General features: G+C 42.8%; 102 protein-coding genes, 1 tRNA gene, 1 pseudogene and 1 riboswitch (2 of these 105 cut by a window edge). Of the genes and pseudogenes, 44 read left to right on the forward strand and 60 right to left on the reverse strand.

The features are described 5' to 3' along the window. The 4 genes in view from ccoP to DZ860_RS05315 are tightly spaced (at most 14 nt apart) and all read right to left on the reverse strand, a layout consistent with a single transcriptional unit that may run on beyond the window. On the reverse strand, positions 1-1,987 hold the 5' portion of the coding sequence (ccoP, locus tag DZ860_RS05300; RefSeq protein WP_120029889.1) for a cytochrome-c oxidase, cbb3-type subunit III. Its footprint begins 170 nt before the window's first position; only the first 1,987 of its 2,157 coding nucleotides appear in the window; it begins with the start codon at positions 1,985-1,987; the stop codon falls past the left edge of the window. Continuing rightward, the gene (locus tag DZ860_RS05305; RefSeq protein WP_120029890.1) at positions 1,984-2,595 is read right to left on the reverse strand and encodes a cbb3-type cytochrome c oxidase subunit II; all 612 of its coding nucleotides are present in this window, start codon (positions 2,593-2,595) and stop codon (positions 1,984-1,986) included. The genes ccoP and DZ860_RS05305 overlap by 4 nt, the downstream gene beginning before the upstream one ends. Next, complete coding sequence (gene ccoN / locus DZ860_RS05310; RefSeq protein WP_120029891.1) at positions 2,585-4,006, reverse strand: cytochrome-c oxidase, cbb3-type subunit I; 1,422 nt, start codon at positions 4,004-4,006, stop codon at positions 2,585-2,587. The genes DZ860_RS05305 and ccoN overlap by 11 nt, the downstream gene beginning before the upstream one ends. Positions 4,007-4,020: 14 nt before the next feature. Then, positions 4,021-4,362, reverse strand: coding sequence for a c-type cytochrome (locus DZ860_RS05315; protein ID WP_120030086.1), 342 nt, complete (start codon positions 4,360-4,362; stop codon positions 4,021-4,023). 429 nt (positions 4,363-4,791) lie between these two features. Here DZ860_RS05315 and DZ860_RS05320 point away from each other — a divergent pair, with 429 nt between their 5' ends. Further along, complete coding sequence (locus DZ860_RS05320; protein WP_120029892.1) at positions 4,792-6,750, forward strand: CHASE3 domain-containing protein; 1,959 nt, start codon at positions 4,792-4,794, stop codon at positions 6,748-6,750. Between the two features lie 114 nt (positions 6,751-6,864). Here DZ860_RS05320 and melB read toward each other — a convergent pair whose 3' ends face one another. Together melB and DZ860_RS05330 are read right to left on the reverse strand one after the other, a co-directional pair. Next, the gene (melB, locus tag DZ860_RS05325; RefSeq protein WP_120029893.1) at positions 6,865-8,289 is read right to left on the reverse strand and encodes a melibiose:sodium transporter MelB; all 1,425 of its coding nucleotides are present in this window, start codon (positions 8,287-8,289) and stop codon (positions 6,865-6,867) included. A 104-nt stretch (positions 8,290-8,393) separates the two neighbouring features. Then, positions 8,394-9,746 (reverse strand): alpha-glucosidase/alpha-galactosidase, encoded by a 1,353-nt coding sequence (locus tag DZ860_RS05330; protein WP_120029894.1) that lies wholly within the window; start codon positions 9,744-9,746, stop codon positions 8,394-8,396. 336 nt (positions 9,747-10,082) lie between these two features. Between DZ860_RS05330 and melR the strand changes: the two genes are divergently transcribed. Further along, positions 10,083-11,090, forward strand: coding sequence for a transcriptional regulator MelR (melR, locus tag DZ860_RS05335; RefSeq protein WP_120029895.1), 1,008 nt, complete (start codon positions 10,083-10,085; stop codon positions 11,088-11,090). A gap of 114 nt (positions 11,091-11,204) precedes the next feature. On the opposite strand, the gene DZ860_RS05340 is transcribed toward melR, so the two are convergent. Then, entirely contained in the window at positions 11,205-11,894 is a 690-nt protein-coding gene (locus tag DZ860_RS05340) for a pseudouridine synthase (protein WP_120029896.1), read from the reverse strand. 203 nt (positions 11,895-12,097) lie between these two features. On the opposite strand from DZ860_RS05340, the gene DZ860_RS05345 reads away from it, so the two are divergent. The 3 genes from DZ860_RS05345 (at position 12,098) to DZ860_RS05355 (ending at position 15,065) form a co-directional block, all read left to right on the forward strand. Next, entirely contained in the window at positions 12,098-13,363 is a 1,266-nt protein-coding gene (locus DZ860_RS05345; RefSeq protein ID WP_243641812.1) for an Nramp family divalent metal transporter, read from the forward strand. A 184-nt stretch (positions 13,364-13,547) separates the two neighbouring features. After that, the gene (locus tag DZ860_RS05350) at positions 13,548-14,489 is read left to right on the forward strand and encodes a Dyp-type peroxidase (protein WP_120029897.1); all 942 of its coding nucleotides are present in this window, start codon (positions 13,548-13,550) and stop codon (positions 14,487-14,489) included. Between the two features lie 231 nt (positions 14,490-14,720). After that, a complete protein-coding gene (locus DZ860_RS05355) occupies positions 14,721-15,065 on the forward strand; it encodes a YajD family HNH nuclease (RefSeq protein ID WP_120029898.1) in 345 nt (114 codons plus the stop codon). Between the two features lie 77 nt (positions 15,066-15,142). Here the strand turns inward: DZ860_RS05355 and DZ860_RS05360 are convergent, their stop codons facing one another. Beyond that, a complete protein-coding gene (locus tag DZ860_RS05360; RefSeq protein WP_120029899.1) occupies positions 15,143-15,940 on the reverse strand; it encodes a ribonuclease H family protein in 798 nt (265 codons plus the stop codon). A 301-nt stretch (positions 15,941-16,241) separates the two neighbouring features. On the opposite strand from DZ860_RS05360, the gene DZ860_RS05365 reads away from it, so the two are divergent. The 3 genes from DZ860_RS05365 to DZ860_RS05375 all read left to right on the forward strand — a co-directional run bounded on the left by DZ860_RS05365 (position 16,242) and on the right by DZ860_RS05375 (position 18,206). After that, positions 16,242-17,180 (forward strand): DMT family transporter, encoded by a 939-nt coding sequence (locus DZ860_RS05365; RefSeq protein ID WP_243641813.1) that lies wholly within the window; start codon positions 16,242-16,244, stop codon positions 17,178-17,180. Positions 17,181-17,366: 186 nt separating this feature from the next. After that, positions 17,367-17,837, forward strand: coding sequence for a NanQ anomerase/TabA/YiaL family protein (locus DZ860_RS05370; RefSeq protein WP_120029901.1), 471 nt, complete (start codon positions 17,367-17,369; stop codon positions 17,835-17,837). A 3-nt stretch (positions 17,838-17,840) separates the two neighbouring features. Further along, on the forward strand, positions 17,841-18,206 hold the full coding sequence (locus DZ860_RS05375) for a hypothetical protein (RefSeq protein WP_120029902.1): 366 nt from the start codon (positions 17,841-17,843) through the stop codon (positions 18,204-18,206). A gap of 86 nt (positions 18,207-18,292) precedes the next feature. Here DZ860_RS05375 and DZ860_RS05380 read toward each other — a convergent pair whose 3' ends face one another. The 6 genes and pseudogenes from DZ860_RS05380 to DZ860_RS05400 all read right to left on the reverse strand — a co-directional run bounded on the left by DZ860_RS05380 (position 18,293) and on the right by DZ860_RS05400 (position 23,533). Further along, entirely contained in the window at positions 18,293-18,877 is a 585-nt protein-coding gene (locus DZ860_RS05380; RefSeq protein ID WP_120029903.1) for a molecular chaperone TorD family protein, read from the reverse strand. A gap of 27 nt (positions 18,878-18,904) precedes the next feature. Then, on the reverse strand, positions 18,905-19,096 hold the full coding sequence (locus DZ860_RS24735; RefSeq protein ID WP_243641814.1) for a 4Fe-4S binding protein: 192 nt from the start codon (positions 19,094-19,096) through the stop codon (positions 18,905-18,907). Between the two features lie 36 nt (positions 19,097-19,132). After that, positions 19,133-19,345 (reverse strand): annotated as a pseudogene (locus DZ860_RS24905) (4Fe-4S dicluster domain-containing protein); the annotation flags it as partial. A 253-nt stretch (positions 19,346-19,598) separates the two neighbouring features. After that, entirely contained in the window at positions 19,599-20,435 is an 837-nt protein-coding gene (locus tag DZ860_RS05390) for a dimethyl sulfoxide reductase anchor subunit family protein (RefSeq protein ID WP_165862852.1), read from the reverse strand. Between the two features lie 4 nt (positions 20,436-20,439). Continuing rightward, positions 20,440-21,057: a DMSO/selenate family reductase complex B subunit gene (locus tag DZ860_RS05395; RefSeq protein WP_120029906.1), complete on the reverse strand. Its 618-nt coding sequence runs from the start codon at positions 21,055-21,057 to the stop codon at positions 20,440-20,442. 61 nt (positions 21,058-21,118) lie between these two features. Beyond that, entirely contained in the window at positions 21,119-23,533 is a 2,415-nt protein-coding gene (locus DZ860_RS05400; RefSeq protein WP_120029907.1) for a DMSO/selenate family reductase complex A subunit, read from the reverse strand. A 292-nt stretch (positions 23,534-23,825) separates the two neighbouring features. Between DZ860_RS05400 and DZ860_RS05405 the strand changes: the two genes are divergently transcribed. From DZ860_RS05405 to DZ860_RS05490, 18 genes are all read left to right on the forward strand, one after another. After that, positions 23,826-24,188 carry a helix-turn-helix domain-containing protein gene (locus DZ860_RS05405; protein ID WP_120029908.1) on the forward strand — a complete coding sequence of 121 codons (363 nt, stop codon included), beginning with the start codon at positions 23,826-23,828 and terminating at the stop codon, positions 24,186-24,188. A 321-nt stretch (positions 24,189-24,509) separates the two neighbouring features. Next, positions 24,510-24,824, forward strand: a complete 315-nt coding sequence (locus tag DZ860_RS05410) for a hypothetical protein (protein ID WP_120029909.1) — start codon at positions 24,510-24,512, stop codon at positions 24,822-24,824. Between the two features lie 131 nt (positions 24,825-24,955). Continuing rightward, complete coding sequence (locus DZ860_RS05415; protein WP_120029910.1) at positions 24,956-25,951, forward strand: dihydroxyacetone kinase subunit DhaK; 996 nt, start codon at positions 24,956-24,958, stop codon at positions 25,949-25,951. A gap of 180 nt (positions 25,952-26,131) precedes the next feature. Further along, on the forward strand, positions 26,132-26,767 hold the full coding sequence (locus tag DZ860_RS05420; RefSeq protein WP_120029911.1) for a DAK2 domain-containing protein: 636 nt from the start codon (positions 26,132-26,134) through the stop codon (positions 26,765-26,767). Between the two features lie 10 nt (positions 26,768-26,777). Next, positions 26,778-27,662, forward strand: a complete 885-nt coding sequence (gene lsrF, locus DZ860_RS05425) for a 3-hydroxy-5-phosphonooxypentane-2,4-dione thiolase (RefSeq protein ID WP_120029912.1) — start codon at positions 26,778-26,780, stop codon at positions 27,660-27,662. 10 nt (positions 27,663-27,672) lie between these two features. Beyond that, complete coding sequence (locus tag DZ860_RS05430) at positions 27,673-28,218, forward strand: DUF1097 domain-containing protein (RefSeq protein ID WP_120029913.1); 546 nt, start codon at positions 27,673-27,675, stop codon at positions 28,216-28,218. Between the two features lie 331 nt (positions 28,219-28,549). Continuing rightward, on the forward strand, positions 28,550-29,179 hold the full coding sequence (locus tag DZ860_RS05435; protein WP_243641815.1) for a sigma-70 family RNA polymerase sigma factor: 630 nt from the start codon (positions 28,550-28,552) through the stop codon (positions 29,177-29,179). Then, positions 29,172-29,861, forward strand: a complete 690-nt coding sequence (locus DZ860_RS05440; protein ID WP_120029915.1) for a ChrR family anti-sigma-E factor — start codon at positions 29,172-29,174, stop codon at positions 29,859-29,861. Before DZ860_RS05435 ends, DZ860_RS05440 begins: the two co-directional genes overlap by 8 nt. Before the next feature lie 54 nt (positions 29,862-29,915). Continuing rightward, on the forward strand, positions 29,916-30,863 hold the full coding sequence (locus DZ860_RS05445) for a YbgA family protein (RefSeq protein ID WP_120029916.1): 948 nt from the start codon (positions 29,916-29,918) through the stop codon (positions 30,861-30,863). Next, the gene (gene phrB / locus DZ860_RS05450; protein WP_120029917.1) at positions 30,860-32,272 is read left to right on the forward strand and encodes a deoxyribodipyrimidine photo-lyase; all 1,413 of its coding nucleotides are present in this window, start codon (positions 30,860-30,862) and stop codon (positions 32,270-32,272) included. The genes DZ860_RS05445 and phrB overlap by 4 nt, the downstream gene beginning before the upstream one ends. Positions 32,273-32,283: 11 nt before the next feature. Continuing rightward, positions 32,284-32,718, forward strand: a complete 435-nt coding sequence (locus DZ860_RS05455) for a nuclear transport factor 2 family protein (RefSeq protein ID WP_120029918.1) — start codon at positions 32,284-32,286, stop codon at positions 32,716-32,718. Further along, positions 32,715-33,422 carry an SDR family NAD(P)-dependent oxidoreductase gene (locus DZ860_RS05460; protein ID WP_120029919.1) on the forward strand — a complete coding sequence of 236 codons (708 nt, stop codon included), beginning with the start codon at positions 32,715-32,717 and terminating at the stop codon, positions 33,420-33,422. The genes DZ860_RS05455 and DZ860_RS05460 overlap by 4 nt, the downstream gene beginning before the upstream one ends. A 2-nt stretch (positions 33,423-33,424) precedes the next feature. Beyond that, positions 33,425-34,678: an NAD(P)/FAD-dependent oxidoreductase gene (locus DZ860_RS05465; RefSeq protein WP_120029920.1), complete on the forward strand. Its 1,254-nt coding sequence runs from the start codon at positions 33,425-33,427 to the stop codon at positions 34,676-34,678. Next, positions 34,675-35,460, forward strand: a complete 786-nt coding sequence (locus DZ860_RS05470) for a DUF1365 domain-containing protein (protein ID WP_120029921.1) — start codon at positions 34,675-34,677, stop codon at positions 35,458-35,460. The genes DZ860_RS05465 and DZ860_RS05470 overlap by 4 nt, the downstream gene beginning before the upstream one ends. 28 nt (positions 35,461-35,488) lie before the next feature. Next, entirely contained in the window at positions 35,489-36,775 is a 1,287-nt protein-coding gene (locus tag DZ860_RS05475) for an SAM-dependent methyltransferase (RefSeq protein ID WP_120029922.1), read from the forward strand. Next, positions 36,753-37,262, forward strand: a complete 510-nt coding sequence (locus DZ860_RS05480) for a DUF2878 domain-containing protein (protein ID WP_120029923.1) — start codon at positions 36,753-36,755, stop codon at positions 37,260-37,262. Before DZ860_RS05475 ends, DZ860_RS05480 begins: the two co-directional genes overlap by 23 nt. Positions 37,263-37,333: 71 nt before the next feature. After that, positions 37,334-37,873, forward strand: coding sequence for a chalcone isomerase family protein (locus DZ860_RS05485; RefSeq protein WP_120029924.1), 540 nt, complete (start codon positions 37,334-37,336; stop codon positions 37,871-37,873). 60 nt (positions 37,874-37,933) lie between these two features. Then, positions 37,934-38,491 carry a DUF3833 domain-containing protein gene (locus DZ860_RS05490; RefSeq protein WP_120029925.1) on the forward strand — a complete coding sequence of 186 codons (558 nt, stop codon included), beginning with the start codon at positions 37,934-37,936 and terminating at the stop codon, positions 38,489-38,491. 61 nt (positions 38,492-38,552) lie between these two features. Here DZ860_RS05490 and DZ860_RS05495 read toward each other — a convergent pair whose 3' ends face one another. After that, positions 38,553-38,822: a DksA/TraR family C4-type zinc finger protein gene (locus DZ860_RS05495; protein WP_120029926.1), complete on the reverse strand. Its 270-nt coding sequence runs from the start codon at positions 38,820-38,822 to the stop codon at positions 38,553-38,555. Positions 38,823-39,248: 426 nt separating this feature from the next. Here DZ860_RS05495 and pflB point away from each other — a divergent pair, with 426 nt between their 5' ends. Beyond that, on the forward strand, positions 39,249-41,546 hold the full coding sequence (gene pflB / locus DZ860_RS05500; RefSeq protein WP_120029927.1) for a formate C-acetyltransferase: 2,298 nt from the start codon (positions 39,249-39,251) through the stop codon (positions 41,544-41,546). 191 nt (positions 41,547-41,737) lie between these two features. On the opposite strand, the gene DZ860_RS05505 is transcribed toward pflB, so the two are convergent. Both DZ860_RS05505 and ggt read right to left on the reverse strand, forming a co-directional pair. Further along, a complete protein-coding gene (locus DZ860_RS05505; RefSeq protein WP_120029928.1) occupies positions 41,738-42,139 on the reverse strand; it encodes a hypothetical protein in 402 nt (133 codons plus the stop codon). 189 nt (positions 42,140-42,328) lie between these two features. Next, entirely contained in the window at positions 42,329-44,125 is a 1,797-nt protein-coding gene (gene ggt, locus DZ860_RS05510; RefSeq protein ID WP_120029929.1) for a gamma-glutamyltransferase, read from the reverse strand. A gap of 291 nt (positions 44,126-44,416) precedes the next feature. Here ggt and DZ860_RS05515 point away from each other — a divergent pair, with 291 nt between their 5' ends. After that, positions 44,417-45,361 carry a hypothetical protein gene (locus DZ860_RS05515; RefSeq protein ID WP_120029930.1) on the forward strand — a complete coding sequence of 315 codons (945 nt, stop codon included), beginning with the start codon at positions 44,417-44,419 and terminating at the stop codon, positions 45,359-45,361. Between the two features lie 180 nt (positions 45,362-45,541). Further along, a riboswitch (FMN riboswitch) is annotated at positions 45,542-45,683 on the forward strand. A 106-nt stretch (positions 45,684-45,789) separates the two neighbouring features. After that, positions 45,790-46,446, forward strand: a complete 657-nt coding sequence (ribB, locus tag DZ860_RS05520) for a 3,4-dihydroxy-2-butanone-4-phosphate synthase (protein WP_120029931.1) — start codon at positions 45,790-45,792, stop codon at positions 46,444-46,446. 341 nt (positions 46,447-46,787) lie between these two features. Here ribB and DZ860_RS05525 read toward each other — a convergent pair whose 3' ends face one another. The 4 genes from DZ860_RS05525 to DZ860_RS05540 form a co-directional block, all read right to left on the reverse strand. Next, positions 46,788-48,275 carry a sodium:solute symporter family protein gene (locus DZ860_RS05525; RefSeq protein WP_120029932.1) on the reverse strand — a complete coding sequence of 496 codons (1,488 nt, stop codon included), beginning with the start codon at positions 48,273-48,275 and terminating at the stop codon, positions 46,788-46,790. Between the two features lie 171 nt (positions 48,276-48,446). Next, positions 48,447-48,833 (reverse strand): RidA family protein, encoded by a 387-nt coding sequence (locus DZ860_RS05530; protein WP_120029933.1) that lies wholly within the window; start codon positions 48,831-48,833, stop codon positions 48,447-48,449. A 24-nt stretch (positions 48,834-48,857) separates the two neighbouring features. Next, on the reverse strand, positions 48,858-50,291 hold the full coding sequence (locus DZ860_RS05535) for an N-acyl-D-amino-acid deacylase family protein (protein WP_120029934.1): 1,434 nt from the start codon (positions 50,289-50,291) through the stop codon (positions 48,858-48,860). A gap of 18 nt (positions 50,292-50,309) precedes the next feature. After that, a complete protein-coding gene (locus DZ860_RS05540; protein WP_120029935.1) occupies positions 50,310-51,173 on the reverse strand; it encodes a MurR/RpiR family transcriptional regulator in 864 nt (287 codons plus the stop codon). Between the two features lie 148 nt (positions 51,174-51,321). On the opposite strand from DZ860_RS05540, the gene DZ860_RS05545 reads away from it, so the two are divergent. Continuing rightward, entirely contained in the window at positions 51,322-52,611 is a 1,290-nt protein-coding gene (locus tag DZ860_RS05545) for an alanine racemase (RefSeq protein WP_243641816.1), read from the forward strand. Positions 52,612-53,137: 526 nt separating this feature from the next. On the opposite strand, the gene araH is transcribed toward DZ860_RS05545, so the two are convergent. Genes araH through DZ860_RS05560 form a run of 3 tightly spaced genes read right to left on the reverse strand, consistent with a single transcriptional unit; the run spans position 53,138 to position 56,719 of the window. After that, entirely contained in the window at positions 53,138-54,127 is a 990-nt protein-coding gene (gene araH, locus DZ860_RS05550) for an L-arabinose ABC transporter permease AraH (protein ID WP_120029936.1), read from the reverse strand. A 17-nt stretch (positions 54,128-54,144) separates the two neighbouring features. Beyond that, positions 54,145-55,662 carry an L-arabinose ABC transporter ATP-binding protein AraG gene (araG, locus tag DZ860_RS05555; RefSeq protein ID WP_120029937.1) on the reverse strand — a complete coding sequence of 506 codons (1,518 nt, stop codon included), beginning with the start codon at positions 55,660-55,662 and terminating at the stop codon, positions 54,145-54,147. Between the two features lie 58 nt (positions 55,663-55,720). Next, complete coding sequence (locus tag DZ860_RS05560) at positions 55,721-56,719, reverse strand: arabinose ABC transporter substrate-binding protein (RefSeq protein ID WP_120029938.1); 999 nt, start codon at positions 56,717-56,719, stop codon at positions 55,721-55,723. Positions 56,720-57,083: 364 nt separating this feature from the next. Between DZ860_RS05560 and DZ860_RS05565 the strand changes: the two genes are divergently transcribed. From DZ860_RS05565 to DZ860_RS05590, 6 genes are all read left to right on the forward strand, one after another. Continuing rightward, on the forward strand, positions 57,084-58,784 hold the full coding sequence (locus DZ860_RS05565) for a ribulokinase (protein WP_120029939.1): 1,701 nt from the start codon (positions 57,084-57,086) through the stop codon (positions 58,782-58,784). Beyond that, positions 58,777-59,517, forward strand: coding sequence for an L-ribulose-5-phosphate 4-epimerase AraD (gene araD, locus DZ860_RS05570; RefSeq protein WP_120029940.1), 741 nt, complete (start codon positions 58,777-58,779; stop codon positions 59,515-59,517). Before DZ860_RS05565 ends, araD begins: the two co-directional genes overlap by 8 nt. 9 nt (positions 59,518-59,526) lie before the next feature. Continuing rightward, complete coding sequence (gene araA / locus DZ860_RS05575) at positions 59,527-61,017, forward strand: L-arabinose isomerase (RefSeq protein ID WP_165862853.1); 1,491 nt, start codon at positions 59,527-59,529, stop codon at positions 61,015-61,017. A gap of 46 nt (positions 61,018-61,063) precedes the next feature. Continuing rightward, a complete protein-coding gene (locus DZ860_RS05580; protein ID WP_120029942.1) occupies positions 61,064-61,576 on the forward strand; it encodes a hypothetical protein in 513 nt (170 codons plus the stop codon). A gap of 66 nt (positions 61,577-61,642) precedes the next feature. Then, positions 61,643-62,482: an arabinose operon transcriptional regulator AraC gene (gene araC / locus DZ860_RS05585; RefSeq protein WP_120029943.1), complete on the forward strand. Its 840-nt coding sequence runs from the start codon at positions 61,643-61,645 to the stop codon at positions 62,480-62,482. Positions 62,483-62,649: 167 nt separating this feature from the next. Further along, positions 62,650-64,539, forward strand: a complete 1,890-nt coding sequence (locus DZ860_RS05590) for a PhoX family protein (protein ID WP_120030089.1) — start codon at positions 62,650-62,652, stop codon at positions 64,537-64,539. A 111-nt stretch (positions 64,540-64,650) separates the two neighbouring features. Here the strand turns inward: DZ860_RS05590 and DZ860_RS05595 are convergent, their stop codons facing one another. From DZ860_RS05595 to mads1, 8 genes are all read right to left on the reverse strand, one after another. After that, positions 64,651-66,360 carry a class I SAM-dependent methyltransferase gene (locus tag DZ860_RS05595; RefSeq protein WP_120029944.1) on the reverse strand — a complete coding sequence of 570 codons (1,710 nt, stop codon included), beginning with the start codon at positions 66,358-66,360 and terminating at the stop codon, positions 64,651-64,653. A 575-nt stretch (positions 66,361-66,935) separates the two neighbouring features. Next, positions 66,936-67,796 (reverse strand): HNH endonuclease, encoded by an 861-nt coding sequence (locus tag DZ860_RS05600; protein ID WP_120029945.1) that lies wholly within the window; start codon positions 67,794-67,796, stop codon positions 66,936-66,938. Beyond that, positions 67,796-69,310 carry an AAA family ATPase gene (locus tag DZ860_RS05605; protein ID WP_120029946.1) on the reverse strand — a complete coding sequence of 505 codons (1,515 nt, stop codon included), beginning with the start codon at positions 69,308-69,310 and terminating at the stop codon, positions 67,796-67,798. Before DZ860_RS05605 ends, DZ860_RS05600 begins: the two co-directional genes overlap by 1 nt. Before the next feature lie 118 nt (positions 69,311-69,428). Continuing rightward, entirely contained in the window at positions 69,429-70,109 is a 681-nt protein-coding gene (locus DZ860_RS05610) for a M48 family metallopeptidase (RefSeq protein ID WP_120029947.1), read from the reverse strand. Between the two features lies 1 nt (position 70,110). Continuing rightward, positions 70,111-74,085 carry a type I restriction endonuclease subunit R gene (locus DZ860_RS05615; RefSeq protein WP_243641817.1) on the reverse strand — a complete coding sequence of 1,325 codons (3,975 nt, stop codon included), beginning with the start codon at positions 74,083-74,085 and terminating at the stop codon, positions 70,111-70,113. Between the two features lie 63 nt (positions 74,086-74,148). Further along, a complete protein-coding gene (locus DZ860_RS05620) occupies positions 74,149-75,411 on the reverse strand; it encodes a restriction endonuclease subunit S (RefSeq protein WP_120029948.1) in 1,263 nt (420 codons plus the stop codon). After that, positions 75,404-78,073, reverse strand: a complete 2,670-nt coding sequence (locus DZ860_RS05625) for a type I restriction-modification system subunit M (RefSeq protein ID WP_120029949.1) — start codon at positions 78,071-78,073, stop codon at positions 75,404-75,406. Before DZ860_RS05625 ends, DZ860_RS05620 begins: the two co-directional genes overlap by 8 nt. Before the next feature lie 86 nt (positions 78,074-78,159). After that, the gene (mads1, locus tag DZ860_RS05630) at positions 78,160-78,339 is read right to left on the reverse strand and encodes a methylation-associated defense system helix-turn-helix domain-containing protein MAD1 (RefSeq protein WP_102566318.1); all 180 of its coding nucleotides are present in this window, start codon (positions 78,337-78,339) and stop codon (positions 78,160-78,162) included. A 233-nt stretch (positions 78,340-78,572) separates the two neighbouring features. On the opposite strand from mads1, the gene DZ860_RS05635 reads away from it, so the two are divergent. Next, positions 78,573-79,748: a phospholipase D family protein gene (locus DZ860_RS05635; RefSeq protein WP_165862854.1), complete on the forward strand. Its 1,176-nt coding sequence runs from the start codon at positions 78,573-78,575 to the stop codon at positions 79,746-79,748. 137 nt (positions 79,749-79,885) lie between these two features. Here the strand turns inward: DZ860_RS05635 and DZ860_RS24740 are convergent, their stop codons facing one another. The 5 genes from DZ860_RS24740 to DZ860_RS05655 form a co-directional block, all read right to left on the reverse strand. After that, positions 79,886-81,613 carry a UvrD-helicase domain-containing protein gene (locus tag DZ860_RS24740; protein WP_243641818.1) on the reverse strand — a complete coding sequence of 576 codons (1,728 nt, stop codon included), beginning with the start codon at positions 81,611-81,613 and terminating at the stop codon, positions 79,886-79,888. 51 nt (positions 81,614-81,664) lie between these two features. Beyond that, positions 81,665-82,768, reverse strand: a complete 1,104-nt coding sequence (locus DZ860_RS24745) for a UvrD-helicase domain-containing protein (protein WP_243641819.1) — start codon at positions 82,766-82,768, stop codon at positions 81,665-81,667. Positions 82,769-82,970: 202 nt separating this feature from the next. Further along, positions 82,971-83,058, reverse strand: a tRNA-Ser gene (locus DZ860_RS05645). Positions 83,059-83,194: 136 nt separating this feature from the next. Next, positions 83,195-83,632, reverse strand: coding sequence for an L-alanine exporter AlaE (locus DZ860_RS05650; protein ID WP_120029951.1), 438 nt, complete (start codon positions 83,630-83,632; stop codon positions 83,195-83,197). 385 nt (positions 83,633-84,017) lie between these two features. After that, positions 84,018-86,216 (reverse strand): hybrid sensor histidine kinase/response regulator, encoded by a 2,199-nt coding sequence (locus DZ860_RS05655; RefSeq protein ID WP_120029952.1) that lies wholly within the window; start codon positions 86,214-86,216, stop codon positions 84,018-84,020. Positions 86,217-86,344: 128 nt separating this feature from the next. Between DZ860_RS05655 and DZ860_RS05660 the strand changes: the two genes are divergently transcribed. After that, entirely contained in the window at positions 86,345-86,914 is a 570-nt protein-coding gene (locus DZ860_RS05660) for a UPF0149 family protein (RefSeq protein WP_120030090.1), read from the forward strand. 99 nt (positions 86,915-87,013) lie between these two features. Here DZ860_RS05660 and DZ860_RS05665 read toward each other — a convergent pair whose 3' ends face one another. Next, complete coding sequence (locus DZ860_RS05665; protein WP_120029953.1) at positions 87,014-88,060, reverse strand: potassium channel family protein; 1,047 nt, start codon at positions 88,058-88,060, stop codon at positions 87,014-87,016. 123 nt (positions 88,061-88,183) lie between these two features. On the opposite strand from DZ860_RS05665, the gene DZ860_RS24870 reads away from it, so the two are divergent. After that, on the forward strand, positions 88,184-88,318 hold the full coding sequence (locus DZ860_RS24870) for a hypothetical protein (RefSeq protein ID WP_279386829.1): 135 nt from the start codon (positions 88,184-88,186) through the stop codon (positions 88,316-88,318). 20 nt (positions 88,319-88,338) lie between these two features. Here DZ860_RS24870 and nadA read toward each other — a convergent pair whose 3' ends face one another. From nadA to torE, 20 genes are all read right to left on the reverse strand, one after another. After that, positions 88,339-89,400: a quinolinate synthase NadA gene (gene nadA / locus DZ860_RS05670; RefSeq protein WP_120029954.1), complete on the reverse strand. Its 1,062-nt coding sequence runs from the start codon at positions 89,398-89,400 to the stop codon at positions 88,339-88,341. Between the two features lie 205 nt (positions 89,401-89,605). Beyond that, positions 89,606-90,367: a tol-pal system protein YbgF gene (ybgF, locus tag DZ860_RS05675; RefSeq protein WP_120029955.1), complete on the reverse strand. Its 762-nt coding sequence runs from the start codon at positions 90,365-90,367 to the stop codon at positions 89,606-89,608. Positions 90,368-90,382: 15 nt separating this feature from the next. Beyond that, positions 90,383-90,922: a peptidoglycan-associated lipoprotein Pal gene (pal, locus tag DZ860_RS05680; RefSeq protein WP_120029956.1), complete on the reverse strand. Its 540-nt coding sequence runs from the start codon at positions 90,920-90,922 to the stop codon at positions 90,383-90,385. A 33-nt stretch (positions 90,923-90,955) separates the two neighbouring features. After that, a complete protein-coding gene (gene tolB, locus DZ860_RS05685; RefSeq protein WP_439333100.1) occupies positions 90,956-92,281 on the reverse strand; it encodes a Tol-Pal system beta propeller repeat protein TolB in 1,326 nt (441 codons plus the stop codon). Positions 92,282-92,321: 40 nt separating this feature from the next. Beyond that, positions 92,322-93,431: a cell envelope integrity protein TolA gene (gene tolA, locus DZ860_RS05690; protein WP_120029957.1), complete on the reverse strand. Its 1,110-nt coding sequence runs from the start codon at positions 93,429-93,431 to the stop codon at positions 92,322-92,324. Between the two features lie 7 nt (positions 93,432-93,438). Continuing rightward, positions 93,439-93,888, reverse strand: coding sequence for a protein TolR (gene tolR / locus DZ860_RS05695; RefSeq protein ID WP_120029958.1), 450 nt, complete (start codon positions 93,886-93,888; stop codon positions 93,439-93,441). A gap of 3 nt (positions 93,889-93,891) precedes the next feature. Then, complete coding sequence (gene tolQ, locus DZ860_RS05700; RefSeq protein ID WP_120029959.1) at positions 93,892-94,575, reverse strand: protein TolQ; 684 nt, start codon at positions 94,573-94,575, stop codon at positions 93,892-93,894. Beyond that, positions 94,565-94,984: a tol-pal system-associated acyl-CoA thioesterase gene (ybgC, locus tag DZ860_RS05705; protein WP_120029960.1), complete on the reverse strand. Its 420-nt coding sequence runs from the start codon at positions 94,982-94,984 to the stop codon at positions 94,565-94,567. Before ybgC ends, tolQ begins: the two co-directional genes overlap by 11 nt. Before the next feature lie 191 nt (positions 94,985-95,175). Beyond that, positions 95,176-95,478, reverse strand: a complete 303-nt coding sequence (ybgE, locus tag DZ860_RS05710; RefSeq protein WP_120029961.1) for a cyd operon protein YbgE — start codon at positions 95,476-95,478, stop codon at positions 95,176-95,178. Then, a complete protein-coding gene (cydX, locus tag DZ860_RS05715; RefSeq protein ID WP_000270284.1) occupies positions 95,471-95,578 on the reverse strand; it encodes a cytochrome bd-I oxidase subunit CydX in 108 nt (35 codons plus the stop codon). The genes ybgE and cydX overlap by 8 nt, the downstream gene beginning before the upstream one ends. A gap of 12 nt (positions 95,579-95,590) precedes the next feature. Continuing rightward, positions 95,591-96,727, reverse strand: a complete 1,137-nt coding sequence (gene cydB, locus DZ860_RS05720; protein WP_120029962.1) for a cytochrome d ubiquinol oxidase subunit II — start codon at positions 96,725-96,727, stop codon at positions 95,591-95,593. 16 nt (positions 96,728-96,743) lie between these two features. After that, positions 96,744-98,330 (reverse strand): cytochrome ubiquinol oxidase subunit I, encoded by a 1,587-nt coding sequence (gene cydA / locus DZ860_RS05725; RefSeq protein ID WP_120029963.1) that lies wholly within the window; start codon positions 98,328-98,330, stop codon positions 96,744-96,746. Positions 98,331-98,790: 460 nt separating this feature from the next. Beyond that, positions 98,791-99,795: a Holliday junction branch migration DNA helicase RuvB gene (ruvB, locus tag DZ860_RS05730; protein ID WP_120029964.1), complete on the reverse strand. Its 1,005-nt coding sequence runs from the start codon at positions 99,793-99,795 to the stop codon at positions 98,791-98,793. A gap of 29 nt (positions 99,796-99,824) precedes the next feature. Then, positions 99,825-100,442 carry a Holliday junction branch migration protein RuvA gene (gene ruvA / locus DZ860_RS05735; protein WP_120029965.1) on the reverse strand — a complete coding sequence of 206 codons (618 nt, stop codon included), beginning with the start codon at positions 100,440-100,442 and terminating at the stop codon, positions 99,825-99,827. Positions 100,443-100,559: 117 nt separating this feature from the next. After that, positions 100,560-101,081 (reverse strand): crossover junction endodeoxyribonuclease RuvC, encoded by a 522-nt coding sequence (ruvC, locus tag DZ860_RS05740; RefSeq protein WP_120029966.1) that lies wholly within the window; start codon positions 101,079-101,081, stop codon positions 100,560-100,562. A 135-nt stretch (positions 101,082-101,216) separates the two neighbouring features. Continuing rightward, the gene (locus tag DZ860_RS24620; RefSeq protein WP_207890601.1) at positions 101,217-103,052 is read right to left on the reverse strand and encodes a glycoside hydrolase family 36 protein; all 1,836 of its coding nucleotides are present in this window, start codon (positions 103,050-103,052) and stop codon (positions 101,217-101,219) included. A gap of 330 nt (positions 103,053-103,382) precedes the next feature. Beyond that, positions 103,383-104,360: a porin gene (locus tag DZ860_RS05750; protein WP_120029967.1), complete on the reverse strand. Its 978-nt coding sequence runs from the start codon at positions 104,358-104,360 to the stop codon at positions 103,383-103,385. A gap of 1,293 nt (positions 104,361-105,653) precedes the next feature. Then, positions 105,654-108,116: a trimethylamine-N-oxide reductase TorA gene (gene torA, locus DZ860_RS05755; protein ID WP_120029968.1), complete on the reverse strand. Its 2,463-nt coding sequence runs from the start codon at positions 108,114-108,116 to the stop codon at positions 105,654-105,656. A 25-nt stretch (positions 108,117-108,141) separates the two neighbouring features. After that, complete coding sequence (gene torC, locus DZ860_RS05760) at positions 108,142-109,326, reverse strand: pentaheme c-type cytochrome TorC (RefSeq protein WP_120029969.1); 1,185 nt, start codon at positions 109,324-109,326, stop codon at positions 108,142-108,144. 50 nt (positions 109,327-109,376) lie between these two features. Next, positions 109,377-109,559 carry a trimethylamine N-oxide reductase system protein TorE gene (gene torE / locus DZ860_RS05765; RefSeq protein WP_120029970.1) on the reverse strand — a complete coding sequence of 61 codons (183 nt, stop codon included), beginning with the start codon at positions 109,557-109,559 and terminating at the stop codon, positions 109,377-109,379. Between the two features lie 425 nt (positions 109,560-109,984). Between torE and DZ860_RS05770 the strand changes: the two genes are divergently transcribed. Continuing rightward, positions 109,985-110,776: an ABC transporter permease gene (locus DZ860_RS05770; RefSeq protein WP_120029971.1), complete on the forward strand. Its 792-nt coding sequence runs from the start codon at positions 109,985-109,987 to the stop codon at positions 110,774-110,776. A gap of 403 nt (positions 110,777-111,179) precedes the next feature. Here the strand turns inward: DZ860_RS05770 and focA are convergent, their stop codons facing one another. Continuing rightward, positions 111,180-112,022, reverse strand: coding sequence for a formate transporter FocA (gene focA / locus DZ860_RS05775; RefSeq protein ID WP_120030092.1), 843 nt, complete (start codon positions 112,020-112,022; stop codon positions 111,180-111,182). Between the two features lie 380 nt (positions 112,023-112,402). Between focA and DZ860_RS05780 the strand changes: the two genes are divergently transcribed. Next, positions 112,403-112,642 (forward strand): TIGR02647 family protein, encoded by a 240-nt coding sequence (locus DZ860_RS05780; protein ID WP_120029972.1) that lies wholly within the window; start codon positions 112,403-112,405, stop codon positions 112,640-112,642. Positions 112,643-112,702: 60 nt separating this feature from the next. Here DZ860_RS05780 and DZ860_RS05785 read toward each other — a convergent pair whose 3' ends face one another. After that, on the reverse strand, positions 112,703-113,134 hold the full coding sequence (locus DZ860_RS05785; protein ID WP_120029973.1) for a PACE efflux transporter: 432 nt from the start codon (positions 113,132-113,134) through the stop codon (positions 112,703-112,705). Positions 113,135-113,223: 89 nt separating this feature from the next. Here DZ860_RS05785 and DZ860_RS05790 point away from each other — a divergent pair, with 89 nt between their 5' ends. The 3 genes in view from DZ860_RS05790 to DZ860_RS05800 are tightly spaced (at most 56 nt apart) and all read left to right on the forward strand, a layout consistent with a single transcriptional unit that may run on beyond the window. Next, positions 113,224-114,102, forward strand: a complete 879-nt coding sequence (locus DZ860_RS05790) for a LysR family transcriptional regulator (protein ID WP_120029974.1) — start codon at positions 113,224-113,226, stop codon at positions 114,100-114,102. Positions 114,103-114,145: 43 nt separating this feature from the next. Then, entirely contained in the window at positions 114,146-114,967 is an 822-nt protein-coding gene (locus tag DZ860_RS05795) for an NAD-dependent epimerase/dehydratase family protein (RefSeq protein WP_120029975.1), read from the forward strand. Between the two features lie 56 nt (positions 114,968-115,023). Next, positions 115,024-115,343, forward strand: the start of a protein-coding gene (locus DZ860_RS05800) for a YdcF family protein (protein ID WP_243641820.1). It continues 340 nt past the right edge of the window; only the first 320 of its 660 coding nucleotides appear in the window; the start codon lies at positions 115,024-115,026; its stop codon lies beyond the right edge, outside the window.

Raw genomic sequence — 115,343 nt, forward strand, 5'->3', positions numbered from 1 at the left:
CGAGTGTTTGATCCGATAACACTTCACTAAAGCTCGTCATTGGCATGAAGTTACGGTCTTCATCTAAATATGTTGGCGCTAACCCTCTTATCGTGACTGCAATAGTATTATATGAGTCTTTATGCATTATAATACCGTTATTCAAAAGTGTTGGAGCTATCGGCACGCGCCCCTTACCATCTTCCCCATGGCAGGCTCCACAAGTTTGGCTATACACTACATATATTTCGTCGTCATAGGCTTGTTGAGTAAATCCGCTCGGAATTCGCGCTTTAACATCGGCTTGCGGAATATTGTATGTATCACCGGACAACAAATAGTAAGACATGGATTCAATATCTTCGCGAGTCATCCAACTGAGGCTATTTTTGATTACATCTGCCATACCCGCGAATGCAGAACCTTTATCAGAATGACCAGTATGAAGGAAGTCTGTCAACGATTTAACATCCCAGCCATCTCCAAGCAATTCATTTGCGGTGATGTCTGGTGCGTTCCAGCCATCAATGATGTTACCTTGAAAGATCCTCTTGCTTTCAATTGCTTGTGCAATATTTCTCGGCGAATGACATTCAGAGCAGTGCCCTAACCCCGCAACCCAATATTTGCCCTGCTGCCATTTTTCCACATCGGTCACTTTACCAACTAACTCTTCTGGCAATTCATAGCTCAGAGGCGCTTTATCTACAAACACGATATCCCACCCAAGGAGTCCAAGACGAACATTCGACGGGAACATCATTTTGTTCGCATCATTACGACGTGCGACTGCACCTATCGATTGCATATATTCCCACAAGTCTTTAAGGTCTTGCTCGCGTAAATATTGATAAGAAGTAAACGGCATCGCCGGATAGAGGTAACCATGGGTCCCTTTACCATCCACAAGGGCAGCTTTAAAGTCGGCATAGTCGTACGCCCCAATCCCTTCAGTGACATGAGGTGTGATGTTAGTGGAATATAACGTACCAAATGGTGTAACAAATGGCAGCCCACCAGCAAAAGGCTCGCCCCCCTCGGCGCTATGACAAGCTATACAGTCTCCTGCATACGCAAGGTATTCACCTCGCTCAACGGATTGCTGGTCTAGCGCTGCCAGTCTGGAGTCTCTGTCCATCCGAGCTTTAGTAATGTAAGCACCAATCGAAAGGATCTCATCTCGAGTCAATTGGTGTTCAAATCCCGGCATCACATTGTTGATACCAAATCGAATCGTGTGTTGAATTTCTTCGATACTACCACCGTGTAGCCATACGCCATCGGATAGGTCGGGAACACCAATTGTGATATTACCGACCGAACCATCACCATGACAAGACGAGCAATATTGCGCGAAAACGCCTTTGCCCTGCTCAACGGTTACGGCTGGTACATCGGTGTGACGTTGATTCAGTGAGGCCAAGTAATAGGAGATCTCTTTAATTTGATCTTGATTGAGCACCTCATTCCACCCTGGCATTGCTCCATCTCGACCTTTATTGATCGAATGGAGGATCTCATCATCGGTTCCGCCATAAAGCCACTCATTGTCTATTAAGTTAGGAAAACCTTTCGCACCTTGAGCATTGCTGCGATGACAAGCGGCACAATGGGTTTGAAATAAAATCCACCCAGACGCAACCACATCTTGGTTATTAGCTAAACTGGTAAGCGATGTATCACTGATGCCCTCAAACTGCTTTTCCAACGTCGTGGTCGGCGAACTAAGTTTATCGTCACTTTGCTGCCATTTTACTAACCCGTGCCAGTTGCCTAAGCCCGGATAAAAGATCAAATACCCAACCGCGAAAGCAAAAGCAATAAAGTACGCAACAAATAAAATCTTCGGTGGTGGCGCATCATTTTCTTGAATGCCATCGAATGTACCAACGACTTTGGATTTATCGGCATCTTGATTACTTCGCCAGTATTTCACCACAACACTGACCATTAGGATAAAGAATACAACCGTACAGCCAACGGCCCAAAAGTTCCAGAAAGTACTCATGGCGATACTCCCTCTGATGTATCTACACCCAAACTTTGTAAATAATCGATCAAGGCTTCGCCTTTCGTTTTTCCACGAACTTTTAAGCGAGCACCGTCAATTTCCTCATCAGTATAAGGGACCCCCAAGGTTCGCAGCGTATCCATTTTTACTGCAATATCATTCCCTGTCAGCGTTTGTTCAAACAGCCAAGGATAAGAGGGCATAATGGAGGTTGGCACGACAGTACGTGGATTAAGTAGATGAATCATATGCCAGCGATCGGAATACTTTCTGCCGATATTGGTCAAATCTGGCCCAGTACGTTTCGATCCCCACAGGTTAGGAAACTCATAGATATCATCTGACTCCTTATTTGGCGTACCATTTCTTTTTACTTCGGGAGCTAGCGGCCTCACCATTTGTGTATGGCAAACATGGCAGCCTTCACTGATATAAATATCACGTCCTGCTAGTTGCAAAGGCGTTAATGGTTTTGCATTGCTCTCAGCCAACAGTTCCGGCGTTCGCACCACGTTAGGTACCACCAACACAACCAAAGAAAATGACGCAACACAAACCGTAACCAAAATTAGAATCACCACCGACTTGGTAAAATCATGACTCATGACTTACCTCCTTCGTCGCAAAGACCGCTGGGGAACGAACCGTTTTATAAAGGTTATAAACCATAAGCAGCAACCCAGAGACAAACAGTACGCCAGCGATAAAGCGAAGCAATAACCACGGCGCTTTAAAATCCATCGCCTCAACAAAGCTATAAATCAGTTCACCATTATCATTTTGAGCTAACCACATGTACCCCTCGCCAATACCAGCAACCCAAAGGGCAATGGCATAGAGTAATACTCCGGCATGAGCTAACCAGAAGTGCCACTTAATTAAGCGCGAAGACCAAAGCTGCTCTTTCCCCCATAAGCGTGGAATAAAGTAATAAAACACAGCAATACCCGACATGCCTACCCAGCCCAATGCACCGGAGTGAACATGCCCAATAATCCATTCGGTATTATGGGCAATCATATTGAACCATCGTATTGCGAGCAGCGGTCCCTCAAAAGTTGCAAGGCAATAGTAAATAATGGCCGAAAAGAAAAACAACATAATGTAATCCGATTTCAACTTTTGCTTATTTTGCAGCAGTGTCATGGCGCTATTAAACGCGCCCCCCCACGATGGGAGCCAGAGGATTAAAGACATTACAATACCGATATTTTGCACCCAAACCGGTACCGATGAGTAAATCAGATGGTGCGTACCTGCCCACGTGTAAAAGCCGACTAGGCCCCAGAAGTGAATAATGGATAATCGATAAGAATAGATTGGTCGTTCTGATACTTTAGGAATGAAATAATAATTCATCCCTATCACCCCGGCCGTGAGTAGAAAACCAACAGCATTATGTCCCCACCACCATTGAACGATGGCATCTTGTGCGCCCGCAAAAACGGAATAGGATTTCATAAAGTAAGCTGGAAGCTCGAGGTTATTGACGACAAAAATCATCGCGATAACAATAATAAAAGCCGCAAAAAACCAATTGGCAACGAAAATATGCGAGACCTTACGCTTAGCCAGCGTGCCAAAAAAGAGCACAGCATAAAGCACCCAAACCAGCACGATAAGTAAATCAATCGGCCATTCCAATTCGGCATACTCTTTAGATGTGGTATAGCCCATAGGTAAAGAGAGAACCGCCAACAGCAAAATCAGTTGCCATCCCCAAAAAACCATCCAAGACAGACTGCGATTATATAAACCACAATGTCCGGTCTTTTGAGCGATATACAGTGACGTCCCCATCAGAACATTCACCACAAAGCCATAAATTACACCGGAAGTATGCAAAGGACGTAATCGCCCGAACTGAAAATATTCCGAATCAAAATTTAATGCAGGCCAATAGAGTTGCGCAGCCAAAATGACGCCAATCGTCATCCCTATCACTGACCAAGCCACTGAAGCTACGACAAAGTATTTCACCACCGTATAGCTGTATTGAGTATTCGTCTCTTCCATGCCGAAATTCCTTACTATTTAAACTCTGAACCCAGTTGAGAATAGTAATAAGCAATATCTGACATATCTTCATCGGATAAAGCGTCTGCTTGCTGTTGCATCAGAACAGCCAAACCCCCGGTTCGTTCACGAGATTGATAACTCTTTAACGACGTGATGAGGTAGGACATTTTCTGTCCACGGAGATTAGGGTACGACTGAATACTAGAGATGCCATTTACCCCATGACAGGTCATACAGACCTTTGCTTTCTCTTTACCCAAGTTAAATTTATTGTCTGCATATACACCAAAGGAAATAGAAAAGCCGGCACACGCCAGTGGAACTATTAACCATCGAGACCATTTTTTACCCATACCAATATCCATCCGAATAGTCCTGATTCCGACGACAAAACGCCGTTGTTCTACCCCAATACTTATGAAAAGCACGAATGGTTCATAAAAGGCGAACTCACTATTTACAATAGAGTAGATACGAAATTGTTCAAATTACGCAGAATTACAGACAAACGGCAAATTCACCAACTCACCCTAAAGTTTACTTTCATCACTTCAATCCCCTCCCCACCCTCTTATTTTTAAGACAGTGTAATAAAGCCAAAAAATGTCAATGGCACCGACTCTAGCTAGATTATCCGTGCACAATCGGCAAGCTCTACTAGTATGAAAAAAGAGCAAAATAGAAATAACAAAATTAATACTAAAGAATGACTTGCTGATTTTACCTATCGAGAGCTAGGGATAATAAAGACTAGGGATTAAAAGGGTTAAGGATAATAAACTATGAATACATCAGATCTTACGATTCGAAAGAAGTTGCTTTTCGGTAATATCATTACTGTCGGTATGCTGGCTATATTGTGCACAGTAGTATGGAATTCAATAAGAACAATGAGTCAAACCGACGATATGGTGACGCATACCTATCGAGTCATTGCGCAATCAAATGGACTGGTAAATTCCATGGTTGACCAAGAAACAGGTCTACGCGGTTATGCAGTCGCCGGACAAGAGGAATACCTAGAACCCTATCATCTCGGTAAAAAAGCATTCGACCAATACTTGTTAAAGGCGAAAGAATTAACAAGTGACAACCCCGCACAACAACAGCGTTTCGACGCTGTCGAGAAAGAAGCTAGAGGATGGCAAATTTACGCGCAAGAAGTCATCGCACTGCGTGAAAATATTTATCAGAGCGAAGTTTATGTTGATGAATTAAAAGCATTACTTTCGAGTGGTATTGGTAAACAAAAAATGGATGGCCTCAGAGAGCAAATTGCCACGGGGCAATATTATAACGGAGAAGAATTGATCGATAACATGATTAACATGGAAACTGGTCTACGTGGTTTCATGCTAAATCGTCAAGAAGAATTTTTAGAACCTTATAACGCTGGAAAAGCCAATATAGAACAATTATTAAAAGGAATGACAGAATCGCAACTTACCCGAAATATTAACGAATGGATTCATAATTATGCCGCTACTGCAATTGAACTTGTACGTAATGCCAACCGTTTTAGTTCAATGGATGAGTTATATACCAAGCTTGAGGAAAAGCAGGGTAAGCAATACATGGATAGCTTACGTGAAAAAGTAACGACCATAGTGAATGTTGAACAAAATTTAATGGCGCAGCGAAAAGAAGCGGCTGCCTCTGCGTCCAGTTTAGCTTTGATGGTCATTATTATTGGGGGAATTAGTACTGCCATTTTCAATTTCGGTTTTGGTTCAGTCATCGCTAAGAGTATTACCTCACAAATCAATTCAGTAATTGATATAGCCAAACAACTCGCGAAAGGTGACCTGACCGTTAACATAAATAAAGGGCCTAAAAACGAAATTGGTGAACTCACCAACGCGCTAAAATCAACCGCCGATAATCTCAAAACCGTCATTGGTAACATGATGACGGCGAGTGAACAGCTCAGCCTCTCTTCAAACCAACTCACAAGCATCACCGTCAGCACAAATAACGGCGCAAATGAGCAAATGCACATGACAGATCAAGTCGCTGTAGCGATGAACCAAATGGCCATCTCCGTACAAGAAGTCGCTAAGAATGCAGTTGATACCGCTCAGTTTGCCAAAGAAGCGAATATTGAAGCCCAGCAAGGCCGTTCCGTTGTAAAAGAAACCATTGATAGTATTAGCATCCTTGAAACTGAAATTGATAGCACTATGATTCGTCTCAACGACCTCGCTCAAGAAGCGACCAATATTGGGGGAATACTAGATGTTATTCTTGGTATCGCAGATCAAACTAATCTACTTGCTCTCAATGCGGCTATTGAGGCAGCTCGAGCGGGTGATCAAGGCAGAGGATTTGCGGTCGTCGCTGACGAAGTTCGTGGCTTAGCACAGCGTACTCAAGACTCGACCTCAGAAATTCAGAGCCTAATTGAACGATTACAGCATGGTACGAAAGATGTTGTTGAAAGTATGAGAAATAGTAGTGATGTCGTTAAAGCCAGTGTAGTAAAAGCAGAACTGTCTGGTAATGCATTTGACACTATCACAAACTCTATTGGTCAAATACACGATATGAGCACTCAAAGTGCAAGCGCTTCCGAGGAGCAAAGTGTCACGGTTGAACAAATCAATCAAAATGTGGTCAGTGTAAATGAAATATCTCGCGAGAGCGTTGCAGGTGCAGAGCAAACTGTGCAATCAAGTGAAGAGTTAGCCGCTTTGTCGGCCCAGCTACAAAAAATTGTGGGACAATTTAAAATCCATGCCTAGCTATTGATCAACTGCTTAAGCTTAATTACACAATGTAAAGCTGTACTCAAATAGTACAAAGCAAACACAAAAAGGCTCTTCCGTTAGGAAAAGCCTTTGTCTATCAACTTTGATTTACAATGCTGCGGCAGGTTTGTCTGTCGTGATGACTGGCTCGGCTGCTTTATCACCTTCAACGTGATCGTATTTATCCGTTAAGTAGTCTTGAATTTGCTGATGGTATGCACCGTTCAATTTGTAATAACGGAAGTACATAATCAAAGCAATGGCGAAGAATAAGCTAGGTAGGCCGACCATCACGCATTGCATACCAAAGACTGTATCCGCCGTTTGCTCAACATTAGGTACATATTGCACTGCTGTCAAAGCCACACCGATAAAGAACGCGGCAAACGCTGAGCCTGCTTTTACCACCAAAGTTTGAACCGAATAAGCGATACTTTCACAGCGAACGCCTAGCTTATATTCACCGTAATCCACTGTATCTGCCACCATAATGACGTTCAACACCCAGAACAACGCCGTACCAATTTGGAGCAGCACACCAGCGGTAGAGATAAGTAGAATACTTTGCTTATCGTACATACCGACGTAAATCAACACAGCACTGCCTAAGATTGGGAAGCTAGAAGCACATGCCCAAAGAACGCGACGAGAAAATAGCTGAGCCAGTTTAGGGAATAGTACTAAGGTAATTAGATTCGCAATACCAGCATACGCCATGTAATAAGGGAACAACTCCTCATTACCAACCACATAAGTGAAGTAATAGACAGCGAACGCAGTAATAATATTAGTCGCTAAGTTATAAGACAACGCCATACACAATACGGCTGAAAGCTGATCGTTTTTGTAAATCAGTGACAGCATGGTCTTAAAAGTAATCTTTTCTTCTACTTTGTCATTTTCTAGCATATCAGTGGAATAACGCTCTTTGACGTTACGCAGCGTGATATAAGTCGATACGACAAAACAGACAATCAAAAGCAAGGTAAATACTTGGAATCCAAATCCTTTGTCATCACCACCCACATAGTTAACAAAAGGCATCGCAATCGCCGCTGTCACCACCCATGCTAAGCTTGCAAAAAAACGAGGGAATGGGACCAATTCTTCACGTTCACGTTTATCTAGAGTTAACGTAGGGACTAATGACCAAAAAGGAATATCCATTAAGGTATAAGTCATACCCCATAAAATGTAAGTCACCGCGGCATAAGCAATTAACCATGGGCCATCAATATAATGGGCACTAAATAGCATGAACAGCACCACAGAGTTTGTGATCGTGCCAATCAAAATCCACGGCTTAAATTTCCCCCAACGAGTGCGGGTATTATTGACTACCCACCCCATGATAGGGTCATTGACTGCATCCCAAATTCGCGCAACTAAGAAAATAGTACCAACAATGCCCGCTGAAATGCCGACAACATCGGTGTAGTAATACATCAGATACATGTAAACAATTGTAATAGCAAAATCTTTACCAAAAGCGCCGAAGCCATAGCTCAGCTTTGTGTTCATCGAAATGCTCATTGTTACTCCTTACGCCTTCGTGTTCGAAGGCGTCTCCAAATTATCATCACGTTATGGTTTTAAATGCTGTTTTACTCTTATTCTAATATCAGTTTCCTGCGGGATTACTTCCCTACCCACTCAGGTAACCAGCCATCATGAGCGGCAATCAAATCGTCAACAAGCGCGTAAATTTCTTCAATTCCTAATACCGCGGCGGTATGAGGATCCAGCATTGCAGCGTGGTAAATTCGATCACGATTTTCGGTCAAGATGGCTTCAGTCAGTAGAGTTTGAACATTGATATTGGTTTGCATCAATGCGGCCAAATGGCTTGGCAACTTGCCGGCTTTGATAGGTTGAATACCGTTAGCGTCGACTAAACATGCCACTTCAACGCAACAGCCGTGAGGCAAGTTATCAATTAGTGCTTCATTCTTCACATTGCCGTAAATCACACTTGGTATTCCAGTCCATATAGCATTCATGATCGTACTGGCGTATTCATGAGATTCTTGCACTGAAATTTGGTCGGCGTTTTTGAACTCTTCGAGGTCTTTTTTCCATTGTGCAATTTGCTCAACACAACGCTTCGGATACTCATCCAATGGCACTTTATAACGCTCAATAAGATCAGGGCGGTTTGGCTTAATAAAGTAAGGCGTGTACTCGGCAAAATGCTCTGATGATTCTGTAACGAAGTAGCCCAATTTTTTGAACATCTCGTAGCGCACTAGGTTAGTGCAGCGCCCATCATGGTGAAGCCCCGCTTTCGGAGCCGATCCATTCTCAAATGCCGCCAATAGATCAGGGTAGATGTCGACATAGTCACCCTGCTCTGTTTTTTTCTCTAACGTTAGGTAATAGGCCATATGGTTGATACCCGCACAGGTATAGCGCAAATCGGCATAATCTAAATTAAGATCGCGAGCCAGTTCTTCTGCTGTACCTTGAACAGAGTGACACAGACCAACTTGTTTAATATGAGGATATTTTTCATACATAGCCCAAGTATTCATCGCCATTGGATTGACGTAATTGAGCATGGTCGCATTAGGACAAATTTCCGTCATGTCTTCACATACTTGCCACAAATGTGGAATAGTACGTAGTGAACGCATAATCCCGCCAGGCCCAAGAGTATCGGCTATTGTTTGCTCCAAACCATGGCGTTTGCACACTTCAAAATCGGTAACAGTACAAGGCTCATATCCACCAATTTGGAATGCAATCACGACAAAGTCAGCCCCTTGTAGTGCTTGTTTTTGATCCAAGTGACAGGTAATTGATCCCGTTGCACCCGCAGACTCCATTAACTTACTGACAACTAATTGAGACTCTTCTAAACGCAGAGGATCAATATCCATTAATGCTATTTGGGCGTCTTTTAATGCTGGTTTATGGAACACATCACCAAGAATATTCTTAACGAAAATGGTCGATCCTGCGCCAATAAAGGTAATTTTAGGGCTTTTCATTATTTGAATCCTTTTGTATCAATCAAACTTGTTTCGATGGATACAAATTACACCGACACCACTTCACTATTCGTCTCGCTAAATCACAGCACTATCCTGTTTTCTCACATTTAAAATCGGAAAATAACAAATCTTAGGAAACAGGAGAACTATCCACAATTTGGGGAGTATTTGCCGCCTAAATTAAATAAATATCTTAAGAATCGGTATCTTCATCAATATTTTGAAATTATTCCGCCGCTTAACAATGAGTCCTATCAACGTCATGACTGAGCTCTAAGTTTCAACATTGAAAGTCTGATAGAAAGGAAAACTACCATTTCCTAAGGAGGCGACATGAAAACGCGTCAGCCCACCCCATCACCGGTCGTCGCTCTAGAAAACTATTCTTCTGAAAGTGTTTCAATTAGCCCGCTATCTCTTTATTCCTCCTATGAGAAAATTGATATTGAGCTTCGCCCTCCCCATGAAATGCCCGGTTATCACTGGCATGGACAAGTTGAAGTCAATATTCCATTTGGCGACGATGTGGAATACATCATTAATGGTAATCCGGTCGTGGTAAAAGATGGGGCCATTGGCCTGTTTTGGGCATCAGTACCACATCGACTTACCAACCCAGGCAAAAGCCATAATATGGGGATCATTAACATTCCAATTCACCATTTTATGTCTTGGCCCCTCAGTCGAGATCTAGTCAATCAGATCACTCATGGCGCCGTTGTTCAATCAAATGATTGCTCATTAATTAGTGAATTTGAAATTGCGCGTTGGACAAAAGAAATGAGTGGTTCTTCGCAAAGCAGACAGCAACTAGCAGCGGATGAAATTGGTTTGATGCTCAAACGAGTCTGCTTGGATGGTTGGCAACAACTTTCCATGAGCCGCGCTGAGAAAGCTGTCAAAAATGGTGTATCCAAACACTCACAATTTTATGTCAGCCAAATGTTGGAATTTATCGCGACGCATCATGATACGCAGTTAACTGCTGCGCAAATCGCCGAGCATGTCGGCCTGCATGCCAACTATGCAATGGGGATTTTCCAACGCACAATGCAGTTAACGATCAAACAATACATTACCGCGATGCGCATCAATCATGCTCGCGCTTTACTCAGTGATACTGAAAGGACAATTTTAGATATTTCACTCACGGTTGGCTTTAATTCTAGTAGCCGATTCTATGAAACATTTCAAACCTATTTAGGTGTGACACCGACTCAATATCGAAAATTGAGCCGAGAGGATCATCGTTGGGGATTAAAAGGTAGCAGCCCAATTCAAAACGTTGAAAAAGGGGCTTGTGATGGCAAAAGACCGCTCGGTATGTCGCGGGAAATATAACTCCGAGCCGTCATTTTCCACACTCTACCGTCAATCAATAAATAGCAAGTTGCTGTAGCTACGCTTGTTATAAATATGGCTGTAGGTATGGCTGTTATAAATATGCCATTAGTATTAGCGGTTAAAAGACTCTACCTCGTCTGAAGTGAGATAACGCCATTGCCCAACAGCAATATCTAACTCTATTTGACCGATTTTCTCACGATGGAGTGAGACAACACGGTTGCCCACCGCCGAGAACATACGTTTAACCTGATGGAATTTACCCTCAGTAATCGTCAGCAAAACTTCTTTAGGTGTCACTATATCTAAGGTGGCTGGTCGAGTTAATTGCGACTCCCCTTGTAACTGTAGACCGTGTTTAAATTGCTCCGTCATCTCTTCAGCGATCGGGCGTGATAATCCAACACGATAAACCTTATTGCATTGTTTCGTTGGCACCGTGATATTAAAAGACCAGCGACCATCGTCAGTAATCAACACGAGCCCCGTCGTATCAGCATCCAAACGCCCCACAATATGTAATTCTGAGGTGTTCTCAACATCAACATAATTAAATACAGAGGGGTAATGCTCATCAATATTAGAACAAATAGTACCGGCTGGTTTATGCAGCAGAATATAGCGAAAAGCCCGCGGAGTCAGTATCCGATCTTCCAAGCTCACAGTATTGTTTTCATGAACCTGATGGGCTTCGTCATAACAAATTTGACCATTGACACTTACGTTCCCAGCATGAATCGATTGAATCGCTTCAACTTTGGTGAATTCGGTACTTTTGCAAACAAACTTATCGAGACGCATGACAAACAACACTATAAAAAGAAAACCAACGCATTATCACCTCTCTTTAAAATTTAGCAACTCAGCATAAATTAGAGCTTTCAACCGTAAACACCAATGAACGAATCATCGACACATGCTATCAGAGTGATAGTTATTACGAGCTAGAAACTTATTTCCACGAGGCGTAGATTAATACTATCTCAATCACCGGACACACCACCATGACTGCGTTAGCCTCGCTTTCAACCAATGGCATTGCTGCCAATCCTGCCCAACCTTCATTTTTAAAAAGTAATAGCAAACGTCTTATTGGCCCAGCTTTCATCGCAGCAATTGGTTACATTGATCCCGGCAACTTTGCGACCAATATCGAAGCAGGATCAGCGTTTGGCTATCAACTTCTTTGGGTAGTGTTGTGGGCAAACCTCATGGCGATGCTGATCCAATATCTCTCAGCCAAGCTGGGGATTGTGACTGGGAAAAACCTAGCCGAACATCTGCGCGATAACTTGCCCAAATGGGCAGTCATTCCTTATTGGATTCAAGCTGAAATCATCGCAATGGCCACCGATTTAGCCGAGTTTATTGGAGCAGCAGTCGGTTTTCAGCTGCTATTAGGCGTCAGTTTATTCGAAGGTGCTGCGATCACCGCATTGTTAAGTCTAGCGATACTAACCCTTGGACGTAATAGCCAAAAACCTCTTGAAATGTTTATTGGTGGCTTGCTGATTTTTGTAGCCGTTATCTACGTCATTGAATTAATGATGGCCAAACCAGAAGCTGGCCCTGTCGCAACTGGACTTTTAATTCCAACCTTAAATGATCCTAAACAAGTTTATCTTGCAGCGGCGATTCTTGGTGCGACCGTTATGCCTCATGTTGTTTATCTCCATTCTGCCTTGTTTAGTTCACCAACCGGTCACAGCATTATGCAACGCCTAAAAATGACCCGTGTTGATGTCCTAATTGCAATGACGATTGCCGGCTTTGTTAATATCGCGATTATCGCTATGGCGGCTGCCGTATTCCATCACACCGGCCGTAGTGATATTGCGAGCATTGAAACCGCCTATGAAACTCTGACTCCTTTGCTTGGTAAAGGCGCAGCACTGTTATTTGGTTTGTCATTAATTGCTTCTGGCTTGTCATCTACAGTTGTAGGGACACTCGCCGGACAAGTCGTCATGCAGGGGTTTGTTCATTTTAGTATTCCGCTATGGCTTCGCCGCACCATCACTATGTTGCCCGCTTTTGGTTTTATTATGATGGGAGTGAGCACCACAGACATTCTGGTCGCAAGCCAAGTAGTATTAAGTTTTGGTGTTGCACTCGCGATTATTCCATTACTTATCTTTACTAGTCGCCGTGACATTATGGGCGGGTTTCGCAATCACCGTTTTGTATCACTGATTGGGGGAGTTATTGTTTTACTCGTTTTGGCTCTGAACGGATATTTATTGTGGAGCTTAGTTGATAGCTTCATTTAATTGCAATGACTGTACTTTTTATAAAACAAGCAGATCGAGATAACTTGTTAATGAGGTTACTTGGGTATATGCACAAAATGAGCTAAACATTAATAGTTGCAACTTAAGCATGCATAAAAACTCTATCTGGATAATTGGTATATAGTTCTATGCATAATAGGAATGATATTTAAGGCTTCGTATAATGACTAATAACATTGCAGAACGCGCACAACTGGGTGTGCTATCCGATCCTTCTACATTTGCTGAGTACCTTACTTTTGTCCTCAAAAGTACCGCAGACACAGAATCTGTCCAAGATGCACTTTCTCAAATAGCAGGTATCGAAAAATCGATCTCACAAAAAGATCCAAGTGCAAATCTAACCATTACTGTTGCGTTATCAAAAAACGGTTGGCCTTTAATTCTTCCTGATGTTCCGACGCCAATACACCTCACCACGTTTACTGAGATGCAAGATGGCAACCGCCATTTCCCAAGCACAGCTGGCGATATATTCTTGATCATTAAATCAGAGCGTATTGACTTGAATTACCAAGCGGCAAAATACCTACTCTCCGCATTTAGAGAATCTGCTGATTTAGTTGAGGATATTCAAGGTTTTAAATATCTTGATAACCGCGATTTGATTGATTTCGTTGATGGTACTGAAAACCCAAAACATCAAGCTCGAATTGATGCGGTATTAGTAAAAGATGACGAAGAAGTTCACCTTGGTGGTAGTTATTTAACCGTTCAACGCTATGTTGATAAAGAACTTGAATGGCAAAAACAACCACAGGAATACCAAGAAAAAGTCATAGGGCGTACAAAATTCGATAACATCGAATTAGACGATGACGTCAAACCAGCTTGGGCGCATAACAACAAGAGTAAAGTGATCATTGATGATAAAGAAATCAAGATGTTGCGCCAAAATAGACCATTTGGTAATGCACTAGAACACGGTACGATGTTCATTGGTTTTACAGCAGACTCAAATGTAATTGAAACGTCACTACGTCAAATGATTCATGCTGATAGTAATGGTGATTACGACCGCTTGTTAGATTTTGTCGATGCTAAATCAGGGGCTAACTACTTTGTTTTATCACAAACATTGATGGAAATGTTCGACGACGAATAACACACTAGTCGTTTAACCCCTCTGAAAGCAACACAAAATAGTGGCCGTGAAGATCAACTGATATTCACGGCCATGTTGAGCCTTTTCACAAAATCATCCCACGCGTTATTTCAAATCAAGATCCAATTTCCCACTCTAAGATAATGCTCAACATTCGCCATTAGCACACGAATAATAGTTTGTGATAAAGTGCTTTCAATTTCTTTAGAACACTATTATGTAGGTTTAAATATGTCGTCTGATTACAACGGTTCTAGCGCTGCATACGCTCGTCAAGAGCATGGCTACCGTGAAAAAGCATTGAAACTCTATCCTTGGGTTTGTGGTAAATGTGCCCGTGAATTTGTCTATTCGAACTTACGTGAATTGACCGTTCACCACGTTGACCACAACCACACCAATAACCCAGAAGATGGCAGTAACTGGGAACTATTGTGCCTATATTGTCACGATCATGAACACTCAAAATACCTTGATCACGATCTTTACGGTGTTGAAGCAACGGCTCGTTTAGACGATCACGTTAGTGCTACACACAACCCGTTTGCTGATCTCGCTAAGATGATGAAAAAATAATCTTCACATCATTGTCTCGTACAAACAAAAACGAGAGCCTCGCTCTCGTTTTTTATTCAAACTAACAACACGCAGAATTACCCTCTTCGCGATGCCAATATTTCGTCTATATCGTAAGACTCGCGATACAAGTTCAGCGATTGTTGCTGTGATTCAATGGCAATAATTGACATACGATCCGCCAACTCATTTCCCTCAATACCGACGTGACCATTAACATGGTAGATAGTCACTTTGGATTGGATCTGAAGATAAAGAGCATACATCAGCTTAATCAACTCTAGATTTTTTATTTCACCGCCTTGTCGCACCCAGCCTTTTTTCTCCCAACCAGAAGCCCATTGGGTAATACATTGGATGGAATACATTGAATCACAATAAATAGCGACACTGAGGCCTTGTGCTAATTTCTCTTGCGCCATCATAAACGCTTGGTGTAAACCATTTAGCTCAGCGGTGTTGTTCGTGCCCATCGGATGATATAAGCCATACCACAATTCAGACAATTGATTATCTTTATAAATCGCTATACCTGTTCCTGCTTCACCAGGATTCGGCTCACATGCGCCATCGGTGAAAATTTTGATATTAAATGGCATCTCGGTAATTTGCTCTTGAGTCAAAGCAGCCGCTTTCGGTTTCTTTACCGTTTTTCTGCCTGTCGTATTACTGCCCATTGCTTTATAAGCTTTTGCAGCCGAACCACCACTGTTCCCGATACTTTTCCCACCAAAAGCTGCTTCAGCTTCAGCTAAACTTGGGTAAGACTTAAATCTCGCCCCTGCAAACTTATCCACTTGCGTTTGGCACTGAGCCCACGTAGTAAAAATGCCCGTTTGACGCCCTTTCCAAACGACGTAATATTTTGCTGCCACTAATTTGTATCTCTTATTGTAAAAGGCTCATATCAAGCACAAGGTGAAACAAACAACTTCGCGTTACTTGAATTTCAAAGTGTCATTGATAATCACTCGTCATCCCACAATGTTATCATTATCAACCTAAAAAGTCGGCCTACCGTGATAAAAGAGCAACAGCGTGAAAACCAGTTAAATTGAATGGATTAATTCGCTTTAGATATCAAAATAAAAGATAACTTCACATTAAATCATTTTAATGAAAAAAAACTTCATTGTATAATGCTGATGCAACAATCGGATTCGCATGGAGTGGAACGTGAATATAAGCATGGCATCAGCCACGAACAAACGCAGCTCAGATAGTTTTCTTTTTATCGCTTACGTGGTCCTTGTGGGGATCGGATTTCCTATTCTTCGCTATGCCAGCATCAATTTTGACACCCTCAATAATAATGCCGTTCGTTTTCTTTCTGGAGGTTGCCTCTTCTTGCTGATCGTGATGATTAAGCATCGTAGTGAGGTCAAAAAGATCTTTAGTCACCCAGTGCTCACTATGAAACTGCTTTTGGTCGGCATTTTGATGACAGCCAATATGTACTTTTTTATGAATGGCATGCAATTAACTTCTGCGCTAACTGGAAGTGTATTTTGTATACTGGCATTGCCCGTAACAACCACTTTGGCGTCGATATTTTATTTAGATGAACGCAAAAAAGCGTCGAGCTTTCGGTTTATATTTGGAAGCACCCTCGCGATCGTCGGCTCACTAATCTTTGTCTTCAGTGCCCAGCAAACCGGAAATAGTGCCAATTTCATACTTGGTTCATTTTTTTGGACCATCGCCATTACAATCAGTGCAATACAAAATTTATTAGTGAAGAGTATCTCTAATAAGATACACACCATGGTCATTTGTGCTTCAACGGCCATTATCGCAGGCCTTATCAACCTATTCATCGCGATATATTCAGGTAAAATTCAACAGCTATCCACCAGCTCTGACGCGCTGATTATTTTCCTTATCTTTGCTGGAATGTATGGCATGGTGACGGGCATGTTAATGGCTTTTCATATCATTAAGAAAAGCGGCGTGATTACTTTCAATATGCTGCAAATCATGGTCCCGCTCTCAACAGCTGTCGTTGCTTATCTCACTCTGGGTGAGGAAATCACTTTCGTTCAAGCCATTGGTGCAACTATAGTCGTTATTGGATGTGCCTATTCATTAAAGCCAAAACAGCAAATACGATGCTAAAGCAATTATCTGATTTATCAACGACCGCAGATTTGTTTACCTAGCTGCATAGCCCGTCGCGCACCATTCTTAAAAGTATTACTTGATAGACTTCTCATTCCTCCTTTAAATTGGTCAACCAATTTAAAGGAAATCCTTATAATTGGTTTCCCAATGGAGTAACCAAAACGGTTAAAGAGGTATCCTGTGTTTAAAGGCACTTTATCTGAGCTACACCTGTGTCAACATCTACCAAGCAAACTGCTTAAAATCATTGAGCAAGTTAAACAGCATTTGAGTTCTTCGACTGAAAACGGTCGATACCCGCTTGTGGGTGACGATGTATTCTTCTTTGTTGTCGACGACAATACTCAGTTATTGAATGAACGAAAGTCTGAAATCCACCGTAAGTACATCGACGTACAGATACTACTTTCTGGTGAAGAAACTTTTGGCTACAGCGAACACCCATTCCAAAGCATTGCTGAAGATATGTTAGAAAATCGCGATCTCGCATTTAGTGAAGACATCATCGATGAGCAATTTGTTAACCTTAACGTCAATGATTTCGTTATTTTCAAAGTTGAGCAGCCTCATCGCCCATTAGTTGCCACTAACGAGCCGATGCCAGTCCGCAAAGCGATTATCAAAATTTCTAACCAATGGCTTGAGGCCTAAACGATGCATACTCTTTCTTGGAACGACAATAATATCCCTCACCAAATCAGCCTATCTGAAGATGGAACTAACACTCGCATCGAAATGCGCATTGTTAAAGATATCGAACCGGAAGTACTTAGCTTAACGGTACATGATTCGCTCGCTAACGTAACTGAAGCATGGCAAGGCGCAGCATTACCTGTTTCGACAGCGTTTGATGATGGCGATCTTTTCTCTCATGTACGCGTATTATTCAACCTAGAAAAAGGTTGCGTAGTTTGGCTAGTCAACCACATCAAAATGCCTTGCGGTAACAAGATGTCAGCAGACAAACTCGCTTGGATACCAGCGATGCACGCTAAAGATGGCAAGCTAAGCGCTATTTAATTTCCATTTAAGCCGTAGCAAGATAAGAACCCTCAACACGCAGCATCTAACGACTTGAGTCACCTTATCTTGCTATATTTTTACTATCACCGATACAGTGGTACAGACTCAATATTGATATCTAAATCCTCTTTGATGTAAGCACAGCAAGCACACGCTAACCGTGCTAAAGCTTTATAACTATTCGTATCAGCATGTAGCTCTACAAGTTCCAGATAACGAAAACACCAAGGAAGTATATGCTCACCAAACAGCTCTTTTACCGCAATATCTGAGTCTTTTCTTTCAAAAAGTTCACTTGCAGCCAAAAGCATCAAACCAAACTGATCTCTAGGTTCATTCATATCTAAATTCAATGCTAAATGATATTTATGCATAAAATGTTGATAACGTACGGTTGAGTAGCCAAATAATATGCTCTCTTGATCAAGATATACCGATCCCCATGGTGGAGCATCCATAACTGCAGCCCCCTCAAACAACTTGAAAAAATCACAATCGAGTGCTTGTGGATCATCACTATCTATCGAGAGGACAAATTGGCTGAATTCCTCATTGATATCATGGTAGTGTTGCCGAAGCTGCCCTATAGCTATCTGATTCTGTTCTGCGTTTATAGATAAATAAAAGAAAGAACCTAGCAGGCGACAAATTGCTGACATCTCATTCATATACTGGCTTACCCAATAAAATTAGTATTATCGAATTTCTGCTAACGAGAATGTGATGGCGTTGACGGGACAAGCCATTCGACAACGACCACAACCGTTACACAACTCATTTACAACTTTCGGTTGGTTACCATTAAACACAATGGCCTGAGTTGGGCATTGTATAGAACAGTTATTACACCAACCCGATATTAACCGACTGCAATTATTTTCAAACATGGGTATCACACCTGTTGACGTCGCATTACTTGACAAAGCATCCGTAGTGCAAACGCTTTTACACTCACCACAATGAGTACAAAAATTAAAATCTAAATTCAATTCAGGTTTATTGGAGATAATGTTTATTACTTGCTGTGGGCATGCAAACTCGCACTTTCTACATCCATCACACAATACGTCTAATGCAAATTCATTAAAGGCTGTGGGAGGACGAGGTGCTATCCGCGTAAATGGCTCATCATCCATATCGCGTTTTATTTTATGCGTTCTTGTAACCAATGAGCGAATAAACCCACGACGACTAACTTGCCGCCTAGAGAGCAGAGTATGGTTAGATTGATTGTACTCTTTCACGTAGATTACTCATTCCACCTATATCAATTAGTTGAACTACTATCAATTGGTTCTGTTATCTAGTATGTAGCGATATTTCACTTTCAAGTCATTTAGATATAGAAAATAAGGCCCGCCAAAACAGAGAGCCTTACTATTCATTTAACTACATTCCGGTAATGTAATACATATCGTAAAACATCACTCTGCCTGAGAGTTCTGACGTGATTAATAACAATACGCCAACACACATAGAGACCGTTTTCACCATGGAGTTATGTTTTTCTGGCTTGATAACATAAACAACACATAGTGCAGCACCAATTAATGTAAACATCACTTTAACTACTGCAATGTAGCTGTGAAGCTGCTGCGGAATAAGCCCCTCTTTTCCAATATGCAGTAAAAATGCAGCAAATACCGCCATCGATATTAAAAGACCAACACCAAACAAGGAAAGCGTAACAATTCGGATCGCTGGAGCCCCCTTAGTTGTTTTCGGCATTAAGTTGATAATCGCAATTGTACCTGTGACTCCAAGAATGAGCGCTGTACTAAAAAACTGAATAGGTGTTAAAGCATTAGCCCATGCCATTACTCCATCAAGTGTATACACATTACTGATTGCCATTAATAACCAGCAGCCAACTATCATGGAGATAAACAGTAATACTTTTCGGAAAAGATCCGAGCCCAGTTTAAACCATTCCAACACCGTAAAAATAAACCCAAAGCTACCAAAGGCTATGCTGCTGATAATCTCAATCGAGAGTGGTGAGCCATGAGTAACGCCAGATAAAACATTAAATGCTCTTAAAGGTTGTCCTAAATGAGTCAATGAGCATAGAAGAGCAATACCAAATAATGGCCAAACAAATAAAAAACCTTTGCTCAATACACTATTTTTCGGAGTCACTGAAAGATGTAGTACACCTAATACAATAAATAACCCGATCGAGGCTTGCGCAAAAACCGTAAAAAAAACCAAAGATAAATGATCCATACTTTTATACCTCTCGTTTATTTTGAATGCTGCCGCTGCGATCTCCTGATGGACGTGCATGCACATTTGTTTTGATAATAATCGATGGGCTAGTCATCGTAGCCTTAGGTAAAGGAGCAAGCTCAGCCGTGCCTGAATACTTACTCTTAAGCTCCTCAATTGGGGCAAAGTCAATAGCCCTTAGTGGACAAGCTTCAACACACGTTGGTTTTAAACCTTGATTGATTCGGTCAATGCAACCATCACATTTACTCATGTGTTTTTTTTCACTGTCGTATTGTGGAGCGCCATAAGGACACGCCATTGTGCAATACTGACACCCTACACAACGTTCTTGATCAACTAAAACAAGCCCATCCTCCTTGCGTTTATGCATAGCGCCTGTTGGACAAGCTTTAACACAAGCGGGATTAGCACAATGGTTACATGAAAGTGAAACGTAATAGCCACTAACATTCTGCTTCCAGGTACCGTTTTCTTCTATCCATTCACCCGAACCATACTCATAGACACGACGAAAACTCACGTCCAAAGGAGAATCGTTTTTGTCCTTACAAGCAACTGTACATGTCTTACACCCTGTACAACGAGTTGTATCTACATAAAATCCATATTGTTTCATAGTCTTTTCATTCTCGGTAAATGATCGTCTAAATCCTGATAGGGAATTACTTCAAGAAATTCTAGACGGCCTTTATCTCAACAAGATTAGTGTGTGTTGTTGAGCCAAAACCAATAGGCGCCGTATGATCGCTAGTTAAGACATTAATATTGCCTCCAATACATGTCCCTGTAGCGTCAGGTCTAAACCAAGCCCCTTGAGCTGAAGCGACAACTCCCGGCATAATTCTGGGTGTAACTTTTGCAGTAAGCTTTACTTTTCCTCGAGAATTATACATCTCGACTCCATCACCATCTTGAATTCGCCTAGCTTGTGCATCAATCGGATTTAGCCAAACATCTTGCGGTGCGACTTTTAGCAATACTGATAAATTTCGATACTGTGAGTTTGCACTCCCCTTGCCATGATAGGTAATTAATTGAAGCGGATATGAGTCTGTGAGGGGATCTAAATGAGATTCGCCAGTAATAATGTATTCTGGAAGCGGTGTAATTTTATCGCCCGGTAATACTTGCTGTGTCTGCGCCAATTCTTTAAGGGATTGAGAATAAACTTCGATTTTCCCCGATTGTGTTTTTAATGGGTAAGCATTTGGGTCAAGGCGAAAATCTGCCATTACAGTATCGTGTGCTTCTTTCATTTCAATCCTATCGATACCTTGCTTTTTAAGTTGCTCCCAGCTGACCATATTTGGGTAATACTGATGACCAAGCTCGTGAGCCCACTTTAGCCACTCTTCTTCTGTACGACCTTCCGTAAATTCTTTCTCAATTCCTAACCGCTTGGCTAATTGGGAAAAAATCCAATAATCAGTACGAGCTTCAAAGGGAGCCTCAACTGCAGGTGATCCTGCAATGACATACCCCATATCAGCGGAACCCTCATTATAAGTGTAGAGGTATCGTTCCGGAGCTAACGTAGCTGGAAGAACAATATCAGCATAACGAGCAGTACTCGTCATGAACGATTCTGAAACAACAATAGTATCGACAAGCGATTCATCTTTTAACACTTCACTCGCTTTATTAATGTTTGGATTTTGATTTACTAATGCGTTACTGGCATACGCGAAAATAAACTTAATTGGTGCACTTAGTTTTTCTGCCCCTGTAATTCCATGCTCTTCCGGTGTCAAAGCATCATAACGAGTCACTGCTTCAGTCCAATTCGTTAAAGGAATCGATGTTTTGATATTATTACTGTAAATATTTGCATACGAATGCCAAAGGTAATTAATCCTCTCCCGAAGCCCAGTATTGCCTCCAGGGATCCCAATATTCCCTGTCATGGCGGCAAGCGTACAGATAGCGCGAACAGAAGCCTCCCCATTACGCTGACGAGCAATTCCCCACCCTTGTGAAATAAATGCAGGCTTTGCTGATGCTATCTCCCTAGCTAATCGAATAATTTTTTTAGCAGGTATGCCTGTAATTTGAGCAGCCCAAGACGGTGTTTTTTCAGTTTTATCCTCTCCAAGGCCAAAGATGTAGGAATGATATGAAGAGTGTTGGCTAGCCTCGACTGGTAATGTCTTCTCGTTAAAACCAATAACGCATCGGTCTAAGAAATCTTGATCTTGTAAATTTTCACTTAAAATTACATGTGCCATTCCAGCCACAAGTGCAGCATCTGTCCCTGGTCGAATAGGCACCCACTCATCTTCTCTTCCCATACAAGAATCACTATAACGAGGGTCAATAACAATCATTCTTGCATTGCTTTTTTCCCTTGCTTGGGTGAGATTATGTGTAACGCTCCCTCCACTAATACGGGATTCAGAGGGGTTATTACCAAATAGAACAACAAGCTGGCTTTTTTCGACATGAACAATATTATTACTATAAGGCCCACCGTAATAACCGCCGCCATAAGTGTAGGTTCCACCTGTTTGATAACCACTTACGCTATAAGATGCGTGTCCATTAAGAAAACCTCCATACAGTCCAAAAAGTCGTTTATGTAGATTGAACCATGCATCAAAACTACCAGTAGAAGAGGGCAAAAATACAGATTCTGGGCCATAAGATGCATACGTTTTTTTAATTGACTCTGCGATGGAATCAAGGGCTTCGTCCCATGTAATACGTTTAAATTGCCCACTTCCGCGCTGCCCCACTCTTTTTAACGGGTATTTAATCCGATCAGGACTATACATGCGCTGTCTAATCGAACGCCCACGCAAACATGCTCTAACTTGGTGGTTTCCCCAAGCGTCATCAGTTGTGTTATCTGCGTTGACCTGAATAACTACCCCATCACTGACTTTTAATCGAAGTGGGCAACGACCCCCACAACTGACTAAACAGGCAGACCAAACTTCTGCTTCTTTTTTCTGTAATGGTGAGAGTTCATTTTTAGCATTCGTACTAAAAGGCAAAGAAATTGCTGCTGCTGCACCACTGAGTGCGGCACTACCCTTTAAAAAATGCCGTCTGTTTATTTTAAACTGTTCGCTATTACCGGTAGAGCTTCCCATATGCTATCCATTCATAATGATAATACCCTCACTAATTATATTGATTAAAAAAACATCATATATTGAATCGCATCATAGATTTTGATTATTCAGAATGACAGCTCGTATAAAAATTTTATACGTAGCGATAAATAACTCAGGCCATATTGTCTCATCTATCTCACTCTATCTTTCTGCGTGTTTTTTAATCACATACTGCTCGGGTATTCACGGTTTTTATTTATCTCTTGATAGAAAATAAGAAGGTTCATAAAGAGGCTCATCGCCATATCCTTGTCTAAAGGAGTTATCTATGTATCAACAGCTTACCGAAGCAAAACGCTTACAAATCTGGGCGATGAGGAAAGGTGGAAAAAACCAATCTGAGATAGCCAATCAGCTTCACATTCACCGCTCTACCGTAAGCAGAGAACTCAACCGTAATTCAGGGCCTTACGGATATGAACCTAAACTCGCTCAACAGATGGCTAACTATCGGAAAAAATTCCACCAGCAAATCGTAGAACATCAATACGAAGAGTTACTCCTCGAACTCACCCGATTAGGTTTGAGCAAAGAAAACTGCAAAGAATTTATCCTACACCATCACCCTGAACTTTCTATCGAACAAGTAGAGCGGCTCATTACCTCCTGCTCTGGTAAAGAACAACGCTAAATTAAGGCCGAATTGCGATTGTTATCACATGTTGCACTTGCTTATTACGATAAACCACCGAAACCGTATGCTTTGTTGCACTTGATTCCATTTACTCAAATCCACTGACGTCAGAGGAAAGCCAGTGTTGCACTTGCTTTAACCCATCCTATCTACACGGTTGTTGCACTTGCCAATAAAATAATCGATCTTGGTTTTAAGTTATTGTTTTTAAACAAATAAATCCATATGCATCCATGTGATTTATATCACTAAAAGTTATCACTAATCTCCTTATATTCATTTCAACGGAACATGAACAAGCGATCAAAGGAGTATCACATGAGAAAGTTTAGTCATATTGGGATCCCAACTGCCCATGAGCATCAAGGGGAAGTGTTTAACCAAGATATTGGACTTTACGCGACTGATTTCAATCAGAGTGAACATGCTATTGAATGGCTGAGATTCTTAGCCGAAAGCCCAATGCCCGAAGCGCTAAAATCGACGGCGCACGTGGCATATGAAGTTGACGATCTAGAACAAGCGATGCAGGGAAAAACCGTTTTACTCGAACCTTTTCACGCCAACGAATCATTAAAAATTGCATTTATCATGGAAGATGAAGCCCCCGTTGAGCTGATGCAATACATCTAATCAAACATCTCAACAAAAGGGGTTAACAGGTCTCGTTATGCGTGGCACCAGTAACACGAATAGAACCAACCATAACCATTGCCTGTGATTTATTGGATTTTCAATCTCATACGAACACAGAGAGTAATATTATGAAAAAGTTTATCAATAATGCTGAAAACATCACGACAGAGCTTCTTCAAGGCTATGCCATGACTTTCCCCCACAAGGTGAAAGTTATTTCAGACAAAATCGTGGCACGCGTTACACCCAAAGATCCAAATAAAGTCGCGATTGTCACCCTTGGTGGAGCTGGGCATGAGCCAGCACTTAGTGGCTATGTTGGTGAGGGAATGTTGGATTACTCTGTTGTAGGGGACATTTTTGCCGCGCCCGGTGCACCAAAAGTATTCGAAGCATTAAAAATGGCTAATTGCCCTGCGGGTGTTTTATTGGTTGTTCTCAATCATGAAGGCGATGTCATGGCTGCAAACATGGCGATGGAAATGGCAAAGCGTGAGGGTATTAACGTAAAAATGCTGCTCACCCATGATGACATCAGCGCAGGACTGAATACTGACATCAAAGATCGCCGTGGATTAGCCGGCTGCGTCCCTGTATACAAAATTACCGGTGCAGCCGCAGAAGACGGGCTGAGCCTAGATGAAGTTTATCGAATCGGCGAACAGTTTAACCAATCCATTGCAACACTCGCCGTTGCAATGAGTAACGCGACTCACCCTCAATCTGGTATGGCCATTGGTGATTTAGCCGATGATGAAATGGAAATAGGTATGGGTCAGCATGGTGAGGGCGGTGGCGGAAGAATGAAAATCCAATCCGCTGACGATACCGCCCACATTATGGTTGAGCAGCTATGCAAAGCAATTGATGTTCAACCTGGCAATGAACTCATGCTGATGATCAACGGTTCAGGTGCGACTACGTTAATGGAGATGTTCATTGTTGCAAGAGCTTGTCACTTATCCCTACAAGAAAAACAAGCTACTGTTGTTCGCTCTAAAGTCGAAGAAATTCTGACCGTACAGGAAATGGCTGGCTTTCAAATGTGCTTGGCAAAATTTGATAGTGAAGCGCTCCACTACTGGGATCAACCCTGCAATGCGCCGTATTGGACTCAACAATAAGCGAGTTCTATAGCAATAGCTATCCCTTAACGTGATGCTAAGCCTTTACGTTAAGGGACCGGTTTTCGCTAAGGGAAACAATCTTATCTAGCAACACGATTTACATATGTGGCATCAGCAATGAATCCGCGTAGGGCTTCGCTTTGCCTGAATTGATTGCCTGAAATAAGGAGAAGCACCATGACTACATTCAATCAGCACCTGCTGTTCGACATGCTTCAAACCGCAACAAAAAACCTATTGGTCCAAGTTCCCACTCTCAATGAACTAGACAGTAAAACCGGTGACGGAGACCACGGCACAACCATACTGCGCGTCTGTCACTGTATTGATAAATCCGTCAAACATGAAGAATTAGACTGGAACAAACAAATAGACACACTTGGCTGGAACATCATGGAACAAGATGGTGGCTCAGCGAGCATGCTCATTGGCAATCTATTTTTAGGACTGAGTGAGGGCTTAATTCATGAAGAACTCACGCCATTAGAAACAGCTAAAGCATTCACGTTTGGTATTGAACGTGTAACACGACTAAGTGGCGCACATTTGGGTGACAAGACTATGTTGGACGCCTTAATACCCGCGGCTGAAGCATTACAAATGGATGCAGACAAGAACATGACGCTTGAAGAGATGTTCGAACATGCCGCCATAGCCGCTCGCTTAGGAGCAGAGTCAACCAAGACCATGGTTGCCAAACGTGGACGAGCCAAAAATATGGGTGAAAAGGCCCGTGGTTTCATTGACCCCGGCGCAACTAGCATGGCGATTTTATTTGAATCATTTAACGAAGCCGTTCACCACGTGCATTAAGGAGCCTCACATGGCCGATATCGATGGAAATCAATCAGCAAAAAACTATGGCTTAGACCAACCAGCAATGAGTAGATCTTTCCATATAAAAGGAATGGATCACGTTGATTGGGGCATGAAAGATCGCCTTAGTCGTATCTTTCGCCCAGAAAGTGGCAAAACCGTCATGCTCGCCTTTGATCATGGCTACATTATGGGTGCAACAGCCGGTCTTGAACGACTCGATCTGACTATTGAACCCCTTGTTCCTTATGCCGACGCTTTGATGGCAACGCGTGGGGCGATGAGAACCTGTATTCAGCCTATTCACAATAAACCGCTCATTTTACGTGCGAGTGCCGGAAGCACGGTACTTAATGATGACATGAGTAACGAAGTAGTCGGTGTCGATATCGATGACGCTGTGCGTATCAACGCATCATGTTTAGCGATTCAGGTGTTTGTCGGTGCCAATGGTGAATGTTCAAGTTTACATAATTTAGTCAGAACCATTGATGCAGGTGCTCGTCTTGGCATTCCTACATTAGGGGTGACCGCGGTTGGTAAGGAAATGGAACGTACTAACCGATATTTCATGCTGGCAACACGAGTACTCGCCGAATTAGGCGCACACATCGTTAAAACTTATTACTGCGATGATTTTGAAAAAATAGCCGCAGCCTGTCCGGTCCCCATTGTTGTCGCTGGAGGAAAAAAAATACCAGAGTTTGATGCTCTCACTCTAACCTACAACGCCATTCAATCTGGCGCAGCCGGTGTAGATATGGGCCGAAATGTTTTTCAATCAGAAAGCCCTATTGCAATGCTCAAAGCTATAAATGCGGTAGTGCATTCAGGGTTAACACCGAATCAAGCGTTTGACTTATACGAAACGGAAAAACACACACTAGTTTAAGGAAGATCACATGAAATTTTCACAGTTTATTGTCATTCCCGTTATGGTCGCGTTTTTAGCATTTACTATTCAAATCGTTGATCAGATTGTCGCTCCTACCATGCCTATTGATGGCAATGTTGGATTTGGTTGGATTGCATTTATCGCATGGGCTATGTATTTCATGGCTGGTTGCAATGTAGATGGAGGAAAAAAGACTATATTTGGTTACCTATCAGGCATTGTAGCATCCATTGCCATTATGGAATTTGGCGGCCTGTTTAGCGCACTAGGTTTTTTTGCTGTACCCGCAGCTATCTTTGTCGTCGTTATCCCATGTATATGTTTAGAACGAGTACCGCCTTTTGATTTTGTACCTGCGTTATTTGTTGGTGCAGGGACCTTTTTTGGCTTTATGTCTTATGTTGGAGGTGCCACTTATGCGAGTGCCGCATTTACAGAAGTCGTCTACTGTTTAATCGGCTTAGGTTACGGCTGGATCACTATCTATTTACGTAGCCGTTATGAATATTATGTAGAACATGGGTCTGATCATGGGGCGCATATGAGTCATTAACTCCACCGTTGTCACAAGCAGCCACAATCAACCACAATTTAAAAAACCGCCCAGCATCACTGTAGCCGAATAACTGTCATCGAATTTGCTTATGTGATGCTGAGTATACCTTGAGACTCGAGATAGCTATCATTCAATAAACACCCTCGTCTATAAAAATGACAGCATAAATAAGTCGAACAAATACATTCACTTAAGCCTAAATTAACACCACTTCCCCCCACTTATTTTTTTTAATGACTAACAAAACATAATTAAGTGATCCATCTATCAGCACCTCGCGTATTGAACTATAAATGTTAATTATGGTTGGTTTGATATGCAGGTACGCATGAACGATTACGGGAAAGAAGTACCCCAATCCGTAAGGGGGCAACCCCAAGCACCTTCCGAACTTTCGGACTGGTTGTCACTCGTTGCAACACATAGAGACAAGGATGCCTTTACGCAACTGTTTCAATTTTTTGCACCGAAGATCAAACGCTTCGGGCGACAAAAGCTTAATACTGACGCCATGGCGAGTGAACTGGTTCAAGAAACGATGACCAGAGTATGGCGTAAAGCCCACTTGTATCACTCATCGAAAGGCGCAGCGACGACTTGGGTTTACACCGTAATGAGAAACACCTGTTTCGACATGTTACGAAAAATTAAGTCCAACGCTGAACAAAGCTTTTCTGATGATATTTGGCCTATCGAAAATTCAACAAGTGAACCTGTCCGTGATTCAGTTAGCGGTGAAGATGGTTTTAAAGATCATCTGATGAACAAAGAAATCCTAAGACACATCAACAAACTGCCATCGGCTCAAAAAATGGTCATTGAAGGCATTTACTTTCAGGAAATGTCTCAAGAACAACTTGCCCAACAACTCGATATACCTTTGGGTACGGTGAAATCTCGACTTCGGATCGCGTTGAGTAAATTAAAGCAGCAAATGGGAGACAAATATCATGATTAACCACCATCCTAATTTGGCTGTATTGAAAAAATTTGTCGACAGCGACTTAGACGCCTCTGTTCTAGTCATTGTCGCGAGCCATATTGAAATGTGTCCTCATTGCCAACAACAAGTTGCCCAACTGACGCAACAAGCCTCTTTCAAAGCCTTTACGTATGACGAACAAAGTGACGATGCAGATTGGCTTGAGGACAACTTCGATTTTACTGATAGCGATATCAACCTCAGTATGATTGATGCAATTACCTCTATGCCAGATGAGCCGGTTCATTCGCTGCCGAAGACCGTCACTGAAATAGAAATCGACGGTCAACGTTTATCTCTACCAAGAGCGATGAGATCTATCGGCCTCAAAGAGTGGCAAGCTATGGGCAAAGTCTCTCGTTCACGTCTTGATATTGATGATGACGAGCGAAAAATGAGTTTACTTCACATCGCAAAAGACGGAAGTGTACCTTGCCATACTCACAAAGGGTTTGAGATTACATTATTGCTTCAAGGGAGTTTCGAAGACGAGATGGGAAGCTACAGTCAAGGCGACTTTATCTGGTTGGATGGCGAGCACTCCCACACACCATCAAGTCCTGAGGGTTGTGTTTGTCTCACAGTATCAAGTGACGCACTACAGTTTACTAAGGGCTTATCACAAATACTTAATCCATTTGGGCGCTTTATCTACTAATAAACCTGATCAATTAACGTATGAGTTACATAGCCAGCGGTGGAGGACGGGAACATGGAAAGAAAACTAAAAATTGGCATTAGTGCCTGTGTCGTAGGACAAAATGTTCGCTTCGATGGTGGGCATAAAAAGTCCGGATTTTGCACCGAGCAACTCGGGGAATTTGTAGAGTTTACTCCTTTTTGTCCTGAGGTTGGGGTTGGTTTATCTGTACCAAGACCAACGATTCGCCAAATCATCAAAGACAACATCATTACAGTTTCTCGTCCAGACGGTAGTGGCGATGTAACGCAAGCACTAACTGAATTTGGTAAAAAAGTCTCTGACAACCATACCGAACTTGCTGGTTTTATATTCTGCGCTAAAAGCCCTACATGCGGCATGGAACGCGTTAAAGTCTATCACCACCATGGCAAAGGCTCTCAATCAAATGGTGTCGGGCTATTTGCTAAACAAATTATGCAGGGTAATCCATCGCTACCTGTTGAAGAAAATGGACGACTCAATGACCCTATTCTTCGAGAGAACTTTATAACCCGAGTATTTACTTACCAAAAGTGGTTAGATTTAAAATCTGAGGGTATTACCAAACACAAGCTGATTGAATTTCACAGCGCTCACAAATACTTGGTAATGAGCCATCATGTTGAGAGCTACAAAAATCTCGGTCAACTGCTGGGATCAGCGACTGACTTGTCTGACGACGAATTGGGTGAACAATACATTACCGGTTTAATGGCCGCATTAAGCCATTTAGCCACGCGCCGTTCACATACTAATACATTGCATCACCTACAAGGTTACTTCAAACGCGACTTAACTAAAGGAATGCGTGAAGAGCTTACGAGCGAAATTGCGGCTTACCGAGAAGGGTTAACACCTTTACTTGTTCCCCTCACACTCATTCAGCATCATCTAAGAGAGTTCCCAAATGATTATTTGAATAATCAGGTCTACCTTAATCCGCATCCGAAAGAGCTTAAACTGAGGTATGGATATTGAGTGCATTATTATGGCTTAGAAGAGACTTTCGCGTTCATGATAACCCAGCCTTATTTGAAGCGATTAAAGCTGGCGCTAATAAAGCTGTTTTCATATCAACGCCAAAACAGTGGAGGGAGCATCATCTTGCTCCCATTCAAGCTGATTTAATCTATCGACATCTTAAACTGATTAAACACCAACTTCTCGATTTTGGCATGGAACTTATTCATCTAAAAGCCCAAGACTATGAAGATCAAGTTGAGAGCCTGAAGTATTACTGCCATCAACATGGTTGTTCCACTGTTTACGCCAATAGCGAACCAGAACTGAACGAAATAAACCGAGACAAACGCCTGATTGATTCCGGATTTCACTTAAAGCTGTTTCATGCTGACACCATCACTCCCGTCGGATCATTGCTTAATAAACAAGGTGATATGTTTAAAGTTTTCACGCCGTTTAGAAAGCGTTGGTTGAGCTATGTACAGCAATTTGGCATTGAATGTTACCCATCCCCGACCATACAAAACCAAATTATTGCCTGCCAAAACGCCAATAATGACGTTGACCTCCAAGATGAAAAATGGAGATTTGAGTACCCACAAACGGACTCTACACACTGGCCACTGAGTGACTATGTCATGTCGCAAGTTGTACCCGACTTCTTAAACGCTAAGATAGGTGTATATAAACTGTATCGAGATATTCCCTCGGTGAAAGGGACATCTGGCTTATCGCCTTACCTAGCCATTGGAGCTATCAGCCCAAGATGGCTTGCGACTAAACTCATCCAAAACAACCCACATGTTATCTATGATATGGAACACCCGGATTTTACCTGGTTAAACGAACTTATCTGGCGAGATTTCTATAAACACCTGCTGTTTCACTACCCTAATCTTGCCAAAGGTGATTGCTTTCAAACGAGATACAAAAACCTTCCTTGGCCCAATAACCCTGAACACTTCAAAGCGTGGTGCGAGGGTAAAACAGGCTACCCTATTGTGGATGCTGCAATGCGTCAACTGATTCAAACTGGCTGGATGCACAATCGTCTACGAATGATAGTCGCGAGCTTTTTAACCAAGCACCTGATGATTGATTGGCGCTGGGGTGAACGTTTTTTTATGTCTCACCTCATTGATGGCGACTTCAGTGCCAACAACGGAGGTTGGCAGTGGGCTGCCAGTACCGGTTGCGATGCCCAGCCTTATTTCAGAATATTTAATCCTATTACTCAAAGTAAAAAATTTGATCCTAACGGCAATTTCCTACGTAAATATTTACCAGAACTCAACGATATTCCGGACAAAGATATCCACTTTCCGCATGACTATCTTGAGTTAAACCCCAAATGCGCAAGCTATTGGCCACCAGTGGTTGAACACAAGCACGCAAGACTGAGGGCTTTGGATTTCTATAAATAGGGAAAGTTAAAATGAAAGACGCTTTGTGGCTAGACCGATTCATCGAAGTTTATAGTTCGCTATCCCCTTATAACTTACATTTATTGCGCGATGTTTATCATGCTGACGTTGAATTCACCGATCCTATGCACCGAGTCGAGGGGATTCAAGCGCTGTTGCTGTACTTCGACAACATCTACACCCAAGTTACCCATTGTGATTTCGTGATTGAGCATGTCTTTCGCTCAGAAAGCGAAGCGGCAGTTTATTGGAAAATGACATTTATCCATAACAAGCTAAACGGTAAGCAGCCCATCACAGTACAAGGCCATTCACATATTAAAGCCAAAGACGATTTAGTGATATTTCACCGCGATTATCTCGATCTTGGCGCGATGCTCTATGAGCACCTCCCGTTGATTGGTTCATTGGTTAAAACCATCAAACAACGAGCGAGCACATCATGAACGTTATGATCACTGGCGCAACATCCGGTATAGGGAATGAATTGGCGCTAATGTATGCAAAACAGGGAGATTCGGTGATTGCCTGCGGGCGAAATCAACAAAATCTCGATGACCTAACCATGAGCAATCCTGCTATAACGCCATTATGTTTTGATTTAACCGACTACCACCATTACCCAAATATCGATGATGAGATAGACGTGCTGATATTCAATGCGGGGGATTGTCGCTATATCGACAATGCTCTTGAGTTCGATGGAAAACTATTCGCTGACATCATTAATATCAACTTAATTTCGGTTGGCTATGGTATAGAACGTTGGATTAAAAACATCAAAAAAGGGGGCCGCGTTGTCTTCATCAGTTCTAGCGCAGGATTGCTACCTCTTCCAAGAGCGGAAGCTTATGGCGCATCCAAAGCCGCACTCACTTACCTAGCACAAACTCTTGCTGTAACACTCAAAAAACACGATATCAATGTCACCGTTGTACACCCTGGGTTTGTCGATACCCCTTTAACTCAGCGCAATACTTTTCCCATGCCTATGATTATAGATAGGCACCAAGCGGCAGAAAAAATCATTCAAGGAATAGAAAAAGGAAAATCCGAAATCAATTGCCCATTTTTATTCGTATTCATCATGAAATGCTTACGTTATTTGCCCTCTGCCCTTTGGCAAAGAGTGGCGACAAGGATGTCATAATAATGAAAAAAATCGCCATTATTGGTTCAGGCATATCCGGCCTGACCTGCGCTCATTTACTCGATAAAAAGTACGACGTGGTCGTATTTGAAAAGAACCAATACGTCGGTGGACACACCGCGACAGTGGATATTACACACAACAACCAAGAACTCGCGATTGATACTGGGTTTATCGTATTTAATGACCGAACCTATCCAAATTTTAATAAATTACTTTCAGCCTTAGGAATAGAACGCCAAGAAACTGAAATGAGCTTTAGTGTGCATAATCGAGGCTCAGGTTTCGAATATAATGGCCACGGGATCAATTCGCTTTTTGCCCAAAGAAGTAACATCTTCAGCTTCAAGTTCTGGCGTTTAATTGGCGAAATAGTCAAGTTCAACCAAATTTGTAAAGACGCATACAAAACCAATCAAATTGATGCCAAAAGTACTTTAGGCGATTTTTTACAACAACACCGTTTTTCAGATTTTTTCAGTGAACACTATATTTTACCGATGGGCGCTGCAATTTGGTCCACCAGCTTACAAGATATGAAAAAGTTCGAGCTGAATTTTTTCATCCAGTTTTTCTATAACCATGGCCTACTTAACATCGTGGATAGGCCACAATGGTATGTCGTCCCTGGCGGTTCACGCAGTTACGTTAGTAAGATTATCGAACAATTAAACAAGCCGATTCTCCTCAACAGTGAACTTGGTCAAGTCACTCGTCATGATGATGGCGTAACCATTGAAATGAAAAATGGCGAACAACAACATTTCGATGAAGTCATTTTTGCCTGTCACTCCGATCAAGCATTAGCACTACTTAGCGATGCGAGTGAAGAAGAAATTAACGTACTCCAAAGTATCCCTTACAGTCGTAATGAAGTCATTTTACACACAGATATCCAACTGCTACCAAAACGTAAACTGGCCTGGGCAAGTTGGAACTATATGCTAGACGGCAACGCTACTCGCCCGGCCTGCGTTACCTACAACATGAATATTCTGCAAGGCCTCGACAGCCCTACCACATTCTGCGTAACGTTAAACCAAAGTAATGAGATTGACCCAAGCAAAATAATCCAATCTTTTGTTTATCACCATCCGGTGTTGAATAGTGACAGTGTGGCGGCGCAAAAACGTCGTTCATTAATTTGCGGTAAGAACCACACCCACTTTGTAGGGGCCTACTGGTATAACGGTTTTCACGAAGATGGCGTCAATAGCGCACTGGATGTTACCAGACGCTTTGGGGCCAATCTATGAATACCCCACATCGTGAAAAGATCAATAGTCGTGAGAGTTGCGATAATACAAATAGCGGAATTTATTGGGGGAATGTTCGCCATAGACGCTTTGGGGATATACCCCACCAATTCAACTACCAGCTATTTATGATGGGCATTGATATTGATGAAATTGATGAGGTGACTTCGCGCAGCAAACTGTTTGGTCAATCTTGGTTTAACCCGATTCGTTTTAATGAAAAAGACTACATAAAAAGTGAACCAGGATCTTTAAGAGAGCGTATTAGTAACAAAGTAAGCATGTTAGGGGGAGATTGGCAACAGAGTGGAAAAGTAATCATGCTGGCACAATGTCGTTGCTTAGGCCTCTACTTTAGCCCAGCTAATTTTTATTTTTGCTACGATCAAAAGCAAGAATGCCAATACATGTTAGCGGAAGTGAGTAATACCCCATGGCGAGAGCGACACTATTATTTAATTGATATCGGGGGGGATATGCAGGTTAAAAAAGCATTTCATGTCTCCCCTTTTATGGAAATGGCGATGATGTATCACTGGAGGATAACGCCACCTAACAACAAAGTGATGGTCCATATAGAAAACCATCAAACTGAAAAAGTATTCGATGCCACTTTAGCCTTGAATAAACGAAATATAGAGTCAAAGGAACTGCTCAGAACCGTCGTTTCAATTCCGTCAATGACACTAAAAATTGTTTTAGGCATTTATTGGCAAGCTCTGAAATTATTTATTAAACGAGTGCCATTTGTCGATCACCCTGGTTCAAGTTCAAAAACCTAGCAGAATAATTTAGAACAACGAGGTTTACATGGAAAACACGGCTAAAGAAAATTTGACTATCAACAAAACGGACAAGCCACTTTCAGTAGAAGCACCGGCTCATATTCAATTTCGTAAACTCATTTTTAGCGTCCTGAATCAACTTAAAGGCGCGTGGCTTGAGGTGATCGAGGGAAACCAAGTTGTTGGATTTGGTGAAAAAGACGCGGCACTTTCTGCTCAGATCATCGTTCGCGACTCAAGTTTCTATAAAGATGTGGTCGTCAACGGCAGCATTGGGGCTTCTGAAGCCTTTCTTGATCAAAAATGGACAAGCCCTGACCTAACCAAAGTGGTTCAAATCATGGCAAAAAACCAAGATCAATTGGACAAAATTGAAAACAACATTCAGTGGCTGTCAAAGCTCAAAAACATATTCCTAAGATTGAAAAACGCCAATACAGAAACCGGAGCAAAACGCAACATACTGGCTCACTATGATATTGGTAATGATCTTTACCAGCGCTTTCTCGATCCGTCGATGCAATACTCGTCAGCAATCTACAGCGATCAAGCGCAGAATCTCGCGCAAGCTCAGCAAAATAAAATGCGCACAATCTGTGAACGACTTGGTCTAACTTCGCAAGATCATGTGGTTGAAATTGGTACCGGTTGGGGTGGTTTAGCCATTTACATGGCGCAAAATTATGGCTGTAAAGTCACCACTACGACGATTTCTGATGCGCAATATGAACTGGCTCAAGCTCGTGTCGCAGAGTTGGGGTTGGATGACCGAATTACTCTACTCAAACAAGATTATCGCGCGCTCTCTGGGCAATACGACAAATTAGTGTCGATTGAAATGATAGAGTCCGTCGGTCATGAATACCTAGCGACATTCTTTGCCACTTGTTCAAATTTACTCAAGCCTGATGGAAAAATGCTGATCCAATCGATCACTATTGCTGACAACCGCTACGACCACTATCGGAAAAATACCGATTTCATTCAAAAACATATCTTCCCCGGAGGTTGCTTACCCTCTTTGGCAGAGATCTCTCGACATGTCGCCTCCAGTACCGACATGGTCATCCACCAAGTCAATGATATCGGCTTCCATTACGCTCGAACTTTAAAAGAGTGGCGTGTCACCTTTGAAAGCCACTGGTCAGAACTCAAAACCATGGGATATAGCGAGGAGTTCAAACGTTTATGGTTGTTTTACCTTTGCTACTGCGAGGGAGCATTCTTAGAACGAGTGATCAGTACTCAACATATTGTTGCCAGAAAACCTCGCTATAGAGGGCCAGAAGATGAAACCATTTTGGATTACTAACCTTATTTTATTTCAGGCCAGTTGGTTCAGCGCTGCCTTTTTAACCTCATACGCGACGCTGATCATTACGGTTCTTCTGATCATACATTTTGCTTTATCACCTAATGCAAAAGATGACTTTAAAGTACTACCACTAGTCATTCTTGGTTTGTTCGTCGATAACCTGCACTTTTCGATAGGGACATTCACGACGCCAGACCCATTCTTCCCAAACTGGCTGGTGTTGCTATGGGTGATGTTTATTATTAGTTTGAATTACAGCTTACATTGGCTCATCAACAAACCCTTGCTGGTACTCGTGGCTTTCGGAGCGATTGGAGGCACACTCAGTTACTGGGGAGGCATTAAAACCGGTGCACTAGAGATAAATTGGACCAACAGCAGTGTTATTTTCACGCTTGCCATCGCTTGGGGAATTCTCTTCCCTCTACTGGTGGTCAGTTACCGATACATACAACAGACACTTGTCAGCCAAATTTCGAGGTAGCCAAAATCCCGAGCAAAAATAAGCTTCGGGGTGGAACAAGCTGCTAGGTAAAACAAGTTTCGAGGTGATCTATGTCTAAATACATACTGCTTATTTTACTGTTCGCTAACACGTTGATAAGCACCAACGTATCAGCGTCCCCAGTGAATCACTTAACTAAAATAGGTGAAGGTGAAATGACCTACCTATTCTGGAATTTATATTTGGCTGAGCTTTATATCGCTCCAACAACCCCATCAGCAAAGACGAAAAGACCGGTGCTAACATCAAATGACAGCAAGGGAAAAGCTCTCAAAATCACTTACTTTAAGTCAATCTCAAAACGAGATCTGATCGACGCAACTCAAGATCAGTGGGAACACCTCGGATACGCCAACAGGGACATTCAACGCTGGCTTAAGCCTCTGGGAAGTTTATGGCCCGATGTAGAACCAGGAGACAAGCTCACGCTCGTTGTTTCTGATGATGGCAAAAGCCAATTCTATTTTGATGATAAATCCATCGGCACCATTGATGACATTAGCTTTGGCCAAGCATTCCTGTCTATTTGGCTTTCTGAAAACACCACAGAGCCTGAGCTGAGAAAGCAGTTATTAGGGCTTAATCGTTAAACGCTAAACATAGTGGAATAACCGTAAGAATTAAACACTATAAACAATAGGACAGGCGCTATGAGAGCACTCTTTATTTCATTTACGCTATTACTACTGGCTTCATGTGGAGCGTTTAATCTCGAAGAGCATGAAAACACACGACCAGAAATGAAACTGGAAACTTTTTTTAACGGTAACTTAGTAGCCTACGGTGTCGTTTTGGACCGTTCTGGCAACTTACTGCGCCGATTTAGCGTCGATCTCGTAGCAAACTGGCAAAATGATAACGGTGAGATTAAAGAGTGGTTTCTATTTGATGACGGTGAGAAATCGACTCGTATTTGGAGACTAAAAAAAGTGACCGACAATCAATATCAAGGCGAAGCCGATGATGTTATTGGAACGGCGGAGGGAAGCACATCTGGTTCTGTCCTCTACTGGGAATATGAATTAGAAATCGACTTTGATGGCACGATCTACCAAGTTACCTTGGACGACAAAATGTACCTTATTGATAAAGACCGATTGTTCAACAAAACCGATATGCTGAAATATGGTTTTAAAGTGGGAGAGATCATTCTTTATATTGAAAAAGAAAGTACCAAAAACACTAACGATATGAGCATAACCCTATAAATAATCACGGGGCCTAAAAGGCCCCTACTCTCTGCAATCATCGCGAGCTCAAAGCATCGTATTAACGGAGTTGACTATCTTTACTTGCACGGCGGTTAAAAGCACTTCTCATCTTATTAGTCGAATCTTCTTTTGCCTGACACTCCACGCACAGTTCAACACCCGGAATGATCTTTCTACGAGCAGCAGGAATAAGTTCGCCGCACTCCAAACAATATTCCGACTGATTATGTTCTTGTTTAATGAGTGCACGAGCACGGTTAATTGCATCAATAACAGTGGCATCAATTTGATCTTGTACGCCACCATCTCTTGTAAATCCATTAGCCATAATGGTCTCCAAAGGTCATGAATGACTGAGATAACATTATCGATTATTAACTGATGTTTGATAATAAGAAGAGAAGCAAATCACTATTACATAGTAGTAATAATATTAAGCACAATTGTTCAGCTAGCTTGGCACTTGGTTTCCTGCAAGTTTTGGGGTTTCTCAAATTAGTGAGGATTCTCAAAATGATAGATTTCTCTGCTCTTTTATTCGTAGAACACTTTTTATTTGCACGCAAGAAAACCTAGGAACAATGCTAAGACAATGATTTTATGGGTTAAAACCCTGTACATGCACAAAATGCATTAATAAAATTAAAACAATGCACTTTACTCATACAAAGTAAAGCCTATCATAGCAAGCAGTGAACTAAGGTTCGGTTCAATACCGATACTATATAATTATCAATACCTTATGGTGATCAATATGACTATTCCGACTACAGATATGATGGATGCTTGGGCTGGGTTTCAAGCCGGCGAATGGCAGCATTCGGTTAATACTCGTGATTTTATTCAGCACAACTACACACCTTATGAAGGCGATGAATCATTTCTTGCACAAGCAAGCGAATCGACACTTCAACTATGGCAAAAAGTGTTAGAGGGAATAAAACAAGAAAGTCGTACACATGCGCCGGTTGATTTTGATACTGATATGGTATCGACCATCACTTCTCACGATGCTGGATACATCGAATCTAATTTAGAAAAAATTGTTGGCTTACAAACCGACAAACCTTTGAAGCGCGCCATTATCGCTAACGGCGGTATTCGCATGGTTAAAACCTCTTGCGAAGTATATGGTCGTGAACTCGATCCTCAAATCGAAAAAACCTTTACGGAATATCGTAAAACCCACAACCAAGCCGCATTCGATCTTTACACCAAAGAAATTAAAGCGTGCCGCAGATCAGGCATCATCACTGGCTTGCCTGATGCTTATGGCCGAGGACGCATTATCGGCGACTACCGCCGCCTCGCACTATACGGCATCGACTTTCTAAAAGCGGATAAAAATGAACAATTGGACTCAACACAAGCCCAGTTAGAATACGGCCCAGATCTTGAAAAAACACTGCGTCTTAGAGAAGAATTAACCGACCAGATTCGCGCGCTTGAAGATATTCGTCAAATGGGTTTGAAATACGGCATTGACATGTCGTCACCTGCGCGTACCGCTCAAGAAGCGATTCAATTTACTTACTTTGGCTACCTTGCCGCAGTTAAATCACAAAACGGCGCGGCGATGTCACTCGGTCGTACTTCTACGTTCTTAGATGTCTATATTGAACGTGATATTGCCCTTGGTCTCATTGATGAAAAGCAAGCACAAGAATTGATCGACCATTTCATTATGAAACTGCGTATGGTGCGCTTTCTTCGTACACCTGAATACGATTCACTTTTCTCTGGTGATCCAATCTGGGCTACGGAAGCAATGGCTGGTATGGGTATCGATGGGCGTACGTTAGTTTCTAAAACAACATTCCGCTACCTACATACTCTTCACACTATGGGCCCTGCTCCTGAGCCAAACATGACGATTCTTTGGTCTGAACAATTGCCTATCGCCTTTAAGCAATATGCGGCAAAAGTATCGATTGAAACTTCTTCGGTTCAATACGAAAACGACGATTTGATGCGTCCAGATTTTGATAACGACGACTACGCGATTGCATGTTGTGTGAGCCCTCAAATTGTAGGCAAACACATGCAGTTTTTCGGTGCGCGTGCCAACCTTGCTAAAGCGCTACTTTACACCATCAATGGCGGTGTTGATGAAAAATCAAACGCACAAGTTGGGCCTAAATTTGCTCGTATCGAAGATGAAGTGTTAGATTTTGATAGCCTCATGCCTCGCTTTGAAACCATGTTGGAATGGTTAGCGACTCAATACGTGACAGCGCTAAATATTATCCATTATTCTCATGATCGCTACAGCTATGAAGCATCACTTATGGCGCTAATGGATCGTGACGTTCACCGTACCATGGCTTGTGGTATCGCAGGGCTTTCTGTGGTGGCTGATTCTCTAGCGGCAATCAAATTTGCTCAAGTTAAGCCAATTCGTAACGAAGAGGGTATTGCTATCGACTTCGAGATTGAGGGGGATTATCCGAAGTTTGGTAATAACGATCCACGAGTTGATGATATTGCTTGTGACTTGGTTGAACGTTTTATGAAGAATATTCAGAAAATGCACACCTATCGTGACGCTGAACCTACTCAATCAATTTTGACCATTACTTCAAACGTTGTATACGGCAAGAAAACGGGTAACACCCCTGATGGCCGCCGCGCTGGCATGCCATTTGGACCAGGTGCTAACCCAATGCATGGTCGTGATGAGAAAGGCGCTGTTGCTTCTTTAGCTTCAGTAGCAAAACTACCATTCGAGTTTGCAAAAGATGGCATTTCTTATACGTTCTCTATCGTACCGAATGCGCTGGGTAAAAATGAATCGAGCCAAAAAGCCAACCTTGCTGCGCTTATGGATGGTTATTTCCACCATGAATCACTGAGCAATGGTGAGACAATTGAGGGCGGACAACACCTGAACGTCAACGTGCTAAACCGTGAAATGTTGTTAGATGCCGTTGAGCACCCTGAAAACTATCCTCAGCTAACAATTCGAGTTTCTGGATACGCGGTGCGATTCAACTCTCTGACTCGTGAACAGCAACAAGACGTGATTAGCCGTACATTCACAGACAAGCTCTAGTTTCTGGATAGGACACAAGGACAATTTAAAGCGATACCTTTATGGGTGTCGCTTTTTTCTTAGCCTCCATCACGACGATTAATCTTATTGAGTTTTATTAACTGTGGTCATTGAATAAAACAGAAGTAACAGCAAATAATCATTGAGGATAGCGGACAAAAACGCACACCAAATCGTGTGCGTTTTTATTTTTAGAATAAACCTTCGATGAAATAGCATATGAATACAAAAACAGCAGGAACTAGATACACATACAACATCTTGTCATCAGCAATTTCTACAATTCTATCTATGATATAGACTTTCAAAAGTGTAAGAAAAATAAAGAAAAGATAAAGGTAAATAAAACCGAGAACGAAGATGCTAATGAGGCCTATGACACTGCCTAATAACGGGATATCAAATTGATCGATATACGTCATGATAAACATAGGAATACCAAAACAAGCCATCACTGGTAAAGCAAAAGTAAAATAATAAAATGCAGCAATTGGCTTATATGGGTAACTTAATGAACTCCAGTTATTCATAGAATCCCAGATTTCGGAAAGGAAACCATACAAAGGCAACCCTAAAACTAGAGCAATAACCACAAAATCTCTTTTGGAAAACACGGAATCATCTCACATTGAGGCTAGACACACTCTCCCCCACCAGCAGCGAACCACTATGTGATAAAGTAGAATGAAAACAAAGGCTAAAACAAATTTGTCAGCAATTGAATCATTACTAATATTCATGTTCAAGAATAATAATTTAGAAAAATCTATTAACCCCGAAATCTAATCCCCTAATACGACACCCTCACGTCGAGGATCTGCCCCGCCGACCAATTCGCCGTTGCCAATCAAAACGCCATGTAAGCCCGAATTCAAATCTCGAACTTCCACTTGATAACCCATCTTTTCTAACACGGGTTTGAAGCTAGCTGCCTCTGTTCCCTGCTCTAAATCGTAAGTGCCAAATCGGTTCACCATGCGTGGCATGCTGATCGCGTCTTGAATATCCATTCTCCAATCCAAATGGGCAATTAAGCTTTGTGCGACATAGCCAATAATGCGCGACCCACCCGGCGAGCCAATCGCTAAATAAGGTTTATCATCTTTGAATACGATCGTTGGTGCCATTGAAGAGCGAGGCCTCTTACCCGGCTCAACTCGGTTGGCAATCGGATAACCATTTTTGTGCGTAGCAAAAGAAAAGTCCGTCAATTCATTATTAAGTAAAAAACCGTTACTCATTACTCGCGAACCAAAGCCATTCTCTATGGTACTGGTCATTGAAATGACATTGCCTTGTTTATCAACGATCACAATATGGGTGGTGCTCGGTAGTTCAATAGATTGATCATCGGCATAAGCCACGGGCACATCCCATGGCGGGTTCCCAGGAGTGACTTCAGTGAGTGCTTTTCCCTTTTCAATTAAAGCAGCACGTTGAGCAAGGTAATTTTCATCCAGCAATCCATGTGGCATCGGGACATAATCGCTATCCGCGATATAACGACCACGGTCAGCGAAAGCGAGGCGCGATGCATCACCGATGATCTGCCATGACATCGGATTGTTTGGCCCTAGCGTTTTGAGATCAAAATGACTCACGATACCAAGGATCTGGCCTATGGTTAGCGCGCCAGAACTTGGTGGTCCCATACCACAAACATCATATTGTCGGTATGGGGCACAAACTGGCTCACGCTGCACAACTTTATAAGTCGCAAAATCTTCCAGCTCAAGATAGCCGGGGTTATCAGAAACTCCGTGAATTTTAGCCACAATATCTTGAGCGATTTTCCCGGTATAAAAAGCTTCTCCTCCCTCTTTTGCTAATATATTCAGAGTTTGAGCATAAGCCTTATTCACTAACTGACTACCTTGCTTTATTGGTTGCCCGTCTGGTGTAAAAAAGTAAGATTGGGTCTCTGGATAGCGGCTTAAGCGCTCTTTATCTCGTTCAATCGAAGACGCTAACCGCTGAGAAACCGTAAAGCCATTGTTAGCATAATTGATTGCAGGCTCAAACAAAGATTCCCACGCTTTTGTCCCGTATTTTTGGTGCATATCAGCCAATAATTTGACCGTGCCCGGTGTTCCAATCGAACGCCCACCAACAACTGCATCAAAAAACTTTAGTGGTTTACCGTTCTTATCCAAAAATAACTCCGGTCTTACCGCCAATGGCGCCGTTTCTCGGCCATCATAAGTAGTGAGTAGATCATTTTCTGCATCGAAATAGACCAAGAACGCACCACCGCCTAACCCGGACGATTGAGGTTCAACCAAGCCCAACACGGTTTGAACAGCAACTAATGCATCCGCCGCTGAACCGCCACTGGCTAACACCTTATATCCTGCCTCGACAGCAAGCGGATTGGCTGCTGCAACCATATATTGGTTGGCAACCACACTCTCTTTTCCTGTCACCTTGGTTGTTAGTTCTGGAGCGACACTATCAGCGACATCAGCGCCCTTAACCTCAGCAGTTGTCATATCAGAAACAGAAGAGTTGGTAGCAAAGGCGAGTGAAGATGTCACCGCCAAACTTAAGGTTGTTAAGGTTAACCAGCACTTTCTAAACATATATATCCTTATATCCAGGTAGAAAGAAAAATATCACCGACTTCAATCGGTCTGTCGAATGCTATGCAGTATAGTTTTAAAATGACTCACAAGGGGTATCTAAACCCAGAAACTGGAAGATACCACTCGACCGTAAATAAAAATCCCTGAGCATAGGTGAACTAGGTATCCGTTAACTTGCTTCGAATGCATTGTTTGAATCGTTTGAATACATTCTTTAAAGACATTACTTAAATACATAGACTCGTTTACCAAGTAAACTGTACCAATCAAGTTCTATTAAATATCACGATGAAAGCTCACACCTACACCCCGATAGATATTCCATTTAACTTTAGACATACCTGCTGGTTTTGTGGTGAACCCTCATCCAAAAGCCTCGATTTCCCGCGCAAACCGAGTCGTTATTTACAACATGCTTTACTGAGTATTCCCGCTTGTAGCGAGTGCCATGTTGTTAATTACCCTAACGGGCTAAACTCGATTTGGGCATTACGTGCCCACATTAAACAAGCAATTATTTCTCGCTACACCAAACACTTAGCCATTGGCGAAAACTGGACAGAACAAGAGCTCATCGATAGCCAGTTTTCTGGAGCCATCTTAGGTGGGTTTGGCAAAAGCGCATGGCATATGTACAACATAGCAAAACAGCGGGTGGCGTTTGAGGGTTGGCTCATCAGTGTTGACGATATCCCTCTTGATATCATTGATGATACTTCTGGGTTTGAATTTAACGGTACACGTTATTCATCTCTTTCGTCATGTATCGATTTCTATGTTGATGCGACCGATGTCGACAAAGAGTTGCTCACACAGATCATCGATATTGTTTCGCCAAATCGTTTTGAATACGCACTGAAAATAGCACGCCTCAACAAGCGAATCTCTAATCACCAACGTGAACAGATTATTGAAGAGATCCATACTCAAGAGACGGAAAAGCAAGAAGCCGAACGAGAGCAAATGGCAAGCAGTAACGCTGACCTATCGATTGTGGATGTCGCGATTTCCGGCACCGTTGCGCCCGCTTTTGCTATCCAGTGGGCAATCGAACATGGTGCTCATTCGCTTAAAGAATTATGCCAGCTCGAAGATGATTATTTTGATGAGTTCGAACACCTCGGCGGCACCACTGCGTTTCTTTCCTATAACGGGTTACAACTTTACTTAAATGCGCGTGAAGAACCAAATTGGGTTGAGGCTCATGATCCAAATAAAGAGGCTTGGGGATAATCGGACTCATTTGATGGTTACAAGTGGGTATATATTGGCTAACTTATTGAACAAATAAGAAACGAGCAATAATTGAACACTCAATACTCACACGTTCTCACTTTTCCTTTTTTTATTTCCCTCGTTCAACAATATGTAATACTCTTTATCTGCTCAATTTATTGAGCGACATTTTGAAACTGTAATTCTCAGGGCAGGGTGTAATTCCCTACCGGCGGTATGTCTTTTATAGATGAGCCCGCGAGCGCTCGATTCGTCGAGGTCAGCAGATCTGGTGAGATGCCAGAGCCGACGGTCATAGTCCGGATGAGAGAGAATTGAAACACACCAGATCCATAGCAGGGTTTCCTGCGATGCCTGGTGCATTTTGCATCGTGTTTTATCCCTCAAAAATAGCCCTGATTCTGGTACCACAATAGGAGAAAACCATGAATCAGACATCAATACTTGCCGAATTTGGCGACCCAATCACCCGTGTAAATAACGCACTCGAAGCACTCAGAAATGGCCATGGCGTAATGCTGCTAGATGATGAAGATCGCGAAAATGAGGGTGATATTATTTACTCTGCAGAACATCTAACATCACAACAAATGGCATTAATGATTCGCGAGTGTAGCGGTATTGTTTGCCTATGCTTAACCGAAGAGCATGCCAACCAACTAGATCTACCGCCAATGGTCGTCGACAATAATAGTGCAAACCAAACAGCATTTACCGTCTCTATCGAAGCAAAACTTGGGGTAACGACTGGAGTTTCAGCGCAAGATCGCGTCACGACAATCAAGACAGCTGTTTCACCAACAGCTCAACCAAGCGATCTCGCTAGACCGGGCCATGTATTCCCACTTCGCGCTCGTTCAGGTGGAGTGTTGACTCGTAGAGGCCACACTGAGGGAACCATTGATCTTGTCACTCTTGCCGGATTGCAACCTGCAGGCATACTTTGTGAACTGACAAATCCAGACGGAACCATGGCAAAAACACCAGAAATCGTGGCCTTTGCTAAATTGCACAATATGCCGGTTTTAACGATTGAAGATATTGTTCAATATAGAACGGAAAGCCTGCAGCAATCAGCATAACTTCGGCTTACTATCTAGTTAGTATCGGCCTGAAATAGACAAACACAGAGCATCGAAAGTTCATTTAAATGCTCTGTGTTTCTAGTCTGCGTAGGTTTAGGTTTGAGGAGGAGATCTTTAAGTTTAACCTCTACCACTGCGAAATGAATGAGCAGCGACTTTCACTCTTAACCTACAAACACTTAGCTTCAAGCTCTTCCTCAAAATCATCATACTGCATAGTTAAGTGGTTAAGTGGTTAAGTGGTTAAGTGGTTAAGTGCTTTACCATCTATTTAGATAACAAACCTCTTAAAAAAATAAAGACCACAAGCATCACTTGCAGTCTTTAAATACAACTCACTATGCAGGTTTATGAGTAGGGATAACTTCTGGCTCCGAATCCATTTCCATGGCTGAACGTTGCTCATTAATTATATTCAACGCTTCTTCATCACTGGTTTTGCATGACGGTGTCATTAATGAAGCAACAACCCCAGCAACTAGCGCGACAAAAACAGATGGAATTGACGGGTTGCCCCAATAGGCATTCCAATCAGCATTCATCATGACAATAATAGACGCTGAAGATGCGCCAATTAACGTTGCAATCGCACCTTGCCAATTATAACGCTTCCAGAATCGCCCTAATAATCCGCAGACAAACATTCCCGACATTACTGTCGAAATCATCTTGGTTATGTAACTAATAATATCATTGGATGTTAGTGCAAATAACAGAGCAATACCGATTACACCTACTAAACTAAAACGTGAGTACTTAACTGTCTTATCTTTAGCTGGCACCTTGCCAGTAATCATGCTGTAAACATCACAAAGCAAAATTGAAACACCAGCAATAGCATCTGAACTCGCGCTAGACATAGTCGCAGATAAGCCAGCAATCAAGACAATAAGGGCGACCCAAGCAGGTAGAACAGCCGTTGCTAGATATGGGAATGCAAAATTACTATTTTTCAATTCTGGATTAATAACAAATGCTGCCATACCTATAATTGCTGGAATAACAGAGAATAATAAGTAAAGACCACCTGACATGAAGAAAGATCGACGAACAGTTGATACGTCTTTACTCGAATAAATGCGCTGACGATATGATGGCGTAGCCAACACACCCACACCAACAACAAAAGCAAGTGAAATCGCCGGGAACACACCTAGCTTATCAACTGCCATGAAACTAAGAGCGGCAGGATCCATACCGTTGTATAAGTTTTCAAAACCACCGATATGGTAAACAGCAAATACAGCCATCAATATGAAACCGAAAAATAGAATTATCGCTTGTATAGTATCTGTCCATACTACAGCTGTATAACCACCGATAACAACGTAAATAGCAAATGCTATAGCAATAGCAATTTTTGCGGTATTAAGGTCGATATCCGTCATCCACGCCAAATATAATCCGCCACCTAAAATATGAGCGCCTAACCAGCCAATTGAAGCTACAAAAATCAATACACCAACAACGTTCTTAACTAGTTTATTACCTCCAACGTAATAAGAAAGCTCTTCACTCATTGTCATAAATTTCAGTTTTCTCATCGGTGCGAAAATTAATGCCAGCAAAATGATTCCGATTGCACCGCCAATACCATAAAGCATGCCCGCCCAGCCATTTGAATAACCGAAACCCACCGCGCCCATGCTTGAACCTGTCCCCACCATAGTAGCAACAGTTGTACCTAAAACTAAAAACAATGGTAGCTCGCGACCTCCGAGCAAGAAATCTTCTCCCGATTTCTGGTTACGCGATACATACCACCCCAGCCATATACAAAATATGACATAAACGATAAACCCAGTTAAAAATAAAGTGCTATCCATAAATACCTCAAACTTCTTATTTCATTATTTATTACTAAAAAAAGTGTGTATAACTTTATTGCAGGGTAAAACGATAAGGCTCAGGTGAAAGAGCCTTATTTAAAACATTAATTAATATATATTTTTAGTATTGCTATTATATCCAGCCAATATTCAGGCATCAGATATAATTTAATTTGATTTATAACATGTTAGATCAACTTCGACTTTAACATCGACGACTAAATCTGCAACCATGCAAATTCTTGCTGGTGGATGCTCACCAAAATACTCTTTAAATACTTTATTGAATGACTGAAAATATCTCGCATCAGTCAATATTACTTTCATGTGAACAATATCTTTTTTGCTATAACCAGAGTTATGCATAATTTCAAGACAGTTTTCTATTGCCAGTTTTGATTGTTCAACAATCCCACCTTCTACAACTTCACCGTCAGTCATCGGAGTTTGACCAGAAATATATAACCAACCTCCAGCTTCTACCGCACTCGAAAATGGAAGATGTTGACCACCCGTGCCTGATTTACCCTCAGGACCATAACGTTTAATACTCATACTTATTACCTTTTTAGACATCTGCTATGCACGACAAAGAAATCTGCCGTGCCGTTGAGAGAAAACCTGATTGTCATGGTAAGCAATTTCACCATTAACAATTACGGTGTGAATTCCTTTTGCTTTTTGCTTGGGATTGGAAAATGTCGCCAAATCACCGACAGATTCTTCATCAAAAAGAACAATATCCGCATATGCTCCCTTCTCTAGAATTCCTCTGTGTAACAAATTAAATCTTTGAGCTGATTTACCTGTCATTTTGTGTACTGCTTCCTCAAGAGAAAACAGTTTTCTTTCTCGCGAGTAATAACCTAGCACTCGAGGGAAAGCGCCCCATAAACGAGGGTGCGGATGAGGGTCATTAGGCAAACCATCGGAACCGATCACAGAATGTTTCGACGTCAAAACCCGCTCAACATCCTCACTGCACATATTGTGATAAACCGCACCTGCTGGCTGAAGCATTCTTGCGGCATCGAGCAATGTTTGGTCTGTTTCTTTGGCTATCTGCTGTAAGGTTTTCTGCGCATGTTGTGGACAAGGTTCTGACCAAGTGATGAATATTTCAAATTCATCCGTGACCTGTTTTAAATCCAAAGTTGAAGAGCTTGCCGTATAAGGATAACAATCACAGCCAACATTTTGTTTTTTGGCAGTATCATCTAGGAGTTTTAACGTCTCTGTCGTTCTCCCCCAGTTGCCTGCTCCTGCACATTTATGATGAGAGATGACAACTGGGACATTATTGATTCGTCCGACTTTGAAAGCTTCTTCCATTGCATCTAAAATTGGCTCAAATTCAGAGCGCATATGCGTCGTATAAATAGCCTGAAACTCACTTAATTCAGACGCTAACTGTTCGACTTCTTGACTTGATGATTCATAAGCAGATGCATATGCTAAACCTGTACTTAATCCGAGAGCGCCATCATTAAGTGATTGCTTCAATTCTTGTCGCATCGCCATGATTTCAGCTTCTGTTGCAGTTCGATAAAGATCATCCATAACGTTATTGCGCAATGTGGTATGACCGACTAGAGCTGCAACGTTAACAGCAGGTTGTGCTTTATTGACTGCATCAACATAATGCTTAAATGTAGGGTATTGAAATGCCTCTTTCTCTCCCAATAAATTCATCGGATCGGGTGGCAATTCTTTTAAAATTGCAGGTGAAGCACTAATGCCACAATTCCCAACAATTACCGTCGTGATTCCTTGGCTAATCTTAGGAATACATTCCGGTTCACAAATCACATTAGTGTCATCATGAGTATGTACATCAATAAAACCTGGGGCAGCGATTAAACCAGCCCCATTAATTACAATCGCTCTTTCATTACATAGATCATTACCAATTCGCACTATTCTGTCGCCGTCAATTTCTATATCGCTAATAAAGCGAGGGCTTGCAGTGCCATCAACAACAGATACATTCTTAATAAGATACGTCTTCGTCATGTCTCAGCTCTTAAAGTTCTAGTCACCCAGTGGCTGGCGAACTGCCGCTGGTCTGTGGCTATCAAGGTTAATTTTTATTCGCCGTAATTTGTCTCTCGACTTAGGTTTATTCATCACAGCTAGGCGATAAGCTAAACAATCTATTGCAACAAGCATTGCGTAACGCGAAGTAGACGGTTTATAAATAAAATCTCCCTCTTCATTTATAATTGGTAATATAAAATCACTAATACGTGCTAATTCTGAATTTTCCGATGTAATAGCGATTACCGTTGCACCATATTGTTTAGCAATCGATGCTGCCTCATTAACCTCTCGTGTACTACCTGACGCCGAGAGCACAAAAAACACATCATTTTTTTCGACTGTAGATGCCACCATCCGACTAAGCAGTCCATCGTTATAGGCTGTCACAATGAGTCCAAATCGAAATAGTCGATATTGAAGTTCCTGCGACATAATCGTCGAACCACCACCCATTCCTACGGCAACAATATGACGAGCATTCGTCATAATTTCACAAACCTGATTCAACACGGTCTCGGATATAGCATTCCGATTTCGTTGAATCACATTTTTTGCACTCTCATAAATACCACTAACACCTGATTCATCCGGCTTTTCGTAAATAAACTGCTGAGCTGTTACCAGCGTCTTTGCTATTCGCATTTTCAAATCACGAATATTTCGACAGCCCAATGCTTTGCTAAATCGAGTAACAGAGGCTTCGCTAACTTCTGCTTTCGCGGCTAATTCTGAAATACTCGCCAAAGATGCAAATTCAAGTTCATTGACAACGACATCCGCTACTTTTTTTTCAGCTTCTCTCAGCTGAGGATATTTCTCGTTAATACAAGAAATAATGTCTATTTCTATACTCATATCGGTTACCTGATTACGTGATTATTATCGCTTTACTTTTTAATTACTTCTGTGAGATAAAACACAAAGAAACAACATCTCCATGAAAGTTTCAAACACAAAAACTAAATTATACATACTAAGTCATTAAAAAACAAAGGATTGCATCATGAAAGTCGATATTTGTGATTTTTTAATACATGATATTCGTGAAAATTTAGAACATACTAATATTCAAAAATCCCTAAAAGGAATGCCAAATAACTTAAACTCAAATGGTCACTACAACTTATCGAAAGAAGAGGTCAGTTTACCTTGCGCTACATTAAAAATGTCAGCGGTCGATAACAACATTGCGTGGATGCAAAGATTTGCAAAACAAACGAATGTGTTGCTTTGTCCCCATATTAAAACAAGCCTAACCCCAGCGATTATTAGCAAACAGATTGAAGCTGGTGCATGGGGCGTCACTGTAGCAACCATACAACAAGCATTTGTTGCCAAGGCATGCAAAGCAAAAAACATTATTTTGGCTAATCAACTCGTTGGAAAAAGTAATTTCGATCTTGCTTTAACATTAATCGATGACAATGAATGCCAATTACTCGTTTGTATTGATTCCATTAGTAATGCATCAGCGCTCAATGATTTCTTTCAAGCAAATAACATGTCTCTTAACGTCCTAGTTGAGATTGGCGTAAACGGTGGTCGATGTGGCGTTCGAAATAAAGATGAATTGGGAACGTTGATTTCATTTATTCGAAGCTGCTCTAACCTTTCGTTACAAGGTATCGAATTTTATGAGGGCGTAATCCATAGTGAAAATGAAGTTAATGAGATTCGCGAGTTTCTTTTTTACATCGAAGAGATGGCTAATCAATATTTAGACTCATCCATATTTGATACGTGCCAACCTATCATTACAGGGGCTGGCTCGGCATTTTATGATTTAGTTGTAGAAATGTTCTCTTCACTCCCTGCCGCCTATCAGAAAATAATTCGTCCCGGTTGTTATGTGTCTCACGACACTGGAATCTATGATAGAGCACAGAAAAATCTCCGAACTAGACTCTTAGACTCCAATTCGATTAGTTGTGAGATCTCCGGAGACCTTATATCTGCTATTGAAATATGGGCCTACGTTCAGTCTCGCCCAGAGCAGAACAAATTAATCATAAATATTGGTAAGCGTGATGTGGCATTTGATTCTGATTTGCCAAAACTTGAAAGAGCTTTCCGCTTTGGTCAACCCTTAGATATTTCTTTTAATAACATCGTCGCTACCTCCGTAATGGATCAGCACATGTTTTTAGATGTTCCAATTGATTGCACACTTGAGGTGGGTGATATCGTTGTTTTTTCAACTTCTCATCCTTGTATTACCTTTGATAAGTGGCGTTATATCACCATTATCGATGACCATGACAATGTTATAGGTTGGATGAAAACGGAATTCTAATCTCAGAAAATTAGAATCATTCAATTGGTAATTAATAATTATGCTAGAGCAAAATGACATCTCATTCTGCTTTAGCATTCTAATTAAGTGGGTATGACTGCACCAAACATTTAATGCTATGCATTCGATGTGTGAATCAATGGACTATTTATAAGTTCTACCACTGCGACACGTGTAAACGACTCCTTACCCCCTAACTTGTAGGCCCATTGCTTCAAGCACTTCTTCAAAATCATCACATTACGCAGTTAAATTTGGTAAAGAAAGCCTTGCCTCAATGAAAAAACGACTTTGATGTAAGGGTTCGCTTCCCCACGCCATCTGCCACCATTCTAAAATTCTTCCTCGCGAGTCATGAAGTCGCTGACTTGTAGGTACGCGATCACTTTTACTACGATTTTATTGAGAAAGATTACAACGAATTAATATACGCAGATATTAGAAGAATGACCTTATAGATATATAACTCTTAAATCACGTTGAATTGGAATATGTGTTTTATCAACCATTTCAACGTGGAATAGATTTATACTCGGCTCGTTTGTTTGTAGCGGTCGAAAATGACGGCGGCTAGTAAGATCGCACCACGAACAACGTATTGAGCGAATGGTGACATATTCAACAGGTTCATGGCATTTTCAACCGTACCTAGAATCAAGACACCGGCAATAACGTAAGATACTTTACCAATCCCACCTTTTAACGATACCCCACCCAATACACAAGCTGAAATAACTACCAACTCAAAACCCACAGATGTCATTGGCTGACCACTTGTCATACGCGCCGCCAATATCACACCAGCCAAAGCGGAGATAAAACCAGACATGGTGAAGATGATCATTTTGGTTTTAACAACATTAACGCCAGCTAATCGAGCCGCTTCTTCATTACCTCCAATAGCCAATGTATTGCGGCCATAAACCGTGCGATTAAGTAAGAAAGCAAAGACAGCAAAAGTGATGATCGTTAACCAGATTGGCGTAGGAACACCCAGTATTGAAGAATTACCTAGCGCAAAAAAACTTTCTTCAGTAATACCAACCGCTTTACCATCTGAAATGATATAGCCTAACCCGCGCGCGATTTGCATAGTTGCCAAGGTCGTGATCAGCGCGTTAATTTGCAGTTTGGCTATAACAAACCCATTCAATAAGCCGAACGCGACACCGGAAAGTAAACCAGCACAAACACCAAGCGCTACACTGCTTGTCGCATTAATGGCAACCGCTGTTACCACACCAGAGCAGGCGATAATTGATGCGACAGACAAATCAAGGTCACCACATGCAAGGCAGAAAAGCATCGCACACGCCACCATACCACTCATGGAGATCGCGAGACCCAACCCTTTCATATTAATGAACGTGGCAAAGTAAGGGACAAAAAAAGCACAAAATAAAAATAGACCAGCGAACACCATCAGCATACCGAATCGGTCCCAGATCCCAGCAAAATTGAACGAACGCTTAGTGTTCTGTTGATCAAGTAGTTTTGTAGAACTTGTTGCAGACATAATCATATTCCTTAATCTTAGGCAGCTGCCGACTCGTCTTTATCTAGCATCGCTAGGCGAAGCGCTGTTTGTTCATTAAATTCGTCACGTTTAAGCTCTCCGGTTACGGCGCCACTTTTCATCACCAGAACGCGATCAGAAATACCCAACACCTCTGGTAGATCACTGGAAACAACTAATACCGTTACCCCATTCTCTGCAAGTTTAAAAATCAGTTCATAAATCTCAGATTTTGCACCGACATCGATACCACGCGTAGGTTCATCCAATAAAATGACGCTCATTGCAGTCGACAACCAACGCCCCAATATCACTTTTTGCTGATTCCCTCCAGAGAGTTTTCCAATCGGTTGTTCTAAAGAGGAAGCTTTAACGTTTAACGCTTCTTTTTGCTTCGTCGCATTGGATTTTTCCCAATCAAAATCAATTAGGCTTTTCAATTTCAGGTGCCAAGGGCGCGCGCTGATATTAGTGTTTTCTTGCACTGACATGATAGGCACAATGCCATCGGCTTTACGGTCTTCTGAACAGAGTGTAATTCCCGCACGAATCGCGTCTTGTGGGCTTTTCACCACCACATTGACATCATGTAAATAGAGAGCGCCTGCGGTTTTTTTATCTGCACCAAAGATAAGACGAGTCAGTTCGGTTCGCCCCGCTCCCACTAGCCCAAAAAGACCCAGAATTTCACCTTGTTTAATATCAAGCGAAACAGGAGTAGAGAGACCGGGCCCCTTAAAATTTTCAAGGCGTAGCCCACTTTTACCTAAACTTCGAGAACGGTAATTGTAAATATCATTGATTTCACGACCAACCATGAGCTCTACTAAGCGATCATGAGTTAATTGGGACATATCATTAAATGACTGAACATGCTGACCATCTTTGAAGATCGTAATGGCATCACACAGATCAAAAATCTCTTCCATACGGTGCGATACATACATGATGATCTTGCCAGAATCACGTAGTTCGCGAATAACCTTAAACAGGTTTTGAATCTCACGTTGAGACAAACTACTTGTCGGCTCATCAAATGCAATGATTTGCGCGTTACGACTCAGGGCTTTCGCGATTTCTACCATTTGCCATTGCCCTATCGAAAGCTCTTTCAACTGGCAAGATGGATCGAAGGTTTCACCCAAACGTTCTAGCTGAACGCGCGCATTTTTATTGAGAGTTTCGCAGTCTACTCGACCGCCTTTGGTTGGCAATTGACCAAGGTAGATATTCTCTGCTACCGTCAATTCAGGTACCAAATTAAGTTCCTGATAAATAATGGCAATACCATAATCGAGTGCGTCATTGGTCGACTTTAGCGTAACCTCATTACCATCAATAACCATGTGGCCTTCTGTTGGCTGATGAAAACCACTTAAGGTTTTGAGTAGTGTAGATTTCCCAGCACCATTTTCTCCCATTAAAGCATGGACACTTCCAGCATCCGATCGAAAACTAACGTTATTCAATGCTTTAACACCAGGAAAGTGCTTCGATATATTGCGAAACTCTATATATGAAGGGGACTTCGCCATGATATTCTCTCCGTTAAATCAGTGAATAGCGGCCAGTAAGACCGCCATCAAAAATGGACTACAGTCCTTTTTTCGCAAGTTCATCTTTGAAATTGTCACGAGTGATCAGGACAACCTCAGTGACCTCAACAAACTTCTCTGGTTCAACGTCTTCTTTCACCCACTTGTATAGAGATTCAATACTCTTATAGCCATGGACATCAGGGCTCGGTAGCAGTGAACCGTAAAAACCTGTCGACTGAGATTTTGCGAGCTCATTCACCGCGTCTACGCCATTAATACCAATCCCAATCACGCTATTGGCATCAAAACCTTGCCCTTCAGTCGCACGTACACCTCCCAATACTGTGTTGTCATTCATGCCAACCACTAACCATTGTTTAACCGTCGGATATTGCACAAGCAGTGAATTGGCTGCATCTAACGCCCCTGGAATATCGTTAGCTTTGGTTGGTATGCGATAAATTTGATCCGCAGGGAAACCCGCTTGCTTAAGTGCAGAAATAGAACCATCAACACGACGACGCGCCGTATCCAGTTCATCGGCAGTAATCGCCATAACACCCGTTGTCGCAACGTCCCAATTACGTTTTTGCATTTCTTTGTAAAGTTCTAAGCCTTGGCGCTCACCAATCGCTGTTGCCGCCATCATAACCAATGGCACTTCCGTCATTGGCTCGCCTTTAGCATTCAAAAATTGGTCATCCACCGTGACGACTTTCAAATCATAGCTTTTCGCTTTTGCCATGATCGCAGGCCCCAATTTCGGGTCAGGCGTACAGATGACAAAACCCTTAGCACCTTGAGCGGCAAGAGTATCAATAGCATTTAACGTTTTTTCACCGTCTGGCACCGCCATTTTCACCACTTCAAAACCGAGATCTTTACCGGCCTTTTCCGCAAAAGACCATTCTGTTTGGAACCACGGCTCTTCAGGTTGTTTCACTAAGTAACCTAATCGAGTTTCATCATCAGAGCCAAAGAAAGCATTGGCTGAAGCGCTCAGTATGGTCACACCAGATAGCGCCGCGATTGTTAGTAATTTTTTTAGTTTCATTATTATCCATCCACTTGTAGGGGTAAGTGCTCGGCGTACATATTTGTTCATCTTCATCGGTTTGTTAGTGATAAAAATCACAACTGAAAAATGTAGCAATTTTGTCCATTCATTCAGCCAAAGTGGATATGACGCAACTCTCAATTAGCTATCTCAAGTTCCTCAATTGAAAAAACATAACCATATAGACTTTGAAAATAGTGATTTTTTAGAAATTTCACGCAGATGGATAATTTGTTAGAGCCAACACAAAAAATACTCCATGACGTTTTTATCCATAAAGTTAACCAACTTCTTCATAAAATAAGCTCCATGATTTCGCTATCAATTAGATTTTGTTTGCTGACTAAAAATTGGAGCTGTTATGGACACCATTAACACACAGCAGCATGTTATCGGTTTGGATTTTGGTTCGGACTCAGTGCGTGCTCTTATCGTGAATGCCGCAACAGGCAAAGAGGTTAACTCTTCCGTTGTTTACTACCCACGCTGGATACAGGGCCTATATTGCCAACCAGCCCAATCTCAATTCAGGCATCATCCTCAAGATTATTTGGATGCAATGACCAGTGCTATTCAAGAGGTTCTGACTCATGTTTCACCATCTCTAGTCGCCTCGATTGTTGGTATCGGTATCGATACAACCGGATCAACACCAGCTCCTATTGATGAAAACGGGACAATACTGGCTTTACTACCTGAATTTGAAGACAACCCCAATGCGATGTTCGTTCTGTGGAAAGACCACACATCGGTGACAAAAGCAGACCTCATTAATGATCTTGCTCATTCAGGTAAGTTTACCGATTACACGCGCTATATTGGTGGCGTTTACTCCTCTGAATGGTTCTGGGCTAAAGCCGCTTGGGTCAGTGAACAAGACGCAAGCATCGCCAAACGAGCCCATAGCTGGGTTGAATTGTGTGACTGGATTCCAGCCATTCTTGCTGGTACTCAGCACCCTCGCGAATTGCGTCGTGGTATTTGTGCCGCTGGGCACAAAGCGATGTGGCATAAGAGCTGGGATGGTCTACCAAGCCAAGAATTCTTGAGTGCAATCTCACCAACATTAGATGGCATTAGAGAACGCATGTTTACGGAAATTTTCACTTCAGACCAAGCTGCTGGTTACCTGTCTCGTGAGTGGGCAGACAAGCTCGGATTACCAGAAAACATTACCATTGCTATCGGCGAGTTTGATTGCCATATGGGCGCGGTGGGAGCCGGAGCCGGAGCCAACGATCTAGTCAAAGTGATTGGTACTTCGACGTGTGACATTTTGATGGTTGAAGCCAATCAAGTCGGCGATCGCACCATTCACGGCATTTGTGGTCAAGTTGAAGGAAGTGCGATGCCGGAACTGCTCGCCTTAGAGGCGGGTCAATCGGCTTTTGGTGATATGTACGCTTGGTTTAAGAACGTTCTGATGTGGCCAATTCAGACTTATGCCGAACTAAACCCTGATTTCGCTCTCACTGCTGAAGAGATTGGCTCAGAATTATTACCGATGATCTCAAAAGCCGCCGAACAACAGGGCATTGATCCATATACACCAACAGCGATGGACTGGCTTAACGGCCGCCGTACCCCCTACGCAAACCAGCGTCTAAAAGGCGCATTTTGTGACCTTAACCTCGGTAGCACTTCACCAGCAATATTCTCCGCTATCGTCGAATCGACTGCCCATGGCGCAAAAGCTATCGTCGATTGCTTTACCGAACAAGATGTCAATGTAGAACGTGTGATTGCTATTGGCGGAATCGCGCAAAAATCACCGTATGTGATGCAAATGTGTGCCGATGTCATCAACCGCGAAATCATTGTCGTTGAATCGGACCAATGTTGTGCGTTAGGTGCTGCTATTTTTGCCGCGGTCGCCGCTGGTGTTTATCCAAATACTCAATCTGCACAAGAGGTTATGGCAAGTCCAGTTCGTCAAACTTACCTCCCAAACCCTAATGTTCAAGCACTGCGAGCAAATCGCTATGCGACCTATCGTCAACTCGGCCTGCATATGGAGCAAATTGCTGAATTTCATCAAGCCAAGGAGCATAGCCATGTCTGAACAAACGCTATGGCAAGCGCCGGTCGCTTTAGCGGAGCGCCTAAGCCACTTACGCCACCAAGTTTGGCAAGCAAACATGGACCTGCAAAAACACAATCTCGTGACTTTCACCTGGGGAAACGTTTCTGGCATTGACCGCGAATCCGGATTAGTCGTAATCAAACCAAGTGGCGTTGAATACCATCAACTCAGTGCCGAAAACATGGTGGTTGTCGATCTGCGCGGCCAAGTTGTTGAGGGGACGCTAAATCCATCATCAGACACCGCGACGCATTTGGCGCTTTATAACCATTTCCCTGAAATTGGCGGAATTGTTCATACCCACTCACCGCAAGCCACCGCGTGGGCACAAGCCGGACGTGCGATTCCAGCGCTAGGCACAACCCATGCAGATTACTTTTACGGTCAAATTGCCTGCACCCGAGCATTAAGCGATATAGAAATAGCTCAAGACTATGAGAGCAACACTGGCAAAGTCATTATCGAATCCATTGGAGACGTGGGTGTCATGGCTTCACCGGGGATTCTAGTCAAAGAACATGCGCCATTTACATGGGGAAAAAATCCTAATCAAGCTGTCCATAATGCGGTCGTCGTCGAGGTTGTCGCGGGTATGGCGCTTCAAACACTCCAGATCAATGCTGACGTTCACTCAATTAACCCAGCACTTTTAGACAAACACTACTTGCGTAAACACGGTGCTAACGCCTATTACGGACAAACGAATAAATAAGGAAAAATTATGAAGATCTTCAACGAAAAACAAGTATGGTTTGTAACCGGCTCTCAGCACCTGTACGGGCCGAAAGTATTAGAAAGCGTTGCAAATAACAGTGAAGAGATTGTGGCTGGATTAAATGCGGCTGACTCAGTCTCTGTCACTATTGCGAACAAAGGCACGGTAAAAACACCGGATGAAATCCTTGCGGTGTGTCAGGCTGCCAATAATGACCCAGACTGTATCGGTTTAATGCTTTGGATGCACACATTCTCTCCGGCCAAAATGTGGATTGCCGGTCTAACCCAATTAAACAAACCGTTCTTACATTTGCATACCCAGTTCAATGCTGCGCTTCCATGGAATGACATTGACATGGATTTTATGAACTTGAATCAAAGTGCACACGGCTGTCGTGAATTTGGTTTCATTGGTACACGCCTCAACATTGAACGTAAGGTTGTTGTTGGTCACTGGACAGATGAACAAGTTCATAAAGATGTCGATGGTTGGTGCCGCGCTGCCATTGGCGTTGACACAGGCCGAAAACTTAAAGTTGCCCGCTTTGGTGACAACATGCGCCAAGTTGCGGTAACAGAAGGCAACAAAGTTTCTGCACAGATTCAATTTGGTTATGAAGTCAATGCATATGGATTGGGGGAATTGAGCGACGTCGTCAATGCGGTTTCCGAAGCCGATGTGAACTGCTTACTCGATGAGTACGCCACCAGCTATGACATGGACTCAGCCCTGTTAACCAACGCAGAACTGAAAAAGCTGATGGTACAGGAAGCACGTTTAGAACTGGGGATGGAGGCATTCCTCAAATCCGTCAACGCGAATGCGTTTACCAACACATTTGAAAACCTAACTGGACTAACCAACTTACCAGGCCTTGCTACACAGCGGTTAATGGGCAAGGGGTTTGGCTATGGTGGTGAGGGTGACTGGAAAACAGCGGCTATGACCCATATCGTTAAAACCATGGGGAAAGGCAAGCCAGGTGGAACTTCTTTCATGGAAGACTACACCTACAACTTTGGCGGCAAAGGACAAGTTCTGGGCGCCCACATGCTCGAAGTTTGCCCATCGATTGCGGCAGCAAAACCACAATTGGCTATTCACCGCCATACCATCGGTTGCCAATGTGACATTCCCCGCTTAATTTTTAGCGGCCAATCTGGCGAAGCGTTAAATGTATCAATTATTGACCTAGGCAATCGTTTTAGAATGATTGTAAACATTGTTGATACGGTCACACCACCACAATCACTACCCCATTTACCTGTAGCACACGCGCTTTGGGAACCGCAGCCAAATCTGAATGTGGCTGGCGCAGCATGGATACATGCTGGAGGCGCTCACCATTCGGTTTATAGCCAAGCGGTATCGGTAGCAACACTGGCGGATTACGCGGAAATTCTAGGGATTGAAATGGTGGTCATCGATAACAACACGAACTTACGACATTTTAAACAAGAGCTTCGTAATAACGGAATGTACTACCAACGTTAATCACTTTACAGCGTGCTCCCGCAAGGGAGCACTTGGGAGTCTATTTGTGAATGAAACAACTGTAACCGAAAGTTCGGTTATTCAATTAGATCACTCTGGGTGGTTACTTAAACTATCCCCCTCTTCACCGGAAAGCTTTGAACTTCAATATCAAGGCAAAATACATTATTCAGGCACTATGGAGGTGATGAATAATGGCTATATCATCCCGATTGCAAACACACATTGGCATTTTCGTCACAAACCAAACAAATTAGAGCAATGGGGACAAGTTCACCATTTAGAAACGCTTTCCATTAATATGAATTACCAATTTACCGACAACGAATTAGTGATTGAATATTTAGCTAGAAACACTGTCCCAACGCGACTAGATATCCGTCATATCATCCACCACCATCCACACACTATCGATAAGGAACCATTATTAAATGCTCCTCCATTATGGCGACATAGAAGAAATGGATTACCTAGCGACTTTTTATTTAAAACTGAGAAAACCGATTTTTTTAGAGAGGCATTTTCAGCTAAGCAGTCGATTGTTTTAACGAAACTGTGAGAAATAGCGACGACAGAATTTCGCGCTGAGCATAAAATTTATAAAACCATTCCATATTGAGAGTGTATGCAAAACAACGATCCATTAAAACCTGGATATAATTTCGATGCTCACCTTGTAGCTGGGTTGACCCCAATCATTGAAGGTGATGAGTTAGACTTTGTTATCGACCGTCCAAACGGAATGAAAGGTTTTATCATCAACATCACGAGCCAAGGTGAGGGCACCATTTTCCATGATAATGAGGCATTTGATGTTAAGTCCGGTGACTTACTGCTGTTTCCACCGAGCGCCACGCACTTTTATCATCGCAAAAAAGACAATGCCTCTTGGTTTCACCGCTGGGTCTATTTCCGACCACGCGCATTTTGGAATAATTGGTTATGTTGGCATGAGCAACACAATGGGGTGTATCTAACAAAAGGGCTCGATAGCAGCACGATTTCTCAAATAGAGCGGCTATTTATCGATATTGAATACATTTCTAAATCTGACATCCCCTATCGAGACGATTTGGCGATTAACCTTCTTGAGCAGCTACTTATTCGCTGCAAAAGCATCCAGCCAGACGTTGTCAGCAAACCGCTCGATCCTCGTGTCATTGAGGCGATGAATTACATGACGCAGAACCTCAATCAAAATTTTACGTTGGAAGATATCGCCCATTTCACTTGTTTATCAGCATCACGCTTAGGCCACCTTTTCCGTGATGAAGTAGGCATGACAATCACGCAATGGCGTGATGATCAACGCATCAGCCGCGCAAAACAACTGTTGGTTACAACCAACTATTCGGTCAATCACATCGGCCGTCTTATTGGTTATACCGACCCACTGTATTTCTCGAGAGTGTTTAAACGAAAAGCGGGTGTCAGCCCTAAGTTGTATCGAGAACAAATTAGCTAGGCTTAAAGTTCAATTAAAAAACACCTAATAACAAAATGCCACCAGTTAAAAATGTAATTATTTTGACAGGAATAGTTAACTTTATTGTCACAAACAAATCGCATCATTCATTCCTAACTATTCAAACCATTTACCAAAATGGACAATAAATAAAAGGAAGCCATGTGATCTGCTCTAACCCTGATCAACGACCACTTGACCAAGAACCTGAATTTAACCAATTTGTTGATGCGGCGGTATCTCGTCGTCGCTTTCTACAATTAACCGGAGCGGCCAGTACCGTTGGCTTTCTTGCCGCAAGCCCAATGAGCACAGCAGTGGCAAATACGCTTGATAACAAACCGGAATTAATCGGCTTTGACGCGATTCCAATTTCAACCGCTGATAACGTAAACGTTCCTAATGGTTACCAAGCCGACGTTCTTATCTCATGGGGCGACGCCGTTCTAAAAGGGGCACCCGATTTTGATCAAAGCAATAATGCGCAAGCCCAAGAAATGCAATTTGGTGATAATAACGATGGCATGAGCTTTTTCCCTCTCTCCGATACGCGAGCAGTGTTAGTGGTGAATAATGAGTACACCAACAACGAATACCTATACCCTCATCAAGGAAAGAAAATTTCTGCCGATGATGCGCGTAAAGCCCAAGCTGCACACGGAGTTTCGGTGGTTGAATTAAGTAAACGCGATGGCAAATGGCAAGTAAACATTGATGGACGACTGAATCGCCGTATTACCGCGAATACCGAAATGGTAATTACGGGTGACGCCGCAGGCCATCCGCTACTAAAAACCAACGCTGACCCATCTGGGAAAGAAGTGCTCGGCACGTTTAATAACTGCGCCAATGGACAAACGCCATGGGGCACCTACCTCACCTGTGAAGAAAACTTTAACGGTTACTTTGCAAATAGTGCCGATACAACACTCGGTGAAACTTATGCTCGCTACGGCTTAAACAATAACGATCGCGGTTACGATTGGTACAAACACCAAGATCGTTTCGATATGGCGAAAGAGCCAAACGAGCCTCACCGCCATGGCTGGGTGGTAGAAATTGACCCAATGAACCCAAACTCCACTCCCAAAAAGCGCACGGCTCTAGGACGTTTCAAACACGAAAATGCGGCCCTAACCATCAATAATGATGGACGTGTCGTGGTGTATCTTGGTGACGATGAACGCGGGGAACATCTGTACAAGTTTGTTTCAAAAAACAAGTACCGACCGGGCGCTGATTCAAACCGCGACTTACTTGAAGATGGCACCTTATACGTCGCCAAATTTTCCGGCACCGAGGGGGAGCTAAACGGCCAAGGCGAATGGCTAGAGCTAACGTGGAATAAAAATGGTCTCACGCCAGAAAACGGGTTTCCTGATCCAGCATCTGTACTGATCTTTACTCGCCTTGCCGCAACCCAAGTGGGCGCGACAACCATGGATAGACCAGAGTGGGTAGCGGTGCATCCTGACAATCAATCAGTATTTTGCACTTTAACGAACAACAAACATCGTGGCGTTAAAGAATCACAGCCCCTTAATGTGATTAACCCACGAGAGAAAAACCCTTATGGACATATTATTCGCTGGCGCCCGAGCCAAGGCGATCACAGCTCAAACTCATTTGAGTGGGATATCTATGTATTAGCGGGCAATCCAGACGTTCATCCAGAAAGCATGATGGCTGGCAGCGACAATATTCACAAAGACAATATGTTCAACAGCCCAGATGGGATTGGGTTTGATAAGGCAGGCCGCCTTTGGATTCAAACAGATGGTAAATACTCAAACCAAGGCAATTTTGCTGGTATGGGAAATAACCAGATGCTATGCAGCGACCCAAATACCGGAGAAATACGTCGCTTCTTAACCGGACCTATCGCCTGTGAGATCACTGGGTTAACATTCTCACCCGACTACAAAACGATGTTTGTCGGTGTGCAGCACCCCGGTGAGGATCTCGCCCCCTCTCACTTCCCACAAGGGGTAGAGGCGATTCCTCGTTCATCTGTCATTATGATCACTCGTCAAGACGGCGGCGTGATTGGCGCATAGCCAAGAATATTAAGCTGAACAATATAACGTTAAACAATATAACATCAAAAAAGCCCTAGTTGCTCAAATTGCATGAGTCGCTAGGGACTTACCAACGCCACTTTATGGCCTCTACCACTGCGAAACGAGTAAACGACTCCTTACACCCTTAACTTGTAGGCCCATTGCTTCAAACACTTCTTCAAAATCATCACATTGCGCAGTTAAATTTGGTAAAGAAAGCCTTGCCTCAATGAAAAAACGACTTTGATGTAAGGGAGCGCTTCCCCACGCCATTTGCCACCATTCTAAAATTCTTCCTCGCGAATCATGAAGTCGCTGACTTGTGGGTACGCGATCACTTTTACTGCGATTTTCTTGAGAAGTCGTTGGTAACAAGTTCCACCTGTCATTATTCGGCCAGTATGTAAATGGAAGACAGTGATCAACATCGTATTGGTTTTTTAGCTCAGTATTACTCCAAGCACTGAAGATATTTCTGCCACCAGCTCTCAACTCATCTACACGTTGACGAACATCTCGTGTGTTACGTGCTGGATCAATCCAAACAAGGCAGTCATGATAGGTTTGTAGAGGAATATTCCGATTACGGTTCAGTTCAAAACGCTGCATTTCTTTAACCCACTGACTTACGACCAAAGGCTCAATCCAAGAGTGGTAAAGTCGAAAACAATTCCACAGTTTTTCATCTAACACAAAATCTCCAAACCCAGAAAAGAACTCATCATCGAACACAATGGCGTTTGTTAGCTTCCTCCGTTTCGCTGGCGACTGAATGTCAAACAATCGGTTTTTTTTGTCCCCCTGATAAATAAAAGTAACGGGACCTGCTTTTATTGTATTTAAGGTATGACTAAACAACTTTTGAATAGCCTCGGCTTCATCGCCAACAAAAAGAGAGCCAATAGCAAAATCATCCGCCGAAAGGTGTTTCAACTTTTTCCAGCCATCATCTTTGACAAAACCCAATCCTTTCATGGTATTAGAATTTTGCTGAATGCCTTGCCCCTCAATATTAACATCTATTAATCGTTTAAATTGACGTACCCAATACAAAGCAACCAGCCCAGCAGGAAGAATTATTTTCCCATCGCTGCGATCTCTTAATGCTCCTGGATGAGCATCGGCAATACGAAGTAACGTTCTTAATAATGCTAATTTATAAGTTGCTGATTTGCTGTCATTAACTATGATTCGGCGAACCGTATTAAGATTTCCCGAACTATCATCAGGCAGTTGAAGTACGACGGTCTGCCAAGAGACATCCGCTCTCTGTAGGTTGTCGGCACTATCTGCAACTAACTTAACTTGCAGTGCGTGCTCTTTAGCAAACAGTTCAAACTCTTCCACAGAGACAGGGTAACTTTGACGCCCATCGGTAAACTCACCATGACGCAAACTGATCACTAATTTCCCGTTAGACGCCAAAAGATTAGCAAGCTTTCGAAATGCTCGTTCGCGCAAAGAAGGCGCAAGATGCATCCAAACCGCGCTAACCAATATAAGGTCAAAACGCATTCCAAGACTGCATACGTTTTTGAGTGCAGGCAAAGAATCATTTAGCCATGTGACATCTGAACCGGTACTCTGCTTTCCGATATTACGCAATACATCGCTCGGTTCCACAGCAATAACTTCACAACCTTTTTGATTCATCCATTTTGCATCACGCCCAGAACCAGCGCCAATATCGAGTACATGGGCGCCACTTTCCGGCCAATACAGCGCCCATGATTGGTGGACTGACTCGAAATCAAGAGCATCATATTGCTCAACAAGTTGCTTGGAATTTTTGTCGTAAAAAGAAGAAGTTGCGATCATTTTTATAAACCGTATGGATGACCTATTGAATAATATACGGCTCATTTATGTAAGGCGATAAGGGATTATAGATTTATGAGTAGTTGTGATGATGGTCGACTTTCTGCGCTGCCAATCTCAGCACCAAATAGTTGAGACTATGGCTTTACGTTCACCAACAAACTCGGGATGAAGTCATCATATACATTTGATTAAAATTCGATGCTTCAATTAAGCAAAATTTTATTCTTTTTCATCTATGCCAATCACTTAGCCATCAAATTAGGAAGTAGCGAATAAAAGCAACATAGAGCAGTTGCAGTATCAGAAACATTCCAGCGAAAAGAATAGATCTCTGTCCTGCCACGCACTAGATGAGAACATTCTGGACGCATAAACAAAGTAAAACTTGATGTGCTATTGTGCCCTTTGGCAGCCCACTTGGCTTTAGATATGAAAAGCCCCAGCATTTCTGCTAGGGCTTAAAATGTGGCGGGAGTGAGACTGCAACATTAAACAATTAACTGACTGATATTGTTAGTAGTTTATTAAAAAAAATACCAAGTATTACCAAAGGTATTACTTCATGCATTCCATTACAATTCGGACATTAAAGCCAAACACATGACTCTTTCCCAATGGTTAATAAATGGAGAAGTATCTATGACTGTTTGAAATATGATATTTTTAGCCACGTCTTCACTAACCTGAGCAGCTAGCAACGCTTCATATTGAGGTAGTAAAGCAACAAGCCTGGAGCCAGCTTCCTTTGAAAATCGTAATCCTAAATCAAAATCATCGAAGTGCTTTTTGACTCTTTGCTTATCAATTGGCTCCCAGTTTTGCGGTGGTGATACAAAGTATTCGATAACTCCAGGCTCATCAGCCGCTCCGGGTAGATAACGAGCAAACAACCATTGCTTACTAAAAAATCTATCATCGTCTAAATATGGCTGTAATACTTGATCTGACGCGACAGTAGCAAATGCTTGACCTTTACCATCCATATTGCAATCGCGGCAGGAAGGGACGAGATTTACTGGCACTATGGAAAACTGGGGATAATGAGCTTTAGGCAAGTAATGATCCAAGTTTCTAGGTCTGCCTATTCCACCACAGAACGGACATTTATCATTGGCAGCAATCATTAAAGCATCATATACAGCCCTTGCCGGTTTACTTTTACCTACAACATAGTTGTCATAGAGCTTAACCAAGTCCGACTTCTTTAAATGTCCGACTACCACAGGGTCATCTTTTGGACGGGCAAGGGCAAGCGGAACAATCGTATATAGCTCTCCTGTCGTCGCTGAAGCTTCATATTGTTCTGCTTGTTGTTGTAGTACGTTAGATGCACTATTTACATTTTGTAGTAACCCTGCGTTACCAGTGATTCCATTGCGACAAAGAGTTAGCATGTCTAGGTAGGAACTTATAGGAGGATTAAGCTTTAGCATTACTTACTCCTATCACGATTTACAACAAGAGCTTTTAGGAGTGCTCTCGCCTCAATACCTAGCTGATCACGATAATCTTCAACAATAGATTCATATGTTCCCCCTGCTTCAACTGATTTTACCAATAAGTCATGAAAACCGGATTTTACTACTTCAAGGCCAAACACTTCTCGCGTCAATATTCCAACATTCTCTCCAAACGTCTCAATTGAAGGTCTCAGCGGCTTGGTTTCCAATCCCGAACGATTTATCTTCCAAGCACATCTTCTAGGCACTTCTTGGAGTACAACTGGAGAATGAGTCGCGATGATCGCCACCCCATTACGGTCCAAAAGTAAATCGGATAGTGCACGAACAAAGGCAGACAATAGCGGCGGATGAAGATGACTTTCCGGTTCATCAATCAACACTAGTGTTTTTTCTTCCACCGTAGCGACCAATCGCGTAATAGTTAGCAATACCACAGCATGGCCGGAGCTCATTTTTTTGATACGTTTTCGAGCTTTGCTTGTAAGTACTTCCCCCGAATATTCAGCGAGTTCTTTTAGCCCCATACCTGCAAAATTTTCATCAGACTCCAACGTATCAATCGCTTTGAGCCATCGCCCTTTCTTCGGAGCTTGATTTAGGCAAGCTTTTAACGCGTGAAGGAAATCTTCATGTATATCATTCAAACCCTTAAGAGAATCATCCCCATTTTTTAAGCCTATGTAAAAATAGCAGGTACCTTTCGAAGGGTCTGGTTGTTCGCTAGGAGGGGAGAAGGGATCAAATGCGCTAAATGAGACTGATACAAGGCTACTGAAATAGTCTGTGTCAATAGGGTTGTTACGCCAACCCTCAACATCATAAAATTTTGCAACTGACTGCCCTTTGCTGGTCACCGCATCAATCATTCCATTGAGAAGCGTTGTTTTCCCGACACCATTGCGACCTATAATCGCATGAATATTCGATGTGGGCTTATCTCCAACTTTCACACTAAATTTCAATTCAATACCGGACATTTTATCTTGCACCGGTCTGACAAATTTAAACTCAAAATCGGTCAGCGGGCTGCTTCCATCCAATACCCTAGAAAACTGTCCTTTGATAACAGACAAGCTCACATCTCTAAGTAAAGATGTACGAAAAACATCCTCATCCTGAACTAGTTCAATAAGGCTAGAATCAAAAGCAATATCTTTTAGTCCGTTGAGCAACGCCTCTCTTGTAAATTCAGAGAGTTGGGCAATATTTTTATAGTATTCGACATCTTGACCTACAGAAAAATAGCCGTCGGGTAGCGCATGAAATGACGAACTCAATGTGCCATAAGTGGATTTTTCTGTAGTTTGTCCTTTAAACCCTATTTTGACCTGACCGATATCATGCCCTCCCCCCTTCTCATCGAAAACTGTAAGGAAGAACATAGTGACGAATGAAAAATCATTCCATCGGTCAACACGCAAATAAGCAGTGTTTGCGCCTGTAGAAGGAACTGTTTGTTCTCTTGGTACGATAATAATGTTCATTTTGATTATTTTAATTTCCCATCATCGGATATTGTTTAACTTTGCAAGTCAAAAGCACTTCACCATGCTTAACATCTGTCGTTGCCTTTAAGAGCTAAGCCTCTCTTTTCCTATCAAATCAAAGATCCATCCCTGCACCATTGTGCTTCAACCAAGAAACATGTTTTTGATAGTCAGGCATAATTTTATCGACGAGATTCCAAAAAGCAGCGCTATGATTTGGTTCAATACGGTGTGCTAATTCATGAACCACGATGTAATCCAAAACTACAAGCGGTGCCATCAGGCAACGCCAATGAAAGTTCAGGTCCCCTTTGGGTGAGCAGGAGGCCCAGTGGTGCTGAAGATCCATTACTCGGATTGCACGATAATCCACTCCTAGCTTTGGGGCGAAATGCTCTATTCTTTTACTAATACGAGATAGCCCTTTGGTGCGATAGAAATGTTTGAATAGCTCGCTGCCGTATTCCGCTTTATCACGGCGCATGAGGAAATAACCATTTTTCAGGATCAAGTCTTCTTTCTGCTCGTCCACCAGCTTTAAGCGATAATTGCAGCCCAGGTAGGGGAAGCCCTCACCACTCACGAACTCACGTTCGACTTTGGTGCGGTTAAGATCTTCCCACTCTGCAAGGTTGCGATAAATCCAGCTCCGTTTTTCCTCAACGATACTCTCTATTTTTTCCATATCGTAGCTTTCAGGTGCAAGCACAGTAACACTCCCATCCCGCTCGATAAGAATGCTGGTGGTTTTCCGCTTGCTTTGTTTCAAGCTGTATTTGATATCTTTGTATTGCATGTTAGTGCAGCTGCTCTTTTTTCATTTTTTTTCGTTCTTCAACAGCTTGTTCGAGTTCCTTTTGAGAACTCACTTCAAAGGCATTGTATGTTGGCTCAATACGTTCCCTTTTCACTCGATTCTTTTCCATCGCGCCCGGTAACATTTCTGGAAGCTCTAAAACTCTCTTAAAAAATTTCTTGCATGCAGCCACTAAGATATAAGTTGCGACATTACCAATAATCCCCGCCACAGCGGATAGCTGGACAAACGCCACAACATCGAAGTCTTGGCTCCCTCTTCTTGTCTGTTTGAGAGCAATGAGAGGGGTACCAAGTCCATCAACAGTTAATTCATCTTGTAACGCTGAAACAATGTCTGAAAGAGCTTCTTGAGAGAGTGCTGACATTAGGTCGTATTCAGTTTTCACTTCATAAGGCATGCTACTGTCTGATGAAGGAGCTTCAGGCGCATTGGGAACGTCGATGTCAGTTCTGACAGTCACAGAGGCCACTCGGATAAACTGCTCGTACTGCTCAAGTTCACTTGCTAAATAAAGCTCCGTGCCACATACCGAATATTTCAGCATATCCAGTATTCTTCGATCGCCTTCCTCTGTACCTGTTATCTTTAGCTCTTTTATCGCGTCTATGAGCTTTTCAATTTTGATGGTCAACGCCTGATCGGACAGGATCAAGAGCTCCCGTCTACGCGCCAAAGCCACCACCTCAATCGTTAGCTGCTCACGCGCTTCTTTCAGTTGCGGTACTTTACTGAGAATAAAGCGTTTTTTGATACGTCCTCTCAGCTCAGACACTAGGTCCTCACGCTCCCAGAAATCTAGGCTACTGATATTCTCGCCTAGCTCTTCCATAATGGCGTCGACACAGGCTTTCACCTTGTCCAGAGGCTTAACAGGCTCGCCATTTGGAAATGCAATGCTGACAATCAGATCAAAGAATGGATCGGCGATTTGCGCGTTAGGGCCGCGTCCCGCGTCGATTTCATCTCGTAAAGCACTCAGCTCTAGGATCATCTTTTCCCAGTTTCCAGAGTGCTTTTTGATTATCTCATCCAGCTTCTCACTCATTTTTTTGTGAAATACTGGGTCATCATCCGCATTTACTTTGCAGTGCTTACGAATGGCGTGTTCCATCTCACTCGCTTGCGCTTGTAAATCCGGCTCTTTACCCATGTGCGTCATAAACGCATCACTGAACAGGTCAATCGGTTTAATTTTAGGGTTAATGCCCAGGCTTATCAGATGCTCGTTCACAAGGTGGCGAATCTTTGCGCCCACACCTTGAAAGCTCATGCTGTCATCTTGGTAACGCTGGCGTGCTTTCGCTTGAATATGCACAAACTGGTACATCGGCGTTTTGTAAGGGTCAGCCAAAGAGTTAGGCGTGATGATGTCCATGCTTTGAAGAAACTTCTTCAAGAACACATTGAAACTGTCACGCTGGCGAGGATCTTCTAAAACAGCAATCGCTTGAAGCTGAACTTGATAGTGTTCATCTACACTAAGTTTCTGGTTCACAAACGCTTCGATATTGTGAACCTTGAGTTCGGTAAACAGCTGAAGCAATCGGCGATAACGACTTTCCAAAACCGGCACTTCGCTATCAATATTTTGCAAGCTTTCCAGAATGTCATCCTGGTCATCCTGCGAATACATTGACAGCGCATCTCTTAGGTGATGAGCCAGACCTATATAATCGACGATATACCCACGCTGCTTTTCTTTCGCAGTGCGGTTTACACGGGCAATGGTTTGCAGCAAGTTATGCTCTCGCAGCTTTTTATCGAGATACATCACCTGTTCAATCGGCGCATCGAAGCCCGTTAACAGCATGTCGCAGACAATCAAGAAAGCGACGCCAGTATTGGGCTTGCTGTGATCAAACTTCTTCTTGAAGCTCTCGACGGCTTTTAACTCTTTGGCCTGTTTTCTGGCGTAGGTGAAAGACGCAGCTTCATTAGTGTCATCACTGGAGATCACTACCGCCGTCTTCAAAAACTCAAGGCGCTCAAGCCAGGCTTTATCGATACATTGCTCAGGCTGCTTTTTGTATCGCTCGATTTCTTTCGCCAGCGCTTTTTCAATATAGGTTTGGTAATGAATAGCCGCTTGCTTGGAAGAACACACCACCTGAGCTTTAAAACCTGCTGGCAAAATCTGCCGTATGTAGTGTTTTACTAGGTCCTCAGCAATTTCCTCAATGCGCTTCTCTGCTTCAAGAATATCCCCTTCCGCACCGTATTTTTTACGGATCTCTCTGAGCTCTTCTTCTGTTCTGTCCGCAAAGAGATCTTCAAACTTGGTATCAAACCCCGCTTTATCGTAGATCGCGCTGTCAGCGGTTTTACCTTCGTAGAGGATTTTTAACGTGGCACCATCATCGACAGCATCCTGAAGCTTGTATTTGTCGATATAGGCTTTTTCCTGGCTAACGCCAAAACGCTTCCAGGTTGGATATGTGTGATGGTCAGCAATAAGCGGCGTTCCTGTGAACGCCACTCGGGTTGATTTAGGGAAAGCATCAAACAAGTTGTCCGAAAGGCTTGGGCGGTCTTTTCCGCCTCGCTGGGTGCGGTGCGCCTCATCCACCAAGATCAGGACTTTTTCACCGGCGTTGATCACGCCGAAAGGTCGATGCATAACAATCTCAGCATCAAAGTCAGCTTCCAGCTCTTCAATGCGCTCAACATCGCCCGCTTCTTTTGCTTCTGCGAGGTGCTTAGATAGTAGTTTACGAACAGATTCCGGCAGGAAACTGCTGTCTTGCTCGCGGAACTTATGCACCATCACCATGTTAGTGTTCGAGGTGTCGTTTGCCAGCTTCTCTTTTGCATCCTTGGTGCTCTTGATCTCAACGACCGTATCACCAATTAACGCTGCGGTATTGGTCAGTTGCTCTTCAAGATCACTCCTGTCGTTAACCATGAGTACCTTGTAACTTTTCAGTTCTGGATGGCGACGAAGCTTACGCACCAAGAACACCATGGTCAGGCTTTTTCCGCTTCCCTGAGTATGCCAAACCACGCCTGAACGCTGAATCCCCGTTTCGCCTTGCTCCATACGCTCAATGATTTTCTGCACCGCACGAAATTGCTGGTAACGGCAAATCACCTTTACACGTGGGCCGTTGTCAGTATCCATAAACAGGGTAAAACAACGGGTGATATCAAGCAGCCGTTGTGGGTGGAGCATGCCCTGAACGAGCTTTTCCTGGCTGCGATGGGTGCCAATTTCAGGTGCAATATAGGGCTCACTATCGGGGTAGATGGTTTTCCAGTTGAAGTAATAATCTTCATTCGATGTGATGGTGCCCACTTTGCAATCATCACCGTAGGTGCTGATCATCAACTGGTTGGTAAAGAACAGAGCAGGTTCACCTTCGCGCAGTTTACTGTGTTCGGGCTCTCGCAAATCTGCATAGCGGCGCAATTGGTCAATACCTGCTGCCATAGGGTTAGAGCAATGCTGTGACTGCTCTTTACACTCAATCACTACCAGCGGCAGGCCGTTGACGAACAATACAATGTCTGGGCGAATATGCTCTTTCCCCAACCCAGGGGTATCAACACGGAACTGATTGATGGCGGTGAAAGTGTTGTTTTCCCAGTTATCAAAATCAATCAGCTTAACAACCGGATCTTCTTCGCCGGTCAGTTCGTTGCGGTCGAGCTGCCATTTGTGGAGACGACCAATAAACTCTTCATTGGCCGCCAGTAACTTGTGAGTACCAAAATCAGTGACATCATCCAGCAAGACATCGAGTTGGCTATCCGTCAGCCAAGGCTTGCCGTCATCAGTGGTATTAATGCGGTGTACTGCGATTTTAAAAATGTCTTTTAAAATGACTTCACGAAAAGAGCTGCGAAAGCTGGTGGTTGGGTCGGTAGGTACACCTTGCCCTAAATCCGTCACATCCCAGCCCATGCTTTTAAGCTGGTTTAGCAGTGGCTTTTCAACCAATTGGTACTCTGACATTATTTGATATCCTTATTACTGGCAGCGAGGCGTTAGCCTGCTGCCATTTTTTTTATTTTTTGGTTATGCGGGTACGGGGACTTTGCCTGTTAAGAGATCTTGCATTAGGCCAGCCTTTTGAAGCTTCAGCTTATCCAATGAGGTCTGATTAACTTCAATATGATTATTTAAATTTTCATAACGTTCATAGATCGCATTTTGTTCTGCTGGTGGAGGAACTACTAGCTTCAGTTTCTTAAGCGTTTGAGACTGGATTGCATCCATAACCCCCCCTTGCGATTCACGCCTAAACCAACTTTCAGCCCAAGGCGAATGGTTCAATTGCCAACAAACTAGTTCAGGTAATATTTGCTCCTTATCAAACGTCATTGTCCATAAATGCTTAGACGATAAAGCCAGCCCTATGGATTCGGGAATAACGCACGATCTTCCGACAGTTCCCATTATCGTAATGACCACGTCTCTTTCTCGAACAGCATAACGAGATAGCTCTCTAAACTTCCTCTCAGTAACAAAGCGCTTATATCTAGCCTTGAATCGCTCAACAAAGATATTATCTATACCTAATAAGGGAATTCCTTCACTGACCAATTCTTCTTTCAACAGAGCACTACCGAATGGCCCACTTCGCATTGGAGTAGCTACATCATCCAAAAGGTTTTCTAACTCAATAGCATCCCACCCCTTAGGCAACATCCCCAATGGCGTTTTATGATAAAGCTCTGGCGCTTCTTCAAACGTTGGGCGAATGGCTTTGGTTTCTGGGTCGATACCTCGGCTAAACAAATCCGCCATCATGCCTTGTTTGATAGCAGTGTATTTGTCTATAAGGGCTTGAGTAGCGTCGATTTGGTTGTCCAAGGAGATCAGAATCTGGGCAATGCGCTTCTGAACTGGCAAAGGTGGTACTTTGACTTTGTAAGTCTGCAACTCTCCGCGCTTGATATGTTTCATCGTCGAGCCATGAGAACCACCACTTAAAGCATCCATATGAAAATCCAGCAAGTAATATAAGAAGTGCTTATCAAACCCTTCTTTTTCATCTACTCGAAACAGGTGTTGATTAAGGACACCACAACCATGCTTCCAAATCGCTACTTTTAAGGTTGCACTCCAAGAAAAAATCAAATCACCATCTTCGATATGATTAACACTAGGGTAATCACCAGAAAAGTAATCGTATCTACCATTAGGTTTGTTCAATTGCTCGATTCGAATGATCTTTGTACCTTCAGCCCGCCAATCATCAGGTTTGAACGCATAGCCATTGTGATAGTGAGCCAGATCAGTTAAGGCATATGTCTGCCAAAAATTGCTATCATTCATAGCCCAGCTCCTTCATAAAGCCAGCCAACTTGTTCGCTTCCTGCTCTCGCTTGGCAATGATGCTTTTGGCGGTAACTTGGTATTTGCGGTGTAAGTTCTCGATTGCAGCAATACGGTCAAGCAACAAGGCACGGACATAACTTTGATATTGGCGATCTAACTCGGTTTTGAACCGGTCCAGAATCAGCACTTTCGCTTCTTCAGCAGTAATTTCATTACGCGCAACTTCAAGCAGTTCATCACGAAGCTTTTCAGTTTCCTTAATTTCCGCTTTCAGCTGTTTCAACTCATCTTCTAACGCTTTGTGTGCTGCTAGCTTAGCTTCAATCGCAGTTGCTTCAGCCGCAGCAACTGCACCTTTTCTCGCGTGCTCTTTGATCAGCTCAAGGTTATCTAACTGAACGCCGAGTTCATCCGCTAAAGCAAGAATCTCGCTATGGACAGCGAAGTTCATTTCTTTGCCTGTCAGCCCTTTTGCAAAATCCCCTTGCTTAGTGCCTTTTGGAAGTTCTACACTGTTTTTCAGTTGGATGAACGCATCTTTGATCTGGGCCTTCAGTACTGCCAGGCTAGTATTGATTGTCGCTTTATGATCTTTCAGGCCGTCTTTCAACTGTTTAACATATTGAGATGGCAACGCAGGGTTTTCATCGGTCGGTTCGTAGTCCTCTTCATCTGCTGCATCCACAAAGGCTTGTAGTTCGCTGATACGCGCCTGTTTAGCCTCAAGCTCTTCCACCACATCCGCACACTGGCTGGCAAACAGCACTTCGTCAGGAATAAGCTCGGCATTCCAGCCGCTTGCTGCAACAGATTTGAAATCTGCTTCCAGCGTCTTAAACCAATCTGCCAATGCGCCACGCACTTTGTATTGGTTCAGCAGTTTGATCGGCATTAGGTGATTTTCAATGGTATTCAGAGATTCGCGGCGCAGCGCAAATACACCTTCATCACCGAGCTTTTTGTCGCCCAGTGCTTCAAAACCAACAAAGTCTTGTTTCCAATCATCCAACGCGGCTTGGAAATCCGCATGTTTTTTCAGAACTGCTGGGTAGCTTTCAATGTGCGGCTTAAGCGATGACAGCGCTTCAAATTCTTCCGAAAAGTCTTGGAACTCGTTGTTAGATCGTGGAACGAACAGGCTTTCCTTCAAGCCTGGGTAATCATTCCAAGTGCTTTGCAGTGCATCAATTTCCTGGGTTGGAATACCGCCGTTTAAGTGCGCTTTAACGTTTTGAGGTTCAGCTGCTGGGCTGTTATCGACATAGCGGCGAATATTGAGGTTGTAATCTTCACGCGCCAGTTCGTCTTTATGAACCAAACGCGCATATTTTTCGACGCCAGGATGCTTATCATCTTCCAGCATCGCTTTATAGACGCTGGTGATCTTCTCAATATCTTCAGGGCGCAGGCTGTTTTGGTTTTTGCCTTCTCGATATTCACGGTCAGCGTTAATAAACAGCACTGAGTCACGGTTTTCACGTCCAGCTTTGTTGAGCACCAACACACAGGCAGGAATGCCCGTACCGTAGAACAAACCTTGTGGCAGGCCAATCACGGCTTCAAGAATGCCGCGCTCAATAAAGTCTTGGCGGCAAGTACGCTCTTCTGCGCCACGGAACAATACGCCATGAGGCATCACCACGGCAGCTTTACCGTTGGCTTTGAGCGAGGCCACCATGTGTTGCACAAACATCAAGTCCGCTTTCTTACCAGACTCTGGCATAAAGGTGTTGAAGCGTTCTTTGAGCTGCATATCCGCTTTCTTATAGTTTTGTGAAAACGGAGGGTTGGCAATTACACGATCGAAAGGACGTACTTCACCATCTTTGGTTCGGTGCAGTGGTGTGGCTAGAGTGTCACCATTTTCAATGTCTGCGCCGCCTGAGCCGTGCAAGATCATATTCATCTTACAGATAGACCAGGTGCTACCATTGTCTTCTTGGCCAAACAGGTGAATTTTCTTAACGTTGCCGCCCGTTTCCTGCACGTAATTGCGGCTTTGGATCAGCATACCGCCCGAACCACAGGTGGGGTCGTAAATCTCCATGCCTTCAGCAGGCTCAAGAATCTCCACCAGCAAGCGCACCACCTCGGCTGGGGTATAAAACTCACCGCCTTTTTTGCCTGCACTGTCAGCAAAGTATTTGATCAGGTATTCGTATGCAGCACCCAAAAGATCAGGGAACTCGAAATCGTCATTTGAGAGAGGGATGCTGTCAAAGTGCTGAATAAACTCAACCAAACGCTCATCAGGGATAGGCTTTTTACCCACCTTACGGTTAAAGTTAATGTGCTTGAGTACGCCTTCCAAGCCTTTCTTGGTATTGCTCTCTTCCAATGCTTCCAGCGCTTTGTTAAGCCCAGAGCCTACATTGGTTTTCAGGTGCTTGAGGTTTTCCCAACGCGCTTTTTCTGGAACAAAGAAAGCAAACTGTTCTTCATCTTCTAACAGCAGCTCGATTTCATCATCGTCATGCCCTTCTGCCTTTAGCTCACTAACTTTCGCTTGGTAATCCTTATGGAATTGGTCCGACATACGTTTAAGGAACAGGATGCCGAAGATGTATTCCTTGTACTCAGAGGCATCCATCTTGCCCCGCAGAATGTCACAAGCTTCAAATAGCTTACGGGACAGTTTGTTAAGCGTCAGTTTTTGCATAATTTTCTCAATGGTTGTGTTCTGCTTGCGCAGAACCGTTGAATTCGACAATGGCTTAATAATAGAGGGGCTTGGTTGCCAGTAGGCTATTCAGCCACACCTTTTTGCTTTTCTATCCAGGCTTCGAGGTCTTCACGTTTGAAACGCCAAGAACCACCCACTTTAAAGCCAGGTAACTTACCTTCACTAGCAAGTCGATAGGCGGTTTTTTCAGCAAGCTTTAAATACGCCGCCACCTCTTTCAAAGTTAAAATTTGGTCTACCATTCAGAGTGTTATCTCATGTTGGTTTTATTCATCAGAATTAATGGTGAGAGAATATGAGAAAATTGGGGAATCGGCAATTAACTTAGTCGCATTATGAGATTGCTTGTATTTATTTTAACCGACGTTCAAGACGTTCAATTTGAGACGAAGCCTAGAGAACTAAATCACCTCCATTTGAGATCTGCCTTATTCGTGCATTAATTATGCTAAAACTTAAAGTTAGGAGTAATACCTTGATCATTACCAATGGACTTGATGACAAACAAGCCTTTGCAGCGAGGCTAACTAAATTTGGCGACGATTGCGACGAAGCCTTTTTAATCACAGCTTTTTATACTCAAGAGCAACAAGTAAAAATTCTGAGCCGTGCTGGTAAAAAAGTTCACCTTACTGTCTCACTTAGGCCACCAACATGCCCAAGAGCACTAAGAGAAACATTGTTACTTCCAAATGTGACGGTCCACTTTTTGGGTCGAGAGTTACACTCCAAAATCTACGCATTTGAAAAAGGTGATAGAAACTCACTGTCGGGTGCTGAATATAACGTAGCTATTGGCTCATCGAACATGACCAACGGCGGCCTATACAACAATATTGAAACGAACATACTTCTAGAAGGTAAACAAGCTGAAGATGGATATTTACACGCTCAACAAATATTCAAATTAGGTAGTCCGCTAACCTCAGACGTCCTAAATCGATACGAGGAAGAGTTAGCTACATTTGAAAAACCACAGTTCAATGACATCATCGCTTCACCCGCGGTGCTAGGTGCTGGCTACGAACGAGTGCAGAATGCAGTTAAATATGTCGCTAAGCTCTGCGAGGATGACATCAATCTCAATTATTCTGATGTACCAAAATCATTTGTTATTGATCATTTTTGGCACTTCATTGTGGAAGAAAAGAGAAGTGATAAAGAGTTCCTTAGGCAACAAACTGTCAATGGGCCAAGCGAATCTTTAACTCGAGCCCTCTTCGAAGAGTTTGTCCAATGGGACCAAGCTGGTGAACAATATTGTCGCCAGATGCTCGAACGAGCGAACAGCCTTAGGTCACTGCTCTCTTCAAGCTCCCTCAACAAAAATCAATTAAAAGAGCTTTACCTTACTTTTCACGCATCCCGTTATGTCGATGATCGGTACACAGGTAAGGCAGATGCATTTGCGACACGTAATACTTCTAAGCAAGTCTTAACGTCACTTCATCACTTGGCGAATGAAAACATACCGATTGCTGAGAGAGTGGCCGATTTACAAAGAAGTCGCTTATCTTTATTCGGCCTTGGGGATTCAGCGATCAAAGAATTTAATGGCTGGTACTATCCTTACAAGTACCCCATTTGGAATAAGAAATCTGACCGAGCTTTAGAGATTCTAGGCTTTGGAGAACATAAAAGTCACACCTAATAACATATACCCCCACCAACTTCTGCTGGTGGGGGTATATACGTTTTTTTTCTCAGCATATCGAAGACAGATGTTTCACCATCACCGTACTTACGCATCAATTCGCCCTAATCGACTACAATTGGTTAAATTTAGAACTAATTAATCGTACATTTCATCGCATAGCCACAAGTCTTATCTGCATTTTTTCGATATGTCGTACAGCCCCAGAATGCCCCGTGTGGTCCCTTCCTTAGCTTCATTTCACTGCCACATTTTTTACATACCGGCCGAGTATCACCGCATTCCTCGTTGATGCATACCTGATAGCCAGGCTTAATCGTACTACTCATGGGGCTTCCGCACTGATCGCAAGGGGTTTCCCTGTGCTTACAACGAGGGTAAAAAGAGCAAGAAAAGAACTTGCCGTATCGGCTCACTCGTTCTTTTAATATCCCTGTTTTACAACTGCTACATGAAATGTGTTCAAACAACTTTTGTACAAATGACGCATCAAACTCGTCAGTATCCACTAGGTATCGTTGCTTTATCAATTCAACAACAAAGTCACTTACATCAGTCATATCAGCCAGCAGATACACCTTGTGTTTTGCCCTTGTTAAAGCAACATAAAACAACCTTCTCTCCTCGGCAAATTCAAAGTCATCGCCTTTTGGTAGTAGAGCATCCACCAACGGTGGTGTTATTTTTTGTGAGGGAAAACCATGCTTACCTGCTGTCAGCCCCATGACAACCACATAGTCGGCCTCTTTACCCTTCGACGCATGGAAAGATTGGGAATCAATCTGTAGAGATGAATACTGCCTTTGCATTGCTCTTAATTGGGTACTATCTGGCATTTGGTGCCAAAAACGCGCCAATAAATACACCTTGTTTTGATTCGGATGACCCGAAGCTTCAACACAAGCCATAATCGCATTTAACGCTTTTTCTAGAGGCGTGGGGCCTTGTTCATTGTTGCCTTGTCTAAGGATCGATACCGCTGGTTTATCAACCTTAACCCGTGACTGAATGTCCTTTTTGATCTGGATAGGATTTCGAGTAACAAACTCCGTTGCCACATTGCCAATAGCATTGTTAAAACGAAATGTCAGATCTAATGTTGTTTGGGAAGTTACGCCAAAGTAGTCACTAAAATTAGTAGTGAGTTTTACATCTGCGCCACTAAAGCGATAAATTGCCTGCCAGTCATCACCAACACAAAATAGTGATGTTCCTGGTAGTGAATCTCGTAACCTTTTAACTAACCTCGCCCGCGGTTCGGAAATGTCTTGAAACTCATCAACTAAGATATATTTCCATGTTGAAACAAACTGACCAGTTTGCACGTACCTTAATGCTTTACCGATCATATCGTTAAAATCTATCCACTGTTTTTCGCGAAGAAATAACTCATATTGATTAAACAATGGGTATAGCAACTCTAATGCTTTTTCTGTTTGTTTTGGATCTACTGAATGTTGAATGATGCTATCTACGGATACTTGGTCTAAACACGCCGCTTTATACATATCAACCAATGCGCTGAACAGTTTAGCCAGCTCGGTGACCTGCCCTAATTGGCGCAAATTGCTCAGTAAATCTTGTTCCGGTATCGGATTCTGCTCAACGGCTCTTTCTAATAATTGTTCTTCAAGAGTCGTTAGAAGATCTCCTGCTTTATGCTGATAGTAAAAGAGCTCGACATAACCAGTCTCATACTTCTCATGAGTCTGACGTTTCCACGCTATCGACTCTTGATAACGGACCTTATCTATCCACGGCGCTGTATTTCCGTGTTCATCGGTACCGTAGTATTCAATATAGATATCATGATCTGGCAAATAAAAATCCGGGTGATACTGACGATACTCATCCGCACTCACATCAAATCGATAGCTCGACTCATACTCATAATTAATCCCATTTCGAAATAACTAGTTAGCAATCACGACCTCACCATAACTCTTGACCAGATCGCCTTTCAGAGAACGAATGTCGTTATCGGTTAAGTACTGTAAATACTCACCTTCACTTTTAAACTCAAACGGGTTTTTATCAACAAAGTAGTAGGAGCTGAAATATTCCAATAATGACTCACGATAATCATCATCAAGCATTAACTGCTCTAGCGTGTCATTCATCCACTTTGACTTGGCTTTAGCATCATCTTCAAACGGAGATAAGTTTGGTTTGGTTCCTTCAACTTCCGAGATAATCTTCACCCCTAAGCTATGGAATGTACTTGCTCTCACATTATCAAAGCCCAGTTTATCTCGAATTCTTTCATCCATTTCTTTAGCTGCAATACGTCCATAGGCCAAAAGCAGAATATCATTCGATTTTGCAAGCCCGCTCTCAACTAAGTAGCCAGTTCGACCAACCATAACGCTGGTTTTTCCCGTTCCGGCACCAGCTAAAAGTAAGTTATTGTCATTATCTGTAACACACGCGATGCGCTGATTATCTGTTAATCGACTTGATTCCACGCAGTCAAAAAAAGTCTTATAGGTTAAAAGCTGCTTATCGATGTAGTCTTGTCTAATCTTGCGAATATTTGAACCTGTCCACGCATGAACTGAATCAAGCTGTTTAGCTGCACTCATAGCTAAAGCAGAAAGCCCTTTAGAGAGGGCCCAACCATTCCAACGAAATGCTTCTTTTTTCGCTGTTGCTCGTATCTCTTGGAGAGTGGAGTGTCTTAAAAACGCCGATGAGCATTGAAGCTCCACGTCGTTTAAAAAGTGCTGCAAAGATTCTGCATTATTGTTCGCCCATAACGGGAAAAAAGAATGCTTATGTTGATAGGGTAATAGATAACTCAGCATCGAGAATGAATAACTCTTACCATCCGCCATGAATGATAATTGCCCACCAGCTAAACCATATGTTAGCGTTGGTGGCGTATCAATTTGTGACCACTGATAACGCTGCTGACTTCCGTCATTGATGAAAGTAATACCTGCGTCATCGACGTCGATACATAACTGCTTACCCAAAATGCGGGCGATAAAGTTCGATTTAAACTGCCATTTAGTCATCGTTTTTTAGTCGCAAAATATGAATTTGATATGCAACTATAGTTTACATGCTATTGCAGGCTTTCTGATGATCTAGATTAAGGTGCTTATAAATGAATGGAGTGAAGATTGATGTGCCATTGTGCGCTCCATTGTGCCCTTTGGCAGCTCACTAGGCTCCAGATGTGAAAAAGCCCCAGCATTTCTGCTAGGGCTTAAAATGTGGCGGTGAGTGAGAGATTCGAACTCTCGGTACGTTGCCGTACACACACTTTCCAGGCGTGCTCCTTCAGCCACTCGGACAACTCACCGAATCGTTAACAACATGGGTTAACGAGCGCTAATTTAATGATTATCTGCGTCGGGGTCAAGTCCGAACTGGAAAAAAAGCGCTCCTTTAGTTTCAATTGGTTACTATGTAACTACTTTGGTGAGTAGATAATCAATCTAGACTTGCTGATAGTAGCCCGGAACCTTAAACCAACGGCGACAGCTATCCAAAAAGTAGCCATACAACACGCCCATCGCGCATGAAACCAATGCATTTGAGCTCACTGCAGTAATGATTTGGTCTGTAGATGCACCAACGGTAAACAAAATAGCGGCGTAAACCGGTGATTGAAATAGAACATATGCCAACAAGTCTGCGATATTTTTCGTTACACGTGACGGAGAAACTCGACGCCCTTGGCGCAGCATAAAGTCACGAAAAACACCATAAGGCCATGCAATCGCAATATTCACTGGAATGGATAGCATTCTTGATGCTAACGATTGTTCAAACGTCATGCCAGAAATAAAGATTTCAATAACCATACCCGATATAAAACAAAACACGACCATCGCAAATGTGTCAGCCGCAGCATGACGAATACGCCCTTTCATTATGACCTCGAGATAAAAAACCACACAACAACAACAAGACAGCGCATATATGCCATCAATATGGCAACCATGCAGTTTAAGGCGCTATTAGAACACCATTAAAGTAGTTTTTGATCTCGAATTTAATATGTAAATGTTAATTTTAAGCTGAATTTACTGGTCATTTCGGCGTTTTAAGCTGCGGCTAAAATAAAGGTAAACAAGTAAATATAAGACGATGAATTTACGAATGAATTTCATAAATTACAGGATAAAAAATGAAGATAAGAACAAGGATGAAGAGTGTGACTAAGGCAAGAGAAGTTCATATTATGGTTAATAAGTCCAAAGAACCTTGGTTGGGACTTAATTTAAGCTATTTGGACTCATTAACCAGACAGTAGGTTTAATTGGATTTTATGACGGTGAGATCATGCTTAAACTGATACAGTAACGGAGCAAAACGATGTAAGGCGTCATCGAGTTCTCTTTCATCAATCGGTTTAGGGACGATGTAGTTCACCCCTGCTGCCATCATTTTATCTCGGGTTTCTTTAAACACGTCAGCGGTACAACCCAAAATAAGAATATCGGATTGCTTTTGCTTCATGGCCCGGATCTCGGTTGTCGCTTCAACCCCATCCATCACGGGCATGTGGTTATCCATCAATATCAAATCAAATTGATGGTTCTGCAGCTTCTCTAACGCCAGTAAGCCGTTATCAACCTGAGTACAATCAAAGCCTCTGTTACTCATAAAGGTTTCAATAATGATGGCATTAATTCGGTTGTCTTCAACAATAAGTGCTTTTAAACCACTATAATCCGCTTTCGTTGCTTCTTTATTCTCAGCTACGCCCGGAGTACAGGTTTCCATTTCTAAAAATATCTCGAAACGGCTCCCTATGCCCACCTCACTTGCAAGAACAACTTGGCCATTCATTAACTCACAAATCTGTTTAACGATGGCGAGACCTAGCCCTGTGCCGCCAAAACGGCGGGTTGTTGAAGATTCTGCCTGCTCAAACGGTTTAAATATCTTGTCCTGCGCCTCTGGCTCAATACCAATCCCTGTATCGGTCACCACAATACATAAGTAATTGCGGCTGCTTTTCTGCTGTTCTTTAAATTCAACTTCTACATATCCAGTAGAAGTAAACTTAACGGCATTGTTTAGCAGATTAAACAGCACCTGTCGCAAACGCGCTTTATCAGACAAGTACCAACGATTATCAGGAACATCGTTTATGATATTAAACTGCAGACCTTTTTCCGAACAGAGGGTGAAATAGATGCTGTTGATGCTGCCAATAATTGACTCAAGGGCGAACGCTTCTTTTTCTAGTTCTAAATGGCCTTGTTCAATTTTTGAAAAGTCCAAGATCTCATTGAGCAATGTCATCATATGCTCGCCAGAATCATAAAGCGTTTTTAAATGCTTACGCTGCTCATCATTCAAACCGGTCTTGAGTAGAATTTGTGCCGTACCAAGAACGCCATTCATCGGCGTACGAATCTCATGTGATAGCGTGGCTAAGAACGCGGTTTTGGCTCTGGTTGAAGCTTGTGCCAGTTTCCTTTCTTGCTCTAGGTAAATGGTTTTTTGGTTAAACGTATGGATGAGATGCTGGATTTCATCTTGGCTCTGATAATTAATATCAATGGGGCCACTTTCTTTTGAATCTCCGACCTTTTTTGCGATCAATACAATGGGCCCGATAAGGAAGCGGTTAATTAGGAAATACCCCATCATTACGCATGCGAGCATAATCGGAATAATCGATGCCTCCACCTTACTCACTAGGCCAAAAACTTGCTCTTTAATCAATTGTTTTGCATTAACAACATCAATGCTCCAATTGAAATCACCAAATTGATTTTGACTGATGTAAATCTCTTTCATAATTTGAAAGTCGTATTCGGTAATAACCTCACCATAGCTGTCTCTAAGTACCACGCCAATGCCGCTTTTCTCTGCTTGAGTCTTAACGAATTCGATAAATGAAGTAAGAGACACATCGACAGTAGCCACTCCGGCAAATTGTTGTTCGACAAAATAAGGGGCTGAAGCGGTAATCATTTGCACATGAGTAAATGGGTCGATATAAACCTGAGACCAAAATACTCCACCCGCAGGAAGCTTTGCGGCTCTAGCGTACCAATCTTCTTGATCGTAACCTCCAGACTCAGGGTTATCCCACGAATAGACTCGCTCGAGAACACCATCACTCGCGCAATTTAGGAAAAGGCTTTTATAAGGCACCTGCGCATCAACGGAATAAGGTGCTGGCCATAGCCCTCCACTCACAGTAACGCCTTTCACTGACGAAAATAGCGAAAAAAGCATCGTGCTTTGTATGGCTTGTGGCTCACCCGTTGCACCGATAGCAACGATACTATCGAGTAAATTTAACGCGCCAGTGAGCGGCATTTCAATTTGTGATGAAATGACTTGAGTGCGTAGATCCAAGTTACGTTCAAGTTGCTCCCTTACAGGAGGTTCAACTACGAAATAACTAACAGAGCCAACCGTTGCCAACACTAATGCCAAATAGATTGCTAGAGCAAAAATGCTTTTTCTTTTTAATGAAGATTTAATCTGCATAAATTATTGAATTTTTGTCGTTTATAAAAAAATTATAGCTAATATTGAGTCTCTTCAACCTTTTTCTGTATTTACATGGCTGTTACTATAGGTCCTATCGTGTTTTTAACGTTTTAGCGGTGACCCATTTGACACTACAAGAGCTTTTATCCCTACCGGAGTTAGAAGACAAACTAATCAATGAAGCCAAGACTCGTGGCTTTGTTACTGCCATGGCTTCTGCTCCAAATATCTTACCGCCTGAAGAATGGCTACCCTTTCTTTGGGGTGGTGAAGAAGTTGCACCATTCTCAAATGGTGAACAACTGGAGTGTTATATTGAGCATGTGATTGCGATGTGGAATGAGTATCGTCCTGCATTGTTAAATAACGCATGGTTATGGCCAGAACATTGCGCTCTAGATGAAGCAGAAATTGTAAACCAAGCTGCTCGTGACTTCTGTGAAGGCCTACTGCAAGGTTGGCAGTTATCCCGTGATGACTGGGAAACGATCATGCCAAGCGAAAGTGAAGATAACGCGCTATTGGGCGGCGTATTGCTCTCCCTGAGCATGCTTTACGATCCTGAAACCTCTATTGCGACTCTTGCTGACCAAGGCATTGAGGGACTTGAGCAATTTGAAGAGATCTACAACGCTATCCCGACCATGTTATGTGGCCTAACGATGCGTGGTTTTCAGTTAGCTCAAGACCAATAACGTCATTGATGGGGCATTCACTACGATTGCCCCTAGTTTCCTTTCAGCGGCTATATCCCTACCAAACCAATACTTTAAATCACACCTTAAATCACACCTTTACGACTCGTTTGTTTGGCACTGGTTCCAATCAAAATGCGCTATCCGTTCATCTGAAATATAAAATAGCTTACTACCCGGTAGAATTTCTGTTTCTAAATCCGGATTTAAATGAATCGTTTGTTCGTTTTGCACCGCAATTAACGTCGCTTGATAGTGTTTTTTCATAAATAAAAACACCATTTCTACTTGGCGGGAAGATTCAGAGTTAGGATAAATCGTACTGTATTGGGTCATGCCCCGAGTGGATGCCAACAATTCTTGATGAAGAGCACTCGAACCTGGATCCACAGCCGCTTTTGCCAACATCTCAGCGCCCACAGCAGGAATACACTCGGCATTAGGGCAATGCTTGTTCAATAACGTGCTTAGCGCTTCATCTTTAAAGTAGGCCACCAAGTGGGCGTCAGGGTTAATACTGGTACAGTACAGAGAAGCCGACAAGGTGACGTCATCTTCTAAATTATCGACAATTATGCAGCTCGCGCTGGCGATTTTCGCATTCGACATCTCTTGACTGTCGGTATAACTGGTCACTTTCACGAATTCAATTTCACCGGGTAGCGGATTCTCAATATCCGAACGACTGCACAACACGATAGGTCTGACTCCATCTTCTTCATGCTGTAACATACGAATGAGATGCATCGTACGCTGACCATTCCATCCTAGCAGTAATATATGATTTTCCACTCTGACCTTCCTTTTCCCTAAAATTCCTGCACGCCAATAATCCACTAAACTTGCGGCTAACTGCCCTAAAATTGCAGCGAATAAAGCCAAACCACCGGGAATCACAAACAAGACAATAACCCATTGCCCCAAAGGTGTTTGTGGTGAGAAATCCCCATATCCAACGGTAGAAGCTGTCACCATTAAATAGTAAATGAACGTTGAAAAATCACGAGTTAACTCAGTTTCCCCTGCGAGAGCCAGTAACACCCAGCTCAACAGGACGTAAATAATAAACAGCACCAACAAGTTTCGATTACTTAACCGAAACAAGCGCGTGTGTATCCATTTCCTCATGTACAGCCAAATCGCCATCACATTCCCTTGCCTATCTACCCGTGAACATTTCATTTCTTATTTGGAATTATAATGAATCGTTGACGTTTTCGCCGTGAGATGACGCACTTAACGCTTTTTACCTCATTGGTGAACTCATTGATGAACTCAACGATGACATTTGATGTAGCGATGGTTGTAGCAGTTGTGGTCGTAGTGGTTGTAGTGATAGTGGTGGTTGCTGCAAATATCTTAGATTCTGGGCATAAAAAAACCGACTCAATAAGCCGGTTTTGATTCAAACTCAATATAAGTGATTATGCGTTACCTTTCACTTTTAGGTTAAGCTGCTCTGCAAAATCAAGCATACGATTTAGCGGAATAAGAGACTTAACGCGAGTCGCTTCATCAACAAAAATCTCATGAGTCTCACCGCCTTCGCTTAGTGCAGCTTCAATCGCTTTAAGACCATTCATCGCCATCCAAGGACAATGGGCACAGCTACGGCAAGTCGCACCAGCACCCGCTGTTGGCGCTTCAATCAGCTCTTTTTCTGGAACCAGTTGTTGCATCTTAAAGAAGATGCCTTTGTCCGTCGCCACGATCATTTTCGACTGTGGTAATTCTTTAGCCGCTTTGATCAGTTGGCTTGTTGAACCAACGGCATCAGCTAACTCAACAACACTCGCTGGAGATTCAGGGTGTACCAAAATGGCAGCGTCAGGGAAAACAGCTTTCATTTTACGCAGTGCGTCAGCTGAAAACTCGTCATGTACAATACACTCACCTTGCCAAAGCAGCATATCAGCACCGGTTTTATTGGCAATGTAAGAACCTAGGTGGCGATCTGGCCCCCAAATGATTGGCTTATCTTCTGCGTCAAGGTGTTCAACGATTTCTAACGCAATACTTGAAGTCACAACCCAATCAGCGCGCGCTTTAACTGCCGCTGAAGTATTGGCATAAACCACTACTGTATGATCAGGGTGCGCATCACAAAACTCAGTGAACTTGTCTACAGGGCAACCAAGATCTAACGAACACTCTGCTTCTAACGTTGGCATTAGAATGCGTTTTTCTGGAGTTAGAATCTTTGCAGACTCTCCCATAAAGCGCACGCCAGCAATAATCAAAGTGCTAGCAGGATGACGGTTACCAAATTTGGCCATTTCCAATGAGTCACCTACAAATCCGCCCGTTTCTTCTGCTAATGCTTGGATTTCAGGGTCAGTGTAATAGTGAGCGATCAAAACAGCGTCTTTTTCTTCTAACAAAGTTTTGATATTAGCGATGTGCGCCAGCTTTTGCTCTGGTGTCAACTGTGCTGGTTTTGGAGGAAAAGGGTATACGGTTTCTATAGTATCTAAAATGTGACTCATTGCTCTTGCTCTACGCAATTTCCATTAATCCGAGCATTGTAACTCCGATCGAGTTCGGGAATCAAAGAGGATTGTCAGCATTGTGCTATGGAGTGTGGAATTTGATGCTTATCGCATTTCAAACCCTATATTTCTGATCGTTTATTTTATACATAAAAAAGAGGCACCGAAGTGCCTCTTTATCAATTTACGTTTGAGAGTATGCTTACTTCAAACGCTCTTGCGCTTGCTTAGCAGAAGCACTATTTGGGTATTCAGACACAACTTGTTGGTAATACTTATTCGCTTGTTCAGCGTTGTTATTACGTAAAGCAATGTCGCCCAGCTTCATCAAAGCATCAGCACGTTTATTCGAATCTTTATACGAGACAACCGCAGCAAAACTCTTCACTGCATCCTTATCTTGTTTCTTAGCAAAATAAAGTTGGCCTAACCAATAATGCGAGTTTGGCGTGAAGCTAGAATCGGGATAATCGGTTTGAAATTGCTTAAATGCAGCAATAGCACCGGTGTAATCACGTTTCTTGAGGATCAAATCCACCGCATTTTGATAAGCAGTTTGCTCATCAGCATTGGCGCTAAATGTTCCTTTGCCTTTTGCTGGCGCTTGCTCTTCAACCTGCGCCACTGGAGCGACTGGCTGTGAGCGAACCTTATCTAACTCAATAAACAGCTCTCTTTGACGCTGCAACATCTGCTGCATGTCATAACTATTTTTTTCAAGCTGACCACGTAGTTCGTTGATCTCTAACGCCATCTCATCGATTCGTTGTTGCATCTGCAACTGAAGTCGATTGCGATTTTCCAACAAACGTTCTAAACGCTGTACGTCTGATTCATTTGCACGCGATGTCGCTGATGAGTTACTGCCGCCAATATCCAATACTGGGGCGGGAGCAGCAACGGCAACGTTTACTGCTCCTGCGAGTAACGTAAGCGAAATAACGCGCTTTAAGTTACCTAACATGAGGTCATTCCTCGATTAGTAAACGAGTACCGCACGGCGGTTTTTCGCGTATACATCTTCGCCTTGACCAAGCAGAAGCGGTTTCTCTTCACCGTAGCTAACGATAGAGATTTGGTCAGCTTGAACACCTAGTGCTTGAATGTAGCTTGATACTGCTTGTGCACGGCGCTCACCTAGTGCGATGTTGTACTCTGGAGTACCACGCTCATCTGCATGGCCTTCAATCGTTACTTTCATTGCAGGGTTTTGGCTTAGGTAAGCCGCGTGTGCTGCTAGAATTTCTTCGTAATCGCCAGCAATTGACGCATTGTCAAACGCAAAGTAAATCGTTTGAGATTCACGTAGCGCTTGCTCTTTTAGTTCTTGCTCTGTCAACTGACCAGTACCTTCGATAGTCGATACAACGGTAGTATCAACAACATTCTCGGTACCTGACGTTGTTTGGTTAGTTTCAGAACCTGTTGTATTTGCAGCATCGTCGCTAGAACTACATGCCGTCATCGCCATAACAGGTAGCGCGATCATTAGTCCCTTAAGAATTTTGTTGAGTTGCATTATTATTTTTCCTTCAATTTAAATAGTTGCCAGTTACAAAAATGGTGACCATGCTGGTGCACGAACGCGACCATTTGTTGCTGGTAATCGAGCTTTAAAACGACCATCGATAGAGACCATCGACAGTACGTTATTTTTGTTATACATAGAGCTGTAAATGACCATGCTGCCATTCGGCGCGATGCTTGGTGATTCATCAAGTAAAGTTTTCGTCAGTATCTGTACAGCACCGGTTTCAAGATCTTGTTTCGCCAGATTAAAACCAGAATTACTTCGATTTACCATCACTAAGAAGCGGCCATCTGGTGTGATTTGTCCACCTAGGTTTTGGCTCCCTTGCCACGTCAGTCTATTCGTTGCTCCATCAGCCAAATTTACTTGATAAATCTGAGGTTTACCACCTCGATCCGATGTAAAGATCAGCGACTTACCATCTGGATTCCAAAATGGTTCAGTATTGTTTGAGCGGCCTCGGGTAATTTGTGTCAACTTACGAGAAGCAAGATCCAATGTATAGACTTGCAGCGTACCTGTTTTAGAAAGCACCAATGCTAATGTCTTGCCATCTGGAGAGAATTTTGGCGCACCATTATGACGTGGATACGAAGTCACTTTCTCACGTTCACCGGTGTAAATATTCATGATGAAAATTTCAGCTTGGCCGTTTTGAAAACTCACGTAAGCCAGTTTTTTACCATCAGGAGACCATGCTGGAGACATCAATGGTTGCTTAGAACGTAAAACTAAACGCTCGTTATAACCATCATAATCGGCAACGCGCAGTTGGTATGGGTAGCTGTCTTTATCGGTAACCACAACGTAAGCAATACGAGTCAAAAATGCCCCGCGCTCACCCGTTAACTCTTCATACACAAGATCAGAAATGCGATGAGCATATTCACGCAAACGCTCACCACTGACTGTGGCGCGTTTATTGAACAAGACGTAATCTTTTGATGATACTAATTGGCCATCACCGCTTAGCGATTGATTGTGACCTTGAGTTAACTGACCGCGTACCACATCAACCAATTGATAGTTGATAATGTAGTTGCCCGTTGCATCCTGGGTAATTGAGCCCGTTAACAATGCGTCTACGCCTAGATTAATCCAAGCATCGAAATTGACTTCCGATTCATTGTAAGGGGTTTGTGGCATTTTATTGGTCGCCACTGGGCTAAATTTACCACTGCGTTGTAAGTCAGAAGCAATCACGGCTGACACATCGTGTGGCAATGGTTTTGGCCCATCCCATTTAAAAGGAACAATGCCAATTGGGCGCGCTGAGTCAACACCGTCGGTAATGACTAGCTCTAGTGCGGCGTTTGCCACTTGAAATGAGCTCGCGATAACGAGCATCCATCCGAATATTAGTCGCTTTAACACAAGCATTTCCTTATTACTCAGGTTCTACTGTTAAATTGATGTTTTTCAACTGATTGACGACATCTTGCTCGCTCGGTAGCGGAAAAGTCCCCACTTGAGCCACAGCACGTTTTGTCGCTGCACATAAACGGCTATCGCCATTCAATACGCTTAAATTGCCAACTATCGCTCCTGATCCTGTTGGGATCAGTCGTAAATTGACTTTACACGACTTTCCCCGAAAGGCGTCTTCTAATAGTAAATTTTGCTGTATTAACTGAGTATAAATCGCTCCGTAACGATCAACTTCACTCGCAACATGTTGCGAACGCGCTGAACTGTTTTGTTCTGATTCAGTTTCTAGGCCTGCAAAAATATCATTCAGTGCCGCTTCTTGTTGTTTACGTTCTTGCTCAAGACGCTTCAATCGTTCTTGCTCTTTACGTGCTTTTTCAGCGGCCTCTTTAGCGGCTTTTTCTTTAGCAATTCGCTGTTGTTCCGCTTTTTCTGCGGCTTCACGTTCGCGTTTTGCTTTTTCTTGCGCTTCTTTGGCTGCTTTTTCACGTTCAAGACGTTGTTGCTCAGCTTTCGCAGCAGCCGCTTCTTTGGCAATACGCTCTTGCTCTGCCTTGGCAACCGCTGCTTCTTTCGCTAAACGTTGTTTCTCAGCTTTACGTACAGCTTCTTCTTTGGTCTTGCGCTCTTTCTCAAGTTGCTCGGCACGTTGTTTTTCTTTACGTGAACGTTCTTCCTCAGCTTGGCGTTGTTTTTCTTTTTCAACGCGGCGCTTTTCAGCTTCTCGGGTTGCTTTCGCTTCCTTCACTTGCTGCTCTTTCAGTTTACGAATACGCTCTTCTTCAATCTTACGATTTTTCTCAAGCAATTCACTTTCACGTCTGAGCTTATCAAGGCGAGACTGTTCTTTTTTAGACGCCTCTTCTCTTTGGCTGCGAATTTGCTGAGCTTGCTGTTTAACTAACGCAGGATCAATCACAACAGCTTGCACCATTCGCCCGCTTGGCTTTGGTTCTGACATTGTGAAGTCCGTACCAAATAAGAGTGCGGCAATCAAAACGGCATGCATAGAAAAGGAAATAACCAGAGGCTTGGTATAGCTCTGCTTTTTAGATTTCTTATCTCTCATCAAGCAATTACATCTCTTCCTTGATATCCGTTAGCAATCCAACTTTAGGAATGCCAGCGCTATTCAATGCATCCAACACCAACACAACTTCTGCATAAGGCGTTGCCGCATCACCACCCACCGCGACAGGAGAATTCGGTTTTAACGATAATTCCGCTTTTACTCTGACGATAATGTCTTGCAGTGACAAACCACGTTGCATCTCTTCATCGTTCACACTTAAGCCGAGGTTACCTGCCTTGTCGATTTCCACGATAATAAAACTAGCGTCACTGTCGCCAGCCATTTCTTGGCTGCTTTGTGCGGTCGAAGTCTGAGGCAATTCCACCTCAACCCCTTGAGTCACAAATGGCGACGTCACCATAAAAATGATCAACAGCACGAGCATAACGTCGATATAAGGTACGACGTTAATTTCGGCGGTCATTTTTCGTTTTTTTCGCTGATATCCCGACATGACTTACTCCCTGCCTGACATCGCTTGGCGGTGCAAAATGCTGTGGAACTCTTCAGAAAACGTTGCATAGCTATGTTCAAGCTTGCCCACTTTATTACTAAAACGGTTATAAGCCATTACGGCTGGAATTGCCGCAAACAAACCCATCGCGGTTGCGATCAGTGCTTCTGCAATACCCGGTGCTACCATCGCTAGCGTTGCTTGCTTAACTTCACCTAGAGCAATAAAGGCATGCATAATGCCCCATACGGTACCAAATAGGCCGATATATGGCGTAATCGAACCAACGGTCGCAAGGAAAGGTAGGTTTGTTTCTAGTTCATCAACTTCACGCGCAACGGCAACACGCATAGCGCGGCCCGTACCTTCCATAATGAAATCTGGTGATGTTGCATTGGATTTACTCAATCGAGCAAACTCGGTAAAACCAGAATAGAAAATCTCTTCGGTACCCGAGAGTTCATCTTTACGTTTTTTAACCTCTTGATAAATGATGGAAAGATCGGTGCCCGACCAAAATTTATCCTCAAATCGTTCTGCGTCTTTCGCAGCTTGAGATAGAACTTTGCTGCGCTTGATGATCATCGCCCATGAAGCAATAGACATGCCCATTAGAATCATCATTACTAGCTTTACCAGTAAGCTGGCCTGTAAAAAGAGGTCAAAGAATGAAATATCAGCGCTCACTTGAAGAAAACTCCGTTAATAAGAATTGAGGCATAGCAATTGGCCTCATTTTTACATTGTCGATGCATGCTACCTTAACCATTGCTTTACACAATGTCTTACCATCAGGATTGACGATCACCTGACAGAATGTTAACGAAGCTTTTTTTAGTTCTGCAATGGTGGTTTTAACCAAAAGCTGGTCATCAAGACGAGCTCCTTGCAGAAAATCAATATCCATGTGTCGGACTACAAAACCTATCTTTTGTTCCAAAAGACTTTGTTGCGAAACATTAATAGAACGCAAGAGTTCGGTTCGAGCCCTTTCAAAAAACTTTAAATAGTTGGAATGGTAAACAACGCCACCGGCGTCGGTGTCTTCATAATAAACCGTGATCGGCCATTCAAACGTGTCAGATGTGGTTTGCACTACAGAACCCAAGAATACTGAGACTAAACGCTTACTATAACGCAACTCGTCCCAGAATGTGCAAGTGCTATTAAGTGTTTTCAGAACTTAGACAAAAAAATAGCGCCAGCTCATTACAAGCGGCGCTATTTCGAACAAAGTTAAGATTATTTATTACTCACCAAGCACTTAAGGCACTGATGTTGCCACAGTTACACTAAACGAAGCACGGTAAGATAAATCAAGATAGATAACGAAAAGTAAGGGCTAAACAAACATTGCCAATACCATTTTCTTGGTTTGAACCCAACGCCAAATACCATGCTTGAACAAATGGCCCAGATCATCAAGGGTGCAATCACCATATTAAATCCACCAATTGCTTCTGCATATGCATGTGGGTCCCACATCACCATAACAACATGGTAAAAACCAAGAACCAAAGACAAGACTCGCAGTAGAGTCTTATCCATGGGTTCGTGCAGCTTTGTTACTTGCTCAGCAAGTTTACTCACTGTCTTTATCCATCATTTCTGAATGCTCTAACCAAAGAGCGTTGATGATACCGAATGCACAAGCAAGTAGTACACCTAGAATCCATGCGAAATACCACATAGTCATAGCTCCTTAATATAGTGAGTTTTTGTTTTCTTCAATGAATTTGTCATCTAGACGACCGAACATTTTGTAGTATGTCCATGTCGTGTAACCCAGAATAATTGGAACCATAACGAATGCTACACCCGTCATTAGATTCAGCGTCAACTCAGAAGATGTTGCATCCCACATGGTTAAACTATGGCTTGGTTCCAAGCTTGATGGCATAACGAATGGGAACATTGAAAGACCTGCAGTGAAAATCACACCTGCGTTACCTAGGCTTGAGAACAGGAATGCAAAACCACCTTTTTCAAGACGCGATGCCAACACTGTTAATAATGGCATTAGCACACCTAGTGCAGGAGCCGCCCATAATAGTGGGTATTTTTCAAAGTTGTTCATCCAAGCACCAGCTTCAAGAACCACTGTTTTGGTCAAAGGATTTGATGGCGCTGCTGTATCAATCACAGATGTGATGACATAGCCGTCCATACCTTGAACCCAAAAACCTGCTGCTACAAATGTTGCGACTGTTAATAGTCCCATCAATTGAGCCACTGCACGTGCACGCGTGTGAACAGCATCAGAAGTCTTCATTTGTAGCCAAGTTGCACCTTGCATCAGGATCATGAACAGGCTAACCAAACCACAAAGCAGAGCAAATGGGTTTAGTAGACCGAAGAATGAACCATGATAGGTTGGCATCATGAAATCGCTTAGTTGGAATGGAACACCTTGTAATAGGTTACCAAACGCAACACCAAAAATAATTGGTGGAACGAAACCACTGATCGCAATACAGATGTCCCATGTATTACGCCATTGGGTGTTTTCAAGCTTTGAACGGTAATCCAAGCCGATAGGACGCAACCACAACGCTGCAAGCGTAAGGATCATCGCTAGGTAAAAACCTGAGAATGACGTTGCGTACACAAGTGGCCATGCTGCGAATAGCGCACCACCAGCGGTGATTAGCCATACTTGGTTGCCGTCCCAGTGCGGAGCGATTGAGTTAATCATCACTCGACGCTCTGTATCGGTTTTACCGATGATAGGTACTAATGCACCGACACCCATGTCGAAACCGTCGGTGATAGCGAAACCGACTAGTAGCACACCAATGAGTACCCACCAGATGAATCGCAAGATTTCGTAATCAAACATTTTGCTTCTCCTTTTCTTACGCTTCTACTTGGCGACTAACTTTGTCTTCAACAGAGTTAATCTCTTGCTCAAAGTGGTAGCGACCCGTTTTTAGACTACTTGGGCCTTTACGAGCAAATTTCAGCATTAAGTAAACTTCGGCAATTAAGAACACAGTATAAAGCGCAATAATCGCAAATAGTGATGTCCAAATCTCACCCGCCGTCAGTGCTGAAGCAGCAACGTGTACAGGAAGAATTTCACCTACAGCCCATGGCTGACGACCGAATTCAGCGACAAACCAACCCGCTTCAATCGCAATCCAAGGTAGAGGAATACTGAACAAGGCAGCTTTAAGGATCCACTGTTTCTGTTCGATTTTTTGACGACATGTTTGAACGAATGCAGCACCAAATACGAACAACATCAAGAAGCCACACGCAACCATGATACGGAATGACCAGAATAGAGGCCATACGGTTGGAATAGAGTCATCAGCAGCGGCTTGAATTTGATCTTCCGTCGCATCTGTTACTTTATCTGTGTAACGCTTCAATAGCAGACCGTAACCTAAGTCGCCTTTCACTTCGTCAAACGCGTTCATGTTCTCTTGTGATTTCTCACCAGCACGCAGTTTTTCTAGTAAGCCGTAGGCGTACATACCGTTACGGATACGATCAACGTGTTCATCACGTAAATCACGTAGACCGGTTACTTGCTCATCCAATGAACGCGTAGCGATAATACCCATAACAAAAGGAATCTTAAGCGCGTAATCGGTTTCCATTGTTTCTTGGTTCGGAATACCGAACACAGTAAACGCTGCTGGTGCAGGTTCAGTGTGCCATTCTGCTTCAACCGCAGCGAGCTTCACTTTTTGAACTTCACCTAGCTCGTAACCAGATTCATCACCTAGTACGATAACCGATAAAATTGAAGCCATACCGAAAGACGCAGCGATAGCAAACGAACGACGAGCGAACGCAACGTCACGGCCTTTAAGCATGTAGTATGAGCTGATACCAAGAATGAACATGGCACCGGTGGTGTAACCAGAAGCAACGGTGTGAACAAACTTCACTTGAGCAACTGGGTTTAATACAACCTCAGCAAAACTCACCATTTCCATACGCATGGTTTCGAAGTTAAATTCCGCGCCTACTGGGTTTTGCATCCAGCCGTTAGCGACTAAGATCCACAACGCAGAGAAGTTAGAACCCAACGCTACTAACCAAGTCACTGCTAAGTGTTGGCGTTTAGATAGGCGATCCCAACCAAAGAAGAACAAACCGACAAAAGTGGATTCGAGGAAGAAAGCGACTAACGCTTCAATGGCGAGAGGTGCACCAAAAATATCACCTACATAATGCGAGTAATAAGACCAGTTGGTACCGAACTGAAACTCCATGGTTAGGCCAGTAGCCACACCAAGTGCAAAGTTAATACCGAACAGCTTACCCCAGAACTTAGTCATGTCCTTGTAGATTTGCTTGTTGGTCATTACGTACATTGATTCCATGATGGCGAGCAAAAACGCCATACCTAAAGTCAATGGTACGAACAGGAAGTGATACATCGCTGTCAATGCGAATTGAAACCGCGACAGATCAACTATGTCAATCATGATAACTCCTATGTGTCGGCTGAATGACACGCTTTACTTTATTGCTTTTAGCACCGCAAGCGTTGAACTGGCTCAGGGAATGTTTAATAAAAAACATCATATTGTTGCAAATATGTACTGCAATAGTTAGTTAATTGTTAAGCAACAGCTAATATAGCTTAAGCTAATATTACTGGCAAATAGCCTCAGTTTCAAAAGGTTTATTCGAGGAGTTCGCTTTGATTTGCATCAAATTTTTTACGCGATTTTCGACCAAAAAACAGACAAATTGATCTATATCAATTGATAAAGTTTGATTTTGTTACCGGATGGTTACGGTAAATACAGAGATCAGAGGCATGCGGAAACAAGTGCTTAACAAAAACCTTGTTAAATGATGAGATATTGACGTCAAAAAAAGTTAATAAGTGAGGAAATTGTCACAAGATTGCTCACTTCCGAAGAAGCAAGCAATGAAAACTTATTTCTCAATTCCGAAATGGAGATAAGCGCGATCTGTGGCGATACGGCCACGAGGAGTTCGCTGTAAATAGCCTTGCTGAATTAGGTAAGGTTCCAGTACATCTTCGATGGTATCTTTTTCCTCGCCAATCGCCGCAGCCATATTATCAAGGCCAACGGGACCACCAGCAAACTTCTCCATGATGGCAAGTAGAAGTTTTCTGTCCATGTAGTCAAAGCCCTGAGCGTCCACATCAAGCATGTTCAGTGCTTTATCAGCAACATCAGCACAAATATGGCCATCCCCTTTCACTTCTGCATAGTCACGGACTCGGCGTAATAAACGGTTGGCAATTCGAGGGGTACCACGAGCGCGGCGAGCAACTTCCAATGCCCCCTCAGACTCCATCGACAAACCTAAGCAGTTCGCGCTTCGTTGAACGATGTGTTGAAGATCTGGGATCTTGTAATACTCAAGACGCTGAGTAATACCAAAGCGGTCTCGCAATGGCGATGTCAGCGAGCCGGCACGAGTTGTTGCACCAATCAAGGTAAACGGAGGCAAATCAATCTTAATTGAGCGAGCGGCGGGCCCCTCACCAATCATGATATCAAGCTGATAGTCTTCCATCGCTGGATATAAGATCTCTTCAACCATAGGGCTTAGACGATGGATCTCATCGATAAAGAGCACATCATTTTCTTCAAGGTTAGTCAGCAAAGCAGCGAGATCACCCGCTTTTTCGAGCACAGGACCTGAAGTGGTACGAATGTTCACACCCATTTCATTGGCAACAATATTTGCCAGAGTGGTTTTACCCAACCCTGGAGGGCCAAAAATCAAAAGGTGATCAAGAGGTTCTTGACGCAATTTTGCCGCTTGGATGAAGATCTCCATTTGGCTGCGTACATGGTCTTGGCCTTGATAATCTTCAAGTAGCTTAGGGCGAATTGCACGGTCGACAACGTCTTCATCGCGAAAAACCGGACTATCTGGAGCAATTAAGCGATCAGCTTCAATCATATAAGATGTTCCTTTTACGCTTTACTCAGTTAGACCATTGACTTCAAGGCATCACGAATCAGCTCTTCGCTGGTCATGCCAGGTTTCACGATTTGAGCGACGATTTTAGAAGCTTGGGTTGGTTTATAGCCTAAAGATAGCAATGCGCTAATCGCTTCTTCTTCCGCATTGCTTTGCGGCGCTGCTGAGCCGTTATCAGTAGGCGCAGCATCGGTAAATGGAGTAAAGAGATCCCCTGCACTCCACCCTTTCAAACGATCTTTCATCTCAACAACTAGACGTTCAGCGGTTTTCTTACCGACACCAGGCAGTTTGACCAAGGTTGAAATATCTTCACGTTCAACACTCGCGACAAATTGAGTCGCGGTCATGCCAGACAAGATACCCAGACCTAATTTAGGTCCAACACCATTGGCTTTAATGACTTCACGGAACAAAGCACGCTCTTTCACCGTGTTAAATCCATACAATAATTGAGCATCTTCACGCACCACAAAATGCGTGTAAATAATCGCTTCTTCGCCTACGTTGGGTAACTCATAAAAGCAACTCATTGGCATTTGAACTTCATAGCCAATGCCATTCACTTCAATAAGGAGTTCTGGGGGTTGTTTTTCTAGCAGAATGCCACGTAGACGTCCAATCACTGGATAGTACCTAAATTAGTCGGAGATTATTGCTGAATAATAATAAAGAACTGGATGGATAGCCAGTAAAAGTCGCCATTAGAGACAGGGAAATCACAAAGGGCGAACTTCGCAACTTTAACGATAACGGCCACGTCGAGCGCTGGTCGCTTTGCCTGCAAGGGCGACAAGAGTTTTATTGGTGTTGGCATGACAAATAGCCACGCCCAGCGCGTCAGCGGCATCAGCTTGAGGTTTGGCTGGTAATTTCAACATCTGCTGCACCATATGCTGTACTTGCGCTTTATCGGCGGCACCTGTGCCAACCACAGCTTGTTTAATTAATCTCGCGGCGTATTCATACACTGGCAGATCAGCATTCACTGCCGCTACTATCGCACTCCCTCTCGCTTGGCCTAGCTTTAACGCCGAATCCGCATTACGGGCCATGAATACCTGTTCAATCGCAAACTCATCAGGTTGAAACTGAGTTATGATTTCTGTTACGCCAGCGTAAATCTGCTTTAATCGCCCCGGCAGTTCTTTCTCTGACATGCGGATACAACCGCTGCCTAAATACTGTAACTGGCGACCATTCTGACGGATAACACCATAACCGGTAATCCGAGATCCAGGGTCGATGCCCAAGATAATTGACATAATTTCGTATCTGACTTCCTAAACTTGGCCGCCATCATATAGTAGCGACTGATAATTGGCGAGCTTAAGCCCACCGCTTAATTCGTTGCGCTCACAGTCTAATCTATCTCTATTGCTCACTGAGTAAGTAGTGTTCTAACCGACGGTAATGATCGCCCGACTAGAGAGTCCCGTCTCCAAGCCAATTTCTATCGCTTGAGTCAACTCATGATTAAGCTTTTCCCCTGACCAATAATCAAACCAATCGACAGGATGAGCAGCAGTTAACGTGACATCTCTCGCCGGTTGCTGGTAGTTAAAAATACAGTGGAGATCATTAGATGCGGTTAAACGCAGAAATGCATGATTTAGATTTAATGACGAAAATTTACTTGTCTCTTGGTTGTATTTTTGTCTCACCAAGAGCTTTTCTAGGCTGAGTTTGGCAAAAGACGTTAATTCCATCAGCGGATCCCCTGAGAGCAAAACACCACCTGAGGCTAATAATACGTCACGATGGAACTCATAGTATTTACGTTCCGTTGCTTGATTTGGCAAAGAAACCAAGGTGGCGCTATCTGGATCAATCATCCACAGTCTATTGTGTTGCCAACTGCGGAGAAATATCTCTTTCGCTGTCTGCTCAAAGCGACGTTCATCTCGCATTACATCATCTGAAATACGCATTATGTCGACCAAGCCTAACGAGGGCCATAATGGCGCATGGCTGGCTAGCAGAAGCGCATCACCTGCACCCTGAGCAATGGCTTTAAGGCCAAGTCGATAAGCTTGTATTCCCGTTATTCCACTTTGAAACCTCTCCCCTTTCAAAGCGCCCCAGTAGCAGGCATTGAGCTTAAAAAGTTCAACACCCCACTCTTCTCGCATGACACGGATAAAACGCGTCAGGTGCTCTTGTACTTCCGTATTGGAGGTATCTAACACATACCAAGGCGTGTTTCGCCACCCCGCATAAGTGACATCTTCCGCTCTTAGTAAGCGAGCGTTCACATCACGAACAAACCATTCTGGGTGCGACTGGAAAATCTGTGATTCACTTTGCGCAATAAAGGGCGAGACACCCACGGCCGGTTTCTTGCCCATCTGTTTGATTTGCTCAATAGTGGTTCTAATACCCTCGATACCTTTAACATCAGACTCCTCTCGGCCATCTCGATCATTTTGGGCGCAATCAGTTTCTTGGATATCTTGCGTATATTGGGTATCTCGACCATAACAGGGCGCGGTAAGCAGCCAGTCACCCATCGCAGCTTGGTAACCATCATCAATCAGCACATATTCTAACGAGTCATTCAAACGACTCATCACCCTAAGGTTCTGGGCGATTTTATCTTGAGTAATATCGTCGTTATACACATGCCATGAAGACCAACCAGCGGGAATCCGTGCTTCTAGGGCCAGTTTCTTAGGGTGATGAATCTCAATGAGGTCTGCATATCGCTGCCATAGTTGGTTTAGATTGCGCCCTTTCAAAACGGTTACTGATTCAAGAATCGTCGTCGCCCAATCCTGAGGACAAGTATCTTCACCATCAAGATAAGCCATCAATCGAGATCGCCCATCACTCAGGTCCAGTTCAAAATAACCAGCGAAACGATGGCAAGAGGTAAAGCCAAACAAAGTGAAACCAAGAGAGTCTGAAATAACTAAATAATTATAAAAACGCTTCGGTGCATTGGAGGAATATATCCGATAACTGGGGCTATTATCCGCGAATCGGCCAACATCGACAGGCGTTAACGGAGTGCCTAACGTCTGGGAAAGCATTTGGTAGCCATCACCATAAAGGTAGGCTTCGTGCTCGAAATCATAATCTATGTCAAACAGTGGATATTGCTGAGGGATCGGGTCGTTAGCTAAGCCTCGATAACAAAAACGCACTTCATCATTGTCGGGACTAGTCTGGATTGAAAGCTGGCTAGCGTCGAAGTGGAGTTCAACACGACAAGCGAGCGAAATGGTTGATAACATTAAATACTTCCAACGTGGCTTTCGTGTAGCAAGTATTACAGCATCGGTATTTTACAATGTCTATTGGCTAACGATATCAATCCGCAACATGGCTCACAAACTCATGGTTTGGTCGAAAGTTGGGTGAGAAAGATCGATGAATAGATAGATAAAATTTTCGAGAATTCGAACGCGGAGCGCGGAGCAATATAAAAATGAAAAAGATAAAAATGAAAGAGCCCTCATTCCCAAGGGCTAAAATGGCAGTGGATTATGCACCAAGCTTCCTGCTTGAAAAGAAAAGGTCTGCCGAGGCAGACCTTAATAATCTAAAATCTATATTAGGATTTATTAGAAATCGTAAGCTAGTTTAGCGAATACTGCTAGGTCGTCGTCTTGGTTGTCAGAAAGATCAACTTGAACGTCCATTAGGTAAGCAAGTTTGTTAGTGATTTGGTAAGAACCACCGAAGTTAACTGCTTCTTTGTCTTCGTTGTCTTTGTAACCACCAGCTAGGTATAGGTCACCTAGAGTGTAGCCAGCAGATACGTAGATTAGGTCAGCATCAGTACCGTTAAACGCTTCTTCGTTTGAGTAGTTAGCACCGATAGTTAGTTGACCAAATGTAACTGTACCGTTGATTAGGTATAGTTGCTCAACATCTTCAACGCTTGCTGCATTTTTGTCATCGTTGTTTTCGTAACCAGCGTTCACAGAGAACATTTCGTTCGCAAAACCAACGTAACCGTTGAAACCTTTTTGACCAGTTGCGTCTGCGTTACGGTCGCCGTAGTAAGTTACACCGTATTTGAAGCCTTCTTGTACGCCTTCAAATTTAACAAATTGACGTACGTCAGATGCGTCGTTTGCAGAAGCACCGTACTCGATTGTTTGGTCAGAAGCGCCATCAACTGCATCTAGTGCAGAGTCACCTACGTAACCGATAGAAGCCACGCCGAAACCAGTTTTGTAACCAACCCAAGTATCGATAACAGTGAATTTAGCATCCATAGAAGAGTAATCTTCTGCTAGGTCAAACTCAGTTGCGAACTGACCAAGTACGTTGCCTTTTTGGTAGTTAACGAAAAGGTCAAAACCAGTAACATTGTAGTTGTGGAATTCTTCTTTTTCGCCTGCTGCATCAACACGACCTTCTTTGTATTCACCACCGACTGCAACTTGGCCGCCAACAGAGAACTCTTCGCCAGAAAGGATTAGATCGATGATAGATTCGCGAGCGCGCTCTGAAGCTGATTGGTTAGTTACGTCTGCTGCCACTGCTGTGCCAGCTGCAAGAGTAAGTGCAAGTGCAATTGCTGTCTTTTTCATTTTTATAATTCCTAATAGATTTTTATTTATGAGCGAGAGTACGGGTCGTCCATTTGCTCTGTAGGCAAAACTATTCGGAGAACCAATATTACACAAATAAAAAAATCAAAAGAAACCTAAAAGCAAACCCCATCAAGACCGTGATTTTTCTAAAAATAACTAAAAATAGTACATATTTGCGGCATTTCAAGTCAATTTAAGCGAGCTTGCTCACAAAAAAACCTAAAGTTCAAACATTTCAATAAAGACAGAGCTTTTTTTATTTAGTTCCATGAATGAGTAAATTATTTGATTGAGTTAACAAAAACGAATCGTCCGCCAAACAGCTATCTAGCTCGCTTTTTACTCAATAAATATTTTGCTTTAGTGTATCCCCGTTAGGCGCTCCCGACATTAGACCTTTCTTGAGCAATTCATCACCAGAAGCGATTCAATTCACTGCGCATTTTTGCTAAATAAGTTAAGCATTCTCTTGTATATCAAGGCCTGCGCTAGGGTGGATCTGTGTAAATCATTGCCGTCAGTATCCACTCATCTTAGCGTCCCTCATTCCCTATTCTGTTCTAGTCACTCTAGTCTATCGTGGGTCATAATTACTGCGGTGCTAGATTCAAATTAGATTGATTCTGTCGATGATGTTGAGCCGTTCTAGTTAAGCGAAACAGCGAAGAAAATCAGAGCAAATAACCGAAACTCCGCCTCAATCTAAAAGAGGCAACAATAGAAGTTTTGATAGGGTGTGATGAGTGTTACAGCGTACTTTTTCGCTGATCAGTATTTTTCGTTTATCAGTAGTAGCGAGTAAGAATGGACATGCCAGCATATTCTCGAAGATGTAGGATTGTATGTGGCCAGGTTTCGCTAGCTGCTACAGTATGCTCGCTCTCACAGTTAGAACGATACCTGATAGCTAGGTAATAGATGAAGAGAAGAATGAGAGCGATAGAGAGGTATACAGAAGATAATAAACAGAAAGGGAAACAGGTAACAACGTCACGTCGTAGAGAACTCCTTGGTGTGATAGGGACATTAACCACATCAGTTAAATCGACAATTTCGCGAATATAAGCCTATTGTCAGCCATTTTAACTCGCATCAAAGACTAAAACACTCAGCGATTAAAGCTGCAGTTTAATACTTATCTAATGACGTCAATATACCGCTATCTATATTGGAAGTATGGTTTGAAACATATTCTGGGATCCCGAGGATTTCTCAGTATAACCTACATAAAATCGTGACAAAAAAATACCAGCACTAAGGCTGGTATTTTTAAATCATCGTTATACGAGATTAAGCAACTTCGATTGGACCACCGAATGAAGTTACTGGTGGAACTTTACCAGTGAACTTCTCGAAATCTACGATACAAGTATTCGCAGATGTCGCCTGAGCAAGCTCGGAAGAGCCAATATCCAATGTTAGTGTGTTTGGATCGCCGTAAGTACAGATTGCACCGATTTTTTCGTTTAGTGGGCCGTACCAAGCACCCTCTTCAATACGAATAACACCACGAGGGTAGCTATCAGTTAATACTGCACCCGCCATCAACTGACCACGGTCGTTGAACACGCGTACCAAGTCACCCGCTTTAATGCCTTTTTCTTTAGCATCAATTGGGTTGATGTAAACCGGCTCACGACCTTGAACTGTGTAAGTCGCACGGAATTCATCAGATTCACACATTTGAGAGTGTAAACGCTTGTCTGGGTGGCAAGATTGCAACCAGAACGGGTGTTTCTCAGAACCAGGACCACCGTGTGAACGTTCTGTCTTTTCAAACCACATTGGGTGTTCTTGACAGTGTTCGTAACCGTAACGACCAATCTTACGAGAAGTGATCTCGATAAAGCCTGATGGTGTACCTAGTGGGTTGATTTCTGGATCTTGACGGAAATCAGCGTGGCGAACCCAAGGCTTACCTTCACCGAAATCAAGAACACTCTGTTCCCAGAATTCAGCAAATTCTGGCATTTCAAACTTACCAGTGTTCGCTGCTTTACAATCATTGTATAGGCTTTGGATCCACTCCATTTCGCTCATACCACGAGTGTATTCGTCACGACGGCCAAAGCGTTGAGTTAACTCACTCATAATTTGGAAGTCAGTCTTAGACTGGAACATTGGGTCAACTAGGCGGTGCATTGCAACCAAGCCTTTGTTTGAGTATGAACCGTATACGTCGATATCGTTACGTTCCCACTGAGTACATGCTGGTAGCACGATATCAGAGAAACGACACGTTGCAGTCCAAGCAAACTCAATCGTTACTACCGTTTGAAGCTTCATAAATGCTTTCTTCATACGGTTACGATCTTGGTGGTGATGCCAAGGGTTACAACCTGAGATGATCATCATCTTAAAGTCAGGAAGTTTAACTTTGCCACCGTTGTAACGGATCTCTTTTCCTGGCTCAAGTAGACAGTCGATCCAACGCGCAACAGGAATGGTGCGGCTGTAACCGTTAAAGTCGTTGTTATCCCACTTCGGCTTAGAACCTGTGTCCAAGTTACGAGGGAAACCACCAGGACCAGCGAAACCAGTCGATGGAACACCGATACTTGAGTAGTGGTGACCGTAAGAGATACCACCACCTGGTAGACCAATTTGGCCAACCATTGCTGCAACTACTGCTGCTGCCCAGTATGGTTGCTCACCGTGTTCTTGACGTTGGATACACCAACCCATCAAGATCTGTGTGCGACCGTTTACTAGCATGCGAGCAAATTCGCGGATCTTGTCAGCTTTAACGCCACAGATCTCAGCAGCCCATTCAGGTGTTTTAACTACTTTGTCTTTAGTTTCACCTTGCACGTAGCCGATGAACTCTTCAAAGCCAAGACAGTAAGTTTTAATAAACTCTTTGTCGTATAGGTCTTCGTTGTAAAGAACATAAGCAACAGCCATCATAAACGCCACGTCAGTTTGTGGGTTGATGTACATATGGTCGTTGTTTAAGTAACGCTGAGTTTTGTTCTTAACTGGGTCAACAGACAGAACATTGATCTCGCCTTTCGCAACTTTTTCTTTCAGTTGTTCTAGGTATGCGTATGACTGGTGAGTCTCACAGTTCCAGCCAACCTGTAGGTTTTTAACTGGATCGTTTGCCCAAATGATAATGTTGTCTGAATTATCTAGAATTTCAGACCAAGATGTACCTTGAGCATAAACTTCTGTTGAACCTAAAACGTAAGGCATGATGGTTTGACCTGCACCCGTCGAGTAGTCACCTACTTTCGTGATGAAGTTACCATGCATACCAACTGCACGTTGCATGTGAGCTGTACAGTTGTTGAAAGAACCCGTTTGGTTCCAACCAGTTTGACCGGCGTGAAGTGCCCATGGACCGTAGTCTTTTTGAACACGTTCAAGTTCACGGTAGAACAAGTCTAGTGCTTGATCCCATGTCACACGGATAAAACGGTTGTTACCACGCGTTTCTGCGCTGTATTTGTGTTTCTTTAACCAGTCTAGGCGAACCATTGGGTAACGAACACGTGAAGGGCTGTAAATAATACCCTTGATACCGTTCAACATCTCAGTTGGGTTTTTATCAAGTTCAATCGCTTGGATTTCTTGAACTTTACCCGCATAGATGTGGGCGCGGAATGCACCCCAGTGAGAACCTGTAACTTTCCAAGTTCCTGTTGTTTCTGCTGCGTTTGCAGATGCTGATACCAATAAGCTTGGACCAATTACTGACGCTGCACTTGTGGTTGCTACACCTTTAAGAAAACTTCTTCGTGTAATAGCCATTAAAAATTACTCCATCCGTCGCTTATTAGTGGTGGCCTTCAGCATAATCTGAAGAGTGCATCTGTAGATACTTCAAGATCAGTGCTTCACTGTCTGTGTCTAGGTTAACGAATGCTAACATACCGTCGAACATACCTGGCCAAGTGTTCGCATCAAAGTGCGCTTCAGCTGGTTGAGTGTGACATACAGAACAGTTTGTTTTATAAGCTTCGCTTGATTTTTCCCAGATTGGTGTGATGTCATTTAGCATAGATTCTTTCTTGATCCATACTGTTGCAGACACTTTCTCCCAAGGAAGACCCGTTAGCTCATCCACTTTCTTCTCGCCCGTTGTCACAACTTTAGAGTCGGTAGACGCTTCTTTAAGAAGTGATGCAACTGCGATGTTCTTACCAAATTCAGCTTGGATTACACGACCAAAGCCTTTCGCTTTACGCCAGCCGTCGATTTCAATTTCAGCGTAATCGCCTTTGTCAGCCAATACTGTCACTGTTGATGCTGGGTTTAGAAGACCAGCTTCTGTCTCACCTTTGTCATCAAAGTAAATTGGTAAGTGACGAACACTCACTAACTGTTGGCCAACATCATAATTAGTGTTTGATGTTAGTTGTTCAAGATCACCAACGATACCGCCAATGCTATCCATACCTTTTGGTAGGTTATGAGCAATACCTTTGTGACAATCTACACAGCTTTGATCTTTCTCAGCTGCTTGCTTCATTTGAATACGAGCAGTTGGAGACATTTGTTCAAAGTCCATAGACTCGTAGTTGTGACAGTTTTTACACTCTAGAGATTTGTTTGCAGAGAAACGATCCCATTCGTGTTTAGCAAGTTCGATACGACGCTCTTCGAAAACGCCTGGTTCATCGTAGTTGCCAAATACTTGTGCAAATACTTCTTTAGAAGCCTGCATCTTACGTGCAATTTTGTCTGTCCAGTTATGAGGAACGTGACAGTCAGGACACGTTGCACGAACACCAGAGTGGTTTTTCCAGTGAACGGTGTCTTGAAGTTCAACATAAACATTGTCACGCATGGTGTGGCAGCTAATACAGAATTTTTCTGTATTAGTATGTTCAAGCGCGGTATTGAAACCACCCCAGAAAATAACGCCAGCGATAAAGCCGCCCACAGTCAGTACACCAAGACTGATATGTACTGCTGGGCGTGACATCGTACGCCACAGTTTAATGATTACTGATTTCATTGTTTGCTCTCTTAAAATCGATTCTAAAGTGTTGAAATGAGCTCAATGGCTTACATGCCGCCATGTACGCCCGGAGGTCCAAAGAAGAACACTTGCAGTGCCCAAACAATAAACCCATAACCTCCAACGAAACCCACACTTAGGATCGGGAAGAGAATAATCGTAATGAAGAGGAATGACTTCCACTCCAGTGAGCGTTTCTCACCACTCTCAATTTTGTTAACATCACTCATACATTTGCCTATTTTGTATCTAGTGTTATCCGGCGACTTCTAAAAGCAAGTCACATATTATTACAATCTCTAATTAAAAATTTTAGACCATACCCTCAGTAGGGTTCAATCAAATAACGTCTTTCATTCCTTGTTAATCAACACTTTTTTGAGTTCATACGTGGATGTGTTTGAATAAGGATTAATGTGAAAACTTGTCTGATTTTGTTAAGATATATGAACAGCGAAATATTGTTAAATCATGAACTTAAGGTTTACATGAATGAAACAAGTTTCGGTAAAAATCGTTCGTTTTTCAATCATGTCGACCTCTAGTTGACGCTTCATTGCTAATTATATTTGCCTTTATTGTTAAATAAATGATTAATTGTAGTTAATGTTCGCTAAGAAAGTACTGCGTTGTTTAACTCAAAAAGGAGAGCTACTTGAATAGTTTAGTCGACGTATCTTGGGTTGCACTGTTGTTGTTTTTTTCGACATTGTCTGCTCCTCTATTCATCAGCCGATACTACCAACTCAAGCTCGAAAGAGAGATGGTGCTCAGTGTCACCCGGATGTCTCTCCAGCTCCTTTTAGTCGGCGCCTATCTAGAGTATCTTTTTCAACTTGATAACGCTTTTGTGAACTTTTTTTGGATCGTTATTATGCTCATCATTGGAGCTAGTTCGATTATAGGAAAAACACACTTACCCAAACGTGTATTAATGTTACCGGTCATCGCCGGACTATCCACGGGGATTCTCCCCATGTTACTGCTCATTACCCTAGGGATAATTCAGCCTACGCCACATTACAGTGCTCAATATCTTATTCCACTAGCGGGTATGCTATTAGGCAACTCATTGAGCTGTAACATTATCGCGCTACAAAATCTCTTTGGTGCATTTCAACAACGCCAAGCGGAATATGAAGCAGCGATTTCTCTTGGAGCTTCGGTTAAGTATGCATGTTTGCCTTTTATGCGTTCAGCCATGCAAAAATCACTCGCACCAGCTTTAGCTACAATGGCAACGACTGGGCTTGTTACTCTACCCGGAATGATGACCGGACAGATTCTGAGTGGTGCAAGCCCATTGATCGCCATTAAATATCAATTGCTGATTATGATTGCGATTTTCGTTATGAGCGCGGTCTCGATGACGATAACCCTTGAACTCAGTATCAAGCGTGGTATCAACCATTATGGACGCGTACTTATCACGACTCCCCAAGAATAAGTTAACCAGAAAGGTCAAACTTCATTTTATCCACAGAATCTGTGGATAAACCTGTCAGCGTCTTGGAAATAACTTAAGGTAAATGTAAAACCAATTTAAAATCAAGATGTTATAGAAAGGGTTTTACTTATAAATCGCACGGGTTATTTTATGACCACCATTGCTGATTTTGAGTTTAAATTAAGCTGTTTACTGAAATAAAAGCAAGGATCCTTACCGTGCCTCTCCAGTATTTATAACAATACCTGTGCTAAATATCCGACTAGCTTGTCGAAAACTACACTTTTCCTCTTTAGTTGTGTGATCACTACGAGTAGAAATCTAAAGAAGATCAGATCACGTTAAAATTCTGGATATAAAAAAAGGCCCAATCGGGCCCTCTTCTTTTCGATATGAAAATGAATCAATCTCGGAGGTAAATCAACCAGTACCATAATCCGACAAAGACACCACCGCCGATAATATTGCCTAACGTTACCGGAATAAGATTATTTATAATGAAGCCCATCATATTCAGATCCGCGTAGTCAGCTATATTCGCGCCTGTCATCTGCCAAAATTCTGCTGGGGCAAAATTCTTAATACCAATTGCCATTGGCACTTGGAACATGTTTGCAATACAGTGCTCAAAGCCTGCAGAAACAAACATTGCTACTGGCAAAACCATCACCATGATCTTATCAGTTAACGTACGCCCGCTGAATGTCATCCAAACCGCAACACACACTAACACGTTACACATAATACCTAATGCAACAGCTTGGAAAAAACCATGATGGAGTTTATGTTGCGAAATTGCCATTGCATTGATACCCACCTGGCCGTGATCAAACATATATTGCTTTGCTACCAGCATACAGCCGACCAACAATAATGCTCCAACTAGGTTTCCCAAATACACAACAATCCAGTTTTTGAATAAAACCGTCCAACTGATTTTTCCGCTCGCACGCGCAACCAAAGTCAGTACTGAGCTGGTGAAAAGCTCACCACCAGTAATAATAACGAGGATCAAACCTAAACTGAATGCAAAGCCACCGATGAAGCGGCTAATACCCCAAGCCATTTCTCCAGTACCCGTCGTCACTGTTGTGTAAAAAATGAACGCGATACCAATATGAATACCAGCAGCAATAGCTAGCAAGAATGATTTCATCGGGTCCTTGGTCGCTTTACCGACGCCAATTTCCGCCGCGCGTTCCGCCATTTGTGGTGGGAGCAAAGAGTCAAACTGATTTAGGTTTATCATGGTGTTACATTTAGAAATAAATGGATTTGAATGGTGGCGGATGATCCTCCTATTGCTAAGATTATTCAAGCCCTAATTGTAAATGTTCTGAAAAATGATCTTTACTAGTCGTACTAGGGCCGTGTAAATGCATGGTTAATTTTTATCCATAGCAACAATCATTTTTACCTTATGAAATACACTAACTTTGTCTACATTGTCGCTGAGTTACAACACTAAAGGTCAATTTCGATTGCGTGCAAATTATTCTATTTGGTGAATGAGTGCTCAACAGAGCACGTATTTCAAGGGCTGCGTAACATTTCTCAATCTTTAGCATTGCTGGAAACACGAATAATCAGTAGTTTTGCTACATACTTTCTCTAAGGAAAATACTTATGAAATATTCACCTGACCGTATCGCTGAACTGAACTTACTGCTTCAATTTAATATCGGCAGCACAGCAACAGGTATCAAAGTTCATCATGACGCTTCTGAAGAGGTTCAATCTGCTGTAAAACGCATTTTTGACAAGGGCCTTTGTACACTACCTGATGGTGGCTACTTAACTGATGAAGGCATTCAAGTAGCAGAGAGCGCTGACAAGATTTTACGAGTACTATCTAGCAAAATTTAATTGCCTGATTCTCATAAAAAAGAGCACCTTTCGGTGCTCTTTTTTTTATCTCAACACAAGTTATATTGCTTGTTCTTTCTGACCAAACAAGAATCGATACGGTTGTACTTTGTCATAACACCAATTAAATCCTGTCGCATAAAAGAAGAAGAAAACTAAAAATCCAGCTTCCAATAGTAGCGCTGCCAGTATGCTAATATTGAGAAACCATGCCATCGCTGGCACTGTAATAAAGATCAAGCCTCCCTCGAAACCAAATGTATGACCAATTCTTAATGCTAACGAACGCTCGCTGCGATTTGAACCAAACCAACGGTCAAAAAGCACGTTATAGATGTAGTTCCACACTACCGTAAACAAGCTTAAGCCAATGCCCACGATCGCTAAGTCGCCACCAGCCTTACCAGTAATTAGTGCTGTGGTTGGAATAATAATAGCCAAAGCGATAGCTTCAAATGACATCGCGTGGAAAATGCGTTCTTTAGTTTGCATGTTAATTATCTCGTTAAGTTCACTACTTGCCGGCTATTTTCATCTATAATGACGATAGTAAATAGTTAGATACCATCGTTAAAAGTGATATGTTTAGTTTTGAACAATTAGAAGCCTTTACTGCTACTGTCGAGACTGGTTCATTTTCTGCCGCCGCTCGTAAGCTGAATAAAGTACAGTCGGCAGTCAGTCAGCACATCATCAATCTTGAAATTGATTGTGGCGTAGAATTATTTGATCGTAATGGACGCTACCCAAAGCTCAATAAGAATGGTCAGAAATTACTGCCTTATGCGCAAGCGACACTCAAACAACATAAACGCTTAGTCAACAACGCTGCGATACTTTTCCAAGATAATCAGCATGATATAACCTTGGCAATTGATGAGGGAATTCCTGTTCAACACCTCACCACAGCTTTGGCTTCTGTTTGTGAACGTTTTCCGACCGTTAGCTTTGAGTGTCTTTCCGCTTCTAGTATCGACATTATTCCGCTCGTGACTTCAAAACGAGCCACGATGGGAATTATGTTCAGCGAACCTCAAATCGATCCTCAAATTGACTTCGAAAGTTTAGGTAGTGTCGCGTTTGATGTATATGTATCAAGCCAACATCTTCTCGCACTAAATAAAGCGCCACATCTCGATATATTACTTCTGCATCGCCAACTGGTTATCCGTTCAAAAAGCCATGAAACCAGCAGCTTCCAACAAGCATACAGCCCGGACGTATGGTACGCTGACAGTCACTATGTTTTATTAGAGCTGATGATTAACGGTTTCGGATGGGGAATGCTGCCGGTACATATCGCACAGCCCAGCATTGACGACGGCACGATTGTTCGCGTACCCGTTGAATTTGAAAAACTAACCTGGCAAGCCAATATTGATGTGATTCAGCACCAATCTCTAACACATTGCCCTGCCCATGCATTTTTAAGAGAAAACCTACGTCAACTCTATAGCTAAATGAGCCCCTCACGGTAAGCGAATAGATAACAAGGAGATTACGATGAAAAAAATAATGATTATCGGCGCTGGCTGGCTAGGCCGCCCTCTCGCCCATTATTTGCAAACTCTTGGTCATTTCGTGGTAGCAACAAAAACAACGATCGATGGCGTTAGCTTACTAGTAAATGAAGGGCTTCACGCTGAGCAGCTCGACCTAACTCATAATGGCAACCATCTGCGCACGCTCATCGAACAATACGATATTGAATTAGTGATTGGTTGTTTCCCTCCTGGTTTTAGAAGAGGCCTCGATAAACAATATGCCGATAACTGGCAACACATTGTTGAATCGACTCAGTCCACCAGCGTAACAAAACTGGTGATGGTAAGTTCAACGACCGTCTATCCTAATCTTTCCCAGCCTATGATTGAGACAGATGCAGCATACGCTCTCGCCCAAAGCGAACCGCTCTTTTCTGAGAATGCTCGCCAAATGTTAATTGCTGAACAACATGTCATTGACAGTCAACTCGACTATGGCATCGTTCGTTGCAGTGGCTTAATTGGCCCAGACCGCCACCCTGCTCGTTTTGTCAGTAAACTCAAACAAGTCAGCCTTTCAGCGCCTGCGAATATGATCCATCAGAGCGATGCCATCGGCGCGATCTGTTTTGTTGCCATGCTTGAAAGTAATCAAGTCGTGAATGCCACCACACCAAATACTGTCGCTAAATCAGAGTTCTATCGAGCCGCGATCGAACGCTCTGGAGAGTCTTTGACTCTTCCTCCGATCGTGGATTCGCCAGACAAGCGAATTATCAGTGATAAATTATCGGATCTTGGCTATCGCTTTCACTTTCAACACACACTTGAATTGATCTAATTGGGCCCCTCCTCCGATGCTTGGACGAGTTTAGATCCATCGATAAAGGCATGAAAATGACGAAATCCAATAACAATACCCGCATGTATCAAAATATTGAGATACTGTGGGATTATATGCAGCTAAATCAACCAATTGAAGCAGCAGATTGCCTCTTTGTTTTAGGCAGCAATGACCCTAGAGTCGCCGAGTATGCAGCCGAGCTCTATTTACAAGGTTTTGCCAAAAAGATCGTTTTTTCCGGTGGATTTGGTCGATTAACAGAGGGCGTATTTGAACAGCCAGAAGCCGATTTTTTTGCTGATATCGCAAAAGATGCAGGAGTGCCTGCTGAAGATATCATCATAGAAAATAAATCGACGAACAGCGGAGAGAA

The organism is Vibrio sinensis (assembly GCF_003605645.1).
Lineage (GTDB): Bacteria > Pseudomonadota > Gammaproteobacteria > Enterobacterales > Vibrionaceae > Vibrio > Vibrio sinensis.

Bases quoted from the DNA above. Each gene is read 5' to 3' on its own strand.
- torA (WP_120029968.1), bottom strand. From the start codon at position 108,116: ATGGCTATTACACGAAGAAGTTTTCTTAAAGGTGTAGCAACCACAAGT.
- DZ860_RS05565 (WP_120029939.1), top strand. From the start codon at position 57,084: ATGGACACCATTAACACACAGCAGCATGTTATCGGTTTGGATTTTGGT.
- DZ860_RS05795 (WP_120029975.1), top strand. From the start codon at position 114,146: ATGAAAAAAATAATGATTATCGGCGCTGGCTGGCTAGGCCGCCCTCTC.
- DZ860_RS05535 (WP_120029934.1), bottom strand. From the start codon at position 50,291: ATGACGAAGACGTATCTTATTAAGAATGTATCTGTTGTTGATGGCACT.
- ggt (WP_120029929.1), bottom strand. From the start codon at position 44,125: ATGTTTAGAAAGTGCTGGTTAACCTTAACAACCTTAAGTTTGGCGGTG.
- DZ860_RS05430 (WP_120029913.1), top strand. From the start codon at position 27,673: ATGAAATTTTCACAGTTTATTGTCATTCCCGTTATGGTCGCGTTTTTA.
- DZ860_RS05785 (WP_120029973.1), bottom strand. From the start codon at position 113,134: ATGCAAACTAAAGAACGCATTTTCCACGCGATGTCATTTGAAGCTATC.
- DZ860_RS05460 (WP_120029919.1), top strand. From the start codon at position 32,715: ATGAACGTTATGATCACTGGCGCAACATCCGGTATAGGGAATGAATTG.
- DZ860_RS05545 (WP_243641816.1), top strand. From the start codon at position 51,322: ATGAAAGTCGATATTTGTGATTTTTTAATACATGATATTCGTGAAAAT.
- DZ860_RS05495 (WP_120029926.1), bottom strand. From the start codon at position 38,822: ATGGCTAATGGATTTACAAGAGATGGTGGCGTACAAGATCAAATTGAT.
- DZ860_RS05790 (WP_120029974.1), top strand. From the start codon at position 113,224: ATGTTTAGTTTTGAACAATTAGAAGCCTTTACTGCTACTGTCGAGACT.
- ribB (WP_120029931.1), top strand. From the start codon at position 45,790: ATGAATCAGACATCAATACTTGCCGAATTTGGCGACCCAATCACCCGT.
- DZ860_RS05355 (WP_120029898.1), top strand. From the start codon at position 14,721: ATGTCGTCTGATTACAACGGTTCTAGCGCTGCATACGCTCGTCAAGAG.
- DZ860_RS05390 (WP_165862852.1), bottom strand. From the start codon at position 20,435: ATGGATCATTTATCTTTGGTTTTTTTTACGGTTTTTGCGCAAGCCTCG.
- DZ860_RS05410 (WP_120029909.1), top strand. From the start codon at position 24,510: ATGAGAAAGTTTAGTCATATTGGGATCCCAACTGCCCATGAGCATCAA.
- DZ860_RS05530 (WP_120029933.1), bottom strand. From the start codon at position 48,833: ATGAGTATTAAACGTTATGGTCCTGAGGGTAAATCAGGCACGGGTGGT.
- DZ860_RS05440 (WP_120029915.1), top strand. From the start codon at position 29,172: ATGATTAACCACCATCCTAATTTGGCTGTATTGAAAAAATTTGTCGAC.
- tolB (WP_439333100.1), bottom strand. From the start codon at position 92,281: ATGCTCGTTATCGCGAGCTCATTTCAAGTGGCAAACGCCGCACTAGAG.
- torC (WP_120029969.1), bottom strand. From the start codon at position 109,326: ATGAAATCAGTAATCATTAAACTGTGGCGTACGATGTCACGCCCAGCA.
- DZ860_RS05465 (WP_120029920.1), top strand. From the start codon at position 33,425: ATGAAAAAAATCGCCATTATTGGTTCAGGCATATCCGGCCTGACCTGC.
- melB (WP_120029893.1), bottom strand. From the start codon at position 8,289: ATGAGCATTTCGATGAACACAAAGCTGAGCTATGGCTTCGGCGCTTTT.
- araD (WP_120029940.1), top strand. From the start codon at position 58,777: ATGTCTGAACAAACGCTATGGCAAGCGCCGGTCGCTTTAGCGGAGCGC.
- DZ860_RS05600 (WP_120029945.1), bottom strand. From the start codon at position 67,796: ATGCTAAAGCTTAATCCTCCTATAAGTTCCTACCTAGACATGCTAACT.
- cydB (WP_120029962.1), bottom strand. From the start codon at position 96,727: ATGTTTGATTACGAAATCTTGCGATTCATCTGGTGGGTACTCATTGGT.
- DZ860_RS05315 (WP_120030086.1), bottom strand. From the start codon at position 4,362: ATGGGTAAAAAATGGTCTCGATGGTTAATAGTTCCACTGGCGTGTGCC.
- DZ860_RS05665 (WP_120029953.1), bottom strand. From the start codon at position 88,060: ATGGCGATTTGGCTGTACATGAGGAAATGGATACACACGCGCTTGTTT.
- DZ860_RS24735 (WP_243641814.1), bottom strand. From the start codon at position 19,096: ATGTTTGAAAATAATTGCAGTCGGTTAATATCGGGTTGGTGTAATAAC.
- DZ860_RS05485 (WP_120029924.1), top strand. From the start codon at position 37,334: ATGTCTAAATACATACTGCTTATTTTACTGTTCGCTAACACGTTGATA.
- ruvB (WP_120029964.1), bottom strand. From the start codon at position 99,795: ATGATTGAAGCTGATCGCTTAATTGCTCCAGATAGTCCGGTTTTTCGC.
- DZ860_RS05490 (WP_120029925.1), top strand. From the start codon at position 37,934: ATGAGAGCACTCTTTATTTCATTTACGCTATTACTACTGGCTTCATGT.
- DZ860_RS05305 (WP_120029890.1), bottom strand. From the start codon at position 2,595: ATGAGTCATGATTTTACCAAGTCGGTGGTGATTCTAATTTTGGTTACG.
- lsrF (WP_120029912.1), top strand. From the start codon at position 26,778: ATGGCCGATATCGATGGAAATCAATCAGCAAAAAACTATGGCTTAGAC.
- araA (WP_165862853.1), top strand. From the start codon at position 59,527: ATGAAGATCTTCAACGAAAAACAAGTATGGTTTGTAACCGGCTCTCAG.
- DZ860_RS05435 (WP_243641815.1), top strand. From the start codon at position 28,550: ATGAACGATTACGGGAAAGAAGTACCCCAATCCGTAAGGGGGCAACCC.
- DZ860_RS05560 (WP_120029938.1), bottom strand. From the start codon at position 56,719: ATGAAACTAAAAAAATTACTAACAATCGCGGCGCTATCTGGTGTGACC.
- DZ860_RS05610 (WP_120029947.1), bottom strand. From the start codon at position 70,109: ATGCAATACAAAGATATCAAATACAGCTTGAAACAAAGCAAGCGGAAA.
- DZ860_RS24620 (WP_207890601.1), bottom strand. From the start codon at position 103,052: ATGTTATCAACCATTTCGCTCGCTTGTCGTGTTGAACTCCACTTCGAC.
- ybgF (WP_120029955.1), bottom strand. From the start codon at position 90,367: ATGTTAGGTAACTTAAAGCGCGTTATTTCGCTTACGTTACTCGCAGGA.
- DZ860_RS05750 (WP_120029967.1), bottom strand. From the start codon at position 104,360: ATGAAAAAGACAGCAATTGCACTTGCACTTACTCTTGCAGCTGGCACA.
- DZ860_RS05475 (WP_120029922.1), top strand. From the start codon at position 35,489: ATGGAAAACACGGCTAAAGAAAATTTGACTATCAACAAAACGGACAAG.
- DZ860_RS05330 (WP_120029894.1), bottom strand. From the start codon at position 9,746: ATGAAAAGCCCTAAAATTACCTTTATTGGCGCAGGATCGACCATTTTC.
- ruvC (WP_120029966.1), bottom strand. From the start codon at position 101,081: ATGTCAATTATCTTGGGCATCGACCCTGGATCTCGGATTACCGGTTAT.
- DZ860_RS05650 (WP_120029951.1), bottom strand. From the start codon at position 83,632: ATGAAAGGGCGTATTCGTCATGCTGCGGCTGACACATTTGCGATGGTC.
- torE (WP_120029970.1), bottom strand. From the start codon at position 109,559: ATGAGTGATGTTAACAAAATTGAGAGTGGTGAGAAACGCTCACTGGAG.
- DZ860_RS05655 (WP_120029952.1), bottom strand. From the start codon at position 86,216: ATGCAGATTAAATCTTCATTAAAAAGAAAAAGCATTTTTGCTCTAGCA.
- DZ860_RS05470 (WP_120029921.1), top strand. From the start codon at position 34,675: ATGAATACCCCACATCGTGAAAAGATCAATAGTCGTGAGAGTTGCGAT.
- tolR (WP_120029958.1), bottom strand. From the start codon at position 93,888: ATGTCGGGATATCAGCGAAAAAAACGAAAAATGACCGCCGAAATTAAC.
- DZ860_RS05380 (WP_120029903.1), bottom strand. From the start codon at position 18,877: ATGAATGAGATGTCAGCAATTTGTCGCCTGCTAGGTTCTTTCTTTTAT.
- DZ860_RS05605 (WP_120029946.1), bottom strand. From the start codon at position 69,310: ATGAACATTATTATCGTACCAAGAGAACAAACAGTTCCTTCTACAGGC.
- DZ860_RS05620 (WP_120029948.1), bottom strand. From the start codon at position 75,411: ATGAATGATAGCAATTTTTGGCAGACATATGCCTTAACTGATCTGGCT.
- DZ860_RS24745 (WP_243641819.1), bottom strand. From the start codon at position 82,768: ATGACTAAATGGCAGTTTAAATCGAACTTTATCGCCCGCATTTTGGGT.
- DZ860_RS05320 (WP_120029892.1), top strand. From the start codon at position 4,792: ATGAATACATCAGATCTTACGATTCGAAAGAAGTTGCTTTTCGGTAAT.
- DZ860_RS05455 (WP_120029918.1), top strand. From the start codon at position 32,284: ATGAAAGACGCTTTGTGGCTAGACCGATTCATCGAAGTTTATAGTTCG.
- DZ860_RS05405 (WP_120029908.1), top strand. From the start codon at position 23,826: ATGTATCAACAGCTTACCGAAGCAAAACGCTTACAAATCTGGGCGATG.
- DZ860_RS05540 (WP_120029935.1), bottom strand. From the start codon at position 51,173: ATGAGTATAGAAATAGACATTATTTCTTGTATTAACGAGAAATATCCT.
- melR (WP_120029895.1), top strand. From the start codon at position 10,083: ATGAAAACGCGTCAGCCCACCCCATCACCGGTCGTCGCTCTAGAAAAC.
- DZ860_RS05615 (WP_243641817.1), bottom strand. From the start codon at position 74,085: ATGTCAGAGTACCAATTGGTTGAAAAGCCACTGCTAAACCAGCTTAAA.
- mads1 (WP_102566318.1), bottom strand. From the start codon at position 78,339: ATGGTAGACCAAATTTTAACTTTGAAAGAGGTGGCGGCGTATTTAAAG.
- DZ860_RS05525 (WP_120029932.1), bottom strand. From the start codon at position 48,275: ATGGATAGCACTTTATTTTTAACTGGGTTTATCGTTTATGTCATATTT.
- DZ860_RS05780 (WP_120029972.1), top strand. From the start codon at position 112,403: ATGAAATATTCACCTGACCGTATCGCTGAACTGAACTTACTGCTTCAA.
- cydX (WP_000270284.1), bottom strand. From the start codon at position 95,578: ATGTGGTATTTCGCATGGATTCTAGGTGTACTACTTGCTTGTGCATTC.
- DZ860_RS05350 (WP_120029897.1), top strand. From the start codon at position 13,548: ATGACTAATAACATTGCAGAACGCGCACAACTGGGTGTGCTATCCGAT.
- DZ860_RS05420 (WP_120029911.1), top strand. From the start codon at position 26,132: ATGACTACATTCAATCAGCACCTGCTGTTCGACATGCTTCAAACCGCA.
- araG (WP_120029937.1), bottom strand. From the start codon at position 55,662: ATGGCGAAGTCCCCTTCATATATAGAGTTTCGCAATATATCGAAGCAC.
- DZ860_RS05375 (WP_120029902.1), top strand. From the start codon at position 17,841: ATGCATACTCTTTCTTGGAACGACAATAATATCCCTCACCAAATCAGC.
- DZ860_RS05480 (WP_120029923.1), top strand. From the start codon at position 36,753: ATGAAACCATTTTGGATTACTAACCTTATTTTATTTCAGGCCAGTTGG.
- tolA (WP_120029957.1), bottom strand. From the start codon at position 93,431: ATGAGAGATAAGAAATCTAAAAAGCAGAGCTATACCAAGCCTCTGGTT.
- ccoN (WP_120029891.1), bottom strand. From the start codon at position 4,006: ATGGAAGAGACGAATACTCAATACAGCTATACGGTGGTGAAATACTTT.
- pflB (WP_120029927.1), top strand. From the start codon at position 39,249: ATGACTATTCCGACTACAGATATGATGGATGCTTGGGCTGGGTTTCAA.
- DZ860_RS05515 (WP_120029930.1), top strand. From the start codon at position 44,417: ATGAAAGCTCACACCTACACCCCGATAGATATTCCATTTAACTTTAGA.
- DZ860_RS24870 (WP_279386829.1), top strand. From the start codon at position 88,184: ATGAACTCAACGATGACATTTGATGTAGCGATGGTTGTAGCAGTTGTG.
- DZ860_RS05345 (WP_243641812.1), top strand. From the start codon at position 12,098: ATGACTGCGTTAGCCTCGCTTTCAACCAATGGCATTGCTGCCAATCCT.
- cydA (WP_120029963.1), bottom strand. From the start codon at position 98,330: ATGATTGACATAGTTGATCTGTCGCGGTTTCAATTCGCATTGACAGCG.
- DZ860_RS05625 (WP_120029949.1), bottom strand. From the start codon at position 78,073: ATGCAAAAACTGACGCTTAACAAACTGTCCCGTAAGCTATTTGAAGCT.
- DZ860_RS05395 (WP_120029906.1), bottom strand. From the start codon at position 21,057: ATGAAACAATATGGATTTTATGTAGATACAACTCGTTGTACAGGGTGT.
- araH (WP_120029936.1), bottom strand. From the start codon at position 54,127: ATGTCTGCAACAAGTTCTACAAAACTACTTGATCAACAGAACACTAAG.
- nadA (WP_120029954.1), bottom strand. From the start codon at position 89,400: ATGAGTCACATTTTAGATACTATAGAAACCGTATACCCTTTTCCTCCA.
- DZ860_RS05595 (WP_120029944.1), bottom strand. From the start codon at position 66,360: ATGATCGCAACTTCTTCTTTTTACGACAAAAATTCCAAGCAACTTGTT.
- DZ860_RS05445 (WP_120029916.1), top strand. From the start codon at position 29,916: ATGGAAAGAAAACTAAAAATTGGCATTAGTGCCTGTGTCGTAGGACAA.
- pal (WP_120029956.1), bottom strand. From the start codon at position 90,922: ATGCAACTCAACAAAATTCTTAAGGGACTAATGATCGCGCTACCTGTT.
- DZ860_RS05400 (WP_120029907.1), bottom strand. From the start codon at position 23,533: ATGGGAAGCTCTACCGGTAATAGCGAACAGTTTAAAATAAACAGACGG.
- DZ860_RS05340 (WP_120029896.1), bottom strand. From the start codon at position 11,894: ATGCGTCTCGATAAGTTTGTTTGCAAAAGTACCGAATTCACCAAAGTT.
- DZ860_RS05415 (WP_120029910.1), top strand. From the start codon at position 24,956: ATGAAAAAGTTTATCAATAATGCTGAAAACATCACGACAGAGCTTCTT.
- araC (WP_120029943.1), top strand. From the start codon at position 61,643: ATGCAAAACAACGATCCATTAAAACCTGGATATAATTTCGATGCTCAC.